Origin of the sequence: Streptomyces sp. NPDC058051, from assembly GCF_042885475.1 — a bacterium.
Lineage (GTDB): Bacteria > Actinomycetota > Actinomycetes > Streptomycetales > Streptomycetaceae > Streptomyces.
In genome coordinates, this window is the sequence record NZ_JBHVRW010000010.1 from 1 (window position 1) to 115,343 (window position 115,343).

Sequence of the window (115,343 nt, forward strand, 5' to 3'; positions counted from 1 at the left end):
GGGTCCGTACTCCATCGAGTACGGACCGGCCGCACCTGTCCCTCGGACGCCGACCGATACGCAGGTCCGCCGACCGCGACGCAGGTCGGCTGGACGGGTGCGTGCCTGTCAGACCGGGTGCATGCCTGTCAGACGCCGACCGCGATCGCCGCGGTGCGCCGTCCGCCCACGGTGACCCGCGCGATCATCCAGCCCGGCGGGTCCTCGGCCGGTGCGGCACCGGTGCCGACGTAGTCGGTGGCCAGTCCCCGGCTCAGGCCCGTGCCGAGTCCCTTGAGGTACGCCTCCTTGCGCACCCAGGTCCGGGCGAAGGCCAGCGGCCGCTCGCCCTCGGGCAGGGCCACGAGCTCGTCCCGCTCCCGGGGATGCAGGTGAGGGATGAGCCCGTCCACGACGTCGGGCGGCGGAATGCGCTCCATGTCGACGCCGACGGGCGTGTCGGCCACCGCGACCAGAGCGAGGTCGTCGCTGTACGCCAGCGAGAAGTGCGGGCTGCCGCCCACGACCGCGGGCCGGCCGTGCGGGGCGCCGCACACCGGGCACCGCTCCCGGGTGAGCGCCACCTGCGGGGGCGGGACACCGAGCCGCGCGGCGAGGTGACGGCGCAGCGCGGTGTGCGCGGCCACATACCGGTCACGCTCCGTCACCCCGGCAAGGGTGCGGGCCCTGCGCCGTTCACCGGCGTTCAGAGACGTCGGCGGAACCGGGGGATCGGCGCGTACCAGCCACAGCACGGCCTGCGCGGTCATTCCCCCATCACCGCCTCCACCAGGTCCAGGCCCAGGTCACGGGTGTCGTGGATCGGCAGGCCGTGGTCGGTGAACCAGTCGTCCACGGCCTCCGGGTGCGGCCCGGTGACCGCCACGCGGCCGCTGCCGAACCGGGTCACGAGTGCGGCGGGGGTGCCGTTGTCGTACGTGGCCAGGACGGTCGCGTCCGCGTTCTGGTCGAGGACGAAGAGGGGGCCGTCCTGGAAGAACACGGTGCGCGGCCGGCCCCGCCAGGTCACCTGCACCACGGTGTCGTCCTCGTTGTCGACGCTTGCTCCGAGGGAGGAGATGTACCGGGCGGTGTCGCCGGGGAGGAGGCCGAAGCCCGGGGTGGCCCCGGCGAGATAGCCGCCGAGGCAGAAGCCCAGATAGCGTCCGCCGTCGCGGACGTAGCGGCGGATCGCCCGGCGCTGCCACCGCAGCTTCCGGTAGGCGGAGGAGAGAGTGCCCCCGCCGGGCTGGGCGTACAGCACGGCGCGGGACAGGGAGTCGGCCGACAGCGGAATTACCTCGTCCGGGCCGGTGAAGCGGACCTCGAAAGGCCACGGGCCGGACCGCAGGAGACCGGCGACGGCCTCGGGACATCCGGGCAGCGAGGCCGGTCCGCGGTAGACGAGTGCGAGGGGGTGGCGCCCGGTGGACGTCGGGGAGTGTGCCATGGCTGCCTCACTGCGTGGACTTCATCGGTCCGGCGGGCGCACGTACCCCGGCCGTCGTGGCGAGTCCTTCGGCGGGTAGCCCCTGCCAGCTCGTTCCCGGTGTCAGCCGCTCGCCCTTCATGACCAGCGACAGTGCTCCGAGCCGGACGTCGGCGCCCACCACCGTGTCGTAGAGCACGACCGACCGGGAGCCGATGCTCGCGGCGGCGCCGACGGACAGCGTGGACATCTTCATCACACGGTCCTCGAAGAGATGGGACTGCAGCGAGACCTGCATGCCGATCGCGGCGTCGTCGCCCACCTCCACCAGGTCGAACTCGGTGAGGTACGTGGTTCCGATCCAGGTGCGCCGTCCGATACGGGCACCGAGCAGGCGCAGCACCGGCGGCAGGAACGGCGTCCCCACCATGGCACCCACGGCCGCGGGGACCGCAGCGGCCTCGAACAGGCCGGTGACGAACTCCGTACGCCTCACGAACAGGCTCCACAGGGGCTCGACGCGCGGCCTGTACTTCCCGACGACCACCCACTTGGCCAGCGCGCAGTACCCGATGACAGCCACCGACGCGCTCATGGCGAAGAACGGCGACACGAGCAGCGTCACCAGCGGCTGCGTCATGCGGGCGACGCCGGACAGAGCCAGCAGATACAGGTAGGCGCTGGTGGTGAGCACCGAGGCGGGCATGGCGGCGCGGAAGAACTCGATGGCGAAGCGGCCGAGCACGGCGCCGCGCGTCGGCCGGAAGGTCAGTTCCTCCGGGAACGACCCGCTGTCCTGACGGACGGGCAGCCGCAGCGCCGGCGATCCCAGCCAGGTGCTGTCCCCGGGCACACGGTCCGTGGGCGGCACCGTGCCCACACCGATCAGGCTGCCCGAGCCGATGCTCGATCCGGCCGGAACGAGCGCCGAGTTGCCCACGAACGCGCGCTTACCGACCTCGGTGGGGGAGAACGCCATGCGGTCGCCCGCATAGGCGGCGACACCGACGCCGGCCAAGTCGGCGACGAAGCTGCCGTCGCCCAGCGTGAGCAGGTCGGGGTCGATGTGCGCCGCGGTGGAGACCTCGGCGTTCCGCCCGATGCGAGCGCCGAGTGTCCGCAGCCACGGGGCGGTGTAGAGCGTGGCGTAGAGCGAATTGGTCAAGGTGAGGCTCTGCTCCAGCAGCTTGTCCGCGATCCACTTGCGTACGCCGAGCGCCGAGCGTGCCGGGTGGATTCCCGGGGGTGTTCTCGGCAGGACGGCCCGCTTGCCGACGGCGGTGATCAGACAGACCGTGACCACGAAGACCGGGCCGGACAGTGCGGTGGCGGCCAGCCCGGCGGCCATGCCGCCGTGCAGCCAGGCCCACCAGAACAGGACGACACTCGGCAGGGCCGAGGCGATCGCGACCGTTTCCAGGGCGAGCAGGCCCAGCACGGCGCCGACCAGGTGCCGCGGCTGCCAGCGGTCCGGTTCACCTCGGCGCCGCAGCATCGTCTCGACGGCCGGGGACAGTGCGTCGACCGGGCGTGCGGGCGAGCCGGCGCGCCGCCCGCCGGCCGGAACGGCCTCGTCCGGGCCCGCGACGGACTGCTCGCCGAGTGCCGAACCCGGGCCGAGGCAGGCGCCGGGTTCGAGGACCGCGTTGGCGCCGACGTACGCCCGCTCGCCGACGGTGATCGGGGCGACCGTGACCCAGCCGTCGGCGACCTGCCAGGGGCGCAGCGTGACGCCGTAGCCGATCGTGGCGTCGGCGCCGACCCGCAGCAGTGCGGGCAGGCCGACCAGGGCGCTCGACAAGGTGGTGCGGGGGCCGATTCGCGCGCCGAGCAGCCTCAGGTAGGGGCCCATCAGCGGGGAGCCGCTGAGCATCCGCAGCGGGCTGATCCAGGGCAGCAGCATGTCCAGCACCCAGATGCGTACGTAGACCGTTCCCCACAGCGGGTACCGGCCGGGCTCGATGCCTGCCGCCAGCGGTCGTGCGAGGGCGACGGGGAGGAGCCAGCGAACGGCGACGTAAGCGCCGAACACGGCGATCGTCGGCATGATCTGTCCGCCCGATGTGCGGCTGTGGAGCAGCGCGTAGGTGACGGCCACCGGTCCGGTGAGGAGGAAGAGCATTCCGTAGAGCGCCGCGGCCTGGGCCAGACCCGCGCGCGCGACGCGTGCGCTGCCGTGGCGGATGGGCGCGGGGCGGGGCCGCTCCCGCGTGCGGGGGGTGTCCGCCGAGGCGCGCAGCCGTGCCGCGAACGTGCGGACGGTCGGGTTCTCGTACAGGTTGCGCAAGGTCGGGCCGCTCCCGCCGCCGTTGTCGCGCAACAGCGACACGGCGCGGGCGGCGAGCAGGGAGTGACCGCCGAGGTCGGTGAAGAAGTCGGCCTCCGCCGACAACTCCTCCGGGGCCATCCCGAGAGCCTGCGCCCAGGCGTCCCGCACCCCGGTCTCCAGCGGTCCGCGCGCCGGCACCACGCGGTCGGTTCCGGTGAGCCGGCGGCCGCTCGGCGCGGGCAGTCGTGCGCGGTCGACCTTGCCGCTCGGCATGACCGGCAGCCGGTCCAGGAAGTCCAGGGCCGACGGCACCATGTAGGCGGGCAGCGAGCGGCGCAGACGCGCGCGCAGGTGGGTGACGAGGGCGTCGTCGGAGACCGTGCCGTCCCGGGTGGGCACGACGTAGGCCGCGAGGACGTGATCGTCGTCGTGCCCGTTGCGGCGGGTCACGAGGGTGGTGGCCGCCTGGGCCACGCCCGGCTCCTCCAGCAGCACGTTGTCGATCTCGTCCAGCGACACGCGGTAGCCGCGGATCTTCACCTCCGCGTCGGTCCGGCCGAGGTACTCGATCTCCCCGTCGTCGGTCAGCCTGCCGAGGTCCCCGGTGCGGTAGAGGCGGCCGTCGCCCGGCGCCATGGGGTGTCCGACGAAGCGGTCGGCGGTCAGGTCCGGTCGGCGCACATAGCCACGGGCGAGGCCGGGGCCGCCCAGGCAGATCTCACCCACGGCGCCGTGCGGCACGGGGCGGAGGAGTGCGTCGAGGAGGACGACCGAGTACGTCGGCAGCGGGCGGCCGATGGTCACCGGGCGGCCCGGCAGAAGCTCCTGCCAGGTCGCCGTGACCGTGGTCTCGGTCGGCCCGTACGTGTTCAGGATGCGCCGTCCCGGCCTGCTCCACCGCTCGACGAGCGAGGCGGGGCACGCTTCACCGCCCACCACGACGCTGCGTATCCGCGGGAGCTCGCGCGGGATCGTCGCCAGCAGCGTCGGCACGCAGTACAGGACGGTGATGTCGCGCTCCTGGAGGAAATCGGCGAGTTCGGCGCCGAGCCGTCCCGCGCCGGTCCGCCCGGCGACGAGCGTGGCACCCGCCGCCCAGGTGGGCCAGATCTCCTCGATGGAGAAGTCGAACGAAATGCTCATGCCCTGGTACACCCGGTCCTGCGGGCGGACGTCGTAGACCGGCGACACGACGCGCAGAAAGTTGCAGATGCTCGACTGGGCGATCTCCACACCCTTGGGCCGGCCGCTGGATCCCGAGGTGTAGATGACGTACGCGAGCGGATCGTCGTCGGGGCCGTCCCGGTCCGCGGCGTCCTGACGCGAGGACGGCAGCCGCGCGAGGTCTCCGGCGCACGTGTCCACATCGATCACCGGGCACACTCGGCCCGGCCCCGCCCAGGAGGCGCCGGCCGAGAGGGCGGACGTGGTCAGAAGCGCGGCGGCGCCCGCGTCACGGAGTATGAAGTCGACCCGCTCGGGCGGCGCTTCGGGGTCGATCGGCACGAAAGCCGCCCCCGTCTTGCAGACGCCCAGCAGGCACGCGTACATGTCCGGGGACCGGGGCATCAGGAGCGCCACGCGGCTTCCCGGGCCCATGTGGAGGCGGCGCAGACGGTGGGCGACCTGATTGGCCCGGGCGTCGAGTGCGGAGTAGGTCAGCCGGTGCGATCCGCATTCGACCGCCACGGCGGAAGGTGTGCGGTCGCAGGCGTTCTCGAAGAAGTGGTTCAGCCTGCCCACGGTGCCCGCGATGCCTCGGGCGGTATGACCGCCGGACTGAGGGGCGGGCAAGGTGACGGTATGGGAGGCCATGAAATCCCCCTTTTCCCAGCGTGAAGGCTCTCTTTTCCCGATGCGGAGGCGCTTGGTCGTCCCCGGTCACACCACCAGCCTGGGCGGGCACCGCTGAGAGGATGCTGAGAAGGGAGCCGTCGCTACGTGACGGGCCGTGTGGTCGGGCCGTACGGGCGGGTTGCGGCGACGGGCTGTGCCGCCGGGCCGTCCGGGCAGGTCGGGGCGACAGGCCGTATCGGCGGGTCGAGGCAAATCCGCGCGCGTGGCCGGGCGGCAAGCGCGTTTCCCGCTCGCGCGGGTCACACCAGGCGATGCGGATTCCCGGTGGAGCGCTCCCGCCCGCTTCTGGCTACAAGGGCTGTCCCGTCATCACTGGTGGATCAGCGTGCGGCGTCAGACGCGGTGCCGGGGCGCTGCGTGTTCAGCCGCGGCTTGCCGCCCGTTCCCTGGACCACGCGGTGGCGTCAGCTCCGTATCGAGCCAAGAGGCGTGCGAACTGGATCCGCTCCTCCGGCGACCAGGCGGCGGTGATCTCCTGGAACGCTTTGCGCTGTTCCGCGGCGAAGCGGTTGCGTTCGGCCTCGCCGTGTTCGGTGAGTTCGAGCACGGTGCGGCGTCCGTCGGACTGGGACGCCGTCCGGCGCAGCAGCCCCTCCTCTATGCAGGCAGCGACGGTCCGGCTGGCCACCGGCTGGGCGACGCCCATCTCGGCGGCGAGGCCACCGACGGTCGTCTCGCCCGGCGCGTCGGCGATCACATTGAGTACAAGGTTGCGAGAGAGGTCCTTGCTCGATGCCGGTGCGCGTCGTCGCAGACGTGACAGCGCCGGGCCGATCTGGTCCAGCGCCAGGTCGTCGGAGGGCTGCTCGGAAAAGGATGCGCTGCTCATGCGGCCGAGTCTAGGCCGGGTCTGCGCATTTGCATACCATCCGATAAGTGCATAGCATCAGGTATGTAAATCTTGAACGAGTGAGGAAAGAGGCGGCCCGCTATGGCGCTCACCGCGATCACCAACGCGCAGATCTTCGACGGAGAGAAGACGGTGGGCGTGCGCACCGTGGTCATCGACGGCGGGAGGATCGCCCGTATCGGTGGCGACGCCCCTCGTGACAGCGAGATCGTCGACGGCAGCGGCGCCACACTGCTGCCGGGACTCATCGACGCCCACGTTCACTCCGCCCCGGGTTCCCTGGCGCTCGCCCTGCGGTTCGGGGTGACGACCGAACTGGAGATGCAGGGGATGAACACCCGGGAAAATCGGGGGCTCATCACCGACGACGACACCCTGGCTGACGTCCGCTCCTCCGGCTTTGCCCTCACACCGCCCGGTGGTCACCCGAGCGAGCTGATGCCCGAAGGCTTCCGGCCGAAGTGGGATCTCCCCCCGGTGATGCCCCTGATGCCGTTCTCCTCCACCCCTGAGGAAGCGGCCGCTTTCGTGCCCCAGCTCCTTGCCCGGGGATCCGACTTCATCAAGTTCATGATCGACGACGGCAGCGTGGAAGGGCACCCCGGGCTGCCCGCGCTCGACCAGGCCACCGTGAACGCCGGTGTGGCCGAAGCCAAGAGGTACGGCGCCCTTACCGTGGCCCACGCGCTGACCGTGGAGGCCACCAGGATGGCCGTCGAAGCCGGCATCGACGGCGTCACCCACGTGTTCATGGACCAGCCGCACACCGCCGAGATCATCGGTCTCATCAAGGACGCGGGCATGTTCGTCATTCCCTGCATCACTCTCAATGCCTCGATGACGGGAATCACCGGCAGCGAACTCGCCGACGACCCCCGGGTCGCCGCACGCCTCGACAGCAAGTGGGACCAGACCCTGCGCTCCAGCTACAACCGCTACCCGCAGGGCAAGCTCGACGACGTGTACGCCACCGTGCGCGCACTGGACGACGCCGGCGTCGACGTGCTGGCCGGCACCGACGTCTCCATGCCCGAGACGTTCTTCGGGGGCCTGGCACACGGAGCGAGCCTGCACCACGAACTGCAATACCTGGTGGCAGCCGGCCTCACACCTGCTCGGGCCCTGCGCGCGGCCACAGCGACCACAGCCCGCCGCTTTCGCCTCAGCGACCGGGGCCGCATCGCCGAGGGACTCCGCGCCGACCTTCTCCTGGTCGACGGCGACCCGACCAGCAACATCAGCGACACCCTCAACACCCGCGCCATCTGGCGCCGCGGCACCCGCCTGGCGGCATGACCACAGCACCGGAAGGGGCGACCGGCGGAACCACTCCGGCATCCACCGCAGGCATGGCCTGCACTTCCTTGCTCTGACCGACGAGAAAGGTTGCCTGATCCGGATATCGGCCGCCCGGCCCGGGCGCACCCACGACAACACCGCTGCCGTCACGACCACATCCTGGCTCACCGCGGGCCGCCGGCCTCGGCGCCCTGGCCGACCTGGGCTTCCGCGGTCTGGACAACGACATCCACGCCCCCGTGTACCCCAAGGATCGAGCACACCAGCCGTTTGACCTGGGCCTTCAAGGTGGCGAGGGCTCAAGGCGGAGGAACGTTCGCATACTGGGAGTATGCGGGCGTCCCGGCGGCGCGGCGAGGTGCCGTAGCTGTCGTCGCACGCCCGCCAGGGATTACGTGACGGCCCTTGAGCTCGACGAGGGGCCGATGATCCGATCGACGGAGGCGCTCATGAGGACGATGCTCGAACCGCGCGACGTGGCCCCGCGCCTTGCCACCGGTGCGTTCATCCTGAACTCCGGCCTGGGCAAGCTGAAAGCGGACGAAGAGACGGCTCAGGGCGTGCACGGCATGGCCTGTGTCGCCTACCCGTTCCTCAAGAAGATCGAGGCGAGGCGGTTCACCCGGCTGCTCGCCCTGTCGGAGATCGCGGTCGGCACGACCCTGCTCGCCCCCTTCGTGCCCACCCGGGTGGCCGGGCTGGCGCTGACCGGGTTCTCCGGCGGCCTGCTGGGTCTGTACCTGCGGGTTCCGGGAATGCGGGAGTCCGGCAGCCTGCGGCCCACCCAGAACGGCATTGCCCTGGCCAAGGACTCCTGGATGCTCGGGATCGGGCTCGGCTTCCTGTGCGCGGACGCCCGCTGGGCGGGAGCGCCCTCGTCACGGTGTTCCCGGCGGTGTCCATGGCGGCGGTCCCGGAGCTGACGGCCGGCGGCCGGCGCAGGCAGGCGATACCCCGGGACCGGCAGGCATTTCCCCAGGACGGGAGCACGGCGAGCGCCCACGTCAGCCGCATCCTGCCTACTCTGGAGGGGAAGCCGCGTCCGAGCGGCGTCGGCCACACCGAACGCCGGTCCGGTGGAGGTTGCCCTGCGACGCAGGGCGCAACGGTGGGTGACCGCCCGGAGTACGCCGCTCGCGTGCGCCGGATGTGCGGTGGGCGCGCTCCGCCCGCAGACCCAAGGAGTGATCATGAGCGAGTCAGATGAATATCGCGGTCGCGTGAGGGAGATGCGTGCCAAGGCGAAGGACCTCAACGAAGCGGCCGAGCGCACCACCGACCCCAAGGAACGTCAACGCCTGAAGGACAAGGCCCGCAGGATCGAATCGGAGAGCGAGCAGGTCAGCTGCATGGCGAGCGGGGACATCTACCCCATGCAGTAGTGCCGCAGGGTCGGGGACGCACGCCCCGCCGACTGCACTTCGCGGCCGTGAGCGCGCAGCCGACACGCAGCCCCTGAGCGACACCGCCCGGGGGTTGCGCATGTCGACTCCGTGGCGGCCGGGGGAATCATGGCGCGGGCCGGACGTTGAACAGGGGTGTGAGTTCTGTGATCGCGTCCACCCGGTTCTCCGTGCTCGACCGCTCCCGTACCCGTGAGGGGTACGACGCTCCCGAGGCACTGCGGGACACCGTGCGCCTCGCCCAGGAGGTCGAGGCGCTCGGCTATCACCGGTTCTGGGTGTCCGAACACCACAGCGTGCCCGGCGTCGCCGGCTCGGCGCCGACCGTGCTGGCCGCGGCTGTCGCCGCGGCCACGTCCACCATCCGGGTCGGCACGGGCGGTGTGATGCTCCCCAATCATCAACCGCTCGTGGTGGCCGAGCAGTTCGGGGTGCTTGAGGCACTGTTCCCGGGCCGGATCGATATGGGTCTCGGCCGCTCGGTCGGATTCACCGACGGCATCCGCAGGGCACTCGGCCGCGACAGGTCCGACGCGGAGAACTTCGCCGCGCAACTCGCCGAGCTGCTCGGCTGGCTGGACGGCACGCAACGTGCCCACCCGCAGGTCCATGCCCGGCCCGCCGAGGGCCTGCGCATCCCTCCCTTCGTGCTGGCCACCGGAGAAGGGGCCGGGATCGCCGCGGCGGCCGGGCTCCCGCTGGTCGTCGGGGATCTCCGCAGCCGTGACAAGCTGCTGAGGGCGGTGGAACGCTACCGCCGGGAGTTTCGTCCCTCGCCCTGGGCCGCAGGACCCTACGTGGTCGTGTCGGGCACGATCGCGATCGCCGAGAGCCGGCACGAGGCCCGGCGTCTCCTGATACCGGAGGCGTGGTCCATGGCGTACTCCCGGACCCATGGCGTGTTCCCACCGCTCGTCCCCGCCGAGCGGGTTGAGGCATTGACCATGACGGAGAAGGAGCGCGGCCTCTACGAGAACGGATTGCGCGGCCACCTCCACGGCACGGAGGACCACGTGCTCACGGCGCTCGGAACGGCCATCGAGGAGACCGGAGCGGACGAGGTGCTGGTCACCACGAGCACCTACGACCGCGCGGCCCTGCTGGACTCGTTGCGCCGACTGGCCCGGATCGCGGAACTGACTGCGTGATCGCCCCTCTGTCTCTCTCGGCCCTGTCCGCGTGGCGACGGCCAGGACAGCGTGAGGTCCACGGAGCGTGACGGCCCCGGAGGAGCGTGCCGTCAGCCGACGTCCCACCCCGCGTTCGTCGGGCGTGACGCCGAATTGCCCAGCGCGGCAGGGGCGGTGACCGAATGCCCCGTCGGCTGCGGCGCGTGTCGATGGCGGGCGGGAGGCGCGAGAGCGGAGAAGGTTGAGTGCATGAACAGTGCTGACCTTTTGACGGACGCGTTCACTCGCGTCCAGGAGACGGTGCACTCGGCGGTCGAGGGCCTCTCGCCCGCCGACCTCCACGTCCGCCTCGACGGCGGAGCGAACACGATCGCGTGGCTCGTGTGGCACCTCACTCGGATCCAGGACGACCATGTCGCGGACGCGGCAGGAATCGAGCAGGTCTGGTTCACACGGGACTGGGCCTCCCGCTTCGACCTGCCTTTCGCGAAGGACGCCACCGGGTACGGACACAGCAGCGCGGATGTGGCAGCCGTGCGGGTGGGCTCGCCCGAACTGCTGCTCGGCTACTACGACGACGTCCATGAGCAGACGCTCGAATTCATCAGTGATCTCGACGGCAGAGCGCTGAACCGCATCGTCGACGAGGCATGGTCGCCGCCGGTCAGCCTCGGGGTCCGACTGATCAGCGTCATCGCGGACGATCTGCAGCACGCGGGGCAGGCGGCCTTCGTCAGGGGCGCGTTGGAGCGCCGGTAGACCAACCCGTCCTCGAAGCGGGCCCGTTGTCTCTCCGGGCGGAGCCGGACAGGCTCCCGTACCCGGTACCCGTACCCCGTGCCCGTGCCCCTTCCAGCCGGTCCTTCGGAACCGAGGTCGCGAACCGCACCCCGGCTCCGGAGGACCCCGGTCGTCTCAGACCTTGAGCGCGACGCCGCTCACCGCATGGCCCTGCAGGGAGTCGGTCGGGTTCTGGCCGGGGTCGGGGCGCCAGGCCGATGTCCTGACGACACCCGGCTCCACCAGCTCCAGACCGTGGAAGAAGTCGGCGATCCGTTCAGGACTGCGCAGGTGATACGAGCTGGCCGAGTTCACGTTGTACGAGGCGACCGCCTGGTTCAGCGAGTCGCTCGTGTTCGTGCCGTCGCTCAGGGCCAGGTAGCTTCCTGCCGGGAGCGCGGCCACCAGCCGGTCGACCAGCGCCCACGGATTGTCCTCGTCGGGGAGCTGCCCCATGATCCCCAGCATGGTCAGCCCGATCGGCCGGCTGAAGTCCAGCGTCTCGGCCGCCCGGGCGAGGATCGCGTCGGCGTCCCTGACATCGGCGTCGATGTACGCGCAGGCGCCCTCCGGGGTGCTGGTGAGCAGGGCACGGGCATGGGTCAGGACCAGTGGGTCGTTGTCGACGTACACGATCCGGGACTCCGGTGCCACGCGCTGGGCCACCTCGTGCGTGTTGTCGGCCGTCGGCAGACCCGTGCCTATGTCGAGGAATTGACGGATGCCCGCCTCCGCGGTCAGGAAGCGCACCGCACGGGAGAGGAAGGACCGTTGGAGCCGGGCGATGGCTGCGAAGTCCGGGAACGCCTTCAGGATCATGTCGCCCATCTGATGGTCGACGGCGTAGTTGTCCTTGCCGCCCAGGAGATAGTTCCACACGCGTGCCGAGTGCGGCTGGTCCGTCTGGAGTCTGTCGGCCGGCGACTGCGAAGAGGTACTCATGGCCAGATCTTCACCTATGCCATCCGCAATCGCTCAAGGTGTTGATCAACAACGAGGGTTCGCACGGGAAGGTGTTTCCTGGCGGAGGGGTGTGCGGGTCGGGAAGGTCACGGACGGTCGGTCAACAGCGAAACGGCGTAACGGATTTGGTGGTTCCGGTGTCTGTGCCTCCTGTACGAGGGCGACCGGCGCGTGCGACGCCGACCCGCGCCTCCTCGCACGCGCCGGACAAACCAGATGCAGCCCCGGCAGCTGCGGTGGTGGGATGGCACGATGCGACGAGACGCGCCGGACATCGTGGACCGCGGCCAGTACCCGGACGCGGTGACTCCCTGGGAACAGGAGGAGTGGCGGGAAGCAGCCCTCGGGTGGGTGCGGCACGGCCTCGCCGCGCAGGGGCTGCGGGGGACCGGGCAGCGCAGGGTGAGGCTCCGGCCGTGGTCCGTGCTGGTCCGGACCCCCGTCGAGGGGCGCGACGCCGTCTGGTTCAAGGCCAACTCGCCTGCCGGCGCCTTCGAGGCGGGACTGACCGAGGCCTTGGCCCACTGGGTACCCGAGTACGTGCTGAAGCCGCTCGCCGTCGACACCGGCCGCGGCTGGTCGCTGCTCCCGGAGGGCGGCGCGCTCTTCAGGGACGTGCTCAACTCGGTTCGTGCCCCGGTCGACCCGCGTGCCTGGGAAGAGCCGCTGCGCCAGTACGCCGGGATGCAACGCACACTTCTGCCGTACACCGGGAGCATCGAGCTGCTCGGTGTCCCGAGCGCGCGCACCGCCGTGCTCCCCGAGATCTTCGACCGGGTCGTCGACGGGAACACCGCCCTCGATCAGGCGGGGCGCCAGGCGCTGCACGGGTTGCGGCCACGCGTCGTGGAGTGGTGCGAGGAGCTGTCGGCCGTGGGCATCGCCGATGCGCTCGACCACTCCGACCTGCACGACGGCCAGCTCTTCGCGCCCGCGCCGGGCCGCTTCACGTTCTTCGACTGGGGCGACGCGCTCATCACCCATCCTTTCTGCAGTTTTCTGGTCCCCGCCCGTGCGGCCCGCGAGCGGTTCGGGCCCGAGGTGCTGCCCCGGCTGCGGGACGCCTACCTGGAACCGTGGGAGGAGAACGGCCGCACGAAGGCGGAACTGCGGCGTGCCGTGGGTCCGGCGTGGCGGCTCGGCGCTCTCGGTCGCGCCTGCTCCTGGGGGCGTCTCTTCCCCGGAGCGTCGGACAGTGTGGGCGGGGCAGGTGAGGCGGAGAGCGCCCGCTGGCTGCTGGAACTCCTCACCGAGCCACCGGCGCAGTTGTTCTGACGCAGAGCGTGCTGTGATCCAGCGGGCCCTCGGGGTGACGTCGACGAGGTCGACGACCCACCCCTCGGCGAAGGTACGGACACGCGGATCCGTCCGGCCCCGGGCGGGCACGATGATGAAAGAGTTCTCGCAGCAGCCGGACGCACCGACTCCCGCGTGTCCGCCTGTCCGCGTGTCCGAACACCCGTGTATCCGAAATTCGACGATGGGACAGATGCCATGCCTCTCCAGGGTGAGTACGAGCCGAGCCCCGCACAGTGGGTCCGCGATCAGGTCGAGCTGTTCGAGAGTTCCGGCGGTACGGAGGGGACGACGATGCGGGGGATGCCGGTCATCATCCTGACCACCCGAGGGGTCAAGAGCGGCAAGATCCGAAAGACCCCGCTCATGAGGGTCGAGCACAACGGCACGTACGCCGTGGTCGCCTCGCAGGGTGGTGCTCCCAAGCACCCCGTCTGGTACCACAACATCGTGGCCGACACCAGGGTGGAGCTGCAGGACGGCCCGCTTCGCCAGGACATGAACGCCCGCGAGGTCACCGGCGAGGAGAAGGCGGTGTGGTGGCAGCGCGCGGTCGAGGCGTTCCCCGACTACGCCGACTACCAGCGCAAGACCGACCGGAAGATTCCCGTCTTCGTCCTGGAACCGGCGGCCGAGCAGCACTGACGGCCGTCCGGGAGGCGCGGACCGGATGCACGGCCGCGCCTCCCCGGGCTGGTCCTCGCCGTTCCGATCGGGCCCGTGGCGCGCCGCCGGCGCTGGGGGAAGGCCCGGTGCTCGGCGGGACGACCGTTCGCCGCGCGGTGTGGTCGCTCGTCATGCGATCGCCGCTGCCGGAAGAACGGCGACGCCGCCTCAGCCCGGCGCGTCCCCGGAGGGAACACGACCGGAGGACGGGATCCCTCGCGAGGTCAGGCCGTCAGCTTCCCGGGCAGCCAGCCCAGTTGCGCGGCCTGCTGGAACGGCCCGCCGCCCTCGTGGTCGTTGAAGTCGTACACCTCGATGGCCTTGTCCTGGTGGGCGTAGGCGTTGAAGGCGGCGAAGACGGTCGAGGGCGGGCAGGTCATGTCCTCCAGGGCCGTCGAGAAGAGCGCCGGTGCCCGGCCGCGCGCCGCGAAGTGCACCCCGTCGAAGTACGACAGCGTGGCCCGGGCCTGCTCGGCCCGGCCCCGGTGCGTCTTGAGGTAGTTGCCCACCTCGCGGTACGGGTCACGGTTGGTGACGGTGAGTGCGCGGGGGAAGTCGCACAGGAACGGGACGTCCGGCGCGATGGCCGCGAGATCCGGTATCAGCCCGCCGACGGCGAGCGTGATCCCGCCACCCTGACTCACACCGACGGCCGCGGTGCGCCCGGCGTCGGTCAGCGGATGCGAGCGCGCCGCCTCCACCGCACGGACCGCGTCGGTGAACACCCGCCGGTAGTAGAACGCGTGGGGATCCTCGATCCCCCGGGTCATGAATCCGGGAAACGACGGTGCGCTGCCCACCGGGTCGGCGGTGTCACCGGCGAGCCAGCCACTGCCCTGTCCCCGCGTGTCCATCACGAAGTGGGCGAAACCGGCGGACGCCCAGAGCAGATGGGTGTGGGCCAGGCCCCGCCCGCCGCCGTAGCCGATGAACTCCACGACCACCGGCAACGGTTCGGTAGTGCCCGCCGGGATGACGAACCAGCCCTTGACCGGGTGCCCGCCGAAGCCCGCGAACGTCACGTCGTAGACGTCGACGGTCGTCAGCCCTGTGTCCGTGCGCAGCTCGAACCGGGCGTCGAGCTCGTGGCTGCGGGCTTCGTCGAGGGTCTTCGACCAGAACGCGTCGAAGTCCTCGGGCTCCACCGAACGGCTGCGGTAGTCGCGCAGCTCGTCGAGGGGCAGATCGAACAGGGACATGCGAAACCGCCTTCTTCGCAGGGGCGAGTGATCACCCACAGGGATGGTTGATCACACCGTACGGGTGCGGGCGGCGCGCGGACGAGGGCGTCTCACGCCCGGAGGGTTCCTGGACGGGGACTGGGCTGTCGGGCATCCGGCATCGGGCATCGGGAGGGTCCTGGAGGGCGGACCCAGCAGCGGGCAGCGGGCAGCGGGCATCCGGCCTGCGGACGCGGCGAAAACACGTTGCCCGCAGGCCGGGCGCATGCGACGCTGCCTGCCATGTCCGACAACGACGCACGCGGTTCGCACCAGGTCGCGGCGCTTTTCTCGCACGGCCGACTGACGGCGATCCCCCGTAAACAGGCCCGCCGTGAACAACTGCTGGTCCACCTCGCCGAGACGCTCTTCGAGCCGGACCGGGTCTACACCGAGCGTGAGGTCAACGAGGCTCTGCTCACGGTGCACGAGGACTGCTCGGCCCTGCGCCGCTACCTCGTCGTCGCCGGCCTGCTGGTCCGGCCCAAGGACGGCAGCAGCTACCGGCGAGGACAGTAGGGCAGCACCTGGCCGGAGGCCGCGGCGCGCCCCGCCCCTCCATGCGTCCATCGACCGCGCTCCTGCGTGAGACCGTCCCCGGGGCAGCGGGGCAGCGGGGCAGCGGGGCAGCGGGGCAGCGGGGCAGCGGGGCAGCGGGGCCGCATACGGGCCGCGGCCGGCCGTGTCGCAGCCGTGTGCTGAACTGTGCGGGGAACATCTGAACCAGGAGCACCTTGTGACCAGCTACCGGCACCCCGGCATCGTCTTCACCGACCGTTGTTTCACGGTCCCGCTCGATCACACCGATCCGAACGGTGAGCGGATCGAGGTCTTCGGCCGGGAGGCCGTGGCGAGCGGCAGGACCGGCGAGAAACTGCCCTGGCTGCTCTATCTGGAGGGTGGCCCCGGCTTCGGTGCCCGGCGCTTCATCGGCACGGAGGCATGGCTGGGGCGTGCCGTGCGGGAGTTCCGGGTGCTGCTTCTCGACCAGCGCGGCACCGGCCTGTCCACCCCGGCCAACCGCCAGACGCTGCCGCTGCGCGGCGGCCCGCGCGAGCAGGCCGACTATCTGGCCCACTTCCGCTCCGACAGCATCGTGCGCGACTGCGAGCTGATCCGCCGGCAGCTGACCGGCGGCGAACCGTGGACGGTACTGGGCCAGTCCTTCGGCGGTTTCTGTGCTGTCCGCTATCTGTCGGCCGCCCCCGAAGGGCTCAGCAAGGTCCTCATCACCGGTGGACTGCCCTCACTCGACGCACACGCCGACGACGTCTACCGGGCCGCCTACCCGCGGATCGAGCGCAAGGTCGCCGCCCATTACGCCCGGTACCCGCAGGACGTCGAGCGCGCCCGGGAGATCACCGCTCACCTCGCGGAGCACCGCCCGGAAAGCGCCGGACACCGTCTGACGCCCGAGGGGTTCCAGTCCCTCGGCATCATGCTGGGCAGCGGCAACGGCAGCCACCAGTTGCATTACCTGCTGGAGAACGCCTTCGTCCGCACGCCGACCGGCACCGAACTCTCCGACACCTTCCAGGAGGGCATGCGCACCGCCAACTCCTTCGCCGGGCATCCGCTGTACGCGCTGATGCACGAGGCGATCTACGGCCAGGGCGAGCAGCCCACCGGCTGGGCCGCCGAGCGGGTGCGTGCCGAATTCCCGCAGTTCGACGCGGCCGCGGCGCTCAAGGGGGACGGCCCCGTCCTCTTCACCGGAGAGAGCATCCACCCCTGGCACTTCGACGTGGATCCGGCGCTGCGTCCGCTGCGGGAGACCGCCGAACTTCTGGCCTCCCGTACCGGCTGGGAGCCGCTGTACGACGCCGAGCGCCTGGCCGCCAACGAGGTGCCGGTCGCCGCTGCCGTCTACCACGACGACATGTATGTCGACACCGGGCACGCGTTGCGTACGGCGGAGTCGATCCGCGGGCTGCGTACCTGGGTGACCAACGAGTTCGAGCACGACGGGCTGCGCGCGGGCGGACCTCGCGTACTGGACCGGCTGCTCGCGCTCGTCAGGGACGAACTCTGATCCGTTCCGGTCGAAACGAGGAGGCGGCCCAAACGAGAGGCCGTCCGAAACGAGAGGCCGTCCGAAACGAGGAGCCGGCCGAAACGAGGAGCCGGCCGCGCAGGTGCTCGGCCGGCTCCTCCCCTCAACGCGGCAGGTCAGCGCTGAAGGGTGTCGAGCGTCGCTGCCAGGTTCGTGGCCGTGTGCGGGGCCCGGTTGTACGGGAGCTTCGACAGGGCCGCCGCCATGCCGCACGAGTTGGTCACGGCGGAGAAGACGAGCCCGGCGCCGATACCTGCGGAGAGCCAGCGCGCGGCGGGGACGCGCACTCCGGTCAGCAGGCCGGCCACCACGAGCGAACCGGCGGCGAGCCGGACCTGACGCTCCATCGGCCAGGTCGCCCGGCCCTCGGCGGGACGGTCGAGATCGCGGCCCTCGCTCTCCCAGGCGGAGGTTCCGCCGGACAGTGTCACGGCCTCGATGTCCGCCGCTGCGAGAATGTCGCACGCACGGGTGGAACGGACACCGGAGGCGCACACCATGAGCAGCGACCCGCGGGCCGCAGCGGACTTCAGTGCGGGGACGGCCTCGCCGAGACGGTCGAGCGGAATGTTCAGAGCACCGGGAACGTGCCCGGAGGCGTACTCGCCGGGGGCCCGTACATCGATGACGGTGAATTCCGCGAGGCGGGCGGCAGCCTGGGCGGGGGAGAGGGAGGCGGGGCTGGTCACGAGGGGTGCTTCCTTTCGTTCACCGGGGGTGAGGAGGGGATGGGGTTCTCCTTCCCGATACGGGTAGAATACCCCTTGGGGTATCAGGAGGAGGATCTTGTGGAACTCGACATGGCGGCCGATGAACTGAAGTCGGTTCTCAACCGTCTTCGCCGCGCACAGGGCCAGCTCGCCGGGATCATCAGGATGATCGAGGAGGGCCGGGACTGTGAGGACGTCATTACACAGATGGCGGCCGTTTCCCGTGCGCTCGACCGGGCGGGTTTCGCGATCATCGCGACGGGTCTCCAGCACTGCATGGCCGACGGGGACAGCCGGCCCGCGGATCGCGACCAGATGCGGGCGCGACTGGAGAAGCTCTTTCTCTCACTGGCCTGAGCCGACGGCATCCGGTTCTCTCGTCGGCCTGAGCCGGGGTGGCGACGCCGTGGCTCAGGCCACGGCGTCGACGAGCATGAACGCCGCCACGACCAGCAGCACCGCACCGAAGATCCGCTGCAGTGCGGCCGTGGACACCTTCGCGGCCAGCCGCTGCCCGTCCCAGGCTCCGAGCACCGCCGTCGCCGTGAAGGGGGCGATCACCGCCCAGTCCAACGCGGTGGGCGTGGCGAGGCGGGTGACCAGGGCGGCCGTGGAGTTCACCGTGATGACCAGCAGGCTGGTACCGACCGCCGCGCTCATTGGGACGGCCACCACGGTGACCAGGGCGGGAACCGCGAGGAATCCGCCGCCGACGCCGAGGAACCCGGTCACGGCACCGAGTCCGGCACCCGCTCGCGCGACCCGCCCGCCGGGCACGCCGTCCGGTGGCGCGGACTCGGCCCGGGGCCGGATCATCCGCACCGCGGCGACCGCGGCGAGCAGGGCGAACGCGGCCGTCAGCACCCCGGACGGAATCCGTGCGGACAGGGCTCCGGCGACGGCGGCCGGCACGATTCCGGCCGCTGCGAAGAGCCCACCCGTACGCCACCGGACCCGGCCCTCCCTGGCGTGGGCGACCAGGCCGGTGAGGGACGTGACGACGACGATGAGCAGGCCGGAGGTGGTGGCGGCGGCCGGTGTGAAGCCGAGGAGATAGATCAGCGCCGGGACGGCGAGCACGCTTCCTCCGCCGCCCAGGCCGCCGAGCGCCAGACCCACCACCGCTCCGGCGGTCAGCGCCAGGACCAGCGTGGTCACGCGACGGTACCCGCCGCCCCGCGCCGGCCGCGCACCGGCAGCCCCGCGGCGGCCCATGCGGTCATGCCGCTCACGACATCGACGGCCAAAGACATCAGGGAAGACACGGAGAACGCTCCTCGGGTGCGGGTGCGGGTGCGGGTGCGGGTGCGGGTGCGGATGTGGATGTGGATGTGGGCGGCACGGGGTCAGGCCGCGGCAGCGGGGGAGGCGGACGGGTCGGGGGCCGTCGGGCTCAGGCCCGCTGCCACCGCCGCGCCGAAACCGTCGTCGACGGCCACCACCTCGCGTCCCGCCGCGTCCAGCAGAGACGCCGCGATCGCGGCCCGCATACCGCCCGCACAGTGCACCCACACGACGCCCGGCGGCACCTCGCCCAGCCGCCGGGGCAACTCGTGCACGGGGATGTGCACCGCTCCCGGGAGCACGCCGCCGCCGCGCTCGGCGTCCCTGCGCACATCGAGAACCACCAGGTCCTCGCCGCCCGCCCGGGCGGCGGCCAGACCCGCGAAGTCGGACCTGCGGAACGACCGTGGCCTGCCCGGCGCACGCACCCAGTCCTCGGGACCACCGGTGGCCGCGGCCACCGGCCGGTCGATGCCGACGCGCGACAACTCCCGCTGCGCGGACGCGAGCTCGGCGGTGGTGCTCGCCAGCAGCGTGACCGGCTTCCCCCACGGAATCAGCCAGGCCAGATACGTCGCGAGCCGACCGTCGCCCTCGAAGTTGAACGATCCGGCGACATGCCCCTCGGCGAACGCCACCCGGCTGCGCAGATCCACCACCCACTCGCCCGCGGCCAGCCGCCGGGAGATCTCCTCGGCGCCGGCCGTGCCGGGCGGGGTCAGATCGAGCGGAGCGGGTCCTGCCGCGTTGGCCGGTCCCATGTGCGTGTAGTAGGCGGGCACGTCGTCCAGACCGGCCAGCAGTTCGGCGACAAAGGTGTCCACGTCCTTGACCAGCGCGTCGTTGCGCGTGCGCTCGTCGCCGATGGTCGTCGTCGTGCCCTCCGCGGGTGAGGAGGAGCAGAAGCTCCCGAAGCCGTGTGTCGGCAGCACGGGAACGGCGTCTTCGAGCTCGTCGGCGAGCCGGTGCGCGGAAGCGTGCTGGGCGCGGGCCAGCCCGGCGGTGAGCCGGGGCTCCACCAGGTCGGGCCGGCCCACGGTACCGATCAGCAGTGAGCCGCCCGTGAAGGCGGCGACGGCGCGACCGCCCTCCTCCAGTACGTACGAGGTGTGGTGCGGGGTGTGCCCGGGGGTGGCCAGCGCGCGCAGGGTGAGACCGTCGTCCACCGCGGCGGTGTCGCCGTCGGCCACCGGAACCCGGGCGAAGGAGACCTCCGCGCCGGCAGGCACCAGATACCGGGCCCCGGTGACGCGTGCCAACTCCAGCCCGCCGGTCACGTAGTCGTTGTGCAGATGCGTCTCCACCACCAGGGCGATCCGCACGCCGCGCCGGGCCGCAGCTGCGACGACCCGGTCGATGTCGCGCGGCGGATCCACGACCGCGGCGGCCCGTCGCCCGCCCGCCAGGTAGCTGCGGTTTCCGAGACCCGCTGTCTCCATGGTGTCGACGAAGAACATGACACCGGCTCCTTCCGTTCAATTTACCCCGGGGGGTATCTGCTCCCTCAGGCTAACACCAATGCCCCCGGGGGTATTCAACCCTGCGATGCGGCGGCCGCCTGTACGCGTCGCCCGTGCAGGATTGCGGCTTCTGGATGCAAAGTCCCAGGTCAGCGTGTTGATGTTGTCCAGACCATTGACATGCAAGCGTCATGATGTTGAATTCGGGTTCGTTGTGTTGTGCGACTTCGGTGACATGAGTGATCAATGGAGGACCTGTGATGCCTCGCCCACCCCGTCTCACCGCGCTCGGCACGGCGGCGGCACTGCTCGCCGGCGGCCTGCTGGCCGCCGTGCCGTCCGCCCAGGCCGCCGACGGCACCCGGACCGCCCACCCGGCCGGGGCCGCGGAGGAGCGGACCCCCGTCGTCACGCCGACCCCGCAATCCCTGACGAGCCGGTCCGACCGGATCACCATCAGCCCCACCGTCACCCTGGTGGCGGGCGCGACCTCCGACGAGCCCTCCCTCGCGGTGGTGGAGAGCGCGCTGCGCCGGGCCGGTGCACAGCGCGTCGTGCGCAGTGACACGCCCGGCAGGAGCGGGCTCACCGTCCATGTCGGTGACTCCGCCGCGCTCGCCGCCCAGCACCTCGACGGCCCGTCCGCACTACCCGCCGACGGCTACGTCCTCGGCATCGGCGCCGGACGCATCGTCCTCGCGGGCAAGGACAGCACCGGCACGTACTACGCCGCACAGACCCTGCGCCAGATCCTGCCGCAGGCGAAGCATCCGGGCACCCAGGTGACCGGGCTGGCCGTGCGCGACTGGCCAGGCACCGCACTGCGCGGCGTCATCGAGGGCTTCTACGGCACCCCGTGGTCGCACGAGGCCCGGCTCGACCAGCTCGACTACTACGGCGAGCACAAGATGAACATCTACGTGTACTCACCGAAGGACGACCCGTATCTCCGCGCGAAGTGGCGCGACGCCTACCCCGCCGACCGCTTGGCCCAGATCAAGGAACTCGCCGACCGGGCCGTCCAGCGGCATGTCGAGTTCACCTACGCACTCTCGCCCGGTCTCTCGGTCTGCTACAGCTCGGACGCCGACGCCAAGGCACTCGCCGACAAATTCCAGACGATCTGGGACATCGGTGTGCGGACCTTCGCCGTGCCGCTCGACGACATCAGCTACACCGACTGGAACTGTGCCGAGGACAAGGCGAAGTGGGGGACCGGCGGCGGGGCGGCGGGCGCGGCTCAGGCCTATCTCCTCAACCGGGTCAACAAGGAGTTCATCGCCACCCACCCGGGAGCCCAGCCGCTCCAGATGGTCCCCACCGAGTACTACGACGTCTCCGCCTCGCCGTACAAGAAGGCGCTGTCCGAACAACTCGACCCTGATGTCCTCGTCGAGTGGACCGGCGTCGGCGTCGTCGCGCCGACCATGACCGTCGCGCAGGCCGAGGCCGCCCGCACGGTCTTCGGCCACCCGATCCTGACGTGGGACAACTACCCGGTCAATGACTACGCGACCAACCGGCTGCTCCTCGGTCCGTTCAACGGACGGGAGAAGGGGCTGCCCGGCAAGCTGGCGGGGATCACGGCCAACCCGATGATCCAGCCCTACGCCTCGAAGACCGCGCTCCATACGGTGGCCGACTACGCCTGGAACGATGCCGCGTACGACCCCCGCGCGTCATGGATCCAGGGGCTCAAGGAGTACGCGGGCGGCGACGCCCGCACCGAGAAGGCGCTGAGGGCCTTCGCCGACGTCAACTACAGCTCGGCACTCAACAGGGACCAGGCACCCGAACTGGCGGCGGAGTTCGCCGACTACTGGACATCCGGTGACGCGGCCCGGCTCGCCCCGGTGCTCGACGCGCTCGGCTCCGCGCCCTCCCGGCTGCGCAGCAGCCTCCCGGACCGGGGCTTCGTCGCCGACGCAGGCCCCTGGCTGGACGCCACCGAGTCCTGGGCGACCGCGACCCGCACCGCCCTGCGCATGGTCGAGGCGGCCCGCGCCGGACAGGGCGCGCGGGCCTGGGAGCTCCGGCAGCAACTGCCCGCACTGGTCGCCGCGGCGAAGTCCTTCACCTATACGGGCCTGGACGGCCGCGAGGTGCCGGTCGTCGTCGGCGACGGGGTACTGGACCGGTTCGTCGACGCGGCGAACGCCGACCACGACCGGATACTCGGGGTCAGCGGGCGCCCCTCCGCATCGACCAGTCTGGGCACCTATCAGAGCAACACGGTCGCGCGGATGCTGGACGGCGACGACTCCACCTACTTCTGGAGCGACGGGGCGCCCGCCGCCGGGGACCGGATCACCGTGGACCTGGGCCGGGTGCGGGACATCGGCGACGTCACCCTCGCCATGGGCAAGCCCGGCAGCGGTGACGACTATCTCCACGAAGGGGTTCTCGAATACTCGGCCGACGGGCAGAACTGGCAGCAGCTCACCGCGTTCTCCGGAAGGCCGGACGTCACCGCGAGCGTGCCCGCCGGGACCGAGGCGCGCTATGTGCGGGCCCGGGCGACCGCGAGCCAGGACTACTGGCTCGTCGTCAGGGAGTTCGGCGTCGCGACCGACGAAGGGGCGGTGGCCGGAGGACCGCCCGCCGAGGCCGGATCCTCGCTGCGGGCGGCCTTCGACAAAGACCCGGGCACCGTCTACCGGGCGGCCCGCGCTCCGGAGCCCGGGGAGGCGCTGGAGGCCGGGCTCCCCGATGCGCGCTCCGTGAAGTCCGTCACCGTTCTCCAGCCGACCGGTTCCACGGGCCGCGCCGATGTCCAGTTGCGGGCCGCGGACGGAACGTGGCAGACCATCGGCGCACTTGACGGCCCGTACACCGAGATCCCTGCGGCGGGGCGCACAGCCGACGCGGTACGCCTCGTCTGGAGCACGGGGCAGACGGCGCCCCGGATCGCCGAAGTGGTGGTGACCGGGCAGGACTGAGCCCGACGGGCGGATCGCGGAGGGAGGTCGCACCGGCCGCTTCCCGGATCGGCCTGTGGAACCGTCCCGCGCCCGGCCCGCTCCCAAGCACTCGGGGCGGACCGGGCGCACCCCTGTGCACGTCCCGGTGAAACCAGCACCCGCAGGTTGTTCCCAGTGAGGCAAGCGACCGCTTAGTATGCGCCGGAGCAGTGGTAATGCCGACAGTGTTGTGGAGGCCCCTCATGCAGGCATGGCGAGTGCACCGGAACGGCGAGCCGAGCGAGGTGATGCGTCTTGAGGAGTCCGACCGGCCCGCACCCGGCGACGGGCAGGTGCTCATCGAGGTGCTCGCGGCGAACGTCAACTTCCCCGACGCGCTGCTCTGCCGGGGCCAGTACCAGGTCCGGCCGCCGCTGCCGTTCACACCCGGCGTGGAGATCTGCGGCAGGACGCCTGACGGACGGCGGGTCCTCGCCACACCCGCCCTGCCGAACGGCGGATTCGCCGAGTACGTCGTCGCGGACGGGGCGGCGCTCCTGCCCGCCCCGGAAGCCCTGGACGACGCCGAGGCCGCCGCCTTGCACATCGGCTACCAGACCGGCTGGTTCGGCCTGCACCGCAGGGCGCACCTCAAGGCGGGGGAAACCCTCCTCGTCCACGCGGCGGCCGGCGGCGTCGGAAGTGCGGCCGTCCAGCTCGGCAAGGCCGCCGGAGCCACCGTCATCGGGGTCGTCGGCGGCCCGGAGAAGGCGAAGGCCGCCCGTGAGCTCGGCTGTGACCTGGTCATCGACCGCCGCAGCGAGGACATCGTCGCCGGTGTCAAGGAAGCCACCGGTGGACGCGGCGCCGATGTGGTGTACGACCCGGTCGGCGGCGACGCGTACGCCAAGTCCGTGAAGTGCGTCGCGTTCGAGGGCAGGATCGTCGTCGTGGGCTTCGCGAGCGGTGCCATCCCCGCCCCGGCGCTGAACCACGCCCTCGTGAAGAACTACTCGATCCTCGGCCTCCACTGGGGCCTCTACAACACCAAGGACCCGGCCGCGGTCCGGACCTGCCACGACGAACTCACCCGACTTGCCGCGCAGGGTGCCATCAAACCGCTGATCAGCGAGCGGGTCGGGATGGACGGGGCAGCCGCCGCAGTCCAGCGGGTCGCCGACGGCACCAGTACCGGCCGGATCGTCGTCCTCCCGACAGGAGCCGCCCGATGACGCCCCCTGACGCGGCGGAAATCCGCCGCCGTACCCAGGACCTGCTCGCCGCACACCCCCCGGCCACCACCGACCGCGTCGATTTCCTCAAGGCCCGCTTCGACGCCGGACTCGCCTGGGTGCACTACCCGGCCGGGCTCGGCGGCCTTGACGCGCCACGCTCCCTCCAGTCCGTCGTCGACACACGACTTGCCGCAGCGGGCGCCCCCGACAACGACCCGCGCCGCATCGGCATCGGCCTCGGCATGGCCGCCCCCACCATCCTCGGCTACGGCACCGAGGAACAGAAGCGACGCTTCCTCCGGCCGCTGTGGGTCGGCGAGGAGGTCTGGTGCCAGCTCTTCAGTGAACCGGGTGCCGGCTCCGACCTCGCCGCCCTCAGTACCCGCGCCGTCCGCGACGGCGAGGACTGGGTGGTCGACGGACAGAAGGTCTGGACGTCCAGCGCCCATCTGGCCCGCTGGGCCATCCTCATCGCCCGCACCGACCCGGACCAGCCCAAACACCGCGGTATCAGCTACTTCATCTGCGACATGACCGACCCCGGGGTCGAGGTCCGGCCGCTGCGCCAGATCACCGGCGAGGCGGAGTTCAACGAGGTCTTCCTGACCGGAGTGCGCATCCCGGACAGCAGGCGCCTCGGCCCGGTCGGCGAGGGCTGGAAGGTTGCCCGAACCACCCTGATGAACGAGCGGGTCTCCATCGGCGGAGCACGCATCCCACGCGAGGGCGGCATGATCGGCCCGATCGCCCGCACCTGGCGCGAACGCCCCGACCTGCGCACCCACGACCTCCACCAGCGCCTGCTGACCCTCTGGGTCGAGGCCGAGGTCGCCCGGCTCACCGGCACCCGGCTGCGCCAGCAGCTCGTCGCCGGCCAGCCCGGCCCCGAGGGCTCCGGCATGAAGCTGGCCTTCGCCCGGCTCAACCAGGAGATCAGCGGCCTGGAAGTCGAACTCCTCGGTCAGGACGGGCTGTTGTACAGCGACTGGACCATGCGCCGCCCGGAGCTCGTCGACTTCACCGGACGTGACGCCGGCTATCGCTACCTCCGCTCCAAAGGCAACTCCATCGAGGGCGGCACCAGCGAAGTGCTGCTCAACATCGTCGCCGAGCGCGTCCTCGGCCTGCCCGCCGAGCCGCGCAACGACAAGGACGTCGCCTGGAAGGACCTGGCCCGATGACCGCGACACCGACCGAAGAGCCCCAGACGCCCGATCTGCTGTACTCGGAGACCGAGGAGGATCTGCGGGCGGCGGTGCGCGCGCTGCTCGCCGACCGGTGCGACGCGCCGACGGTGCTCGGCCGCATCGAGTCCGACACGCCGTACGACCCGAGGCTGTGGAAGGCGCTCGCCGCGGACATCGGCACGACCGGGCTGCTGGTGCCGGAGAGGCTGGGCGGGCAGGGCGCCGGCCATCGCGAGGCCGCGGTGGTGCTGGAGGAACTGGGCCGCAGCGTCGCTCCGGCGCCGTATCTGACCAGCGCGGTCGTCGCCACCGAGACGCTCCTCGCGCTGGAGCCCGAGGACGGGCCGGCCGCCGCTCTCCTCGGCGATCTCGCCACCGGCCACAGGATCGCGGTTCTCGCCCTGCCGTTCTCCGCCTCGGAACCCGGCGCCGCGCAGCCCGCCGGTGTCGTGGCCGGCGCGCTGGAGGGCGCGGTGACCACAGTCGCCGACGCGCCCGCGGCCGATGTGCTGCTGGTGCCCACGACCGATGGCCTGTACGCGGTGGAGACCCGCTCCGAAGGCGTCGCCGTGGAGCCGCTCGTGCCGCTCGATCTGACCCGCCCGCTCGCCGACGTCACCTTCGCCTCAGCCACCGGAATCCGCCTGGCAGACGGCGCGTCCGCGGTCGCCGCGGTGCGCCGAGGACTGTTGGCGGGTGCCGGACTGCTCGCCTCCGAACAGCTCGGACTCGCCGAGTGGTGCCTGACCGAGACGGTTCGCTACACCCGCGAACGGCACCAGTTCAACCGGCCGGTCGGCTCGTTCCAGGCGCTCAAGCACCGCATGGCACAGCTCTGGCTGGAGGTCGTGTCGGCCCGCGCCGCCGCGCGAAACGCCGCGGACGCCCTCGCGACCGGCAGCCCCGACACGCCGCTGGCGGTCGCTGTCGCGCAGGCGTACTGCTCGAAGGTCGCGGTGCACGCGGCCGAGGAGTGCGTTCAGCTGCACGCCGGCATCGGCATGACCTGGGAGCACCCGGCGCACCTGTATCTCAAGCGCGCCAAGGCCGACTCGATCGCGTACGGCACGGCCGGACGTCATCGCGAGGTGATCGCCGACCTCGTGGAACTCCCCGCGCCGTAGAAGGCCCGGCCCTTCCCCGCGCCGTGGAAGGGCCGGGCGTACTTCCCCGCGCCGTGGGAGGGCCGGCGTACTTCCCGCTCCGTGGGTGGCCTGAGTGCTTCCGTGCCGTGGGCAGGTCCGGGGGCGGCGTGTCGCGCACCGGGATCCGGGAGCGGAGGTGTGGTGTGTGCACCTCCGCTCCCGTGCCGTCCTCCCGCGAGGTACCGCGCGCTCGCGACGGGCCTCGCCGGGGGAAGTTCGAGGACCGCCAGGGAGCCACGGGGCGGAGAAGCGGCGGCGCCCATGACGGCGCGCCCGTCGGCGGATCCGAGCCGCACGGGGACGTCCCGCCGCCGGCCGGCCCCGGCCCGGCACGGGGGAACGCCAGTCGACCAGCGGACGACGAATCCATCAACTCTTGTGCTGCGTATGCCCGTTGGGGGTGTGTCGACCGCATACTCGGTCGCGTCCGACCGTCCGATCCGCCCTCGCTCCCGGGAGAATCCATGGCGTTCCCCAGTCGCCGAAGCGTCGTCACCACCGCGCTCGCCACCGTGGCCGCAGGCTCGGTGCTGTCCCTGCAGACGGCCGTCGCGTCCGAAGCGTCCGCAGCCTCCTCGGCCGGATCCCGGCACCGTCCGCTGCGCCGGGCCCACGCGCACAACGACTACCTGCACCCGCACCCCCTCGACGACGCTCTCGCCCACGGTTTCACGAGCGTCGAGGCAGACGTCTTCCTGGTGGCCGGGGAGCTGCTGGTCGCTCATGAGATCGCCGGTCTCGACCCCACCCGCACCCTCGCCTCGCTCTACCTCGACCCGCTGCTGGCCAGGGTCCGGGCCCATCACGGCACGGTGCATCCCGGTGACCGGAACCCCGTGCAGCTGCTGATCGACATCAAGACCGACGGCGCGGCCGCCTACCAGGAGCTCGACCGGCAACTGCGACGCTACCGGCAGATGCTGACGGCCTATCACGACGGCCGGGTGCGGCCGGGCGCGATCACGCCCGTCGTCTCCGGCGACCGTGCGGCCCGCGTCCCGATGGAGACGCAGCGCACGCGGTACGCCTTTTACGACGGCCGGCCGGACGACCTCGGGACGGCGGCCACCGCGTCGTTCATCCCACTCATCAGCGCCAGTTGGAGCAGCATCTTCAGCTGGCAGGGGACCGGCCCCTTCCCCGCGGCCGAACGGGACAGGCTCCGCTCGTTCGTCGCCGCCGCCCACCGAGGCGGCCAACGCGTCCGCTTCTGGGCCACGCCCGACGTCGCGGGACCGGAGCGCGACGCCGTGTGGTCCGAACTGCTGGCCGCCGGGGTCGACCACCTCAACACCGATGATCTGGCGGGGCTCGAACACTTCCTGCGTACACATGACAGGGACGTCAGGACCGGGGACGTCCGCCTCGGCGGCTGACGGGGCACGGGCGCACCGTCCGGCACGTGACAGCCAGTCAACACCCGTATGGCGGACACGCCAGTCCGCCGGATGGCCTCTCCGCTACGCCACACTGGCGGCCGAATGCCGCATTCCGGCGCGGCGGAGGAGGTTGGCCATGGCCATTTCGATCTCACTGGTGCTGCTTCTGCTGATCCTTGCGGTGATCTTCCTCCGCAACGGGGGGCTGAAGATCTCGCATGCGCTGGTCTGCGCCATGCTCGGGTTCTTCCTCGCGGGTACGAGCATGGCGCCGACCATCCAGGACGGTCTGACGGCCACGGCCGACGTCGTCAGCAGCCTCAGGCCCTGACACCGGCGGCCCGTCCGGTGCACCGGGCCCAGCGCCGCCCGGGCCCCGGGCCACCCGCCCCGGTCGCGGCCACCGCGTACACGGCGATGCTGAAGCGCGGTCCGGCTCACGGCCCGACGAGCCGGGACCGGATCAGGAACCGCACCCCTTCCGGAGCCTCCAGGGAAAAGCCGCTGCCCCGCCCCTCCACCACATCGACGGTCAGCCGGGTGTGCGCCCACAGCTCGAACTGACTCCTCGACATCCAGAACGGGACGGGCTCCGCGACCCCGTCGACCTCCAGCGAGGCCAGCAACACGTCGGAGTCGCCGGTACGGAACTCCCCGTCCTGATAGCACATCGGCGCACTGCCGTCGCAGCAGCCGCCCGACTGGTGGAACATCAGGGGGCCGTGGGCCTCGCGCAGCCGGCGCACCAGATCGGCGGCTGCGGGAGTGAGCGACACGACCGCCGCTTCGGACGGGCTCATCGCAGCGTTCCGGAGCCGCCGGCACGCGGGGCACGGCGGATCGGCGGCAGGGTCTTCGTACCGCGTCGGTTCATGGACCAGTCCCTTCGACCTTGTGCGTGGAATGGTGCGCCGCCGGTGCGGCCGGACGACTACGGCACCGTACGCCTCTCAGTTCGCCTTCGCCCACGCGTAGCGGTGCTCGGGCCGGCCGGTGTCGCCGTACTTGAGACTGAGGCTGATGCGGCCCGCGCCCTCCAGATACTTGAGGTAGCGCTGGGCGGTGGAGCGGCTCAGCCCGGACCGGACGGCGACCTCATGGGCGGACAGCGGCTCGCCGGCGGCCGACAGGACATGACGGATGACGTCGGCCGTGGGCGCGGAGTGCCCCTTGGGCAGGGCCGCCGTGGAACCGGAACCCGCGGTGCGCAGGGCGCCGAAGATCTGGTCGACCTGTTCCTGCCCCGCCTCGCCGCGGCCACCTCCCACCCCTTCGAGGGTGCGGCGCAGAGCCGCGTAACTCTCCAGCTTGGACCGCAGACCGGCGAAGCTGAACGGCTTGATCAGGTACTGCAGGGCGCCATAGCGCATGGCGGTGCGGACGGTCGACACGTCACGGGCCGCCGTCACCATGATCACGTCGGTCGGATGACCGAGCTGGCGCAGCCGCCGGACGAGTGTCAGCCCCGTCTCGTCCGGAAGGTAGTGGTCGAGCAGGACGAGGTCGACATGCTCGCGCTCCAGGAAGGCGAGCGCCTGCGCCGCGGTGTGCGCACGCGAGACGACGCGGAAGCCGGGGACCTTGGCCACGTAGGCGGCGTTGATCTCGGCAACGCGGAAGTCGTCGTCCACCACCAGGACATCGATCATCGCAACTCTCCCACTTCGCACAACGGCCGGATACTCAGTGCCTCGGGCAGGACGACGGTGAAGACGGCCCCACCGCCTGCCCGGGCCGTGACGCGAGCCGCGCCACCGTAGCGCTCTGCCAGCCGGCGCACCAGCGCCAGGCCCAGACCCCGTTCGCGATGCGCGGGGGACTCCTTGGTGGTCCAGCCCTCGGTGAAGATCTGCTCGCGCATGCCGGGCGGCACCCCGGGACCGTTGTCGCTGACCCGCAGGACCGCGGTGGTGCCCTCGGCGAGAAGCTCCACCTCGATGAGCGAGGCGACGTCCAGCGCGTTGTCGATGAGGTTGCCGAGGACGGTCACCAGGTCGCGCGGATCCACCACCACGTCCGGGAGCCGGGTGGCGGGCGAGACGCTCAGCAGCGCGCCCCGCTCCGCCGCGATGGCCGACTTGCCCACCAACAGCGCCGACAGCAGAGGATCGTTGACGCGTTCCGCCACCTGTTCCGCCGATGCCCGGTGAGCATGGGTCACCTCCGCGACGAACTCCACCGCGGCCTCGTGCCGGCCCAGCTCCAACAGCCCGAGCAGGGTGTGCAGTCGGTTTGCGTGTTCATGGTCCTGGGCACGCAGCGCGTCCAGCAGGCCGTGGGTGGAGTCCAGTTCACGGCCGAGCAGTTCCAGTTCGGTACGGTCGCGCAGGGTGACGACGGCTCCGCCGTCACCGGTGGGCATGCGGTTGGCGATCAGCACGCGCCCGTTGCAGACGGTGATCAGGTTGTCGCCGTCGACCCGTCCCGCCAGCACCTCCGTCGTCCGGCCCGGCGGCAGCACCTCGCCCAACGACCGTCCGACGGCGTCCTCGTCCAGCTCCAGCAGCCGCTGCGCCTCGTCGTTGCACAACCTGATCCGGCCCCGGGCGTCGAGGGCGAGCACGGCCTCGCGGATGCTGTGCAGCATCGCCTCACGCTCGTCCAGCAACGCGGAGATGTCGGTGAAGGCGAGCCCATGGGTGCCGCGCTGGAGCCGCCGCGAGACGGCCAGTGCGGCCAGCACACCCGCGGCGAGCGCCGCCCCGGAGTAGAGCAGCAGACCGGGAATGGCACCGAGCAGCCGCTCATGGACGCTGTCGTACGCGATACCCACCGAGACGGCACCCACGATGGTGCCGCTCCTGTCCCGCAGCGGAACCTTGGCACGCGCCGAGCGGCCCAGCGTCCCGTAGTCGATCTGCATGATCTCCCGACCGCCGAGCGGCGTGCTGGGATCGGTCGAGACGTGTCGGCTGATCTGCGCGGTGTCGGTGTGCGACCAGCGCACACCTCGGGTGTCCATGACCACGATGTAGAGCGCTCCGGTGGCCTGCCGGATCCGCTCCGCCTCGGCCTGCACCGGTCCGTCGACACGGGGCTCGGTCGTGGTCAGGTCGCGCACCAGACCGGGTTCGGCCGCGGCGGTCTGGGCGATGGACAGGGCCTGGTGCATCGCCTGGCTGTCGAGCTGGTGACTGAGCGGGGCCAGGAAGAGCCCGGTGACGAGCATGATCACACCCGTGGTGATGGCCACCTGGGTGAGCAGGACCTGGGCGAAGACACGGCGGGGCCAGGGAATCCGCATCGCTTGTCCTCTGCCTTCCGCCAACCGTGAACCTGATGTTCCGTTTCGTCCTCGTGTGAACGCAACGTAAACGTCGACGTCGCCGATGACCAGTCCTCGTGGCGGATTCGTTGCCGCGGCGTGAGCAGAACGAGCAGAACCACGGGTTATGGGCAGAAGCGGGAGTTGTGAGCGCAAGGGTGCCCACGTCCGCGGGCCGCACCTAGCGTCCCGCTCCATGAAAAGCGAAACAAGCCCCGCCATCGAGCTGCGGGGGGCGAGCAAAGCGTTCCGGACCCCGTCGGGGGCGCTCCACACCGCCGTACGGGAACTGGACCTCACGATCGGACGCGGTGAGTTCGTCGCCGTGGTGGGCCCCACCGGATGCGGCAAGTCGACCACTCTGACACTCGTCAGCGGCCTGGAGGAGCCCACGGAAGGGGAGGTCCTGGTGGGCGGGGAGCCGGTGCGCGGCATCGGCGACAAGGTCGGATTCGTCTTCCAGCAGGACGCGGTCTTCCCCTGGCGGACCGTGCTGTCCAACGTCATGGCCGGCCCCCGCTTCCGCGGTGTGCCGAAGACCGAGGCGAAGGAGCGGGCCAGGGAGTGGCTCGCCCGGGTCGGACTGTCCTCCTTCGAGGACCGCTATCCCCACCAGCTTTCCGGCGGTCAGCGCAAGCGGGTCGCCCTCGCGGCCACGTTCGTCAACGACCCCGAGATCCTGCTCATGGACGAACCCTTCTCCGCCCTGGACGTGCAGACCAGGGCCCTGATGTCGGACGAACTGCTGGAGCTCTGGGCCGGCACCGGGGCCTCCGTCGTCTTCGTCACGCACGACCTGGAGGAGTCCATCGCGCTGGCCGACAAGGTCGTCGTCATGACCGCGGGGCCGGCCACGGTCAAGGAGGTCTTCGAGATCGACCTGCCCCGCCCCCGCAAGGTCGAGCAGGTGCGTCTGGAGCCCCGGTTCATCGAGATCTACCGGGAGATCTGGTCCTCACTCGGTGAAGAGGTCCGCATCACCCGCGAGAGGGGTGCCGTCAATGTCGCCTGAAACCGTCACCGCGGGTTCCGCCGTCACCGGGTCCGAACGGACCCGGGCCCGGGCGCGCGCCGCCCGGAACCGCACGTACCTGGTGCTCGGGAGCCGCGTCGCGGTGCTCCTGGCGGTCATCGGGCTCTGGGAGTGGCTGGCCAGGACCGCGGTCATCGACCCCTTCAACTTCTCGATGCCGTCGAAGATCTGGGACCAGATCCGTACCTGGGTCGTGGACGGCACCGCCCAGGGCTCGCTGTGGGAGCAGGTCTGGTACACGCTCTACGAAGCGCTGCTCGGCTGGGTCATCGGTGTGATCGCGGGTGTGCTGCTCGGAATCGCGCTGGGCCGGGTGCGGTTCGCCGCCGATGTCCTCGGGCCGTACATCAAGGTGCTCAACGCTCTGCCGCGCATCGTGCTCGCACCGATCTTCCTCATCTGGTTCGGCCTCGGCCCGGCCTCGAAGGTCGCCTCCGCGGTGGTGCTCGTGTTCTTCCCCGTCTTCTTCAACGCCTTCCAGGGGGCCAGGGAGGTCGACCGCAATCTGGTCGCCAACTCCCGCATCCTCGGCGCCAGCAACCGTCAGGTCACGCTTCAGGTGGTCATCCCCTCGGCCACGTCATGGATCTTCACCAGCCTCCATGTGAGCTTCGGCTTCGCGCTCATCGGCGCCATCGTCGGTGAGTACATCGGTGCCACCAAGGGACTCGGGCTGCTGGTCGCCGCCTCCCAGGGCACGTTCAACGCAGCCGGTGTCTACGCCGCGATGGTCATCCTCGCCGTCGTCGCCCTGCTGGCCGAAGGGCTGCTGACCTTCCTCGAAAAGCGGCTCTTCCGCTGGAAGCCGGCCGAGGCCGGAACCGACCGCTGACGTCTGCCCCCGCACACCCGACTTTTCTTCACAAGGACGTGAATCAGATGCGTACATCCACCCGGATCTCGGCCGTCGCGGTCGCCGGCGCACTCGCCCTGACCAGCCTGACCGCCTGCGGCGGCGACTCCACCTCCGGTGGCAAGAACGACAAGGTCAAGATCATGGTCGGCGGCCTGGACAAGGTCATCTACCTGCCCGCGATGCTGACCGAGCGGCTCGGCTACTTCAAGGAGGAGGGAGTGTCGGTCCAGCTCCTCACCGAGCCCGCGGGCGTCCAGGCCGAGACCGCACTCGTCTCCGGTGACGTGCAGGGCACGGTGGGCTTCTACGACCACACCCTCGACCTCCAGGTGAAGGGCAAGCAGGTCGAGTCGGTCGTCCAGTTCTCCCAGGCGCCGGGCGAGGTCGAGATCGTCTCCAACAAGGCCGAGGGCGAGGTCAGGTCGGCCAAGGACTTCAAGGGCAAGAAGCTCGGTGTGACGGGCCTCGGCTCCTCGACCGACTTCCTGACGAAGTACCTCGCCGTGAGCAACGGTGTGCAGACGAGCGAATTCACGCCCGTGGCCGTCGGAGCCGGGCAGACGTTCATCTCCGCCCTCCAGCAGGGCTCCATCCAGGGCGGCATGACCACGGACCCGACGGTTGCCACCATCCTGGACAAGAAGCTCGGCAAGATCCTCATCGACATGCGGACCCCCGAGGGCTCCCGGCAGGCGCTCGGCGGGCTCTACCCGTCCTCCAGCCTCTACATGCAGACCGAGTGGGTCAACAGCCACAAGGACACCGTGCAGAAGCTGGCCAACGCCTTCGTCAAGACCCTGAAGTGGATGTCCACCCACAGCGCCGACGAGATCGCCGCGAAGATGCCCGCCGACTACGCCCAGGGCGGCGGCAAGGAACTCTACGCGGAGGCGATCAAGAGCACGCTGCCCATGTTCACCACGGACGGCGTCATGCCGGCGGACGGCCCCGCCACCGTCGAGCGGGTCCTGAAGGCATTCAACCCGAACCTGAAGAACGCGAAGGTGGACCTCGCCAAGACGTACACCACGGAGTTCGTCGAGAAGGCGCACTGACGCGGGCACCGGCCACGTCCGCGCACACCGCGGAGTGGAGCCCCCGGCCGTGAACGGCACGCCATGCCGGGCGAGTCGTTCCGGGCGGGGGCCCGGCATCGTGTGCCGTCCGCCTACTGCTTCCAGCTCGGCGGCTGCGCGGGGTCGAGTGTCCGCCACTGGGCGAGAAGGTCGGGGTCCTGCGCGTCGAGCCAGTCGGTCAGTTCGCGGAAGGACACACAGCGCACCTCCTTGCGCGGGCAGACCTCGCGCATGGTGTCCTCGGCGGCATCCATGTAGATCCCTCCGTTCCAGTCCTCGAAGTGATTCCCGATGAACAGGGGCGCCCGGCTGCCGTTGAACACCCGCTCGAATCCGGCGATGTACGAATCCCGCGCCTCTTCGCGCCACGTCCGGTAAAGCGCGGGGTCGCCCTCGGTGCTGCCGCCGGACTGGTTGTAGAGGAAGTTGAAGTCCATGGAAAGGACCTGGAAGTCCTTGCCGGGGAACGGGAGCATCTGCAGCGGGAGATTCCAGACGCCGTCCTTCTTGGACGGCCAGACCTGGAAGTCCCCCGGAGAACTCGCGTCGTAGCGCCAGCCGAAGGGCCTGGTCGCCGGCAGAAGTGTCTTCTGGCCTTCGAGGCAGGGCGCGCGCCCGCCGACGATCTCGCGGGTGGGGTCGAAGGGCAGGGGGTCGAGGTCCTTGAAGCCCGTGTTCGTCTTCCAGTTCTGCACGAAGGAGTAGAACTGGTCGATCTCGCTCGTCCATTCGTCCTCGCTCCAGTCCCCACCGCCCTTCTTCTCGCAGAAGTGGCCGTTGAAGTGGGAGCCGATCTCATTGCCCTCCCGCCAGGCGCCGCCGAGCTGTTCCAGCGTCATGCGGATGTGTTCGCGCGTCGGGTACGAGATCGCGGCCGCTCCGGGCTCGTGCTGCGGCGGCTCGTAGAGGTTCCTCTTCTCCTTCGGGAGAAGGTAGATGCCGGTGAGGAAGAACGTCATGTGCGCCTTGCTCTCCTTCGCCGCACGGCGGAACCGCGAGAACAGGTGGTCGTCGCCCTCCAGCGCGCCGTCCCACGAGAACACCACGAACTGGGGCGGCTTCTCACCCGGTTTCAGCCGCTCGGCCTTCAACTGTTCCGGTTGCGGCCCGGTGTAGGAGGTGGAACCGTCCCCCAGAATCCTGACCTTCCCGTCCCACTTCTCCTCGTCCGCCTTCTCTCCGCCACTCCCGCGGTGTTCCCGGGCCGTGGGGGTCGGTGCGGCGACGGTGCCGGCGCCCGGCCGCGGAGTCCGGCCGTCCGGGGAATCGTCCGACGTCGGCAGGAGGAGCGCCGCGGCGGAACCCGAGGCGACCAGGCATGCCGCCGCACCCAGGGCGACGCGGGGTGTCAGGCGGGCCCGTAAGCGGCGAACGGCGTTTCCCGCTCGGGTTTCTGTCACTGCGTCACCGCTTCCGTGTACGCGTTCCATATGCGGGACGCGAGGTCCTTGCCGGCCGCCGAGTCGCCGCCGAGCCCTTTCAGGGGAAGGGGCGCCAGGCCCTTCGTCAGGTCCATGCGGTACACGACCACGGCCGTGGACACGGTCCGGTCGTAACCCGCGTACCAGCGCGCGGTGTCGTCCTCCGTGGTGCCGGTCCTGGCGGCGACCGGTGTGGAGGTGGGACTGCTTCTTCTGCTGGGCCGTACGAGCGCTTCGGTGACCGCGTCGGCGACGGCGGAGCGCACGGCGCGCTTCGCCCGCGGCAGGTCCAGCCGGACCGGTTCGCCGTTGTGCGTGACCTTGCGTACCGAGTACGGATCGGTGTGCAGGCCGTGGGCCGCGAACATGCCGTACGCATCCGCCATGCGGATCGCGCTCGGTGTGGAGTTGCCCATCGAGAACGCGGGAACGGGCGGACCGAAACTCGACGGCAGCAGTCCGGCCGCCTCGGCCGTACGGCGTACCTGCTTCAGTCCCACGTCCATGCCGAGCTGGAGGAAGGGGGAGTCCACGGACCTCGCCATGGCCTCGTGCAGACTGATGCGGCCGTAGGACCGGTCGCCCTCGTTCTGTCCCTTCACCATCTTGCCGCTGCGGTCCCAGTAGGGCCCTTCGGGCGTCATGACCGGGATGTCGTCATCACCGTCGTACAGGGTCGAGGGCGTGACCGTGCTCCGGGGGCCGTCGCGCTTGCGTGAGACGCCGTGCTGCAGGGCTGCGGCGTAGACGAACGGCGCGAACGCCGTACCGGCCGGGACGGTGCCCGCGTTGGATTCGTTGAAGGCCTGCCGCTCGAAGTCCGGCCCGCCGTACACGGCGAGGATCCGGCCGTCCGCGGCGACGGACGCGGCCCCGAAACGGGCATGGCGGTCCGCCGCGCGCCGCTCGGGATCCAGGGTGCCGCGCGCCTCCTTCACGGCCTTGGTGAGGGCGGTCATCCGCGGCTTCTCGAACGTCGTGTAGATCTGGTAGCCGCCGAGGTCGAAGCGTGCGTCGGAGATGTGCCCCGCACGCTTGGCGTACGACTCGGCGAGCTGAACGAGATAACCGTCCTGTCCGGCCGTGCTGTTCGGGCTGCGAGGCGGCTTCGGCTCGGGGAAAGTGGTGTAGCGGGCCCGCTCGGCCGGGCTCAGCCGGCCGATCGACACCATGCGGTCCAGCGTCCACCGCCATCGCTCCACGGCACGCTCATGGTTGCGGGAGCTGACGGCGGGATCGTAGAGCGAGGCACCCTTCAACAGTGAGGCGAGGAACGCCCCCTCGCTGGCGTCGAGTTGGGTCACCTCCTTGCCGTAGTAGGCCTGGGCGGCGCGCTGGAGACCGTAGGTGCCGCGGCCGAACCAGCTGGTGTTGAGGTAGTTCTCCAGGATCTTGTCCTTGCTCATGTGGCGGTCGAGCTTGACCGCGAGCAGCATCTCGGTGAACTTGCGGGTGAAGGAGCGGTCCTGCGAGAGGTAGACGTTCTTGACGTACTGCTGGGTGATGGTCGACCCGCCCTGGGTGTCGCCGTCGCTCACCGTGCGCCACAGCGCGCGGGTGATTCCCTGCGTCGATATCCCGTGGTCCGTGTAGAAGTCGGCGTTCTCGGCCGCCAGTACGGCCCATCGGACGTCGTCGGGAATCTTCGACAGCGGCATCTCCTGGCGGCGCACCCAGCCCGTACGTGCCAGGGGAGTGCCGTCGGCCCAGTAGTAGACGGTGTCCTGCTGGGTGGCGAACGCGTTGAGGTCGTCGGGGATGTCGGTGCGCGCGTAGGCGATGCCCACCACGGCCGTCAGTGTGGCGACGCATATCAGGAACGATCCCGCGACCAGTCGCCACGAGGGCACCCATCTTCGCCAGCCGCGCCGGCCCGCGCGGGGATAGTCCGGCTTGCGTGGCAGACGTGGGCGTGGTCGCTCCGCCCGGTTCCGGTGTTCCGTCGCGAGGCTCAGCACCGCCCGAGCGGCCCGCCTCGTTCTGCCCAATAAAGTGCGCTGTGTCATTCCGTCCAGCCATGACAGGCCGGGCCGGCCGCAGACTATGACCGTGCCCGTACACGTGTAGTGGTCTTTGATCGTCCGCCGCCGAGCGCTGTCAGGGCCGGCCCTCCCCGGGCCCCGCGGACACCCTTCTCCGCCGGGAGTGCGGCGGTGTCATGCGTCTCGGCCGTTGTGTGCCATGTGCGTCCCCAGGTTCAGTTCAGGCCGTGCGGCTGCTGATCGGACCGAAACGCCCTCAGGCGGCCCACGCGCTCCCCCTTGCCGACTCCGGCACAGCAAAGGCCAAAGGGTGACCGAGAGTTGCGGTCCGAAGTCACGTAAAGATAACAGGCCGCACGGGCGGGTCGTGCGGTCCGGCCCCGGACGGCTGCGATGGGGATGTGGCCGGGCTGCTTCGGGCGGGGGCGACGGGGATGTGACCGGTCTGCGTCGGAGGGGGCGACGGGGGGCGTGACCGGGCCGTCGCCGGACGGAGGTGTGGCCGGGCTCTCGTCGGACGCCCGGCTCCGTGCCGGGCGCCGTCCGGTTCGTCGCGGCATGCCGGAGGCGGTGCTCGGCGCCCGGGTTCCACTGAGTGGTCGCGGACGCGTTCGCTTTCGGGTGACTCCGCGGCCGGTTGCCGAGGGAGTCACCCGGCCGCGGCCCACCATCGCTGGCAGCCGGACCGGCCCGTCGTTGGGAGACTGCCGTGCACATTCTGCTCGTTGCGAGCGCGTTCAACAGCCTCACTCAGCGTGTTCATGCCGAGCTGAGGGACCGCGGCCACGCCGTGTCGGTGGAGCTCACAGCTCCGGACGCGTCCGCTCGCGACGCCTCACTGCGGCGGGCGGTGCGCGCGTGCGCACCCGACCTCATTCTCGCCCCCCTGCTGAAGACCGCCATTCCCCGGGACGTGTGGGTGGCTCACACCTGTCTCGTCGTCCACCCCGGTCCTCCGGGCGACCGCGGGCCCTCCTCCCTCGACCGGGCCATCCAGGAGGGCGCGGAAACCTGGGGAGTGACGGTCCTTCAGGCCGGCCAGGAGATGGACGCCGGGGACATCTGGGCCTCGGCGGCCTTCCCGGTGGCCCCAGTGGGCAAGAGCGACCTCTACCGCAACGAGGTCTCCGACGCCGCGTCGCGGGCCGTGCACCTCGCCGTCGAGCGTTACGCCTCGGGTACGTACGTCCCCCGTCCGCAGACCGGCGGGGACGAGGAACTCCCGATCCGTACCCGGCCGTACCTCCGGCAGGAACAACGCCGCGTCGACTGGCAGTCGGACTCCACGGAAACCGTCCTGCGCAAGCTGCGCGCCGCCGACTCCCAGCCCGGTGTGCGCGACGAACTGCTCGGGGCCGAGTGGTTTCTGCACGGTGGACACCCGGAGTACGAACTGCGGGGAATCCCTGGCGAGTTGATCGCCATCCGGGCAGGTGCCGTCTGCCGGGCGACGACCGACGGCGCCGTGTGGATCCCCGAACTCCGCCCCCGGCGCGCACCTCATGGGCCCGCGACGTTCAAACTGCCCGCCGCGACGGCCCTCGCCGGGCGACTGCCCTCACTGCCGGAGAGTCCCGCGCCGTACGAGGAGCCGACCCGGCGTGGCTGGAGCGACATCGACTACCGGGAGGAGGGACGGGCCGGTTTTCTCTCGTTCTCCTTCCCCGGCGGTGCGATGAGCACGGAGCAGTGCCGACGCCTGCACGACGCCTACCGGTTCGCCTGCCGACGGCCCACGTCGGTGCTGGTGCTGGGAGGCGGCAGGGACTTCTTCTCCAACGGCATCCACCTCAATGTCATCGAGGCCGCCGCCGACCCCGCCGAGGAGTCCTGGGCCAACATCAACGCCATGGACGACCTCGTGGAGGCCGTGCTGACCACGACCGACCGGCTGGTCATCTCCGCCGTGAGCGGCAACGCGGCCGCGGGCGGGGTGATGCTCGCCCTCGCCGCGGACGAGGTCTGGTGCCGTTCGGGGGCCGTGCTCAACCCGCACTACCGCCTGATGGGGCTGTACGGCTCCGAGTACTGGACCTACACACTGCCGCGCCGGCTCGGGACCGCGGTCGCGGAGCGCCTCACCGGCAAGGCGCTCCCGGTCAGCGCCGCGACCGCGGTGCGGCTCGGTCTGGCCGACCGGACGGTCGACTGCGACGCGCAGGCGTTCGCGGGCGAGGTGACCCGGCTGGCATCCCGGCTCGCCGCGTCGCCCGCGGCGGACACCCGGATCGCGGCGAAGAAGAGCGAACGGGACCGGGACGAGGCACGCAGGCCCCTGGCCTCGTACCGGGAACAGGAGCTGGCCGAGATGCGGCGCACCTTCTTCGATCCGGGGTCGTCCTATCACGCGCTGCGGCGCGCGTTCGTGCTCAAGGAACCGCCGTCGGGCAGCCCGGCGCACCTGGTCCGGGGCGCGACCGGCGCACCCGCGGGGGAGCCGCCCGCCCGGAGGACCGGTGTCACCGCACTGGCGGCGCACGATGACGCACGCGTCCCGAGCGCTTGCTACGAAGAACAGTGAGGGTCGATATATCGGCCTTCGTATGTCTCTTTCCAGGGAGGCATCCTCATGGATGCAGCAACGTCGAACACCGTGGACACATCTGCCGCGGACACCGGAGAAGAGTCCCCGATCCACATCCTCTGGATCAACGCGGGGCTGAGCTGTGACGGGGACTCGGTGGCCCTGACCGCCGCGATGCAGCCGAGCATCGAGGAGATCGTGACCGGCGCGCTGCCCGGGCTGCCCAAGATCGAGGTCCACTGGCCCCTGATTGACTTCGAATGCGGCCCCGTGGGCGGCGCGGACACGTTCATCGAGTGGTTCTTCAAGGGCGAGCGAGGCGAGATCGACCCCTTCGTCCTGGTCGTCGAAGGATCCGTCCCGAACGAGACGATCAAGCCGGAGGGCTACTGGTGCGGCTTCGGCGACAATCCGGAGACCGGCCAGCCGATCACCACCAGCGAGTGGATCGACCGGCTGGCACCCAAGGCCCTGGCCGTCGTCGCCATCGGAACATGCGCCACCTACGGCGGTATCCACGCGATGGCCGGCAACCCGACCGGCGCCATGGGCGTGCCCGACTACCTCGGCTGGGACTGGAAGTCGAAGGCCGGGATCCCGATCGTCTGCGTACCGGGCTGCCCGATCCAGCCGGACAACTTCTCGGAGACCCTGACCTACCTGCTGTACCAGGCGGCGGGATCCGCACCGATGATTCCCCTCGACGACAAACTCCGTCCGACCTGGCTGTTCGGAGCCACGGTGCACGAGGGATGCGACCGCGCCGGCTACTACGAGCAGGGCCAGTTCGCCACGACGTACGACTCGCCCCAATGCCTGGTCAAGCTCGGCTGCTGGGGCCCCGTCGTCAAGTGCAACGTACCCAAGCGCGGCTGGATGAACGGCATCGGAGGCTGCCCGAACGTCGGCGGCATCTGTATCGCCTGCACCATGCCCGGCTTCCCCGACAAGTTCATGCCGTTCATGGACGAACCGCCGGGCGCCAAGGTGTCCGCCACCGCGAGCGGCGTGTACGGCGCGGCCATCCGCAGGCTCCGGGAGATCACGGGCAGGACCGTGGACAAGGAGCCGAAGTGGCGGCACAAGAAGGACCGGCTGACCACCGGCTACCGGTCCCCGTGGTGAACCGTCCCAGGACATCCGCCGCACCCCGCACCTCCCGGTGACGACCCCACCTCACGCTTCTCAGAAGGGCAACGGAACACACGATGGCACCGACGACCAAAGCGGCCGGAAACGGCAGCGGCCTGGTGGAGATGGCCTGGGATCCGATCACCCGGATCGTGGGCAGTCTCGGCATCCACACGAAGATCGACTTCAAGCAGAAACGGGTCGCGGAGTGCTACAGCACCTCCTCGGTCTTCCGCGGCTACAGCGTCTTCATGCGGGGCAAGGACCCCCGGGACGCCCACTTCATCACCAGCCGCATCTGCGGGATCTGCGGCGACAACCACGCCACGTGTTCCGTGTACGCGCAGAACATGGCGTACGGAGTGAAGCCCCCGCACCTCGGGGAGTGGATCATCAACCTCGGCGAGTCCGCGGAGTACATGTTCGACCACAACATCTTCCAGGAGAACCTGGTCGGGGTGGACTACTGCGAGAAGATGGTCCGCGAGACGAATCCCGGGGTCCTGGAACTCGCCGAGCGCACCGAGGCACCGCACGCCGGAGAGCACGGTTACCGCACGATCGCCGACATCATGCGATCGCTCAACCCCATCGAGGGCGAGTTCTACCGCGAGGCCCTCCAGGTGAGCCGCTACACGCGGGAGATGTTCTGCCTGATGGAGGGGCGTCATGTGCACCCCTCCACGCTCTACCCGGGCGGTGTGGGCACGGTCGCCTCCGTCCAGCTCTTCACGGACTACCTCAGCCGCCTCACGCGGTACGTGGAGTTCATGAAGCGGGTCGTGCCCCTGCACGACGACCTCTTCGACTTCTTCTACGAGGCCCTGCCCGGATACGAGGAGGTCGGCCGCCGGCGGGTGCTGCTCGGCTGCTGGGGAGCGCTCAACGACCCCGAGCACTGCGACTTCACGTACGCCAACATGAGCGAGTGGGGGCGGAAGATGTTCGTCACCCCCGGCGTGATCGTGGACGGCAAACTCGTCACCAACGACCTGACCGAGATCAACCTCGGCATCCGGATCCTGCTGGGCAGTTCGTACTACGACGACTGGCAGGGCAAGGAGCAGTTCGTCACCCACGACCCGCTCGGCAACCCGGTCGACCCCCGCCATCCGTGGAACCAGCACACCATCCCCGCACCGCAGAAGCGGAACTTCGACGACAAGTACAGCTGGGTGATGTCGCCGCGCTGGTTCGACGGCAAGGACCATCTGGCCCTGGACACCGGTGGTGGCCCCCTCGCCCGCCTGTGGTCCACCGCACTGTCCGGACTCGTCGACATCGGCTACGTCAAGGCCACCGGCCACAGCGTCGTCATCAACCTGCCGCGCACGATGACCAAGCCCGAGACCACCTTCGAGTGGAAGATCCCGAAGTGGAGCAACGCACTGGAGCGCAACCGCGCCCGCACGTACTTCCAGGCGTACGCGGCCGCGGTCGCGCTGCACTGCGCCGAGAAGGGACTTGAAGAGGTCCGCGCCGGACGTACCCAGACCTGGGAGAAGTTCGACGTCCCGGACGAGAGCATCGGTGTCGGATTCACCGAGGCCGTGCGCGGTGTGCTGTCGCACCACATGGTGATCAGGGACGGCAAGATCGCCAACTACCACCCGTACCCGCCCACTCCGTGGAACGCCAGCACCAGGGACAGCTTCGGGACACCCGGACCCTACGAGGACGCCGTGCAGAACACGCCGATCTTCGAGGAGAACCCGCCGGAGAACTTCAAGGGCATCGACATCATGCGCGCCGTGCGCAGCTTCGATCCCTGTCTCCCGTGCGGCGTCCACATGTACGTCGGCGGAGGCCGGACCGTCGAGACGATGCATGTGCCCACCGGGCTGAGCGGACTGGGCGGATGAGCGCGACGACGCATGCGGCGGCGAAGAGCATCGACGCGGAGCAGGCCGGACGCCGTGTCGAGGAGGTGCTCGCGCAACTGACGGCGTCCGGTGACCACAAGGCCGTCGCGGCGGCCGAGGAACTGGTACGCGTCCTGATGGACTTCTACGGTGCCGGACTGGACCGGATCCTCGCCGGGCTCCGGGCAGCGCCCGGCCGGGCAACCGGCGACACCCTGGACGCGCTCCTGGGCGACGACCTCGTGGCGAGCCTGCTGGTCCTGCACGGCCTGCACCCCGAGGACACCGGCACCCGCATCGGCCGGGCCCTCGCGGCCGTTCCCGACCCCGTCGAGGTGGTCGCCTTCGACGAGGACACGGGCACCCTGCGCCTGCGGACCGCCGAGACGGGCGGCTGCGGCTGCGCCGGCGCGTCGGCGCAGCCGCAGTCCGTCGAGAACTCCCTGGCCTGCTTCGCCCCGGAGGTGACCGCGGTCGAACTGGAGCCGGTCCCCGCCGCCGGTGAACCGGCACTCCTCCAGATCGGAACCCGCCCGTCCGCAGGCCCGGCAGCCGCCCGCCCGGCCCCGGCCAGGACGCCATGAGCGCGCCCACGACGCGGGCCGGACGGCCCGCGCCCTCCTCGGGCGTGCACGCGCTGCGGCGCTTCGTGGATCCGCCCGAGCCCCGCCAGGAGCGGTGCGAACTCTGCGGAGTGCCGGTGGCCGAGGGCGGCCACCGGCACCTGGTGGACACCGAGCAACGTTCGCTGGCGTGCGCCTGCATCCCGTGCGCCCTGCTGTTCGAACGGCCCGGCGCCGCCCACGGCAGGTTCCTGTGCGTCCCGGACCGCTACCTCGCCGACCATGAACACCGTCTCGACGACAACGCCTGGGAACTCCTGCAGATCCCGGTCAGCGTCGCCTTCTTCTTCCGCAACGCCTCACTCGACCGGCTGGTCGCGCTGTACCCGAGCCCCGCCGGGGCCACCGAGAGTGAACTCGACCCCTCGACCTGGCAGACGGTCCTCGGCGGCAGCCGCCTCTCCGAACTGCTCGAACCCGACGTGGAAGCACTGCTGCTGCGCCGCTTCGAAGGCCGGACCGAGTGCTATCTGGTACCGATCGACATCTGCTACGAGCTGGTGGGACGCATGCGCCTGCTCTGGCAGGGCTTCGACGGCGGAGCGGAGGCCCGCGCCGATCTCCAGGCCTTCTTCGAACACGTCCGACGCCGGGCCGGGGCGACGGAGGGGAAGCGACGACCATGACGGACTTCACCTTCACCTGCACCGGCGTACGCGCCGACCCGTACGCCGCCGGACCCACTCTCGTCTTCCGGCTGCGCATCACCGCATCCGGGCACGAGCGTGTACACGCGCTCGCCCTGCGGTGCCAGATCCGCATCGAGCCGGCCCGGCGCGGCTACGGAACCGCGGAGGCCGAGGGCCTGACGGACCTGTTCGGCGAGCGGTCCCGCTGGGGCAGCACACTCCAACCCGTGCAGTTCGCCCAGGTGTCGACCATGGTTCCCGCGTTCACCGGGGAGACCGAGACGGATGTCGTCGTGCCGTGCACATACGACCTGGACATCGCCGCGACACGGTACGTGAACGCACTGACCGAGGGCGAGGTGCCCCTGCTCATGCTCTTCTCCGGCACCGCCTTCACCGGTTCCGGCGGCTTTCGGGTCCAGCCGGTGCCCTGGGACCTGGAGGCGCCCTTCCGCATGCCCGTGGCGGTGTGGCGGGAGATGATCGACCAGCACTTTCCCGGGTGCGGCTGGATCCGCCTGCCCCGCGACACGATGGACGCACTGCTCGCGTTCCGCTCCCGGCACGCCCTGCCCTCCTGGGAAGCGACCGCCCGGGCGCTCCTCGACGCAGCCGGGACAACCGCTCCGGGCCCGGCCGACCACGGATCCACCGGCGCCGGGCTCGCCGCACTCGCCGAGAGGACGGCGCGATGACCACCTCCGCACGCACACCCGCGCTGGAAGCCCGTTTCGCAGCCGCCCGGGGCGTCGCCGACGCCGTCCTCTTCGAGGGCTACGTCCTGTACCCGTACCGCGCGTCGGCGGCCAAGAACAGGCTTCGCTGGCAGTTCGGCGTACTCGTACCACCCGCCTGGGCGGCGGCTGCCGAAGAGCACGACTTCCAGCACACCGAGTGCCTGATGGAACCCAGGGCGGACGCCACTCTGGCGGCCGAGGTCCGGTTCCTGCACGCGCAGCGGCGCATCGTGCAGCGGCTCTGTGACGACGGCACCTTCGAGACCGTCCCCGAACTCCACCTCGCCGACCGGGTCCTGGTCCCCTGGGACGAGGGCGCGGAGGAGCGCGTCGACGTGCTCGCCGACGTGGCCGAACTGACCGGCGACGGCGTCGTCTTCCCCTTCACCCGCCCGGCACGCGAGGAGAACGAGACCGTCCGCGACGAGAACGGCCGGACCGTGGGCCGCCTGGTGCGCCGCTGCGAGGAGATCAGTGGCGCGGTACGGCTGACCGCCGCCGAGATCGACGGCCCCTACCGGGCGATGCGGCTCACCGCAGTCGTGGAGAACACCGGCACCTGGACGCCGGACGACGACACCGACCGGGACGCCGCACTGCCCAGGTCACTTGTGGCCGCCCACCTTCTCCTGGCCCTGAGCGCGGGTTCGTTCCTGTCGATGACGGACCCTCCCGAGTGGGCCAAGGGCGCGGTCGCCGGCTGCCGGAACCTGCACACCTGGCCCGTACTGGCCGGCGAGCCCGGCCGCGCGGACCTCGTCCTCTCGTCCCCGATCATCCTTGAGGACCACCCCGCCATCGCCCCGGAGAGCCCCGGAGCGCTGTACGACGCCACGGAGATCGACGAGATCCTCGCGCTGCGCACGGCCGCCCTGACGGACCAGGAGAAACGTGAGGCGAGAGGGACGGACGAGCGGGCAGCCGCCGTGATCGACCTGGCCGACTCGATGCCTCCTGAAGTCCTGGAACGGCTCCACGGTGCGGTGCGGGCCCTGCGGGACGTCACCGAACCGGGTGCGCCCGCGGCCGTGTTGCCGGACGGATCCCCGCACACGCGGGAAGGGGCCGACGAGTGGGACCTGGTCCCGCCCGACCGGCCGTGGTGGGATCCGGCGGGCGACGACAGCGCCGACCCCGCGCGCGACCGGGTCCTGGTCGACGGCCGACCGGTGGGCGCCGGCAGCCGAGTACTCCTGCGCCCGGGCCTGCGCCGAACCGACGCCCAGGACCTCTTTCTGCACGGCCGCAGCGCCCTGGTCGAAGCCGTGCTCCACGACGTGGACGGAGGAGTGCACCTCGCGGTCACCGTGGAGGGCGACCCCGGTGCGGACATCCGGCGCGAACAAGGGCGGTTCCTGTACTTCCAGCCCGACGAGCTCGCCCCTCTGGAGGACGCATGACACCCGCCTCGGCGGAGAGAGCGAAGATTCTCGTCGCGGGCGTCGGGAACGTCTTCCTGGGCGACGACGGCTTCGGCGTCGAGACCGTACGACGACTGGCGTCACCATCCCTGCCCCGCCACGTCGAAGCCGTGGACATCGGCGTACGCGGAGTCCACCTCGCCTATCAACTCCTCGACGGATACGACACCTTGGTCCTCGTCGACGCCACCCGGCGCGGCGGCGATCCGGGAACGCTGTATCTGATCGAGGCCGACCGGCCGGGACGGGTCGAGCCGCAGGAAGCGCTGCTCGACGGCCACCGCATGTCCCCGGACGCGGTCCTGGCCCTCCTGGAGACGCTGTGCGCCGGGACGGGATGCGTCCCCCCGAGACGCACTCTGGTCGTCGGGTGCGAACCCGGCTGCGTCGAGGAAGGCATCGGTCTGAGCGATTCCGTGGCCGCCGCTGTCCCGGAGGCCGTGAACATGGTCCTGCGCCTGGTGCGGGACGACGAACGGGCCGCGTCCGCCGCGCAGTCGGCGGCCCGCCCGGCCCTGAACTGAGGAGACGAACACCGTCATGAAGAAGATCATCATCGGCGGCGCCCTCGCCGCCGCCCTCGCCGCACTCGTGGCCCAGGTACTGCCCGACATCAAACGCTACGTGCGCATGCGGTGCATGTGACGGCATTCAGGCGGAATGGCCCGGGCTGCACCGAATGACGTACGTGCCGTACGGCGTCGGCGAGCCGGGCCGACGGCGGCCGTGACCCCCGGTCTAATGAGCCGGGCAGGACGGAGACCCATGCACGAGATGTCCATCGCCATGGCCGTCGTCGGCCAGGTGGAAGAAGCAGCCCGGGACGGTGGCGCCGTCGCCGTCACCTCCGTCCGGCTCCAGGTCGGCGAACTCGCCGGAGTGGTGCCCGACGCACTTTCCTTCTGTTTCGAACTGGCCTGTGCCGGGACCGTGCTGGAGGGTGCCGGGCTCGTCATCGACTCCGTACGGGCGCGCGCACGCTGCGTGCCCTGCGCGGACGAATGGGCGGTCGGAATGCCACCGCTGCTGTGCTGCCCCGGGTGCGGCGAGGCCACCGCGGAGCTGCTGTCGGGGCGCGAGCTGCAGATCGCCGACGTCCACTGGGACGAGGCGCCCGCGCACGAACGAACCCGTGAACCGATCTCCGAGGAGCGTTGAACCATGTGCCGTGTGGTCGATCTGCAGCAGGCGGTACTCGCGAAGAACGACACGACAGCGCACCGCCTGCGCACCGAACTCGCCGCCCGGGGCACCACGGTCGTCAATCTGCTCTCCAGCCCGGGCAGTGGAAAGACGGCGCTCCTCGAACGCGAACTGGTGCTGGCCCGCGAGACGGGCGTCCCCGTCGCGGCCCTGACCGCCGACCTCGCGACCGAGAACGACGCCACACGCCTGGCTCGCTCCGGCGCCCCGGTCAAACAGGTGCTCACCGACGGACTCTGCCACCTGGAGGCCCACATGCTCGGCGGCCACCTCGACGGGTGGCTGCCCGAGGACACCCGGCTGCTGTTCGTGGAGAACGTCGGCAACCTGGTCTGCCCGGCCTCGTACGACCTCGGTGAATCGCTGAGGGTCGTCCTCGCCTCGGTCACCGAGGGCGAGGACAAACCGCTGAAGTACCCCACCGCGTTCGGGCTGGCGCACCTGGTTCTCGTGACCAAGACGGACATCGCCGAGGCCGTGGAGTTCGACGAGGACGCGTTCCGCGCCCACGTCGAGCAGGTCAACCCCGGTGTGGAGGTGCTCCTCACCTCCGCCCGGCTCGGTACCGGCGTCGGGGCGCTCCTCGACCGGGCGCTGGCCGTCGCGAACGGCGCGCCGGTCCACCGGCCCGTCATGGACCGGCAGAGCCACCCCGCGCACACCCATGCACATCCGGAGCCCGGCGAAGCCTCCCACGGCCGGTCCCACGCGCACGCCGGCCACGGCGGGCCGGGCCCGGCGACGGAGACGTCCGGCGCCGCCGCGCAGACGCGCGCGTGACGACGCGACGGTCCGGTCCGGCCATGGGTGAGTCGACGCGGCAGCGGTCCGGTCCGGCGACGGGTGAGTCGACGCAGCGCCGCCGGGTCACCGTCCGGGGCATCGTCCAAGGCGTCGGGTTCCGGCCCTTCCTGTACACGCGCGCCCTCGCGATGGGCCTGGCGGGACACGTCACCAACACGCCCGAGGGCGTCGTCGCGGAAGTCGAGGGCCCATCCGCTGCCGTGGCCCTGTTCTGCGAGGGAATCGCCGCGGAAGCACCTCCCATGGCCGTCCTCGATTCCGTCGAGCACCGGGAGGTCCCCGCCGCGGGCGGCACGGGTTTCACCATCGTCGCCTCCCGGAACGACGGCCCCTCCCGCACGCTGGTCCCCCCGGACACGGCCACCTGCGCCGACTGCCTCACCGAACTGGCCGACCCCGAGAACCGGCGCCACCGGCACCCCTTCATCACCTGCACCAACTGCGGGCCGCGGTTCACCATCGTCACGGATCTGCCGTACGACCGCGCGCACACCACCATGGCCCGCTTCCCGCTGTGCCCCGACTGCGCCCGCGAGTACGCGGACCCCGCGGACCGCCGCTTCCATGCCCAGCCGGTCTCCTGCCACCGGTGCGGACCGCGTCCCGACCTGCTGGCGGCCCACCCGGACCCGGGCCGGCCTCCCCGGCGGATGACCGCGCCGGACCCGGTGGCCGCAGCCCGCAGGCTCCTGGCCGACGGGGCGATCCTCGCCGTCAAGGGGCTCGGCGGCTACCACCTCGCGTGCGACGCGGCCGACGCCCGCGCCGTGGACCTGCTCCGCCGCCGCAAGGCCCGAGGGGACAAGCCGTTCGCCGTGATGGCCCGCGACATCGGCGACATCGAACACCTCGTCCACGTCGGCGTCGAGGAGCGGGCCCTGCTCACCGGCGCCGTCCGGCCGATCGTCCTGCTGAGGCGTCGCCGTGACGCCGTCCCCGGACCGGGCGCCCCGGTACCGGCGGACAGCGTCGCCCCCGGGAGCCCCGACCTCGGCGTCATGCTCGCCTACACCCCTCTGCACCACCTGCTTCTCGGCCTGCCCGGCGACCCGACGGGACCGCGCCTTCTCGTCATGACCAGCGGCAACACGGCCGGAGAGCCGATCGTCACCGATGACGACGAAGCGCTGGAGCGGCTCGCCGGTCTGGCCGATGCCTGGCTGACGCACGACCGCCCGATCCACGTCCCGTGCGACGACTCCGTCGTCCGCGTCTGCGACGGCGAGCGGCTGACCGTACGCCGCTCCCGCGGATACGCCCCGCGACCCGTCGAACTGCCCTTCCCCGTACCGGCGGTCCTCGCCGCGGGCGGTGACCTCAAGAACACCCTGTGTCTGGCGAAGGGGCGCAGGGCGTGGCTGTCCGCCCACATCGGTGACATGGACGACCTCGCCACACAACACGCCTTCGAGCGGGCCGGACAGCAGATGGAGACCATCACCGGGGTGCGCGCCGAGATCCTGGCGGCCGACGGACATCCCGGATACCGCTCGGGGCAGCTGATCCGCCGTCTGGCGGGTGGACGGCATGTCGTAGGGGTGCAGCACCATCACGCGCACATCGCCTCTGCGATGGCCGAACACGGCCTGGACGGCGACCGGCGGGTGATCGGCGTCGCGTTCGACGGCACCGGCTACGGCGACGACAAAGCGGTGTGGGGCGGAGAGTTCCTGCTGGCCGACTACGACGGATACCAACGGTTCGGGCATCTCGCGTATGTCCCACTGCCGGGCGGTGACGCGGCCGTACGGCGCCCGTACCGCATGGCCCTGGCCCATCTGCACGCGGCAGGGATCGAATGGGCCCGGGACCTGCCGTGCACGGTGGCCTGCCCGCCCGACGAACTGCGCGTTCTGGAAAGGCAGTTGGTGCGAGACCTCAACTGCGTCCCCACCTCCAGTATGGGCCGGTTGTTCGACGCGGTCGCCTCCCTTGCGGGCGTCTGCCACCGGGCCGGGTACGAGGCCCAGGCCGCCGTCGAGCTGGAGAGTGCGGCCCTCATGGCCGCTGAGGACGACTGCGGTGCGTACGGCTTCGCCCTGCGGTCTCCCGCGCCGGACGGCGGTCTCCCGCTGATCGCCGACCCCGCGCCCGCGCTGGGTGCGGCGGTCGCGGATGTGCGCGCGGGCACGGCGCCGGGAGTCGTCGCGGCCCGCTTCCACGCGGCGGTCGCCGCCCTTGTCGTCAGAATGTGCGTCCTGGCGCGTGAGCGCTACGGCCTCGACACCGTGGCCCTGACCGGTGGCGTGTTCGCCAACACCCTGCTCTCCACGGCCTGCGCCCGGATGCTCCGCGGCCACGACTTCACCGTCCTGCGCCACCACCGCGTCCCTCCGAACGACGGGGGACTGGCGCTGGGGCAGGTGATGGTGGCCGCGCGGACCCGCGCCGCCCGGACACCCGGCGGCCGTGTCGGAGCGGTGCGGGGGAGTGCGGCCATCGACTGACAGCGTGTCCCGGCGGGACCGGACCGGCGGATCAACCACGACAAGGAGAAAGCCATGTGCCTGGCGGTGCCCGGCAGAGTACTGGAAATCGAGGAGCGGGACGGTACCCGCATGGCCACCGTCGATTTCGGCGGAGTGGTCAAGGAGGCGTGTCTGGAGTACCTGCCGGACCTTCAGGTCGGTGAGTACGCCATCGTCCACGTGGGGTTCGCCCTGCAGAAGCTGGACGAGGAGTCCGCCCGGCAGACGCTGGAACTGTTCGCCGAAATCGGCTTGCTCCAGGAGGAGTTCGGCGACCCGTGGGAAATGGCGGCCGAGGCCGGCGGCATGCCGCTGCCCGGCACCGGTGACGCACCGCAGGAGGCGCGGCAGTGAAGTACATCGACGAGTTCCAGGATCCTGAACTGGCCCGGCGGCTTCTCGACGAGATCCGTTCCACCGTCACCAGGCCCTGGGCGCTCATGGAGGTCTGCGGCGGGCAGACCCACACCATCATCCGGCACGGGATCGACCAACTGCTGCCGGAACAAGTCGAATTGATCCACGGGCCGGGCTGCCCGGTGTGTGTCACCCCGCTGGAGGTCATCGACAAGGCACTGGAGATCGCCTCCCGCCCGGACGTGATCTTCTGTTCCTTCGGAGACATGCTCCGCGTCCCCGGCACCGGCCGGGACCTGTTCCGCGTCCGCAGCGAGGGCGGCGACGTACGCGTCGTCTACTCCCCGCTCGACGCGCTGAAGATCGCTCGGCAGAACCCGGACAAGGAGGTCGTGTTCTTCGGGATCGGCTTCGAAACCACCGCCCCTCCCAACGCGATGACGGTCTATCAGGCCCGTCGGCTCGGCATCCGCAACTTCAGTCTGCTCGTCTCCCACGTCCGGGTTCCACCGGCGATCGAAGCGATCATGCAGTCGCCGGACTGCCGTGTGCAGGCGTTCCTGGCAGCGGGTCATGTGTGCAGCGTGATGGGCGTGGGCGAGTATCCCGCCCTGGCCGAACGGTTCGGCGTCCCGATCGTGGTCACGGGGTTCGAACCGCTGGACATCCTGGAGGGCGTGCGCCGGACCGTGGCCCAGCTGGAACGCGGTGAACACACCGTGGACAACGCCTACCCGCGCGCCGTACGTCCCGAAGGCAACCCTGCCGCCCTGGCCATGCTGGAGGACGTCTTCGAGGTGACCGACCGGGCCTGGCGCGGTATCGGCGTCATTCCCGCCAGCGGCTGGCGGCTCTCCCCGCGCTATCGGGACTACGACGCCGAATACCGCTTCTCGGTGACCGGCATCGATACCCGTGAACCCGCACAATGCCGCAGCGGAGAGGTCCTGCAGGGCCTGCTGAAGCCCGACCGGTGCGAGGCCTTCGGTACCGCCTGCACCCCGCGCACCCCACTGGGAGCCACCATGGTCTCCAGCGAGGGCGCCTGCGCCGCCTACTACCTCTACCGGCGGCTGGACACGAAGAAGACCGCATCGCTGGAGGCGACCCCCGTTGGCTGAGACCGTCGGCATTCCCGTACGCGGCGACAGAGCCGCTTCGGCAGCGCGCATCTCCGGTGCACCGCCACTCGATCCCACGGCCTGGACGTGCCCGGCTCCGCTGCGGGATCATCCGCGCATCGTGATGGGGCACGGCGGTGGCGGGGCCCTCTCCGCCGAGCTCGTCCAGCACATCTTCGCCCCCGCCTTCGGCGGTGCGGTGCTCGCGCAGATGGGCGATGCGGCTTCCGTGTCGCTCGGCGGCGCCCGACTTGCCTTTTCCACCGACTCCTTCGTGGTCCGGCCGCTGTTCTTCCCCGGCGGCAGCATCGGTGATCTCGCCGTCAACGGCACCGTCAACGACCTGGCCATGAGCGGTGCGCGTGCCGCCTACCTGTCCTGCGGATTCATCCTGGAGGAGGGCGTCGAGCTCTCCGCCGTCGCGCGCGTGGCCGATGCCCTGGGCGCCGCCGCACGCACCGCGGGCGTCGAGGTGGCGACGGGGGACACCAAGGTGGTCGAAGCGGGACACGGCGACGGCATCTTCATCAACACGGCCGGCATCGGGCTCATCCCGTCCGGCGTCGACCTGCGTCCGCAGCGTGTCGTCCCCGGCGACATCGTGATCGTGAGCGGTGCCATCGGGGTCCACGGTGTGGCGATCATGAGCGTGCGCGAGGGCCTGGAGTTCGGCGTCGAGATCGAGAGCGACTGCGCGGCCCTGGGCGGACTCGTGGAGTCCATGCTCGCCGTCACCCCGGACCTGCACGTACTGCGCGACCCCACCCGTGGCGGGCTTGCCGCGTCCCTCAACGAGATCGCGGCGGCGTCGGGTACCGGCGTCGTCGTTCAGGAGCGGCACGTCCCCGTTCCTCCGCCGGTGGCCAACGCCTGCGCCATCCTCGGCCTCGACCCGATGTACGTCGCCAACGAGGGGAAGCTGGTGGCGTTCGTACCGCGTGAGCACGCCGACGCGGTCCTGGACGCGATGCGCGCGCATCCGCTGGGCCGGGACTCGGCGGTGATCGGTGAGGTCGTGGACGCCCACCCGGGCACGGTGGTGGCCCGCACCGGGCTCGGCGGGACACGGGTGGTCGACCTGCCGGTCGGGGAGCAGTTGCCGCGGATCTGCTGACGTCCGCTCCGTCGTGCGGGTCCGGCCGCGGCGAACCGGTCGTTGCATGGAGGAAACCGGAACCGGCCCCGGCGGGCCCTCGGCCGGGGACCGCTCCGGCGTCGGGAGCGGCTGCGGGCGGGGGCCGGAGGCGCGAAGAGGTATCCCGTGCCGTTCCGGTCGGGAGCGAGGCGGGCGCGTACGGTCGCCCGCTCCCACACGTCACCCCACGTTCACCCAGTCGAGGGTGCGCTCGACCGCCCGCTTCCAGTCGGCGTAACCCTCGGTGCGCTGTTTGTCGCTCCACTGCGGATCCCAGTGCCGGGACTCCTGCCACTGCCGGCGCAACTCGTCCTGGTCGCGCCAGAATCCGGTGGCCAGGCCCGCCGCGTAGGCGGCGCCGAGCGCGGTGGTCTCGGCGACGACCGGGCGACTGACCTGTACTCCGAGGACATCCGCCTGGATCTGCATGCACAGGTCGTTGGCCGTGACCCCGCCGTCGACCTTGAGCACGTCGAGATGGACTCCGGAGTCCTGTTCCATCGCCTCCACCACATCCCGGCTCTGGTAGCAGATGGCCTCCAACGTGGCTCGCGCCAGATGGGCGTTGGTGTTGTAGCGGGCGAGACCGACGATGGCGCCGCGGGCGTCCGAGCGCCAGTAGGGGGCGAAGAGCCCGGAGAACGCCGGAACAAAGTACATCCCGCCGTTGTCCTCGACGGTCCTGGCGAGCCATTCACTCTCGGCTGCCTCAGAAATGATCTTCATCTGGTCCCGCAGCCACTGCACGGCCGACCCCGTGACCGCGATGGAGCCCTCCAGGGCGTAGACCGCCGGGCTCTTGCCGAACTGGTAGGCGACGGTGGTGAGCAGGCCGTGCTGGGACCGGATGAGCTCCGTACCGGTGTTGAGTACGAGGAAGTTCCCGGTGCCGTAGGTGTTCTTCGCCTCGCCGGGCTGGAAGCACACCTGCCCCACGGTGGCCGCCTGCTGGTCGCCGAGCACCCCGGTGATCGGGATCGCGGCCCGCAGCGGCCGGGAGGTGCGGGTGCGGCCGTACGCCTCCGCGTCGGAGGACGCGTGGATGGCCGGCAGCATCGTCCTGGGAATGCCGAAGATGTCCAGCAGTTCGTCGTCCCAGTCGAGCGTCTCCAGGTTCATCAGCATCGTCCGGCTCGCATTGGTCACGTCGGTGGCGTGGATACCCCCGTCGGGGCCACCGGTGAGATTCCACAACACCCAGCAGTCCGTGTTACCGAACACCGCGTGACCCCGTTCCGCGGCCTCGCGGACCCCGTCGACGTGGTCGAGGATCCACTTGATCTTCCCGCCGGAGAAGTAGGTGGCCGGAGGCAGGCCGGCCTTGCGGCGGATGACCTCGCCGTGCCCCTCGTTCTCCAGGGCCGTGGCGATCGAGTCGGTCCGGGTGTCCTGCCACACGATGGCATTGCAGTACGGACGACCGGTGCGGGGATCCCAGACAACGGTGGTCTCGCGCTGGTTCGTGATCCCGATGGCGTCCAGATCGGTGGCGCTCAGACCTCCGGTGCGCAGGGCGTTCTGCATCACCGAGTTGGTGCGCTCCCAGATCTCCACCGGGTCGTGCTCCACCCAGCCGGGGCGGGGCAGGATCTGCTCGTGCTCCAACTGGTGCTTCGCCACTTCGTTTCCGTCGTGATCGAAAATCATGAAGCGGCTGCTGGTGGTGCCTTGATCCACCGCGCCGATGAAGTCCGCCATGGCCTGCTGCCTCTCCTGAGTCCGCGCTGGATGAAGGAACCGGCCGTCACTTCTCCTGCGGCGTGGGGATGCTGCCCTCCGGCTCCGGTTCCGCCCCGGGCAGGAAACGGGCAATGAGGGCCTGGTAGAGGAAAGCGCCGATCAGCCCGCCCACGAGCGGGCCCACGATCGGCACCCAGTAGTAGAAATTCCCGTACTGGTCCCGCCAGGCTCCTCCGTAACCCGTGAGGAAACTCGCCAGGCGTGGCCCGAGGTCGCGGGCGGGGTTGATCGCATACCCGGCATTGGTGCCCCATGCCATACCGATCGCCACGATGATGAGCCCCACGATGAAAGGGCCCATGTTGGCGGCCGGTGGCGTGTTGAGAAGGTCCGTGACGGCGAAGATCAGCAGCACGAGAATGGCGGTGCCGATGACCTGGTCGCGCAGCGCCCCCCATTCACTGATGGGAAGTCCGGGGTTACCGTTCGCGGGCAGCGTCGAGAAGACGAATTGTGTCTTGATCGTGTGCCCAGGGTCCGCCTTCGCCAGGGCCTCGGTGTAATTCCATCGCACGACGAGCGCGCCGATGAAGGCCCCCGCGAGCTGCGCGAGCGAGTAGGGCACCACTTTCTTCCAGGAGAAATCCTTGAAAGCGGCAAGCGAAAGTGTCACGGCGGGATTGAGATGGGCTCCACTCAACCTGCCCGCCACATAGATGCCCAGAGTGACTCCGAGCCCCCATGCCCAGGCGATGCTGTCGTGATTCCCGAGGCCACCGGCCGGCTCGGTGAGTGCTCCGCCCGCGACGACCTGGGCCACGACACCGCAGCCGAAGAGGATGAGCACCATCGTGCCGAGGAACTCCGCAGAGAGTTCCCCGATGAGTCCCGACGTCCTGAGACGCTTCATGGGATCTCACTTCCTGTCAAGGCACGACTGTTGGGCATAGATCCAGATATGAGCGTAGACGGAGGGATACGGTTCCGCACGCGGTGACGGATGCCCTGCGCGCCGCGTCGGACTCGTCGGTCCGAAAGGGTGAACCGGAGCCCCGCTCAGTCCTCTTCGGTTCGTCGAAGAGTTCCGGCATCCTGCTGAGCACTCCGGCCCAGGCCGTTCCGCCGCACCGACGCCCGGCCGTGCCGGCGCGTCACCTCGGCGGCGGTCCCGGCCGGCGGAGGAGTGCCGATGGGGGCGGCCTCCGCGGTCGGCGCCGCGCGCGAACACCCCGAGCAGGTCCGGGTATTGGTGGTCCGCGGCGCCGGTCCGAGCCGGCCGCGCACTGTCCTGACACGGAACGCCAGAGGTCTTCGGCGCGATTCTCGGGGAGTTCCCGGAGCCCGTCCTCGGTGAGCGGGGGAGCGGCACGGGGTCACGTACGGGCGCTCCGGGCGCGGGCTTCGCCCGTCCGGAGCGCCCGTGGCCTCAGCGAACGGTGGAGGCAGCCACGGCACCTCCGGTCCCCGCACCTTTGGCCCCCGCGGTGCTGGTCCCGGGGGCCTCGGTCTCGGGGGTGTCGTGCAGGCCGAGGCGCAGGTGCTCGACGTGGAAGAGGGCCTGGTCGAGGAGTTCGGCGACGTGGTTGTCGTAGAGCGCGTAGATCACCGAGCGGCCCTTGCGTTCACCGGTCACCAGGCCGAGGTTGCGCAGCAGCCGCAGCTGATGGGAGCAGGCGGACTGCTCCATGCCGACCGCGTCCGCGAGTTCCGTCGCCGGGCACGGCCCCTCCTGGAGGTGGGCCAGGATGCGGAGCCGGGACGGGGTGGCGAGTGCCTGGAGCGTGGTCGCCACATCGGCGGCGCCCACGGTGTCGAGGCGCTCGCGCGCGGTAGCGGCGGTATTCGCGTCAACTCCGTGGCCCATGCCCTCATCCTACGGAGACAGACACATGAATGGCTGTTCATGTGATCCTGTATGGTGCGGGAGCCCGACAGCTCCGCCTCCTCGCGTGAAGGATCACCACGCATGTCGTTCACCCTCACCCACCCTGCCTCGACCGCCGGCCCCGCCCGGGACACCGTCGCAGCCGGGAGGCGCACCCGGATCCTGGCTCTCCCGGAGGTCCGCTGGGCCCTGGCCGCCCTCGTGCTGTTCCTGGCGGCGCTGCCCCTGCACCTGTTCGGCGCCCCGTGGTGGACATGGGGTCCGCTCTACGCGCTCACGTACGTCACGGGCGGCTGGGAGCCGGGCTGGGAGGGCCTGAAGGCCCTCAAGGGCAGGACGCTGGACGTGGACCTGCTGATGGTGGTCGCCGCTCTCGGGGCGGCCGCGATCGGGCAGGTGCTGGACGGGGCCCTGCTGATCGTCATCTTCGCCACCTCGGGAGCCCTGGAGGCGTTCGCCACCGCACGGACCGCCGACTCGGTGCGCGGTCTGCTCGACCTGGCACCCGGCACGGCGACCCGCTGCGGGGAGAACGGCGCCGAAGAAGTGGTGCCCACCGAGCGGTTGAGGATCGGGGACGTGATCCTGGTGCGCCCCGGCGAGCGCGTCGGCGCCGACGGCCGGGTCCTCGACGGGGCCAGTGAGGTGGACCAGGCGACCATCACCGGCGAGCCGCTCCCGGTGGCCAAGGAGCCCGGCGACGAGGTCTTCGCCGGGACGCTGAACGGCACCGGGGCGCTGCGGGTCGCGGTGGAGCGCGACCCGGCCGACTCGGTCATCGCCCGGATCGTCGCCATGGTCGAGGAGGCATCCGGGACGAAGGCTCCCACCCAGCTGTTCATCGAGAAGGTCGAGCAGCGGTACGCGATCGGCATGGTGGCGGCCACCGTCGCCCTGTTCGCCCTGCCCCTGGCGTTCGGCGCGGCGCTCCAGCCGACGCTGCTGCGCGCGATGACCTTCATGATCGTGGCGTCGCCCTGCGCGGTGGTCCTGGCCACGATGCCCCCGCTGCTGTCGGCGATGGCCAACGCCGGACGGCACGGCGTGCTGATCAAGTCCGCCGTCGTGATGGAACGCCTCGGGCAGATCGACGCCGTGGCCCTCGACAAGACGGGCACCCTGACCGAAGGCACCCCGCGCGTCACCGAGCTCCGCCCGCTCATGGGCTCCGGCCTGAGCGAGGACGCCCTGCTCACCTTTGCCGCCGCGGCCGAGCACCCCAGCGAGCACCCCCTCGCCCGTGCCGTCACCGACGCCGCCCGGGCGCGAGGTCTCGCCCTGCCCGCCGCGGCGGACTTCGCCTCCGCGCCCGGCATCGGCGTCACCGCCACCGTGAACGGCCGCGCCGTCGCCGTCGGCAGCCCTGTCCGGCTGCTGGACGGCTGCACGGACCGGGCGGCCGTCGCACTCGCCGCGGAGTTGGAGGAGGACGGCCGTACCGCCGTGCTGGTCGTCCTCGACGGGACTCCGGTGGGTGTCCTGGGCATCGCCGACCGGCTGCGCACCGACGCCCGTGCGACCGTCGCCCGCCTCACCGCACTCACCGGGAGGACGCCGGTGCTGGTCACCGGCGACCATCCGCGTGCCGCCGCCCACCTGGCGGCCGACGCGGGGATCGGCGACGTGCGGGCGGGGCTGCTGCCGCAGGACAAGGTCGGCGCGGTCCGGGAGATGGCGGACGCGGGACGGAAGGTCCTCATGGTCGGGGACGGTGTCAACGACGCCCCGGCGCTGGCCGCCGCCCACACCGGGATCGCCATGGGCAGAGCCGGATCGGACCTCGCCCTGGAGACCGCCGACGCGATCGTCGTCCGCGACGAACTGTCCACCGTCCCCACCGTCGTGTCCCTCTCGCGCCGGTGCCGTCGCCTCGTGGTGCAGAACCTGGCGATCGCAGCCGTCTTCATCGCCGGCCTCGTCGTCTGGGACCTGGTGGGCACACTTCCGCTTCCCCTCGGGGTCGCAGGTCACGAGGGCTCCACCGTCATCGTCGGCCTCAACGGCCTGCGCCTGCTGCGCGAGGCCGCCTGGACACGGGCCCGCAGCGCTCGGTGAGCCGCCGCTGCCCCGGGCCGGTGCCGTCGCCGTCGCCGCGAGGGACTTGGGGGATCCGGTCCGCTGCGGACGAGGACCTACGGCCGCGTGGGCGGCCGAGCTCCGAGGCCGCGGAAACCCCATGGGGGTATCGTCGAGCTCGTACCGCAGGACTCGTACGACCGAGAATCCGAGGCAGCCGTGGATCGCAGGCGGATGCGCACACCGGGAGTGTCCCGGCTGCTCGTGCTGTGTGCCCTCCTGGGCGGGCTGTTCCTCATGCACGGGGCCCCGGCGAGTGCGGCCGAGGGCTGCCACGGCGCCATGGCCATGACCTCGCACGCTCCTGTCTCCATGACGACCGGGGGCGGCCACAGGGCCGTTCCGGACGAGCAGGGCGCCGCTCGTGCGGCTGCCGTCATGCCGGGGATGAAGGGCGACTCGTGCGTGTCCACCCCCGCGCGCGACCGGCTGCTGCCGCTGCTCATGGCGCTGGGCCTCGTCGTCCTGGCCGCGCGGGTGTCGGCGATGCGACGTACGACGGTCCACGGACCGGCACGACGGGGTCCGCCGTTCGCCGGCCGGGAACTCCTCGTCCAGGTGTGCGTCGCGCGGACGTGACAGGTGTCCGCCGCTTCCCGGCCGTCAGGCCGGAAGCGGGCCGACGACCTGCCCCTTTCGCGCGCCACCGAGGTGGCGCAACCACCTGGAAAGAACGTGTGATGTTCGCACCCCTGTCCTCCCCTGCCCGCCGCCGCGCACTCGCGGCTGCCGGCGCCGTTACCGCACTCGCTCTCGCGCCGGTGGCCTGCGGTTCCTCAGAAGCGCCCACGGCCCACGGCTCGTCCGTTTCCGGCATGGACCACGGCTCCGGCAGTGCCTCCGCGTCGGCCTCCCCCGGCGGTTCGTTCAACGACGCGGACGTGCGGTTCGCGCAGCAGATGATCCCGCACCACCAGCAGGCCGTAGAGATGGCGGAGCTTGCCGACGGCCGCGCCACCGATCCCGAGATCAAGGGGCTGGCCGCCGCGATCGAGAAGGCCCAGGACCCGGAGATCACCACCATGAAGGGTTGGCTGACGTCCTGGGGCAAGCCGTTGTCCTCGGCCTCGTCCTCGATGGGTGACATGCCCGGCATGGACCACGGGTCGGCACCACATCCGGGCATGCCCGGAATGATGTCCGACAAGGACATGAGTGACCTGGAAGCCTCCAGGGGCAGGGACTTCGACAAGAAGTTCGCCCAGCTCATGATCGGCCACCACGAGGGCGCGGTCACCATGGCCGAGGACGAGCAGAAGAACGGCGGCAACGCCGATGCGAAGAAGCTTGCCGGGGCCGTCATCGCGGCCCAGACCGCCGAGATCGAGAAAATGAACAAGATCATCGCCAGGCTCTGAGTTCCGGCCGGGTGCGGGCCGTCGTCGCGGCGGCGGCCCGCACCCTTCGGGCGTGAGACCGGTGGCGGCCGATCCGTTCGGGCCGGGGCGCGACCGAGCCGCAACACGGCTGCTTGCGGCGGTGACGACTCGAAGGGCCGAAGGCGAAGTCCCGGGTGCCGCGTGGAGGCAGTGACGAGCCGGTTCGCGACGCGCGGTGTGCGACGTGCGCTTCGCGGTCGTGGAGGCGGGAGGCCCGACGCCGATGCCGGACGGTCGGTGAGTACCCGAGGGTGTGGGGCCCTGTGGGTGCGCTCGACAGCAGAGCACCCAGAAGGATATGCGAATGTCCCTATATGGGCGATTTCTATAGAAGTGATCCCTTGGTTAATAAAGGGATGCTTACGGAAGGTTGCCCCTTTCGTTTGGTGCCCGAATTGCCGCTTCTGTTCTCCTCGTGGTGTGAGTCACGTTTGGAGTCCGGGGCGTCCCGGCGCGCGCTCCGGTTCCCTTCTGTGCCGGGGAATTTGGCATTGTCGTGTGAAGTGGATTACTTCCGATTCCATCATTCGATCTTGCAAATGAATTGTGATCCACAAATAGGGGCTTGTTCCTTTCCGTGTTTCTCGCCTACGGTCACCGTCAATCCCGGACGGAACGCCGAATCCTGCCGCCGTCCGGCCATCCGATCACTCACGTACGGCAGGAGCGGGGAACCCAGGTAAGCGCCGATCCGGTATCCGGAACGGCTTGGGGTGAAGTCGCATTCGCGTGCGACCAGACATCTCCAGTCTGAACCCGACAGCTCACCTCGTAGGCGACGGAGAGGAATTCAGCATGTCCGCAACGGGTATCCACCGTCGTCGTCGGCCCATTTCCGTGACGCGCGGTCTCATCGCGGTGACCACGGGTGGAGCTGCTCTCGCGCTTCCGCTGGTCGGCGCCGGCTTCGCTTCGGCCGCACCCGCGCAGAGCGTCACCGCCGAAAAGGCCGGGATTTCGACGGTTGCCACCGTCAAGGAGAAGTCCGCAGAGAAGGACGCGCCGACCACCTATACGGTGATCGCAGGCGACACCCTTTCCAAGATCGCGCGAGGGAATTCCCTCAGCGGCGGCTGGCAGAAGCTGTACGAGGACAACCGGGCGGTTGTCGGCGGCGATCCCGCGCTGATCTTCCCGGGCATGAAGCTGACCATCGGAGCCAAGGCCGAGCCCGCCGCCTCCGCGGCAACGTCGGCCTCGACCGTCGCCGCCCCGGCCCCCGCCCCGTCGGCCGTGACGTACACGAACGACCTGGACGGCTGGATCAAGGAATCGCTGGCCGTCATGGCCAAGAACGGCATCCCCGGCAGCTACGACGGCATCCACCGCAACATCATGCGCGAGTCCTCCGGCAACCCCCGGGCCATCAACAACTGGGACTCGAACGCCGCCAAGGGCACCCCGTCCAAGGGTCTCCTGCAGATCATCGACCCGACGTTCCGTGCCTACCACGTGCCCGGTACGTCGATGGACAGCTACGACCCGGTCGCCAACATCACCGCCGCGTGCAACTACGCGGCTGACAAGTACGGCTCGATCGACAACGTCTACGGAGCGTACTGACATACAGCGGCGCGGAAGGCGGTTCACGACCGACGGGCGCCGAGGGGCCGGACAGGCTCCTCGGCACCCCGCCCGCCGGTCAGGACCGCCTTCCGGCTGTTCAACCGTGTGGACTGCCCACGGACGCGACGCCGTGCGGCGGATCGGCGGAAGCGGCGGCAGCAGGGCCGGTCACATGCTCGGCGAGCCATGACAGCAAGGGATCCAACTCCTTTGCCGCCCGGAGCACGGCATCGACCAACGCCGGCGTGTGCTCCGCGCAGTCCCCGCCCAGCGGGCGGACGGCGAGGACCGAGCGGTGCCGGAGCAGATCGGCCCGCGGATGACCGGCGTCGTACCCGCGCGGCATGCGCTTCATGATGTCCCCGGTGATCCCGTACCCCCGCGCCCCCAGTGCCTCGACGGCGTGCGCCAGCCCGGGTCCGGTGTCCCGCGCGGAAACCGCCTCACGGAACGACGGGATCTGCCCCGGGTCCGGGTAGGACCAGCCGCCCCTGATCAGCAGCCCGTCGAGGTCGAAGCGCAGACCGATCTCGACGTTGCGCGCGATCCGGATCACCGCCGCCTGGTGCTGCCACCACCACGGATCCTTGCGGAAACCCCAGACCGAGAAGTCCTCGTACGCCGCGTCCGCGTCGGCCACGTCGTTGAGCAACGCGATCATGGGCTGCCGTACGAGACGCTCGCGGTCCTTCCGACGTGTCTCACGTGCTTCTTGCGAAGGGCTGCCCTCCAACTGCAGAAGCAGCTCGAACGCTTGCTCTGTCCAGCCGCTGAACGCTCTGCTCATCCGAGAGATCCTAGAGGCTCGGACAGCGCGTCCTCACCGTGCCCCGGCCCCTCCTCGTTCCCGGGTGCGGCGGGGGAGTCGTGCCTTCGCAGCCCTCATCCCCGGGTGCCCTCCGCAGGCCGATGCGGCTTCCGGGGCGGTGGCCGGGGAACCGTGGCCCCCGCCCCCTCCCGGACGGACCGCACCACCGCGTCGTGAAGGTGCCGGCTGTCGTCCTCCGACGGGCACGGCACGGGGCTGCCCGACATGGTGAACCAGTCGCTCGCTCCGGTGTACTGCACAGTGACCTGGGCCGTGTCGTCGGCCCAGGTCGTGTGAACCGTCAGGTCTCCGGACAGGACACCGACCTCGTCCGTGAGCACGCCACCGTGCCCGGAGAACACACCGCGAGTCGTCCATGACGCCCAAGCCATGCTTCCAGGCTGGCATCAAGACCGCGGATGCGCGACCTGCGGCGATGCCCGCCTTCCCGCGCTCCGGACGCCCGCGGCGTGCCGGAGCACGGCGGTGTCAGTTCCAGATGCCGGAGATGTCGGACGCCGAGGCCGCGTTTCCGGCGTGCGTCGTCAGCCCTGCCAGGTCCTCCAGGGTGCGGAGCACGTCGTAGTGGTTGCAGGCGGCGCTGCTGGAACTGTCGGGGGCGACGTGCTGTCCGTAGAAGACGGTGGGGATGCGGTTGTCCGACCGCGTGTTGCCCTCGTCGAACGTGACGACCAGGAGGCTGTTGTGGGTCCTGGCCCAGTCGGCATAGGCGCCCAGTTCGTTCTTGAGCCAGGTGTCACCCGTGGAGACCGAGCAGTCGTGCATGTCGTCGCACAGGTTCGGCACGACGAACGACACCTTGGGCAGCGTGGTGAAGTCGGTCGGGAACTGGGCCATGGTCTTCGCGGTGCTGGTCGGCACATTGGAGAAGCCGAACCAGGGGTTGTGTTTCTGGGCGTAGTCGCCGCTGCTGCAGACGGTCGACCCCTGGCGGGGCAGAGTCTCGTTGTAGCTGGCCCAGGTCTTGCCCGCGGCGATCAGTTCGGAGGCGAGGTCGGGCGCGGACAGGGAGCCGACCTTGACGCAACTGTCGTCGGTACGGCCCTGATCGGAGCCCGAGAACAGCATGTAGTAGTTCGGTTCGCTGGGGTGGGTGAGCGCGAAGGACCGGGTGAGCTCGGCGCCACCCCTCTTGAGCGTGTCGTTGATGTACGGGGCGCCGGAACTGCCGATCACCTGGGCGCGGGAGTGGTTCTCCATCACCACGACCACCACGTGATCGGGGGTGGGGAGGCGGGCGGCCCGTGCGGGGGCCCCGGTGGCGCCCCAGAGGCCGATCGAGGCGATGGCGAGAGCCGCGGCCCCGGCCAGCGCGGTCCGGGAGCGTCGGTTGCGCCTGGATGCCTGGAGCGCGGTCATGACTGTCCTTTGGACCGAGGCGACGAGAGCACACGGGTGTGGGGCGTCGCAGCCCGAGGAGCCGCCGGGTGGACCCGGCCGCGTCCCGTGCGTGAAGAGCAGGCGGACCTCTCCCCCCAGTCTGCCGTGCGGAGCGGCGGGCACGCTGCCCGCCCAGGGGTCCGATCGCCTGACCGGGGGCCGCCGGTCGGCCCGGCGGCGGAGTCGGGGCGTCTCGGACCGTCAAGGTGGGGTCGAAGCGTCCGGGCGGGATCAGGACATCGCCGCATCGTCGGAACAGGGGAGTCGGAGCGAGATGGGTGTCGAGCGGGTGGGAGTCGTGATCCATCAGGGCCGTCCCGAGGCCGTCGCCGCGGCACGCGTCGTGCGCGACTGGTGCGCGGGCGAAGGCGTTCCGTGCACGGACATCGACGTATGGCGCGTCGACGCGCGCAGGCGCGGCGGACGGGAGGAGGCCGATGTCGCGGGCAACCCCGATCTCATCGTGACGCTCGGAGGCGACGGGACCTTCCTGCGCGGCGCCAGGATCGCGGCCAAGAACCGCGCCGCCGTCCTCGGGATCGACCTGGGCCGGGTCGGGTTCCTGACCGAGGTGCCGGCCGCCGACGTCGTGCGGGCCCTCGACGCGGTCCACCAGGGGCGGGCCGACGTCGAGCAGCGCATGACACTGACGATGAGGGCCTCCCGCGTCCTCGAAGTGCCCAAGGACATCGACGCCCTGATGGCCTACGGACGGCGCCCGATGCTGCCGCCGCCCGACATCGACATGGAGGCGGAGGCAGGGGCGGAGGGCTGGGGCGTGGCGCTGGACGTCACCGCTCTCAACGACGTGGTCGTGGAGAAGCTCGCGCGGGACCGGCAGGTGAGTCTCGGTGTCTACATCGGCGGCCGCCTCCTCGCCTCGTACTCGGCCGACGCCGTCATCATGGCCACCCCCACCGGGTCGACCGCGTACAGCTTCGCCGCAGGCGGTCCGGTGGTCTCCCCGCGTATGGACGCCGTTCTGTTCACACCCGTCGCGGCGCACATGACCTTCGACCGGACCGTGGTCGCCGCGCCGGACGAGCCGATCGCGGTGCGGGTCCTGCCGCACTCCGGGCAGGGCGCGGTCACGATCGACGGCCAACTGCGCGGCGTACTGGACGCCGGAGACTGGCTCGGGGTGTACAAGGCGCCGCGGCGACTGCGCGTCGTCAGACTCGGTCCGCACGACTTCTACGGACGGCTGCGTACCCGCCTGCGTCTCACGGACGCTCCGGCGACGGCGGCCGACGGCGAGAGCGCACCCCTCTTCCCGCGGCCCGACGGCCCGGTACCGCACGACCTCGCCCGTCTCCGTCTCTCCCCGGGGAACAGGGACACGGCCGGCACGGGCTGACCGGGCGGGGGAGAGGAACCACAGGCCGAAGAACCGGAAACGCAGAGCCCACGTGGCGTACGACGAAGGAGTCCGGATGACCAGCACCGCCGATCTGCCCGCCGTCGAGAGGGTGACGGTGCCCGACACCGAGCTGGCCGCCCAAGCGACCGAGCTGGTGCGCGACGCGACCGACGACCTGATCTACCACCACTCCCGCCGGGTCTATTTCTTCGGCGCACTCCAAGGACACAACAGGGGGCTGAGCTTCGACCCGGAACTTCTCTACATCGGAGCCATGTTCCACGACCTGGGCCTCAACGAAGAGGCCCGGCACAGCGGGCGCCGGTTCGAGGTGGACGGCGCCGACGAGGCACGCCGATTCCTGCAGAGCCACGGCGTGCCCGAGGACAGCGTCCGCCGTGTCTGGACGGCCATCGCCCTCCACACGACGCCGGGGATCCCGCAGTTCATGGAGCCGGAGGTCGCCCTCGTGACAGCGGGGGTGGAGTACGACGTGCTCGGCATCGGGTACGCCGACATCAGCGACGCGGACCGTGAGTCGATCATGGCCCTCCACCCCCGTCCCGACTTCAAGCAGCGCATTCTCCGGGCCTTCACCGAAGGCATCGAAGGCAAGCCGGAGACCACCTTCGGCAATGTGAAGGCGGATGTCCTGGAGCGGTACGTACCCGGATTCGAGCGCGGCAACTTCGTGGACACCATCCTGCGGTCCTCCTGGCCGGAGTGACGCTCCCGCAAGGCGCGCGACCGACCGCACGGCCTCGACGCCGTACGGCAACACGTCCTGAACGGGGGGCACTTCCTTCACATGACGCAACCGGTGTGCCACCAGAAGCGTCATGTGAAGGAAGTGACTGGACGAGGGAAAGGGAGAAGACATGAAGCCGAGCAGGAGTGCGTCACGCCGCGCGGTACTCGTCGGCGGCCTGGGGGCGGCGCTGAGTGCCGTCCCTCTGACATCGTCCGCGTACGCCTCCGGCCCGGCGAACGAGGCAGTGCGGAGGTTACGGGACCTGGAACGGGAACATGCCGCTCGGCTGGGGGTGTTCGGGTGGAACACGGCGACGGGCCGGAGCGTCCTCCACCGGGGCGACGAGCGCTTCCCGATGTGCTCGGCGTTCAAGACACTGGCTGTCGCGGCCGTGCTGAGGGACCTCGACCACGACGGGTCGTTCCTTTCGAAGGTCATTCACTACACGCAGAGGGACATCGAGCGATCGGGAGGCGCGCCGAGGACCGGCCTCCCCGAGAACCTCGCTAACGGGATGACGGTCGAGGCACTGTGCGGCGCGGCCATCTCGTACAGCGACAACACCGCGGCGAACCTTCTCCTGAAGGAACTCGGCGGACCGACGGCCGTCACCCGTTTCTGCCGGTCCGCCGGGGATCCGGTGACCCGGCTCGACCGCTGGGAGCCGGAGCTGAACTCGGCCGAACCGGGACGGGTGACCGACACCACGAGCCCCCGCGCCATCGGCCGCACCTACGCGCGACTCGTCCTCGGGGACGCGCTGGAGGCGAGTGACCGCGAGCGCGTGAGCCAGTGGCTGCTGGCCAACACGACGGGCGGCAAACGCCTGCGCGCCGGCCTTCCCGACGGCTGGACCGTCGGCGACAAGACCGGCACCGGCAGCTACGGCACCGCGAACGACGTGGGCATCGCCTGGCCGCCCGGCCGGGGGCCGATCGTGATGGCCGTCCTGTCCACCCGGTACGAGGCCGATGCCGCGGCGGACGACCGTGTGGTCGCCGATGCGGCCGCCGTCCTGGCGGAGGCCCTCACCTGACGCACGGCACGGTCGGGGACGTCGGGAGGGTGGCCCCGTTCCGGAAGCCGGTGCGGTGCGGTCAGGTCCGGAACCCACCCCTCCGGATGAGGGGAGTACGCTCAACCGGCCCTTCACCGTGCGGGTAGCCTCGCCTGATGCGCATCGGGATCGTTGGCACCGAGAACTCTCATGTCGACCACATCGTCGGCCACCTCAATGTTCACGACGCGGGCGGCGACGCCCGCGTCGTGGCGCTCAGCGGCGGACACAGCCGACGCAACGACGCGCTGGCGTCGACGGGCGGGATCGAACGGATCGTCGACGAGCCCACGGACCTGCTCGGACTGGTCGACGCCGTGATCGTCGCGGACCGGGACGGCGCGCACCATCGCGAGCAGGCGACGCGCTTCCTGGCCGAAGGGCTTCCCGTGTTCGTCGACAAGCCACTGGCCTGCACCGTCGAGGACGCCCGAGCCATGGTCGACACCGCACTCGCCCACGACGCGCCCCTCACGTCCTTCTCGGCGCTCCGCTGGATTCCCGACGCCGATACGTTGGCGGCCCGCTCCGCGCAGGCCGGACCACCTCACGTGGTCGTCGCGTCCGGACCGGCCGATCCCGACGGCGAGCACGGTGGGATCTTCTTCTACGGCATCCATCCGGTGGACCTCGCTCTGCGGCTCGCCCCGGGCCGGCTCGGCGACGTACACACGGACACCACCGGTACCACGGTCACCGCGTCGTTCACGGCGGGCGGTACCCGTGTCCTCGTGAACTTCGTCAAGCCGAACAGCACGACCCAGATTCCGTTCCACGCGATGGCGCTCACCCGGGACACCATGGTCGAACAGACACTCACCCTCGACGCCCAGTACTGCGTTCCGGGCCTGGAGGCGTTCCTGGAGATGGCCCGTACCGGCAGACCGCCGATCAGCTATGAGGACCTGCTGCGCCCCGTCGAGGTTCTGGAGTCCGTCGCCACTGCCCTGCGCACGCGATCGACCGTTCCTCGGTGAGCTGACGCACGTTCCGGAAACCGGAAACCGCTCCGGACCCGGCACCGCTCCGGACCCGGCACCGCTCCCGACCCGGCGTTAATGAGCCATGGCGGGGCCGATCACGCCGCGAGCCCTCGACGCTCAGCCGCCGCAGCCCGCACATGCCAGAGGAACGTACCGCGTGCCGACAACGCGAGGGGCGCCGTGCCGCCTACCCGGTCGAGCCGACGGAATTCCGGCGGGCGGAAGATCGTCGGCCGACGGGATTCCGGCGAAGCAGAGGAGTGCCGTCCGGCCTTTCCCGGCCCGCTCCGGGTGTCGGACGCACACCTGAAAACAGAGAATTATAAAAGCTCAATAGATTATCTATCATATGAATGACGCGCGGAATGGAAGGTCGAATTATTCGCATTCCGCCCGGCTGGTCCCCCTGATCCTTTGAAGATTGGACAGCGCGGCGAAGGGGTGCCGCGCCTTTCCGGAGTACCGGGACAAGGCTTGATTCCGACGGTTGAGGGCGCGGGAAAGGGAAAGGGAAACAGAGCGGGCCCGCCCGGTGATCCCGTCAGGATTCTCCTGTCTCATAACGCAGTTCACACACGTCCCCCATACGCGTCTCCTTCACGCGCGACAACAGATGTCCCATGCGTCGGGCGCGCGTGCCCCGCAGGAAATCATCAGTTCCTCCTTCGCGGTCTGTGCATTTTTCTGTACTGGCTTCTCGGTAAAGGTGCTGCGGATGGCAAATTGCGAACCACTGTGCGACGGTGATCCGGAGAAGGACCCCGTTCCGGTGAGACGGGAGCGCACTCCCGAACGTGCGGCGCACGCCGTTCTCCGTCTGCTGGCGTATCCGTTCCTGCTGGTGGCAACGGTTTCGGTGGCTGTGGCGGCGCTGTTTCTCGATTGGGATCCCGAACATGTGAGCCCGCTGTTCCTGCTGGGCGTCCTGGCCTACCTCACCGCTCTCGAACGTCTGATTCCGTATCAGCGTGCATGGCATCCGACCCTCAGTGAATGGCGCTGGTACGGCGTCTACTTCCTGCTGACGGCGGTGGCCAGTGCCTTGGTCCAATATGCGGTCACGGCGACCGTCTCCACGGTGACGCCCGACCATCCGGCGCTCCCTCTCCGAGCCGAAATTCCCGCAGCCCTGCTGACCGGCTCCCTGGCCAGTTATCTTGTGCACCGGATGGGGCACACCCAGCCCTTATTGTGGCGACTGCACGGCGTGCATCATGTGCCACAGAAGGTCAATGTCGCCAATAACGGCGTCAATCACGTCCTCGATATCGTCCTCGCACAGGGGGCGGTGCAGATGGCTCTGGCGTCGGCCGGATTCTCCGGCGACTCCGTGCTGATCGTCGGTCTTTTCGTGGCCGCGCAGGGCTATTTCGTCCACGCCAACATCGATGTGCGCATCGGCCGGCTCAACCATGTGCTCGCCAGTCCCGAACAACACCGTCTGCACCACAGCACCGATCTGGCCGAGGCAGGCCACTACGGCTCGGATCTGTCGATCTGGGACCACCTCTTCGGCAGCTACACCTGGCGGCCCGGCCGTGAGCCGATCGCGGTCGGACTCGGTGACCCCGAGTCGTTCCCCCCTACGGGCGAGATCACCGCCACCCTTCTCCACCCATGGCGCCGTGCGAAAAGGACCGGCTCCGCCTGACCGGCCTGTCTCCCTCGGGACACCGCACCGCCCTCCCGCAACCATGCCGTGCCGCGACGTCACGACTTGAGGAGTACGACTTGCCCGACGTGAACAGTGCCTCTGCGAGCGAAAAAGTAGCGATCATCGGCATGGGCTGCCGACTGCCCGGCGGTGCATCGGACCACCGCACGTACTGGCAGAACCTCATGGACGGCAAGGACTGCATCACACCCACGCCCCCGGACCGCTACGACGTCTCGACGCTCGGCAGCGGCTACCCGGACAAGCCCGGACGCCTGGTCGGCGGCCGGGGCGGGTACATCGACGGTTTCGACGAGTTCGACCCCGGCTTCTTCGGAATCAGCCCGCGCGAGGCCGACCACATGGACCCGCAGCAGCGCAAGCTCCTGGAGGTCGCCTGGGAGGCGCTGGAGGACGGCGGCCAGCGGCCCTCGGAGCTCGCCGGCAGCAATACCGCGGTGTTCGTGGGCGCGTTCACCCTGGACTACAAGATCCTTCAGTTCTCCGACCTGAGCTTCGCCTCCCTGGCCGCGCACACCGCGACCGGCACCATGATGACGATGGTCTCGAACCGGCTCTCGTACTGCTTCGACTTCCGGGGGCCCAGCCTGTCGATCGACACCGCGTGCAGTTCCTCCCTGGTCGCGGTGCATCTGGCCTGCCAGAGCCTGAACAACCGGGAGACGGATCTCGCGCTGGCCGGTGGCGTGCTGCTGCACGCGGCACCGCAGTACACCATCGCCGAGTCCAAGGGCGGCTTCCTGTCTCCCGACGGACGCTCGCGTACGTTCGACGCCGCGGCCAACGGCTACGTACGGGCCGAGGGCGTCGGAATGGTCGCGCTCAAGCGGCTGGACGACGCCGTACGCGACGGCGATCCCATCCACGCGGTGATCCTCGGCACAGGGGTCAACCAGGACGGCCGCACGAACGGCATCACCGTACCCAGCGCGGATGCCCAGGTCGCCCTCATCGAACGGGTCTGCGCGGCAGCGGGCATCACCCCCGGCGCCCTCCAGTACGTGGAAGCGCACGGCACCTCCACGCCGGTCGGCGATCCGATCGAGGCGAACGCGCTCAGCCGGGCGCTGGCCGTGGGCCGCAGGCCCGGCGCCCCGTGCTACGTCGGCTCCGTCAAGGCGAACATCGGGCACACCGAAGCCGCAGCGGGCATCGCCGGGCTGATCAAGACCGTGCTCTGCCTCCAGCACCGCCGTATCCCGCCCCACATCAACCTGGACCGGATCAACACCGCCATCGACCGGGATTCCTCCCCGTACCTGATCCCGACCGAGCCGACCGACTGGCCCGAACACGAGGGCCCCGCACGCGCCGGAGTGAACGCCTTCGGCTTCGGCGGCACGAACGCGCATGTCGTGCTGGAGGAGGCACCCGAGCGGGAAGTCCGCCGGAACGCTTCCGCCGGAAGGTCCTGGAACCTCCTTCCGCTGACCGCACGCACCCCGGACGCCCTGCCGGAAGTGGCGGCGGCCATCCGCAGCCGGCTGGCGGAGGACCACGGGCCCGGGACGGCGCTGCCCGACCTCGGATTCACGCTCGCACGCCGCCGCCAGCACCTGGATGCGCGGCTCACCGTCGTGTACACGGCACAGGACGACCTGGACGAGGCGCTCGCCGCCTTCCTGCGGAAGGAATCCCACCCCCGGGTCGTCCATGGCGGACGACTCGACAGCGAACAGCGCGGCCTGGTCTGGGTCTTCACCGGAATGGGGCCGCAGTGGTGGGGCATGGGCCGCCGGCTGTTCGAGGACGACGAGGTGTTCAGGGAGGCCGTCACCCGCTGCGACCGGGCCGTCCGCGCGCTCGCGGGCTGGTCGCTGATCGAGGAGATGACGGCCGACGAAGCCGGCTCGCGCATGGGCGAGACATGGCTCGCGCAGCCGGCGAACTTCGCCCTCCAAGTGGGACTCGCGGCCATGTGGCGTCGCTACGGTGTGCGGCCCGACGCCGTGGTCGGCCACAGCACCGGCGAGGTCGCCGCCTTCTACGAGGCGGGGGTCTACACCCTGGAGGACGCGGTCAGGATCGTGCTGCACCGCAGCCGGCTCCAGCAGACCCTCACCGGGACCGGCACCATGCTCGCCGTCAGCCTGCCCGAGGAGGAGGCACAGCTCCGGGCTGCCGCGTACGGGGACCGGGTGTCCGTGGCCGCGGTCAACAGCCCCGGCGCGGTCACGCTCGCCGGGGACCGGGACGCGCTGGCCGAGCTGGCGGACGGGCTCCGCTCCGAGCAGGTCTTCGCCAAGTTCCTGACCGTGCAGGTCCCTTACCACAGCGCCGGCATGGAGGCGATCAAGGACGAGCTGCTGGCCTCCCTGGACGGGCTGGAGCCTCGGGAGGCGACCGTTCCGCTGTATCTGACGGGCCAGGAGGGCATGGCGCACGGCAGCGAGCTGGACGCGCGTTACTGGTGGAAGAACGTCCGGGACCGGGTCCGCTTCCGCTCGGCCGTCGACCGGCTCGCCGACGACGGATACGGGCTGTTCCTGGAGATCGGACCGCATCCGGTGCTCAGCCACTCCATCCGGGAATGCCTCGACGGCCGGGGGAGGACCGTACACACCCTGCCCTCGATCCGCCGTCAGGAGAACGAGCCGGAACGCTTCGCCGCCTCGCTGGCCGAACTGCACCATCTCGGCCTTCCCGTCGCATGGGACGTCCTGCACCCCGTGGGCACTCCGGTGGCCCTACCCCGCTACCCGTGGAAGCGTGACCGCCACTGGACGGAGCCCGGTCCGGTCGCACAGGTCCGTCTCGGCCACGCCGTCCATCCGCTGCTCGGCCGCCGCACGACCCACACCGAACCGACCTGGCACACCACGCTCGACACCGAGCGGCTTCCCTACCTCGACGACCACCGCATCCAGTCCACCGTGGTCTTCCCGGCAGCCGGCTACCTGGAGATGGCCACACAGGCGGTCCGCTCCCTGACCGGCGGCACCCACGTCGTCCTGACGGACATCGAGTTCCGCAAGGCGCTCTTCCTCCCCGAGGGCGAGGACCGTGCCGTGCGTCTGACGCTCTCCTCGCAGAACGCGGCGTTCACCGTCGCCTCGGCGGGGGAGGACGAGAGCGACCGGGCGGTGCACGCGAGTGGTGTCGTGCGTTCGGGGCAGCCGCGCCCGGCCGGACCTCCCGTCGACATCGCCGCCCTGCGGGCACGCATCCGACGCCGACTGGACGGCGAGGAATGCTACGCGGCGCTGGGCACCCTGGGGTACGACTACGGCCCCGCGTTCCGTGCCGTCGAGGAGGTGTGGATCGGTTCCGGCGAGGCAGTGGCCCGGCTCCGGCCACCCGCGGTGATCGGTGACGACGCGACCCGCCACCACATCCATCCCGTGCTTCTCGACGCCTGCTTCCAGACACTGCTGACGACGCAGCTCCACGACGACGCCGCGGACCGGCGGTCCTCCGCTGTCCGGCTGCCCCTGTCGATCGACGAGGTGTGCCTGGCCCCGGTGGGTGACCGGCCGGTCTGGGTCCATGCCAGGGTGACCCACAGCGACGGGGACGGACTCATCGGCGACATCGCCGTCCACACGGAGGACGGTGAACCCCTCGGCGGCATCGTCGGCTTCCGGGCAGCCGACGTGGAGAAGGCCGCGACGGCCGTCGGACTCGGCACGATCGACTCCTGGCTCACCGAGATCGTCTGGACCGACAGGCCCGTCGACGCCGCCGAGGCCGACGCCACCGAGGAAGAGACCGACGCCACCGAGGAAGAGGACACCCGCGCGGCCGGCGCCCACGGCGGCGGCCCCGCCTCCACGGGCGGCGACTGGCTGGTGTTCGCCGACCGGCAAGGCGTCGGCGACGCCCTGAGCGACCTGCTCACCGCGCGCGGCGAGCGCTGCCGCCTCGTGCGTCCGGGAGACCGGTACCAGAGGGATGACGACGGGACTGCGTTCACCGTCGTCCCGGGGTCCGTCGCGGACATGGAGCAGCTCTTCGCCGACCTGGCCCCGGACGGCAGGGACAACAGGGACGGCAGGGACGGCAGGGACGGCAGGGACGGCAGGGATGCCGGGGACAGCGGGGGCGGCGACGGCAACCGGGGTGATCGGGCGCCCTTTGTCACCGTCGTCCATCTGTGGAACCTCGACCGGCCGCACCTCGCCGAGGTTTCGCGGCAGGACCTCGTACGGCACAGCGACACCGGGGCGTACTCACTGATCGCCCTCGCCCGGACGCTGCTCGGCCACGGCCACGACGGCCGGCTGCACATCGTCACCCGCGGCGCACAGCACGTCGAGCCCGGTGAGACCGTCGAACCGCTCGGGGCGCCCGCATGGGGGATCGGCCGGGTGCTCAGGCACCAGGAACTCGTCTCCCACCGGGGCAAGCTCATCGACCTGGATCCCCTGCGGCAGGGAGCCGAGGGACGCCGGGCCGACGCACAGGCGCTCCTGCACGAGATCCTGACCGACGACGAGGAGGAGATCGCGCTGCGCGGCGCCGGCCGCTACACCAGCCGGATGCGGCGCGCCGAAGGGCTGACGCGCCCCCTTCCGCTGCGGCTGCGCGCCGACGCGAACTACCTCGTCACCGGCGCCTTCGGAGCGCTCGGCCGCCTGCTGTGCCGCACCCTCGTACGGCGTGGGGCGCGCAGCCTGATCCTGATGGGACGCACCGAACTGCCGGAACGGTCCGCCTGGCGTGGTCTCGGCCCCACCACCGCCGAGGGCCGTGCCGCGGCCTTCGTCAAGGAGCTGGAGGCGCTCGGCGCACGGGTTCTCCTGGCGCCGCTCGACATCACCGACGAGGCGGCGTTCACCGCTTGGCTCGCCGCCCACAGGCTCACCGACCCGCTGCCGGTGCGCGGCGTGTTCCATCTGGCCGGGCAGGTCCGCGACACACTCGTCACGGACATGGACCGCCCGGCGTTCGCCGCGGCACACGATCCCAAGGCCGTCGGCGCGTACCTGCTGCACCGGCACCTGCGCGACGAACCCCTGGACCACTTCGTCCTGTTCGCCTCGATCGCGTCACTGCTGACCACCGCCGGCCAGACGAACTACGCCGCCGGGAACGCGTTCCTGGACGCGCTGGCCCAGCACCGCCGGGCGCTCGGCCTGCCGGGGCTGAGCATCGACTGGGGACCGTGGGCCACCGGCATGATCGAGGAGCTGGGACTCGTCGACCACTATCTCCACAGCCGCGGGATGAGCTCGCTGGCACCGGACGTCGGCATGGCGGTCCTGGAACGCGTCATCGGTCAGGACCGGTCCCACCTGCTCGTCGCGACGATCGTCGACTGGCCGGTCTTCCTGGCCTGGTACGCCTCGCCGCCCGCCCTGGTGGCCGAACTGGCGACGACGGCGCAGGCCCCGGCGGCCGTCGGGACGAGCGAGGACGTTCTCACCGCCTTCCGCGACGCGGACGCGACGGAACGCCTCGCCCTGGTGACCCGGCGGTTCACCGCGGCGGCCGCCGCGGTGCTGCGCACGGGCCCGGATCAGATCGATGCCCGGACCGGGCTCAACGTGCTGGGGCTCGACTCGCTGCTCGCGATGGAACTGCGCGCCCGGCTCGGCTCCGAACTCGGCGTCGCGCTGCCCGTGGTGGCCCTGCTGAGCGGTACACCGGCCGGCGAACTGATCACACAGCTCCACGACACCCTGGCCGAAGCGGCGGCGCGCGCGACCGGCGGTGCCGGCGCGGCGGTGGTGGAGGTCTTCGACGACGAACTGCGCCATCCGCTGACGCAGAACCAGAAGGCCCTGTGGTTCCTCAGGCAGCTCAACCCCGACGGCTACGCGTACAACATCGGCGGGGCGGTCGAGGTCCGCGTCGCCCTCGACCCCGACCTGATGTTCGAGGCCGTCCGACGCCTGGTCGCACGCCATCCCGCACTGCGCACCAACTTCCTCACGGTGGACGGCCTGCCGCTGCAGCAGGTGTCGCCCGACCGGAGCCCCGACGTCGCGCTCTTCGACGTGCAGGACCAGGAGTGGGAGGACATCCACCGCACGATCGTGACCGAATACCGCAAGCCCTACGACCTGGAGTGCGACCCGCTCTTCCGCTTCCGCCTCTTCAAGCGCGGCCACGACCGCTGGCTGATCATGAAGGCGGTCCACCACATCATCTCCGACGCGATCTCGACGTTCACCTTCATCGAGGAACTCCTCGCGGTGTACGAGGGGCTGCGCCAGGGCCGCGCGCCCTCGCTGCCCCCGGTCACCGCGCGCTATCTGGACTTCCTCAACGCGCAGAACCGCTTCCTGGCCGGACCCGCGGCACAGCGCATGCTCGACTACTGGCGCTCGCACCTGCCGGCCGAGGTGCCCGTCCTGGAGCTCCCCGTCGACCGGCCCCGGCCCGCCGTGCAGACACACAACGGCGCCTCGGAGTTCTTCGTACTGGACACCGCCCTCACCGCCCGCGTGCACGCCCTGGCCCGCGAGCACGACGTGACCCCGTTCATGGTGCTGCTCAGCGCCTACTACGTGCTTCTGCAGCGCTACTCCGGCCAGGACCACGTCATCGTCGGCAGCCCGGTCACCGGCAGGACCGAGCAGGAGTTCGCCTCCGTCTACGGCTACTTCGTCAACCCGCTCCCGCTGCACGCGGATCTGTCCGGCGATCCGTCGGTCGCCCAACTGCTGCAACAGGTCCGCACGACCGTGCTCGGTGGCCTCGACAACCAGGAGTACCCGTTCGTCCTGCTGGTCGACGAACTGGGACTCCAGCACGATCCCAGCCGCTCCGCGGTGTTCCAGGCCATGTTCATCCTGCTGACCCACAAGGTCTCCACCGAGAAGTACGGCTACCGGCTCGACTACATCGAACTCCCTGAGGAAGAGGGGCAGTTCGATGTCACCCTGTCCGTCTACGAGGACGAGGCGGAGCACCGGTTCCACTGCGTCCTCAAGTACAACACCGACCTGTTCACGGCCCGGACCATGCGGCGGACGGCCTCCCACTACACCACCCTCCTCGACAGCATGACCCGGGCCCCGGCCGATCACCCCACCACGCGTCTGGAGATGCTGGACGCCCAGGAACGGGAGCGGCTGATCGGCGAGTGGAGTGGAGCCGGGCGCGCCGTCCTGCCCCGCAGGGCGGGGGAGGACGGGACGGAACGCGTCCGCCCGGTGCATCAGCTGATCAGCGAGGTCGCCGCGCGGCGCCCGGACGCCGTCGCCGTCACCGTCCCGGCGCGGACCGGACCGTCGCTGAGACTGACGTACGCGGAACTGGACCGTCGCGCGGGCGAGCTGGCCCGGCGGATGCGGGGACTGGGAGTCGGCGCCGGCTCGGTCGTCGCGCTGTGCCTGGACAAGTCGCCCGACCTCGTCGTCGCCCTGCTCGCGGTGCTCAAGGCGGGTGGCGCCTATCTGCCCATCCTGCCGGGCCACCCGGCCGACCGCGTCGCCCACACCGTCTCGACGACGTCCGCGGTCCTCGTCGTCGTCGGGGACGACGAGGACCGGGACCGGGTGACGGGGCTGTCGGCCAGGACCCTGACCCTGCGGGAGCTGCACGCCGCGGCGCCCGCGGCCGACGGCGTCCGGGAACCCGCGCCCGGAACCCAGGCGGACCTCGACTCGCCCGCGTACGTCATCCACACCTCCGGTTCGACCGGACACCCCAAGGCCGTCCGGGTCAGCCACCGGAACCTCGCCTCGGCGTACGCGGCCTGGCTCCACGCATACCGGCTGGACCAGGACGTACGGGTGCACCTCCAGATGGCGGCCCCCTCCTTCGACGTCTTCACCGGCGACCTGGTACGCGCCCTGTGCTCGGGCGGCAGCCTGGTGCTGGCCGACCGCGATCTGCTCTTCGACACCGAACGCCTGTACCGGATCATGCGCGAAGAACGCGTCGACTGCGCGGAGTTCGTCCCCGCGGTCGTACGCGGTCTCATGGACCACTGCGAACGCGAGGACCTCAGGCTGGACTTCATGCGTCTGCTGGTCGTCGGGTCCGACGCGTGGAAGGCCGGGGAATACCGGAGGCTGCGCGACCTGTGCGGACCCCGTACCCGTCTGATCAACTCCTACGGGGTCACCGAGGCCACCATCGACAGTGCCTTCTTCGAAGGACCGGTCGACGACCTGGAACCGGGCCGGACCGTGCCGATCGGGCGCCCCTTGGGCAACAGCACCCTCCATGTACTCGATCAGCACGGTGAACCCGTGCCGCCCGGTGTGCCCGGCGAGCTGTGGATCGGCGGCGACGGCGTCGCACTCGGCTACGCGGGGGATCCCGCACAGACGGCCCAGCGGTTCGTCACCCGGACACTGAGCCGGGCGCCGGGCGCCGGCCCCGTACGCCTCTACCGCACCGGCGACGCGGCGCGCTGGGACGCGGACGGCCGGGTCCATCTGCTCGGGCGGGTCGACGACCAGGTCAAACTCCGCGGCCATCGCATCGAACTCGGCGACATCGAGGCACACCTGGCCCAGTGGCCCCAGCTGGCCCGCACGGTCGTCACGGTGCGCCCCGACGCCCGGGGGGAGGACGCGCTCTGCGCCTACTGCGTCCCGGCGGACGGAGCGGTGTTGGATGTGCGCGCGCTGCGCCGCCACCTCGCGGAACTGCTGCCCGCGTACATGATTCCCGCGCACTTCGTCGCCCTGCCGGAAATGCCGCTGACCGCCAACGGCAAGGTCGACGCCGCAGCCCTGCCCGCGCCCCGCTCCGCCATCGAGGACGAGCCGGAGGAAGCGCTCCGCACACCGTTCGAGGAGAGCATGGCCCAGCACTGGAAGGAGCTTCTCGGACTGGAACGGGTCGGCCCCGCGCACGAGTTCTTCGAAGCCGGAGGCAGCTCGATCAAACTGATCGAACTGATCCACCGGCTGAAGCGGGAGTTCGGCGTCGCCCTTCCCGTCAGCCTCCTCTACCGGGTCACCACCCTGCACGGGATGGCCGCGACGGTGGAGCGCCTGGCCACCGGCGGCAGCGCGGACGACCTGCCCTTCCTGACCTTCAACAGCGAGCGCGAGCCGACACTGTTCTGCTTCCCGCCGGCGGGCGGCCACGGACTCGTCTACCGCACGTTCGCCACCCACCTGCCCGAGCACCGGCTGATCGCCTTCAGCTACATCCCAGGCGAGAACAAGGTGGCCCGCTACGCCGACCTCGTCGAATCCCTCCGGCCGGAAGGCAGATGCCTCCTCCTCGGCTACTCACTCGGCGGGAATCTCGCATTCGAGGTGGCCAAGGAACTCGAAGGCCGCGGACGCGACGTCGCCCATGTGATCGTCCTGGACTCGCACCGCATCCTGGAGCCCTACACACCCGGACGCGAACACTTCGAGATCTTCGAGGCGGAACTGGCCGAACACCTTCTCAAGCACACAGGGTCGGAGATCGTCGCCCGCGAGACCCTCGACCACGCCGCCGAATATCTGGAGTTCTGCGGCCGCACCCCCAATCTGGGCGAGGTGTCCGCGACCGTCAGCGTCGTCACGGACGAGGACAAGGCGGCGCTCTACGCCGCGGGCGAGCGCGGCACCTGGTACGGCAGCTCCACCACGGACACGGCCGTGCTGCGCGGCTCCGGACCCCACGCGGACATGCTCGACCCCAAGTACGCGGCCCGCAACGCCGAGCTGGTGCGTGGCATCCTCCGGAGCGGTGGCGGCCATGACCGGTGACGAGGACGACGCGTGGAGCGCGGGTCCGCGACGGGCGGACGGCGCACCCCGGGTCATCGTGATCGGCGCCGGGGTCGCCGGAATGTCCACCGGCTGCTACGCGCAGATGAACGGCATGCGGTCCCGCATCTTCGAGAAGCACGTGCTCCCCGGCGGCTGCTGCACGGCCTGGTCGCGCGACGGCTACCTCTTCGACTACTGCATCGAGTGGCTGATCGGCACGGCCGCCGGCAACGACGCCCACCAGGTATGGCGCGAACTGGGCGCGCTCGACGGCAAGACCATCACCAACTTCGAGATGTTCAACCGGGTCGTCGACGAGAGCGGACGGTCCGTGGTCTTCTACAACGATCCGGACCGGCTGGAGCGGCACCTGCTCGCGCTGTCGCCCGCCGACGCCCGCCTGATCCGTTCGTTCTGCCGGGACCTCAGACGGTTCACCGCCATCGAGCTGTACCCGTTCCTGACCGCACCGGCCCTGCGGACCGTACGCGAAAGAGCGGCGACGCTGCGCACCGTCCTGCCCGCCTTCCGGCTCTTCTGGCGCACGGCGGCGACACCCATGCACGAGTTCGCCGACCGGTTCCAGGACCCGCTGCTCCGACGGGCGTTCCGCAACATCTTCTTCCAGGACCCCGAGGGCTTCCCGCTGCTCCCGTACCTGTTCAACATGGCCAGCGCCCATCACCACAACGCAGGCTTCCCGCAGGGCGGTTCGCTGGGGCTCGCCCGGTCGATCGAGGAGCGCTACCACGCGCTGGGCGGCCGGACCACCTACCGGGCACGGGTCGAACGCGTCCTGGTCGAGGACGGACGTGCCGTCGGCATCGAACTGCGCGGCGGCAGGCGGTACTACGCCGACCACGTCGTCTCGGCCTGCGACGGCCACACCACCATCCACGGCCTGCTGGAAGGACGGTTCACCGGGCCGCGGATCGACAAGCTGTACAACGAACTGCTGCACCGCCCGGGCACCCTGTTCCCCGCAGTGGTCTCGGCCTTCGTCGGGCTACGGGGCGACCTGGGCCCCGACCGGGCCCACAGCACCACCTACCTGCTCTCCGCCGAGGACGCCGCCCGGCTTCCCGGCGCACTCCAGAGCAGCCTGGTCGTCCAGTTGCGCTCCCACTACTCCGACGGATTCGCCCCGCCCGGCCGCTCGGTGGTCCACTGCACCTACTTCAGCGACTTCGGCTACTGGAGGGCCCTGCGCGCCGCCGACCGCAAGGAGTACCGGGCGCGGAAACGCCAAGTGGCCGCGTTCGTCGAGGACTTCCTGGAACGGCGCCTGCCGGGCACGGCCGAGCGCATCGAGCTCACCGACATCGCCACCCCGGCGACGACCCGTCGCTACACCGGCAACCACGAGGGCTCCATCCTGGCCTGGAAGGCCTTCTCCGAAGCCGACGACATCGCGGCCCAGCTGGTGGGCAAGGACCGCATGCGCCTCCCGGGCCTGCGCGGATTCTCCATGGCCGGGCAGTGGGTCGGCATGGGCGGGCTGATCCGCGCCGCGTCCACCGGCCGCTTCGTCATCCAGTACCTCTGCGACGAGCTGGGACGCGGCTTCACGGCATCCGAGAGCCAGGGCGGCGAGCCGTGGCATCCCGGAAAGCTGGGCCGCCTGCCCCAGCTCGACAGATGGTCCGCGCGCGGGGACACCCGCACGTGAACACCGAGGAGAGCAGGACCATGTCGCATTCCCCACGGCAGTCGATGATCATCATCGGTGCGGGGCTCGGCGGTCTGTCCACCGGCTGCTACGCCCGGATGAACGGCTACCGCACCCACGTCCTGGAGATGCATGAATTGCCGGGAGGCTGCTGCACCGCCTGGGACCGCGGTGACTTCACCCTGGACCCCTGTGTCAGCTGGCTCCTCGGCAGCGGGCCCGGCAACGAGATGCACCAGATCTGGCTGGAGCTGGGCGCGCTGCAGGGCAAGGAAGTACGGCATTTCGACGTGTTCAACGTCGTGCGGGGCGCATGCGGCCGGGCGGTGTACTTCTACTCGGACCCCGACCGGCTCCAGGCCCATCTGACCGACATCTCACCCGCCGACTCCGCCCTGATCCGGGACTTCTGCAAACAACTGCGCGCGTTCCGCGCCTGCCTCGCCGTCTACCCGTTCCTCAAACCGGTCGGGCTGATGCCACCACTGGAACGCTGGCGGATGCTGGCGTCCTTCCTTCCGTACTTCAACGTCGTGCGCAGAACCATCGGCGTCCTGATGAGCGACTACTCGGCGAGGTTCAAGGACCCCCTGCTGCGCGAGGCGTTCAACTTCATCCTGTACGAGAAGCATCCGGCGTTCCCGGTGCTGCCGTTCCACTTCCAGCTGGCCTCGCACGCCAACCTCTCCGCAGGTGTCCCCGAGGGCGGTTCGCTCGGACTGGCCGAGTCCATCGAGCGGCGCTACCGCAGGCTCGGCGGCCGAGTCACCTACAACGCCAAGGTCGAGAAAGTGCTGGTCGAGGACGACCGTGCGGTCGGAGTGCGGCTGAGCGACGGGCGCGAACTGCACGCCGACATCGTCGTCTCCGCCTGCGACGGCCGCACCACCATGATGGACCTGCTCGACGGCCGCTACCTCAACAAGGCGTACCGCCGCCTCTACACCCGCACGCTCCGCGAACCCGGCATGGTGTTTCCGGGCTACTTCACCCTCTTCCTCGGCCTGCGCCGTGACTTTCCCGACGCCGACCCCTGCACGACCTATCTGCTCGACGAGGCGGAGTCGGCCGGCCTGACCGGCATCCGGCACCCGAGCATCAACGTCCAGTTCCGCAACAGGCACTACCCGGAACTCTCGCCCCCGGGGACGAGCATCGCCTATGTCACCTATTTCTGCGACATCGCCCCCTGGCGGGCCCTGGACGAAGGGCCGGAACAGGCGACCCGGACCCGGGGCGGCCAGGAACTGCACACCCTGCCGGTACGCCACGGCCGCGGGTACTACGCGGCGAAGCGGCGGGCCCGCGACGTGCTCCTCGCCTTCCTGGAACGGCACCACCCCGGCATCTCGGACGCGATCGCGGTGCGCGACGTGTCGAGCCCGCTCACCCAGGTCCGCTACACCGGCAACTACGACGGCACCGTACTCGGCTGGCAGCCCTTCGTGGAGAGCGGCGAGACGCTGGAGAAGCTCATCAAGAAGCACGGCCCCGGACTGCCCGGACTGCGGAACTTCTACCAGTCCGGCGTCTGGGCGACGACGGGCGGCCTGATCCGCGCGGCGGCGGCGGGCCGGCACGTCATGCAGTTCATCTGCCGTGACGACGGCCGGAGCTTCACCGCCTCCCTCGACGAGAGCGGGCCGCCCCCGACCCACCGCGTCATTCCGGTGGGCCCCCGACCGGACACACGGCCCGCGACAGCGGAACGCATGATTCCCGCCGAAAGGAAGGAAAAGGGATGAGGGTCAGGAAATGGGTGGTGCGCGAGCACATCGAGGGCGTCCCCGACGTCGAGAAGGTCTACGAGGAGGTGGCGGAGGAGCTCGACATCGATCTCGCCCCGGACGAGATGCTGCTGAGAACACGCTATGTATCCGTGGACCCCTACCTCCACGGCATCGCGCTGGACACCCCTCTGGGCGCGCACATGGGCGCCGACTCGATCATGGAGGTGCTGGAGGCGGGTCCACTGGCCGCCCACCGGCCCGGTGACCTGGTGCAGGGATTCGGCGGCTGGCGCTCCCACCTCGTCAGCACCGGCGCGGCCACTCCCTGGCAGACCGGGACGTTCCCCATGGTCTTCCCCGCCTTCCGCCGGCTGGATCCCGGCTGGTACGACGAAACGCTGCCGCTCCCGACCGCGTTGAGCTCCATGGGCGGCCCCGGCATGACAGCGTGGGGCACCCTGACCAAGTTCATGTCGGTCCGCGCGGGGGACACCGTCGTCGTCAGTGGAGCCTCCGGTTCCGTCGGCTCACTGGTCGGACAACTGGCCAGGCTCGCGGGCGCCCGGGTGGTGGGCACCACGTCGACGACGGCGAAGGCGGACTACCTCGACGAGCTGGGATTCGACGAGGTCGTCATCTACCGCCACGGGGACAGCCCCGAAGCCGTACGGGACGCACTCCTGCGTGCCGCACCGGACGGAGTCGACAAATACTTCGACAACCTCGGCGGGACCGTCACCGACTGCGTATTCCCCCTGCTCAACGTCGACAGTCAGGTGGCCGTCTGCTGGCAGTGGGCCACCCAGGTCGGCGGGGAGACGACCGGACCACGGCTGCTTCCGTACGTCATGTTCCCGCGCACATCGGTGCGGGGCATCTTTTCGCTGGAGTGGTTCACCGAGCAGAACTGGCGCGCACTCCACGACGAGTTGGGCGGCAGGATCCGACGCGGCGAGGTCCGCTGCGGTCACACCCTCCACCACGGCTTCGGTAGCATCCCGGACGCCTACCGGAGCCTCTACCGCGACACGGGAGCGAGCCGGGGCAAGGTGCTGGTCGAGCTCTGACCGCCGTCTCCTTCCGCCTGTTCCCGCACTGTTCCGGTGCATCCGCCTCTCGTCCGTGCGTTCGTCCGTATGCCGGGCCGCAGCCCTGGTTCCGGCCGTGCGTTCGTCCGTATGCCGGGCCGCAGCCCCGCTCCCGACCGCGCGTCTGCCCGCAGGCCCGGCGCTCCCCTGCGCCCGCATGCCCGGCTCCAGCCCCGTCACTCCGCAGGCCAGGAGGCCCCGTGACCCGCTCCCACGACACCGGCACGGCCGGCGGCCCACCGTCGCACCCGCTGCACCGCCTCCGGTTCGACCCGCCCGGACCGCCCACGCCCGTCACGCTGCCGGACGGAACCAGTGCCTGGCTGGTGAGCCGGTACGCGGACGTACGCATGGTCCTGACCGACACCCGGTTCGGACGCTCCCGGCTCCACACCCCGGACGCGCCGCCCCTGCCGGGGCAGTCCGGCCTGGTCGGCAGCCTCGACCTGATGTTCAACCAGGACGGAGAGGACCATCTGCGCCTGCGCCGCACCCTGCGACGCGCGTTCACGCCGAGGGCCGTCGCCCGGTGGAGGCCCTGGATCGCATCGATCGTGGAGCAGCGCCTGGACGAACTCGCCGACAGCGCACCGCCGGTGGACCTGGTGGCCCGCTTCACCCTTCCGCTCCCGGTCGACGTGATCAGCCGGCTGATGGGACTCGACGTCCCGGCTCGGGAACGGCTGCGCCACTGGACCCAGTACGCCTTCTCCGACGGCACCCACCCCGAGGAGGACACACAGGCGGCGCTGGCGGAGTTCGCCGCGTTCGGAAGGGCGCTGCTGGCCGAGCGCCGGAGAGCGCCGGGCGGCGATCTGACCAGCGTGCTCGTCCGGGCGGCCGACGAGGAGGGCGGCATTCCGGAATCGCAACTGGTTCACCTCGTCTGCGGACTGGTCGTGGGCGGACACGACAGCACGATGACGATGCTCGGCAACTCCCTGCTCTATCTGCTCGGTGAGCGGCCGGACACCTGGCCCCGCCTCGGCGCGGACGAACAGGCCGCGGGGGTGCTGGCGGAGCGGCTGCTGCATCTGATTCAGCTGGGAGACGACCGGGGAACCGCGCGCCACGTCGCTGCCGACACGGAGGTCGGAGGCGTGAGGATTCCGGCGGGTTCGGTGGTTCTCGCCGACTGCGGCATGGCGAACCGCGACCCCGACGTGTTCCCGCCCCGGCAGTCCGACGACCTGTTCGCCCCTCTGGAGGCGCCCACTCTGTCGTTCGGCGCGGGCCCGCACTACTGCCTGGGCGCCTGGCTGGCCCGGCTCGAACTCCAGCTGTCCCTGCACCGTCTCGCCGCCCGCTTCCCCGGCCTCCGGCTGGCGCGACCCGCCGAAGAGGTGGAGTGGCGGCGCGGCACCACGTCCCGCAGCCCCCAGCGGCTCACCGCCCTCTGGTAGGAGGGCGGGCGCCGACGCCGGGGGATCGCACCGGGGCGGGTGCGGTGCCCCGAGGGGGTGTGCCCGCTCAGCGCAGGTGCACCGGCAGCGAGGCGATGCCGTAGACGATCGACAGCTTGCGGAAGTCCAGGTCCTGGGGCGGGACGGCGAGGCGTATCCGGGGAAACCGCCGTGCCAGGGCCGGGTAGGCGGCGCGCAATTCCATGCGGGCCAGTTCGGCACCGATGCAGCGGTGGATTCCGTGGCCGAAGGCGAGATGTGCCGAGGGATTGCGGTGCGGGTCGAAGCGTCCGTCGTCCCTGACGTACGACGCGTCGCGGTTGGCGCCGCTCAGCGAGCAGAGCACCATGTCGCCCCGGGGTATGACCACGCCCGCTATCTCCATGTCATGGCGGGCGAACCGGGGGAAGGCGATCTGTACCGCCGAGAGGTAGCGCAGCGCCTCCTCGACGAACGGCGCGGTCATCGCGTCGTCCGTCCGCACGCCCTCGAAGACGTCCTCGTTCTGCAGGAGCACGAGGGAGCCGAGGGCGATCGTGCTGGCGGTCGTCTCGAACCCGCCGGTGAGAACGCCGTCGGCGAGGCCCGCGAGCTCCTCGTCGTCGACGCTGTCCCCGTGTTCCTTCACGATCATGCCGAGCAGGCCGTCGCCCGGTTTCGCACGCTGCGCCCTGACCACATCCCTGAAGTACGTCAGCGACTCGGACATGGCGCCGAAGGGGGCGGTCGTCCCCCCGAAGAGGTCGAAGCGGTCCATGGCCAGCTGCTGGAAGTCCTGGCGGTCCTCGTAGGGAACGCCGAGCAGCTCACAGATGGTGAGGGAGGGGATCGGCAGCGCGAACTCCTGGACCAGGTCGACAGGCCCCTGCCGGGCTTCCATCGCGTCGAGGCGTTCCGTGACGATGGCATCGATCCTGGGGGTGAGGCGCCGCAGCCGGCGCATCGTGAATTCCGGGGTCAGGATGCGGCGCAGGCGCGTATGCACGGGCGGATCACTGAACCCCAGCCCGCCGGGGCTCTGCTCCGCCGCCACTCCGGCGTTCATGGCGAGGTGGGCGAAGTCGGTGCTGAACCCGTCGGCCGATCCGAGGACGGTCTTCGACTCCTCATAGCCGGTGACCACCCAGGCGTCCATCCCGAACGGCATGGCGACCTTGGACACCGGCGCCTCGGCCCGGAGCCCGGCCAGTCTGTCCACCGGGTCCAGGCCGTCCCTGCGCAGCAGCGCCAGCAGGTCCTCGGGAAGCAGCCTGATCGTGGAGGAACCGATCCCGTACTTCTGGAGCCTGGACAGATAGGTCCGCCCGATCCGGGCGGTGATACGAGAACGGAACGTCGTCCTCAACGTGCTCTCCATGGGGTCGCGCGGTCCGCACACGCGGTGCGGGGATGAGAAGAGTGTGCGGTATGCGGGGGCGTGGACAGAGGCCGGCGCCAGAACGGCGTGAGCGGAGAGACGTCGTGTCGCAGAGCCGCTGCCGCAAAAGTGCTGGTAGGACACGGTAGCTGAGCACGCGGAGCGGCCGGACGGCGACGTAAAAGCCCTCGCGCATGCGGGGGTTCGTTCTGCGGGCCCGTCCGCCGTGCGTCCCGGGCGTCGTGCGTCCCGTCGGCCCTGTGTCCCGGGCGTCGTGCGTCCCGTCCGCCCTGCGTCCCGGGCGTCGTACATCCCGTCCGTCGTGCGTCCCGGGCGCCGAGTCCCGGCGCGGGGAACGACGCCCATGGGCCCGACGAGCCGGGGCCGGCCCGCCGGTGGCCTCCGTCCGGGTTCCGCAGACCGTCCGTGACCGCCCGACGTCCCGGGCGGTCACGGCGCTTCCCGATCGCGGCCCGCCGGACAGGACCGTGTGCCGGGGGCCGCCGTTCTCTGCGGCGGGCGCGATCGGGGTGGTGCTGGTGCGGGGGATCAGCCCCGCACTCTCCAGCGGCCGGCCCTCGCCGCCGCGACCAGCTCCGGCACCGTGCCGAATTTGACCCGGGGCCGGCCGTCGTCACGACCGCGTGCCAGCTCCGCCCTGTCGATGGCGGCCAGTCCACGGGCGTCGACGACGTGACGGGTTCGGCTCCGGGCCAGGCGCAGGAACGCCCTGGGCGCATGCGCCGGTGACGGCAGCACGCCGGCGACGGCGTCGGCCAGGAGCGTGCCGACCGTCTCGGCGGCGCAGGCACGGTTGGCACCGATGCCGCCCGAGGGGCCGCGCTTGATCCAGCCGACGACGTACGTCCCCGGCCGTCCCTTCACGCGACCGCCATCGTGCGGCACGGTGCCGGTCGCCTCGTCGAAGGGGAGCCCCGGCACCGGCACACCGCGGTAGCCGATCGCCCGCAGCAGCAAGCCGGCCGGTACGTCCAGCTCGCCCTGATCACCCGTCACACGCACGGCTCGGACCTCCTCGCCACCGAGCGCTTCCACGGGTGCGGAGTGGAAGCGGAAGACGATGCGTCGCTCCGATGCCGGCGGGTGCGACCAGTCCACCGTCTCGCGGACCAAGCCCCGCAGCAGCGCGGCCTTCTCGCCGGGTGCCGCGCCGTCGATCACCGCGCCGATCCGCGGATCGTGGTCGTCGACGACCGTCGCCACACCCGGCAGGTGCTGGAGAGCGAGCAGTTCGGACCCGCTGTACGCCGCGTGCTCGGGACCGCGCCGTCCGAGCAGCACCACCTCGCGCACCCGCGACGTGCGCAGGGCCGCGAGCGCGTGGTCGGCGATGTCCGAACCGGCCAGTGCCGAAGGGTCCGTCACGAGGATGCGGGCGACATCCAGGGCGACATTGCCGTTGCCGGCCACGACGACCCGCTCGGCGGACAGGTCGATGGCGTCCGGCGCGACCTCGGGGTGGGAGTTGTACCAGGACACGAAGGCCGTCGCCGAGATGCTGCCGGGCAGGTCCTCACCGGGGATGCCGAGCCGGCGGTCGGTGGAGGCTCCCACGGCGTAGACGACCGCGTCGTGGTGGTCGGCGAGTTCGTCCGCGGTGATGTCCTTGCCGACCTCGACTCCCAGGTGCATCCGTACCCGGGGGTGGGAATGGAAGCGGGCGAAGGCGTCGCCCACCCTCTTCGTCGCGGGGTGGTCGGGCGCCACTCCGTACCGGACGAGCCCGCCGGCCACCGGGAGCCGGTCCACCAGCGTCACTTCGGCATTGGTGTGCAGCAGCAGGTCTTCGGCCGCGTACATGCCGGCCGGGCCGGTGCCGACGACCGCGACCCGGATCGGTGCGAAATCGGACGGCAGGCTGCGCTCGAACGTGGGCGCGCCCCAGTGGTGGAAGTTCGGTCCCGTACCGCTCGGGTCGGGCTCCGCGCCGGCGAAGTAGGCCGCGTTGACCTCGGCGTACTCCTGCTGCGAGGCGGGCAGGCCGTCCACCGGGAAGACCGCGTCGACCGGACAGGCGTCGGCGCAGGCACCGCAGTCGATGCAGGTCGCAGGGTCGATGTACAGCATCTCCGTACGGCCGAACGCCCGCTCCTGCGGTGTCGGGTGGATGCAGTTGACGGGGCACACGGCGACACAGGTGGCGTCGTTGCAGCAGGTCTGGGTGATGGCGTAGGTCATGTCGTCAGCTCGGCTCGGCTCGGTGCGGCGGTCGGCTCGGATCAGATCAGGCTGGCACGCTTGTAGAGCGCCAGAGCGGGCCCGGTGAGCAGGCGCGCCGAGGCGAGGAACTCCATGAGGCCCGAACAGCTGGACCGCATCAGGGACTTGTGGTGCTCGTTCGCCCTCGCCTCAGCCAGGGCGCGCTTCGGGTCGAGACCGGCGTTCGCGTAGACGTTCCGGTTCACCATGCTGGTGACGATGAGGTAGGAAGCCACCGCGATCACGAACGCGCTGAGTTGCCGCCGCAGGCGGCCGGCGTGCCGGAGTTGCTTGCGGGTCTCGTCACGGGCGAACTTCATGTGCCGTGACTCCTCCACGACATGAATGTTGTTGATGGTGCGCACGAACGGAGCCACCCGCTCGTCGCGCATCCAGTCGCGCTGCATGACGTCGAGCACCTCCTCGGCGACCAGGATCGCGGCGTACGCCGTCTCGCCGAACGCGAGTGTCTTGAAGGCGCGTCCGAGTTCGACGACGAGCCGGTGCGGCCGGTAGGCGGGAGCGCCCAGCTTCGCCGCCCCGCGGGCGAACATGATCGAGTGCCGGCACTCGTCGGCTATCTCCGTGAGGGCCCACTGGAACCGGGGGTCGGCCGGGTTCTTCGTGTAGATGTCGCGCAGCACCATCTGCTGAAGGATCATCTCGAACCAGATGCCGGTGCTCGCCACCGACGCGGCCTCCTGCCGCGTCAGCTCCTTGCGCTGCGCATCGGTCAGCTCACCCCAGTACGCCGTGCCGTAGAGCGTGCTCCACTCGGGGCTCGCACCATGGAAGTCCTTGTCCAGTGGAGTGTCCCAGTCCACCTCCGTCACCGGGTCGTACGACAATGTGGCCGCCGAGTCGAGCAGTCGGCGGGAGACGTCGTGCTCGTCGAGCCGGTTCTGCTGGTCCTCCGGCCGAACAGTGCTGTGTGCCATGGTGCGGCTCCTTGAATCGACAGATCGACTCGACGCGGGCCGGCCCTCGTCCCATCCCGTGCACCGTTCGATGAGACCGACGGCAGCCGAGCGCCCCTACGCTTATTAGACGCTGCGTCTAGCAAGCTGTTGGACGGAACGTACAACAAGAGGGCCGCGCGGGCCTACCCCTCGTGGAAAATCCGCACCGACTCACCACGGCAGAGCCGCCGGGCCGCCCCACGAAAGGCACGAACATGTGACGGTGCGAGCCCGCCGGAGCGACCGGGCGGGCAGGGCGCCCGAGGAGTGCGGACGGGTGGCTGCGTCACACTGGTGGCCCCGGCACCGTACGAACGAGGCGAACCATGGCATTGCAGTTCAGCGCCACCAATCCCGAACATCCCGCGTCCCTTCTCGCACTGCCCTGGCACCTGCCGCTCGAAGAGTGGCCGGAGAAGCACCTGGTGGCGCTGCCGCGCGGCATCTCCCGCCACGTCGTGCGCTACGCCCGGGCGGGGACCGATGTGGTGGCGATCAAGGAACTCGCCGAACGGCCGGCGGTGCGCGAGTACGAGCTGCTGCGCACCCTCGCCCGGCTCGGGATACCCGCGGTGGATCCGCTCGCGGTGGTCACCGGGCGCACCGACAGCGACGGCGGACCGCTGGAGCCGGTGCTGGTCACGCGGCACCTGGGGGGATCCCTGCCGTACCGGTCGATGTTCGAGACGACGATGCGCCCGACCACGGTGCACCGGCTCATGGACGCACTGGCCGTGCTGCTCGTCCGGCTGCACCTGGCAGGGTTCGCGTGGGGCGACTGCTCCCTGTCCAACACGCTCTTCCGCCGCGACGCCGGCGCCTATGCCGCCTACCTGGTGGACGCGGAGACGGGCGAGGTCCACAGCCGGCTCAGCGCGGGGCAGCGCGACTACGACATCGACCTGGCCCGCGTGAACATCAGCGGGGAGATGCTCGACCTGGAGGCCGCGGGCGCGCTCCACCCCTCGGTGGACCCGATCGCCTTCGGCACGGAGATCTGCCAGCGGTACGACGAGCTGTGGAAGGAGCTGACCCGCACTTCGGTCTACCCGGCCGGCAAATTCCACTACATCGAACGTCGCGTGCGCAGGCTCAACGATCTCGGCTTCGACGTCGCCGAGATGCAGATCGCCAACTCCCCGAACGGCGACACCATCACCTTCGTCCCCAAGGTCGTCGACGCGGGCCACCACCAGCGTCAGCTGCTGCGACTCACCGGGCTCGACGCGGAGGAGAACCAGGCCCGGCGGCTCCTCAACGACCTGGAGGGCTGGATGGCGACACAGGAGGACTACGCGCCCGGCGACCCGCTCGGCGCCCGTGCGGAGGTGCTGGCCCACCGCTGGGTCCGTGACGTGTTCAGGCCCACCGTGCGTGCCGTTCCGCGGCAGCTCCGGAGCTCCGTGGACCCCGCGGAGCTCTATCACCAGCTGCTGGAACACCGGTGGTACATGTCCGAGCGGGCACAGTCGGACGTCGGCCGGGAGGCCGCCGTGGCGGACTTCATCTCGACGGTCCTGCTGGGCCAGGACTCCGAGGCGGGCCGGGAGGCCGAGGCAGGCCGGGACACCGAGGCAGGCCGAGTCTCCGATGCGGGCCGGGACACCGACCAGCCACCGGTGGGCTGATCCCCGTACCCCGCGTGGCTCCGCCCGCGGGACGCCTCAGTTCCGTCCTGCGGGCGGAGGCCCGGAAGCCGCCCAGGACGGCGGCGACCGCCCGGTCCACGTCCGGTCCCGTCCCCCCGGCAGGACCGGACACGGTCGCGGCGGGGACACGGCGTGGCTGCCGAACCGTGCGTATGCTGGTCGGGGGAGTGAGGCACCTGGTGGGGGACACCGGTCGTGATTCCTTCCGTCCTCACCGCGAGGCCCGCCATGGCAGACACTGACACCGACGCCGTCTCCTTCCCGCAGGACCGCACCTGTCCCTACCAGCCGCCGGTGGAATACCGGCCCCAGGGGGACGGGCAGCGGCCGCTGTCTCCCGCCCGGCTCTTCGACGGCCGTCGGGTGTGGCTGGTGACCGGGCATGCCGAGGCGCGTGCGCTCCTGGTCGACGGGCGGCTGTCGGCCGATCGGGAGAATCCGGCGTTCCCGGTGTTCACCGAACGGGTGGCCCGGATCCGGAGACGGCGTGTCGAACTGCTCGGTGTCGACGACCCGGAACACCACACACAGCGCCGGATGCTCATCCCGAGCTTCTCCGTGAAACGGATCGCCGGACTGCGGCCGAGGATCCAGGAGACCGTGGACCGGCTGCTGGACGCCATGGTCGAGCAGGGGCCGCCCGCCGATCTGGTGAGCGCCTTCGCGCTGCCCGTTCCCTCGATGGTGATCTGTGCGCTTCTCGGCGTTCCCTACGCCGACCACGAATTCTTCGAGGACCGGTCGCGCGTGTTGCTGCGCGGTCCCGGGGCTGCCGATATCGAGGCGGCGCGCTCGGCACTCGACGACTACTTCCGTGCGCTGATCGCGCGCAAGCGGACCGACCGGGGCGACGGGCTGCTCGACGAGCTCATCACGCAGCAGCTCGAAGCCGGGGCCATCGACCGCGACGAGCTGGTGCAATTGGCCGAGATCCTGCTGGTGGCGGGCCATGAGACGACCGCGAACATGATCTCTCTCGGAACGTTCACCCTCCTCCAGCACCCGGATCAGCTGGACCGGTTGCGCACGTCCGAGGACCTGATGCCGGCCGCGGTGGAGGAGCTGCTGCGCTTCCTGTCGATCGCCGACGGGCTCTCACGGGTGGCGACGGACGACATCGAGGTGGGCGGGGTGACCATCCGGGCCGGCGACGGCGTCATCCTGTCGACCTCGGCGATCAATCGGGACGAGGCCGCGTACCCGTCGCCGGACGAACTGGACCTCGGCCGGCAGCAGCGGCACCATGTCGCCTTCGGCTTCGGGATCCACCAGTGCCTCGGCCAGAACCTCGCGCGGGCCGAGCTGGAGATCGCGTTGCGCACGCTCTTCGACCGGCTGCCGGAACTGCGGCTGGCGGCACCCGCCGACGAGATCCCCTTCAAACCCGGCGACACCATCCAGGGCATGCTCGAACTGCCCGTGGCGTGGTGACGGAAGCCCCTCCTGGAAAGGACGCTGCGGTGATGCGGATCAGTATCGACAGGGATGTGTGCATCGGGGCCGGGCAGTGCGCGCTCACCGCGCCTGACGTCTTCACGCAGGACGACGACGGTTTCAGCGAGCTGCTGCCTGGTCACGAGGGGGACGTGGCTGACCCGATGGTCAAGGAGGCCGCCCGCGTCTGCCCGGTACGGGCGATCACGGTGGAGCAGTAGCGCGGTCGCGCAGGGCCTGGGCGCCGGGCTTGTGCGCCGGGCTTGTGCGTCGTACGCCGTGCGCCGTACGTATGCGTCGAGCCGACGCCGACCGTACCGGCCATGTCGGGAACGCCGACCAGGCCGGTGGTGACAAGGCGTCAGCCTGCCTCGTGCGAGGGCGGTTTCGCCGTACTCCGATTGCTTGCTGATCCTCAGCCCGTCGCTTGAACCGCGGCTGTCCGGGCGCCCCCACGGCCGCATGGCCGAGATGTGGTCGGTGTCCCGGCCGGGGTCGTGCCTGTGGACCGGGATCCTTCGGCTTCCCGTTCACAAGGGATTCCGTTCCGTTCATCTGTGCTGTCCAAGATTCGTCATGGGCATGTCGCACATCGTCGCGACGTGCCCTTCACCTTGTGGCGATCAGGAAGGACGGCTGCTGATGCGGCCAACACAGCGGCGCATAAGGCCCGGTGGCAGATCCGGCGGACTACGGCTTGCGGGGGCGGCTCTCACCGCACTGCTCCTCGTCAGCGGCAACGTGACGACGGCGCACGCCGAGACCGGTGCCGATCAGCGCGCACCAGGGCGGAGCGGGTCGGCGGCAACCACGGCTCTGCCGACCCTCACCCCTGGCGACGGCGCGTATCTGGAGGGAACGGAGAAGATCTCGGCCGCACCGCGGCTGGCCGGTGACTCCGTGACGGGGCTCGCGGTCGACGGGCGGGCGATCGACGCCGAACGCACGGTCGGGGTGTCCCGGCTCGGCTTCGACGTCGGGTCGAACTCGACGGAGGCCCGCTATCACAACCACGTACTCGTCAACGGCGAGTACCGGGCCGACATCGGAGACCTCGTCAACGAGCGGGGAACGATCGAGATCCCCAACCAGCACCTGGTCAAGGGCGAGAACACGATCGAGTTCTTCGCCGGAACGGTCGACAGCTCGTGCGGCACCAACTACGACGACTTCGTGCTGTCCGACATCAGCCTGGACCTGCTCGGGGAGGTCGCGGACGGTGAGGAGAACGAGTACACGTACTCCTTCGGCGACGGCAGCTGCGGTTCCAACACCTCGCTGCTGACGAAGGCCACGCTCAGTTTCTTCGTCCTGGGCGACCCGCAGGGCACCACCGGCCTCGAAGCCGACCTGGACACCACGAAGTTCACCAACGGCGCACACGTCCTCACCACGACGACCGCCTCGGGCAAGACCGTCAAGAACACCGTGACGGTGAACAACGCCCCGGCGGGCGCCCCTCGCCTCCTGCCCGAGGACGGCACGCTGGTGAAGGGCCGGCAGCCGGTCTTCGCCAACCTCCCGGCGGGCACCGAGGGCGGGGTCGATTCGCTGACCGTGGACGGTGACGCGCCCACCGCCGATCCGCATCTCGGCAACGGCGCGGCGACCTTCTCCTTCGACGTCGGGTCGGATCCGATCGACGACCGGAACGACAACTACCTGCTCGTCAACGGCAAACGCATCGATCTGGGCGGCACCTGGGTGAGCCAGCGGGTCGACCTGGCGATCCCGGCACGCCACCTGGTGCCCGGCGACAACACCCTCACGATCGTCACCGGCCCGTACAAGGAGAGCTGCGGCAACGACCGCGACGACTTCGACATCGCGCGGCCCACCCTCACCCTCGACGGCGCAACCGTCACAGGCCGCGACATCGCGGACTCGTACGCCCTGGGCGACGGCACCTGCGGCAGCAGCGACACCCGCCTGCGCGAAGTGGAACTGCACTACACGATCGACGCCCCGGCCGTGCGGGTCTCCGACACCCTCGGCTCGGGCAATGCGACGCTCGGCTTCACCGTGGGCAGCAACTCGATCGAGGCCCGCTACCAGAACCACATCCTGGTGAACGGTCAGAAGCACCTGATCGAAAGCGACTTCGTCAGCCGGCACGTCGACCTCACCTTCCCGAACGAGTGGCTCGTCCCCGGCTGGAACACGATCGACTTCGTCACGGGCACCTATCCGACGTCGTGCGGCGACAACCGCGACGACTTCGCCGTCTCCGGCATCACGCTCACGCCGGCCCACGGCACCGCCACCGGCCGGATGGTCAAGGGCTCGTACAGTTTCGGCGACGGCAACTGCGGCGACAACGTCAACCCGCTGACCGAGGTCGACCTGGAGTTCTTCGTCGACGGCCCGGCCCAGGGCCTTCGCACCGATCTCGACACCACCAAGACCGGCGACGGCAGGCACACCCTCGCCGCGACGTCGAAGACCGGCCGGACCGCGACCCGCACCCTGGTCACCGACAACGCCGCGCCCCGGGTCGCCACCAGCGTCCCCGCCGCCGGGCAACGGATCACCGCCTCGGTCGTCCTCGACGTCCGCCTCACGGACCTCTCCGGCATCGTGACCGGCCCGGACGTGAAGCTCGACGGCAAGCCGATCCAGCTCGGCACCGCGGTGGGCCCCGGCCTGGTCGCAGGCGCGCACACGCTGTCGGTGTCCGGCACCGACAGTCTCGGCAACACCGGCACCCGCGAAGTGAAGTTCACCTCCGCCGGCATCCCGGACACCCCCGCCGACCTCACCCCGAAGTCCGGTACGACCGACGCGGGCCGCAACGTCGAACTGTCGGCGAAGGTGGCCGAGCCCGGCGGTGGCAAGGTGAGCGCCACCTTCTCCGAGGCCGAGATCCTCACCCCCGACCAGGTGTACGAGGGCACGGCGCGGTCCGTTCCGACGACGCTGAAGGTCGCGGGCGAGAAGAAGGTGAAGGCCGACGGCCTCGCACCCGCCGACGGCAGGACCATGGACGCGCCGGCCGCCGAGGACGTCACGTACCAGAGGTTCGACGTCCGGGTGAAGGGCCACGTCGACGCTCCGGTGCTGCGCTGGGAGGGCGTCATCGACCCCGAACGGCTCGCGGCCCTGCGCGTGTGGAACACCGCGACCTTGCAGTGGGACGTCCTGACCAGTGCCCGCGGCGCCACCGAGGGCAACACCGTCCTGACCGCCGTCGTCGACGGGAAGTACGTCGACCGGCAGAAGGTACACGTCATGGTGACCGGCGAGGACCCGTTCACCGACGACATCGACGCCGGTGACCCGAACGGATTCGCCGACCCCGACTCGTACGACTTCTCGATCGTCCACTACACCGACACGCAGTACCTCTCCGAGGGCGCGGTCGAACAGGAGACGGCCGAGGAGCGCGCGGTCTGGGAGAAGGCGTACGGCGACGTCTCGCGCTGGATCGCCGACAACAAGGACAAACGCAAGATCGCGTATGTCGCCCACACCGGCGACATCATCGAGAACAACATCCGCAAGCCCGCCGACGACGCCACGCGGCGTCAGGTCGTCGGCGAGCTGGAGATGTCCTCGAAGCAGCAGAAGATCCTGGACGACGCGGGAGTCCCCAACGGCGTGATCGCGGGCAACCACGACAACCAGTCAGGCACCGAGAACGGTCCCGACGCGATCTACAACCGGTACTACGGGCCCGACCGCTACCAGACGCTCTCGAAGGGCTGGGAGCACGCCGAGTACGGAGGGCCGTGGCGCGAGGGCGACAACCAGAACCACTACGACCTGTTCTCCGCCGGCGGCCTCGACTTCGTCGTCGTCGGTCTGTCGTACGGGGTCACGCGCGAGGAAGCCGAATGGGCCGACTCGATCTTCAAGCGCTACCCCGACCGCAACGGCATCCTGCTCTCGCACGACTACCTCGCTCCGAGCAGCAACCCCGACGGACGCGGCGCCCCGTTCTCCGCGCCGGACGGCTCGATGCTGTACAAGAAGGTGGTTCAGGACAACCCGAACGTGTTCCTGATCCTCGCCGGTCACGAGCACGGTGTCGGAACCAATGTGAAGCCCCGGGTCGGCGAGGTCGCCCACGACGTCGTCGAGCTGCTCGCGGACTACCAGTTCTACACGGTGTCCGCGGACCGGCTCGGGCTCACCGAGATCGGCGGCTACCAGCCGAAGGACCAGCTCCAGTTCGGCGCGAGCTTCTTCCGGATGCTCCAGTTCGACGTCGACCGGTCCGAACTGACCGTGGACACCTACTCCCCGCTGCTCGACGAGTTCGGTGCCACCGAGTACGACACGAACCACCGTTACGACGGCACCGAGGACAACATGGTCCTCCCGGTCGATCTGAGTTCCCGCACGACGACCTTCAAGACCGACTCGCTGGCGCTGTACAACCCCGTGCGCGTGATCGGGAAGGCCAAGGCCGACTCCGGTGAGGTCGCCTCGGTGACCTGGAAGGGGCTCAAGCCCGGTACGACCCACGCGTGGTTCGTCACCGCGCGCTCCTCCGGCGGCGGAGTGACCGCCTCCGAGCCGAGCGCCTTCGTGACCAAGGACGTCCACGGCCGGCCCGGCACCTGGGGGCCGCACGTGTCCGCCTACCCGTGGTTCACGTCGTCCGCCGACCGGAGGTGACCGGCTGACCCGCCGGGAGCGCCCCTCCGGCACCCATGCCCGCCGTCCCGGACCCGACCGGTCCGGGACGGCGGGCCCTCACCGGCCAGTCCTTCACCGCCCGGTTCCGCACGGCCGGTCCGCTGAGGCCCGGTTCCGCACGGCCGGTCCTCCGAGGCCCGGTTCCGCACGGCCGGTCCGCTGAGGCCCGGTTCCGCACCGCCGGTCCTCCGAGGCCCGGCAACTCACCGCCCGGCCCCCTGTCCCCGGCAACTCACCGCCCGGCCCCGAGAACGAGAACCGAGACCGTCATGCGTCCCGTCCCGTCGCCCCTGCCCACCCCTCTGCCCCCCGCCCGGCTGTCCCGCCTCCGGCCGTGCCGGTTGACCGCAGCGCTCCTCACCACCGTCGCGGCCCTGGTGGCCGTGCTCGCCGCCGCGCTCGCCCACCCGGCACCCGCCGCCGCGCACGACGCGACCTCCACCGCGTACGTCGAGGTGGAAGGCTCGGGGACGCGTGTCGAGGCGACACTCGACCTCGAATACGACCTGCTGATGAAGTCGGCCTGGCTCTACGCCGAGGCGTACGCGGCGAAGGGACGCACGGAGCAACTGCACCAGCTCGGCCTCCACGCCGATGAGGTGACCGAGTACGTCACCGGCCGCTTCGCCGTCACGCACGACGGCACCACCTGCACCCCTCGTACCGTCGGAGCCCCGGACGTCCGCACCCGTGGCACCCGGCCGTTCGCCGTTCTGACCCTCGCCTACGACTGCGAGGCGGGCGCGGAGGGCGCCTACACGATCTCCAGTGCCCTGTTCCCCGACGCCGAGAGCTTCGTGCACAGCACGGAGACGATCGTCCACTACGCGATCGACGGGCACCGGGGCTCCCAGGTCCTGACGGCCGCCGAACCGACCCTGAAGACCGCGGGGCATCAGGAGCCGCGGCAGATCGTGGAGTTCTTCCTGCTGGGCACCGAGCACCTGCTGTTCGGCCTCGACCACATCCTGTTCCTTCTGTCCCTGCTCATCGGCGCCCGTGGCCTGCGCGACATCGTCCTCACGGCGACCGCCTTCACGGTCGCGCACAGCGTCACGTTCCTGATGGCGGCCACCGGCGTCGTGAGCGTGCCGGGATCGGTCGTGGAGCCGGTCATCGCAGCCTCCATCGTCGTCGTGGCGCTGGCCAATGTCGTCCTGCGCGACCGTGTGGGCACCGGACGCCTGCGTCTGCCGGTCGTCTTCCTGTTCGGTCTCGTCCACGGTCTGGGCTTCGCCGGGGCGCTCGGCATCGACGACAGCTGGTCCTGGGAGCTGCTGCTTTCGCTGCTGAGCTTCAACGTCGGTATCGAGGCGGTGCAGTTGGGCATCATCGCCGTGGTGTTCCCGCTGCTGGTGCTCCTGCGCCGGACTCCCGCACACCGCTGGGCCCTGCCCGTGATGACCGCGCCCGTCGTGATCATCGGCCTGTACTGGTTCTGGGACCGTGTGACAGTCGCGGCGTGACCCGCCGAAGCCCGGCGGTGCCACGGCTACCGGGTCGGCGGTGCCACGGCTACCCGGCCGCCGGTGTCACGACTACCTGGCCGGCGGCGCCGCTGTGCTCCGCCGCACCACGAGTCGTGTGGGGACGAGCGTGGTGCCGCGGTCCGTTTCGCTGTGACGCACCTGCCGCAGAACGCCCTCCACGCAACGGCGTCCCACTTCCGCGAAGTCCTGATGGACAGTGGTCAGCGGCGGCAGGAAGGAGCCGGACTCCGGAATGTCGTCGAAACCGATGACGGAGACGTCGTCCGGCACCCGGCGGCCGCGCTCCTGCAGGGCCCTCAGCAGCCCGAGCGCCATCTGGTCGTTGGCGGCGAACACCGCCGTGCAGTCGTCCTGCTCGGCAAGGTGGAGGCCCGCGCGGTAACCGGAGTCCGCCGACCAGTCGCCACGCACGAGCGGCGGCGGAACGCGTCCCGCCGCGGCGAGGGCCGCGCGCCAGGCGTCGGCTCTGCGCTGCGCGGCGAACGACTCCTCCGGTCCCGCCAGGTGCCACACCGTCCGGTGGCCCAGGTCGAGCAGGTGCCGTACGGCGTCGCGGGTTCCGCCCGCCTGGTCGGTGTCGACCACGCTGTAGCGGTCCCCGGCGTCCGAGTCCGCCACGACGACCTTGACCTGGGGCGGCAGGGACAGGCGGGCCGCGTCGAGAAGGTGGACTTCCATGATGACGATGGCGGCGTCGATGGCGAGTTCTCCCAGCCGGGAGAAGGCGCCGCGAACCTCGTCATGCGTGGGAACGGCGACAGGGAGCAGCGTGACGGCGTAGCCCTCCTGCGCGGCCGACGCGGCGATCGCCTCCAGCGTACGGACGTTGCCGGTCGTGCCGAGCGTGAACGTGATGACGCCGATCGTCCGGAAGTCGCCGCGTTTCAGGGCGCGCGCCGCGCTGTTGGGGCGGTAGCCGAGCTCCTCCATGGCCGCCAGAACCCGCTCCCGCGTCTCCTCGTTGACGCCGGGGAACCCGTTCGACACACGGGACACCGTCTGCGAGGAGACACCCGCGGCCCGGGCGACGTCCGCCATCGACGCGTTCTGTGTACGGCGCCGCGCCCCGCTCCTGCCCCGCGCCGGAGCCCTGTCCGTTGTACCCACCGTCTCCCTCACCAGCTGCGTTTCGTCCGCCGAGCAACCCTTGACCGTCGTCATCAGGGCAGTGTAAACATTCCCTCACCGAAATGTTTACGTAAACATAACAGCCATCGGCTACGCGCTTGCAGAAATGTTTACGCAAACATCAGGCGGCTTCACCCGCGAGGAATGTACGAGCGAGGGACGCAAGATGACGACGCTTCAACCGCCGGCCGTCACGGGCCGACGTCCGGCCAGGCCACCGGTGCGACGGACGCGCCGCTCGTGGACGGGATGGGGGTTCATCGGCCCCTTCGTGCTTGTCTTCGCCCTGGTCTTCCTGGCGCCACTCGCGTACTCGGTCTACCTGAGCCTGTTCCGTACGCAGCTCATCGGCGGCACCAGCTTCGTGGGCCTCGACAACTACCAACAGGCCCTGCAGGACGGACAGTTCTGGGACAGCGTCGCCCGCGTCGGTCTCTTCCTCGTCGTGCAGGTCCCGATCATGCTGGGCATCGCTCTGCTCGTCGCACTCGCCATCGACAGCGGACGCCTGTACGGCAAGGAGTTCTTCCGGATATCCGTCTTCCTGCCGTACGCGGTGCCCGCCGTCGTCGCCACCCTCATGTGGGGCTTCATGTACGGCACCCGCTTCGGCCTGGTCGGCGACATCAATGACGCCCTCGGTGCGAATCTGCCCGACCCCCTCTCGCCCGACCTCGTCCTGGCGTCGATCGGCAACATCGTCACCTGGGAGTTCGTCGGCTACAACATGCTGATCTTCTACTCCGCGCTGCGCGTCGTCCCGCACTCGCTCTACGAGGCCGCGGAGATCGACGGTGCCGGCCAGTGGCGTGTCATCGCGGCGATCAAGCTCCCCGCGATCCGCGGAGCCCTCGTCATCGCCACGATCTTCTCGATCATCGGCAGTTTCCAGCTCTTCAACGAACCGACCATCCTCCAGAAGCTGGCACCCAACGCGATCACCACGGACTACACCCCGAACTCCTACACGTACTCGCTGTCCTTCTCGGGCCAGCAGCACAACTACTCCGCGACGGTCGCCATCGTCATGGGCGTGATCACCATGATCGTCGCCTATGTCGTCCAGCTGCGCGGCATGCGCAAGGGAGCGTGACCCGATGAGCAGCACCACCACCGCCCCCGCACCCACGACACCGCCGAAGTCCGCCGCCCCGCGGCTGCGCACCCCGCGCCGCCGCACGCCGGGACGCCCCCGGCGCAGCGTCCTGCTGACCGTGCTCACCGGCATCGTCGTGCTCTACAGCCTCGCACCGCTGCTGTGGCTGGTGATCAGCGCCACCAAGACGCAGAAGGGACTCGCCCGGTCCGTCGGCCTCTGGTTCGACGGGGACTTCGCCCTCTGGGACAACATCAGCGAAACGTTCACGTACCACGACGGAGTCTTCGTCCGCTGGCTCCTCAACACCCTGCTCTACGTGGTGGTGGGCGCGGGCGGTGCCACCTTCCTCGCGGTGCTCGGCGGATACGCGCTCGCCAAGTTCGACTTCCCCGGCAAGCGCGCCGTGTTCGCGGTCGTCATCGGCGCGGTCGCCGTGCCCGCCACCGCCCTCGCGGTCCCGACGTTCCTGATGTTCAGCAAGATCGGCCTGACCGACACCCCGTGGGCGGTCATCATTCCGTCCCTGATCTCGCCGTTCGGCCTCTACCTGATGTGGGTGTTCGCGACCGAGGCCATCCCGACCCAGCTGATGGAGGCCGCGCGCATCGACGGCGCGGGCGAGGTGCGCACCTTCTTCCAGGTGGCCCTGCCGCTGCTGGCCCCCGGCACGGTCACCGTGCTGCTCTTCACCACGGTCGCTACCTGGAACAACTACTTCCTGCCGCTGATCATGCTGAAGGACCCCGACTGGTACCCGCTGACGCTCGGTCTCGACAGCTGGAACAAACAGGCGTCCACCGCCGGCGGTGAAGCCGTCTTCAACCTGGTCATCACCGGCTCGCTGCTCACGATCGTGCCACTGATCGCGGCGTTCCTGCTGCTCCAGAAGTACTGGCAGTCCGGGCTCGCGGCCGGAAGCGTCAAGGAATAGCCCCGCGGGGCGATTCACCGCTCACGACCCGCTGCCTCACCGTCCGCGGAACCACCGGTCACGCCGGGCGGAACCGACGAACACCGTCCGCCGAACCACCGGTCGCGTTGCGTGGAACCAACGCATCACCGTCCGCAGAATCACCGATCACCGTCCGTAGAACCACGACGAAGTGGAAGCCTCACCATGCCCAAGCACACCCGCCGACTGCTGCGCGGCGTAGGTCTCGTCTGCGCACTCGCCCTCGGGGCCACCGCCTGCGGCGGCTCCGACGATGACAGCTCCGGTCGGACGAAGGTCGGCGCGGCCGACATCCAGGCCGCTTTGAAGGAGGGCGGAACCGTCACGGTGTGGGCGTGGGAGCCCACCCTCAAGCAGGTGGCCGACGACTTCGAGGAGAAGTACCCGAAGGTCGACATCCAGCTGGTCAACGCGGGCACCAACAACGACCAGTACAAGGCCCTGCAGAACGCCATCTCCGCGAAGAAGGGCGTCCCCGACGTCGCGCAGATCGAGTACTACGCGCTCGGCCAGTACGCCCTGACGAAGTCCGTCACCGACCTGAAGCCCTACGGCGCCGACAAGCTCGCCGACTCCTACTCGCCCGGTCCCTGGAACTCCGTGAAGTCCGGCGACGGCGTCTACGGCCTGCCCATGGACTCCGGGCCGATGGCACTCTTCTACAACAAGAAGGTCTTCGACAAGTACAAGATCGCCGTACCGACGACGTGGGACGAGTACCTCGAAGCGGCCCGCACGCTGCACAAGGCGGACCCGAAGGCGTACATCACCAGTGACCTCGGTGACGCGGGCCTGACCACCAGCCTTCTGTGGCAGGCCGGTTCGCGCCCGTACAAGGTCGACGGCACCACGGTCGGCATCGACTTCGACGACGCCGGCGCGAAGAAGTACACCGAGACCTGGCAGAAGCTCATCGACGAGAAGCTCGTCGCGCCCATCGCCGGATGGAGCGACGACTGGTACAAGGGCCTCGGCGACGGCACCATCGCCACCCTGCCCACCGGCGCCTGGATGCCCGCCAACTTCGCCTCCGGTGTGAAGGACGCGGCCGGTGACTGGCGCGCCGCCCCGCTGCCGCAGTGGACGGAGGGCGCCGACGCCAGTGCGGAGAACGGCGGCAGCTCGCTCGCGCTGCCCGAGCTCGGCAAGAACAAGGCACTCGCCTACGCCTTCGTCGAGTACGCCAACTCCGGTGCCGGTGTGCAGACCCGAGTCAAGGGCGGCGCCTTCCCGGCCACGACCCAGGACCTGAACTCCGAGGCGTTCCAGAACACGGAGTTCCCGTACTTCGGAGGCCAGAAGGCCAACAAGATCTTCGCCGATTCGGCGAAGAGCGTGCCCACCGACTGGAAGTACCTGCCGTACCAGGTGTACGCCAACTCGATCTTCAACGACACCGTCGGCAAGGCCTACGTCTCCGGCACGAAGCTGTCGCAGGCCCTGAAGACGTGGCAGGACGCATCCGTCAAGTACGGCACGGAGCAGGGCTTCACCCTCCAGAAGTAACCCCTGAAGCTCCCATCCGCACAACCCCTGGAAGGACCCATGACCTCCCCCCTCACCACCCGTTTCCCCTACGCGGCGGGCAGCGACGGCACCCGACGGCTGGCCTACGGCGCCGACTACAACCCCGAGCAGTGGCCGCGAGAGGTGTGGCGGGAGGACGTGCGGCTCATGCGCGAAGCCGGCGTGAACATCGTCTCCCTGGCGATCTTCTCCTGGGCCCGCCTCCAACCGGCCGAGGACACCTGGGACTTCGCATGGCTCGACGAGATCATGGACCTGCTGCACGAGGGCGGCATCGGCGTCGACCTGGCGACCGCCACCGCCTCCCCGCCCCCCTGGCTCACCACGGCGCACCCGGAGATCCTCCCGGTGACCGCCTCCGGTGAGACAGTGTGGCCGGGCGCACGGCAGCACTGGCGCCCGACCTCGCCCGTCTTCCGGAACCACGCGCTGCGCCTGCTGAGAGAGCTGGCGACGCGCTACGCGGACCACCCCGCACTGGTCGCCTGGCACGTCTCCAACGAACTGGGCTGCCACAACATCTACGACTACTCCGACGATGCCGCCCGCGCCTTCCGCACCTGGCTGCGCCGTCGCTACACCACTCTCGACGCCCTCAACCACGCCTGGGGAACGGCCTTCTGGTCCCAGCACTACAGCGACTGGGAGCAGATCCTGCCGCCGCGCCTCGCGGCATCGCACCCCAACCCGACGCAGCAGCTGGACTTCAAACGCTTCTCGTCCGACGCACTCAAGGACCACCTCCGCGCGGAGCGGGACGTCCTGCGCGAGATCAGCCCCGGCGTGCCCGTCACCACCAACTTCATGGTCATGGGCGGCACGAAGGGCATGAACTACGCGGACTGGGCCGGTGAGATCGACTTCGTCTCCAACGACCACTACGTACAGCCCGGACCGCAGGACCGCGACGAGCTGTCCTTCTCCGCCAACCTCACCAGCGGGATCGCGGGCCACCGGCCGTGGTTCCTCATGGAGCACTCCACCAGCGCCGTCAACTGGCAGCCCGTCAACCTGGCCAAACGACCCGGCGACCTCGCGCGCGACTCGCTCCTGCACGTCGCGCACGGCGCCGACGCGGTCTGCTTCTTCCAGTGGCGCCAGTCGGCGGCCGGCGCCGAGAAGTACCACTCCGCGATGGTTCCCCACAGCGGTGCGGACAGCGAGGTCTTCCGCGCGGTCGTCGACCTCGGCCGGACGCTGGAGGCACTGGCTCCCGTCGCAGGCACGGTGCGCGAGCCCGCCCGGGTCGGCGTCCTCTTCGACTGGGACTCCTGGTGGACGAGCGAGCAGGACTCGCATCCCACCTCCCGCCTCGACTACCGCCAGGAAGCCCTCGACTGGTACTCCGCCCTCCACACCCTCGGTGTCCGGGCCGACATCGTCACCCCGCAGGCCGAACTCGACACGTACGACCTTCTGATCGCGCCCGTCCTGCACGTGGTCCCGGCGGCGCTCGCCAAGGTGCTCACGCGCTACGCCGAGAACGGCGGCCACCTCGTCACCACCTACTTCTCCGGTGTCGTCGACGAGAACGACCACGTCTGGCTCGGCGGCTACCCGGGCGCACTGCGGGACCTGCTCGGCATCCGGATCGAGGAGTTCGGCCCCCTGCTCGCCGGCGACACCGTCGAGCTGGACAACTCCACCACGGGCAGCCTGTGGACCGACCGGATCTCCGTCACCGACCCGGAGGTGGAGGTGCTGGCCCGCTATCGCTCCGGCACGTACACGACCCGGCCGGCCGTCACCCGCCGTACGACGGGGGAGGGCTCGGCGACGTACGTCTCCACCCGCCTCGGTGCCGGAGGTCTCACCGCGCTCCTGCCCGAACTCCTCGCCACGGCCGGGGTCGGGAGTGAACTGCCCGGCCCCGCACGAGGCCGCGTCGAGCTGGCCGTCCGCCGCGACGGTGACAGCCGCTACCTGTTCCTGATCAACCGGACCGACGAGCCGGTTTCGTTGCCGGACTTCACCGGGGACGTCCTCCTGGGCAGCACCGAAGGAGGATTCGTGCTGCCCCCGCGGGAAGTCGCCGTGCTCCGCCGGCCCGTCGCCCCCTGACCCCTTCCGCTCACATCCTGTCCTTCCCCTTCCACCTGTACAGCGCCACCTGTAGGGGGCCGTGCCGTCCTGCCCGCACGCCGAACGGCACGGCCCTCACCGCGATCGCATACGCCTGGGAGCACACGTTGGCACGCCGTACCCGCACCGCACGACTCCTCGCTGTCGCCACCACCACCGCACTGGCCACCGCCACCGCCCTTCTCACCGCGCCGCCGGCTCCGGCCGCCGCGGCGCCCGCCACCGTCACCGTCCGTCCGGACCCCTCCTACCAACAGAAGCCGTTCGAAGGCTGGGGCACGAGCCTCGTCTGGTTCGCCAACGTCACCGGCGGCTATCCCGAGGAGATCCGCCAGAAGCTGGCCTCCCTCCTCTTCGGCGACGAGGGCCTCGCCCTGAACATCGCCCGGTACAACATCGGCGGCGGCAACGCACCAGGCACCAAGGACTACCTCCGGGCCGGGGGAGCGGTGGAGGGCTGGTGGAAGGCCCCGGAGGGCACCACCCGCGAGGACACCGACTGGTGGGACGCCGACGACCCGGCGGACTGGAACCCGGACGCCGACGCCACTCAGCGCTGGTGGGTCGACCGGATCAAGAACGACGTCGACCACTGGGAGACGTTCAGCAACTCGCCGCCCTGGTTCATGACGAAGAGCGGCTACGTCTCCGGCGGGTTCGACGCCACGCAGGACCAGCTCAAGTCCGATTCCGTCGACGACTTCGCCGCCTATCTCGCGGGCGCCACCAAACGCTTGGAGAAGGCCCACGGCATCAAGGTCGACACCGTCGACCCGTTCAACGAACCCAACACCGGTTACTGGGGCACCCGATTGGGCGCCGACGGCGAGCCGACAGGAGGCCGCCAGGAAGGCGCCCATATCGGCCCCGAACTCCAGCAGCAGGTCGTACGGTCCCTCGCCCCCGCGCTGAAGAAGGCGAAGACCGGCGCGGAGATATCCGCGATGGACGAGACGAACCCGGGCATCTTCGCAACGAACTGGAACACCTATCCCGCCGATGTGCGTGACCTCGTCGGCCAGATGAACGTCCACACCTACGGCACGGGCAACCGCACAGCGGTCCGCGACCTCGCCAAGGCGGCGGACAAGCCGCTGTGGATGAGCGAGGTCGAGGGCGACTGGGGCAACGGGCAGTCGTTCACCGATATGCGACCCGGACTCGGTCTCGCCCAGCACATGGTCGACGACCTGCGCGAACTGGAGCCCCGCGCCTGGGTGTTCTGGCAGCCCGTCGAGGACTTCGACAACATGCGACCCGGCGGGGAGTCCGCAGCGGGCGGCAACTGGGGCAGCATCCAGATACCGTTCAGCTGCACTTCTCAGGACACACTCGCCACGTGCCCGATCCGCACGAACACGAAGTTCGACACGGCCCGCAACTTCACGCACTACATCAAGCCCGGCGACCGGCTGGTCACGGTGGACGACACGTCCAGCGCCGCCGCCGTCTCACGGTCCGGTGACTCCGCCACCGTCATCCACGTCAACGGGACCACGGACGCCCGTACGGTGACGGTGGACCTGTCGAAGTTCCGACACATCAAGGCCGACGCCACCGTCACCCCCGTCGTGACCAGCGCCGACGGCAAGCTCCAGCGGCACGGCGCCGTCCCGGTCAGGGACAGGAAGGCCACCTTCACGGTGCCGGCCCAGTCGGTGACGTCGTTCGTCGTCGACGGTGTGTCCGGCGCCGCGAAGGATGCCGCGCTGCTGCAGAAGGGCCACACGTACGCACTGTCCGGTGTGCAGAGCGGAAAGGCGCTCACCGCCTCCGGCGACGGCCTCGTCATCCGGACGGCGGGCACCGGCTCCTCGGACTCCGCGCAGCGGTGGCGACTGCGGCAGACCAGCGGGGAATCCGACGGCAACGGGCAGCGCTACGTGTTCACCGACCCGGCGGGGCGCAACCGCCTGGCCGTACGTGACGACATTCCGGTCCTCGAACCCGACAAGGGCAAGCGCGACGCGGCCACACAGTGGATCATGTCGACGACCGGGGACGGCACCTGCACCCTCGTGAACGCCGCCACCGGCAAGCTCCTCGAAGTCGGCGGCCAGGCCACGAACGACGGCGCCGCGGTGACGACCTGGTCACCCAACTCGGGCTCCAACCAGCGGTGGCGGGTGACCGACGTGACCGGCTGAGCCGGCACCCTCCACGGCAGGAGGAACCGTCACGGAGGGTGTGGGGAGCGGGCCGAGTGTCCCGCTCCCCACACCCGCCCCGAGGACCGGGCACATGGGCCCGCGCGGCGCAGAGTGCCGGCTCCTCCCGGTCTCGGCGCTGTGCACATCGGCGACGTGCGCGCGTGACTGCCAGGCGGTGAGCGCCGCGGTCCGACCGATGCGATGCAACGAGCTGCGGCGCGTCCTCGACGGCATCACGCAGAGGATGCTGCTCCAGACACCGCGAGCTCCGGAACGGGACGGCCTCGTCAGCCGCACTGCCCATCCGACCGTGCCCCCTGGCCGTCCGGCCCACCGCGATGCCTCAGAGGGGTTCTCCCGGGCGTACGTCACGCACGCCTGCTGAGCCGGTCGATCCCACGCGTGGGACGGGGCCGACGCGCAACGGGCTCCGTTCTCGCCGTGGGCGCGGATCTCCGTGTCGCGCCCGGCGACTCACGCGCGGGGCCCGGCCTCCGCGATCCGGGCATGGGCCCAGTCCGTCAGCTCCGGGTCGTTGAGGGCGTCGACCCAGAGATCGGCGCGGTCCGCGCCCTCTCCGGCTGGGCGTGGGCCCACGCCCAGCACCCGCAGGCCCGCGCTGTGTGCCGCCTCGATGCCCGTGACGGAGTCCTCCACGGCCAGCGCGTCCTGCGGGTGTACGCCGCAGGCGAGCACCGCGGCGGCGTATACGTCCGGATGCGGCTTGGGCTTCAAGGCGTCGCCCGCGACGACGATGTGCTCGAAGTGACGCAGCAGCGCGGCCCGCTCCAGGCAGAACTCGACCACGTCCAAAGGGCAGTTGCTGGCCACCGCGAGCGGCAGGTGCCGCGCGGTGAGTCGGACGAGAGCGGCGGCGCCCGGCATGGCGACGGGGTCATCGGCGACCAGTGCCGTGAAGTGCCGCTTCAGCGAGTGGGTCATGGCGTCGGTGAGCTCGGGCTTCCCGGTCTCCTGGGCCATGAGGCTCCCGCACTCGATGTAGTGCACTCCCTTCGCTCGCTCGGCGAAACCGTACGGGGGCCGCAGGCCGAACTCGCGGAAGACATGATTGCGGGCGTTCTGCCAGTGGCGTTCGGTGTCCATCAGAGTGCCGTCGCAATCGAAGACGATGGCAGCCGGGGACCAGTTGAAGATGCGATGAGCTGTCATTTTCCCTGCCGTTCTCAAAGAGTGCGCCGACCCCGATCCGTCATGGGTTCCGCGAGGTGACGGACCGCGGGGAGGCGCGCTCTACTGCTGGGACGTGGATGCCGAGGAATTTTCGATGAGCGTCTGCCAAGACGGCCGATTCACCTCTGTGGAGCCCGCCGCCCAGGACTTTTGTCCGCTCCCGCGGAGCGAGCCCGAAAACATCGTGGTCACTACGTTAATTTCGCGGCGAAGAAAGACGCAATCACTACATCGAGTGTTTTATGAAGAGCTGATCATGAAGAGGGTGCCCGGCATCCCGGCGCGCGGAGTTCGGTGCGTGCGCCGCACGCGGCGCCACTAATATGTGCAACTACTTTGATATGATGCCGAGTTGAATAAATCGCCCGTAACGGTCCACCTGGGGGTGGAGCGGCATGCGGATGTGTCCACGCGAGAGCGTGAACTTTCCCGATGTCACCCACATGTACGCACGGTCGAAGAATAATAAGAATTCCGCGAGAACTGCTTCCGCGCCGTCTGTGTGCGGGCGCACACAACTTCCTTGCGTCACATGCATGACATGAATTATCGAAGGTGGAACACACGTGCAAGACAGGGCGCTAGTGACCCGGAAATCCCTGTTGGAAGCTGCGGCGCACCTCTTTGTCGAACGGGGGTACGCCGGCACCAGCATCAACGACATAAGCAGCCGTTCGGGGAAGACCAGCGGGGCGATCTACTTCCACTACTCCAGCAAGGAGAAGCTCGCGCTCGCCGTCGTCCGCGAACAGTTCGCCACATGGCCGCAGCTGGCCCGGCACTGCGCGAATCCGGACGTGCCACCGCTTGAGATGCTCGTCGCACTGAGCTTCGAGATCGCCAGGGCCCTGAGCGAGGACGTCATAGCCCGTGCCGGTGCCCGCCTGTGGATCGAGCGCCGCAGCATCGACGCGGCCGTGCCCGCGCCGTTCGCCGCCTGGATCGCGGCCGCGACGAGGCTTCTCGCCGATGCCCGGGCCGGAGGCGAACTCGCCGAGGACGTCGAGCCGTCCGACACTGCCACCACACTCGTATGCGCGTTCTTCGGCCTCTGTACGCTCACCGGCGAGGTCACGGGGGAGGGGGACCTCGCGGCCCGGCTGCACCAGTGGTGGCTTCTCGCCCTGAAGGCGTTGCAGGCGCAGGAGGAACCTGCCGCTCTGATCGCGCGGGCGCGGGCGCGGTTCTCCGCGGACGACCCGCCTGCCGGGGCCGGGTGACGGACCGAGGGGCACTGGCCGGGGCTCCCCGGACGGTCGGCCGCCTTGACCTGGCCGTACAGGTCACCTGGTCGGCGCGGGAGCAAACGGCCGTTTCTGACAGTTGCGCCGCGTGCGGGTGTGGCCTTCCTGTCGCCCTACCGAGTCGAACGGCCGCGCGTTGCGCGCTTCCGCTGTTGCGCGCCGGAGGTTGTTGGTGGTCTGCGTCTCGAACGTGCAGCCCAAGCGGCGCCGACGTTCGCGGAGGGTGTTACGGTGGTGGCCCGAGCGACGACCAGTTCGCTCACGGAGACTGAAGGAGGTGAGTTGATGACTGTCGTGGAGAACACCGCTGTGTGCGGTGCCCGGATCATCCTCACTTCCCGGGCCTCGTCCTGACCTTCGCCTGCCTTCCTCCTTCGTGGGAGTAGTCCCGGCACGCCTGCCGTCCGGCGGGGCCCCCTTTCAAGGGTCTCCACGTTGTTTCATCAACCCACTTCACACCAACCTGCTCACTCTCCTCCTGGGCGCGTCCTGACTCTGGCCGACTACGGCTGGGACACGGAACGTGAGCGTTCCTTCACCCGGTCGCGGGCCGACGGACTGGTTCCGGGCCGCGTCGTGCGGGCCGAGCGCGGCCTGTGCGATGTCGTCGCCGAGACCGGACCCGTCCGCGCGACGGTCGTCCCCTCGGCAGTCGCCGGTGACCGGCCGACGCCGTGCACCGGTGACTGGGTGGCCGTCCGGCCGGCCACTGCGGCCACCTCCGCCACCGTCGTCGCGGTACTGGAGCGCCGGACCGCCGTGGTCCGCTCCACGGTGTCGCGCACCTCCCAAGCCCAGGTACTGGCCACGAACGTCGACACCGTGGCGGTGACCGTCTCGCTCGCCGACCCCCTCAGGCACGGGCGGATCGAGCGGATGCTCGCCCTGGCCTGGGACAGTGACGCCACGCCTGTGGTGGTGCTCACCAAGGCCGACCGGTGCGTCGATGCTGTGTCGGCGGCGTCCGAGGTGGCTGCGGTCGCCCCGGGTGTGGAGGTGCTGGTCACCAGCGCTGCCACCGGTGAGGGCATGGACGTCCTCGCCGCCGTCCTGTCGGGCACGGTCGTCCTGCTCGGGCCCTCGGGTGCGGGCAAGTCCACGCTCGGCAACCGCCTGTTGGGCGAGGACCTCCTGACCACCGGCGCGGTGCGCGACAGCGATGGCAAGGGCCGGCACACCACCGCGTGGCGGGAGCTGTTGCCGTTGCCCCACGGCGGGGTCCTGCTGGACACCCCGGGCCTGCGGGGCGTCGCCCTGCACGATGCCGACGAGGGCCTGGAGCAGACCTTCGCCGAGATCACCGAACTGGCGCGGGACTGCCGCTTCGTGGACTGCGCCCACACCACCGAGCCGGGCTGCGCCGTGCTGTCCGCCGTCGAGGACGGCCGTCTCACCCGGCGGCGCCTCGACAACTACCACCGGCTGCAGCGCGAGAACACCTACGCCGCCTCCCGCACCGACGCGCGGCTGCGCGCCGAGCTGGAGCGGCCGAAGAAACAAGGCGCGCGCCTTCGACGCGCACTCAAGCAATCCCCGCACTTCAAGGCATGACGGAAAGGAATCTGGTCATGGACCTTCCTCGTATCTTCACCATCCGTGAGAGCAGTCACCGGATCCACAACCCGCTGACCGCGGACAAGTTCGCCGCCCTGGGTGCATCGCTCCACCTCGCCCCCGGGACACGGGTGCTCGACCTGGCCAGCGGCTCGGGCGAGATGCTGTGCACCTGGGCGCGTGACCTGGGCTTCACGGGCACCGGGGTCGACATCAGCACGGTCTTCACCGAGCAGGCCCGGGCCCGCGCCGCCGAACTCGGCGTCACCGACCGGGTCGAGTTCGTCCACGGTGACGCCGCCGGCCATGTCGCGGACCAGCCGGTCGACCTCGCCGCCTGCGTCGGCGCCACGTGGATCGGAAACGGCGTCGCCGGAACGGCCGAGCTGCTCAACCGCAGCCTCCGCCCCGGAGGACTGATGCTGATCGGCGAGCCGTTCTGGCGGCAGACCCCTCCGGACGAGGAGACCGCCCAGGCCTGCCACGCCACCGGCATCGCCGATTTCCTGCTCCTCCCGGACCTGATCGGGCAGTTCCAGGATCTCGGGTACGACGTCGTGGAAATGATGCTGGCCGACCAGGACAGCTGGGACCGCTACGCCGCGGCCCAGTGGCTCAACATGCGCCGCTGGCTCGACCGGAACCCGGACGACGAACTGGCCCCCGAGGTACGGGAAGAACTCACCACCGAACCCGCCCGCTACGCGCGCTCCACGCGTGAATATCTCAGCTGGGGAACCTTCGCTCTCATGAAGCGCTGACGCTTCCGTCCCGTGCGGGGTCCAGGCGTCACACCGTCCGGACCCCGCACGGGACATGTCGTCACCGCGCCTACCTGCGCAGGCGCGGCATCAAGGCCGTCATTCCGGAGAGACGGGACCAGGCCCCCACCGGAAGAGGAAGGGCCGCAAAGGGGTACGCCCCGTCGACCACGACGCCGAGCTCTGCAAGAAGAGGAACACCGTCGAGCGCCTGACCAACAAGCTCAAGGCGCGGCGGGCATCGCGGCCCGCTGCGACAAGCCCCCGAAAAGCTACCTCGCCGGGCCTCACCTGCGTGCCTCGGTGATCTGGATCAGAGACCCCACCCGAACCAGAGCCGAGAGCCACGCAAGTGAGCGACGGGCGTAGCTTGTCGCGATCGTAGTTGGGAGCTCTCAGCGGCAGCCGCATTCCCGGATGCCGGGATTTCGGTGGTCCGCTGCCGCCCGGGGAGTGGGGATGGTGCGCCACCGGCGTGGTGTCGGCCCGCGGGCTCAGCCGCGGGCGGCCACCAGCAGAGCGAAGGCGGCGATGATGACGGCCACGCGGACGTAGTGGAAGCGGTTCCAGCGGTTCATCTGCTCCTTCCAGTCGTCGGGCCGGTTCTCGACGGTCCATGTCTTGCCCCGGTTGTTGATCGGGACGAGCAGCAGGAGCGACATCACCACGCTGAGGATCAGCAGCGCGCCGGCGGTGACGACGAGTCCGGCTCCGTCGTGGTGCCGTCCGGCGACGGCCCAGACCGCGGCGAGGACGAGCGAGCCGATGTACCAGACCGGCATGACGGCGCCGAGCATCCGGGCGCCGTGGCTTCGGGCGCGTTGGCCGCTCTCGTCGGGGAGGGCGTTGAAGATCGGGTTCATGACGAAGGCGACGGAGAACTCCACTCCCACCATCAGGCCGACGATCACGGTGGTGACGATCTCAAGCGCGTTGAGCATGGCTACCCCTCCTGGAATCTAGTGTTGCTAGATGATGAGGCAACGCTAGTACTGCTGCCGCTTGATTGTCTAGCGGTGCTAGGATCGAATCATGTCGGTACAGGAACGCAAGGAGCGCGAACGGGCTGTCCGTGAGCGCCTGATCGTGGCGACGGCCCGTGAACTCGCCGAGCAGCAGGGTTGGGACGCGGTCACCACCCGCCGGCTCGCCGAGCGCATCGAGTACAGCCAGCCCGTCCTCTACAGCCACTTCCGCGGCAAGCGCGAGATCATCGGCGCCGTCGCCCTGGAGGGCGCCGCCGAGATGGCTGTGGCGCTGCGGGCCGCGGCCTCCGCCGCGAGCGGCCCGCGGGCCCGGGTCACCGCCCTCGCCCGCGCCTACCTCGACTTCGCCGAGCGCAATCCGGCGGTCTACGACGCCATGTTCCAGCTCGACGGCGGCCTGGCGTTCGCGGACGAGGAGACCCCGGAGCCGTTGAAGGACGCCTTCGCCGCCCTGCTGGAGACTCTCGGTGAGGTCGCCGGGGAAGGAGTCCACCCTGCACTGTTCACCGAGGTGTTCTGGGCGGCCCTGCACGGTCTGGCGACCCTGACCCGGGCGGGACGGCTGCCCACGGGGGACGCCGAGCGGAGAGCGGAGCTGCTGGTGGACCGGCTCGCCGTGGTCTGACATGTCGTACGGCCGGGCAGTAGGGGT

General features: G+C 70.3%; 89 protein-coding genes, 1 pseudogene and 1 riboswitch. Of the genes and pseudogenes, 64 read left to right on the plus strand and 26 right to left on the minus strand.

The genetic code is table 11. The annotated features are described in order from the left end of the window. Positions 1–128: 128 nt before the first annotated feature. The 4 genes from ACFVUT_RS17510 to ACFVUT_RS17525 all read right to left on the minus strand — a co-directional run bounded on the left by ACFVUT_RS17510 (position 129) and on the right by ACFVUT_RS17525 (position 6,363). Positions 129–749 carry a 4'-phosphopantetheinyl transferase family protein gene (locus ACFVUT_RS17510; RefSeq protein ID WP_389649871.1) on the minus strand — a complete coding sequence of 207 codons (621 nt, stop codon included), beginning with the start codon at positions 747–749 and terminating at the stop codon, positions 129–131. Then, positions 746–1,429 carry a BPL-N domain-containing protein gene (locus ACFVUT_RS17515; RefSeq protein ID WP_389649868.1) on the minus strand — a complete coding sequence of 228 codons (684 nt, stop codon included), beginning with the start codon at positions 1,427–1,429 and terminating at the stop codon, positions 746–748. Before ACFVUT_RS17515 ends, ACFVUT_RS17510 begins: the two co-directional genes overlap by 4 nt. A 7-nt stretch (positions 1,430–1,436) precedes the next feature. Further along, positions 1,437–5,492: a Pls/PosA family non-ribosomal peptide synthetase gene (locus ACFVUT_RS17520; RefSeq protein WP_389649865.1), complete on the minus strand. Its 4,056-nt coding sequence runs from the start codon at positions 5,490–5,492 to the stop codon at positions 1,437–1,439. Positions 5,493–5,895: 403 nt separating this feature from the next. Continuing rightward, on the minus strand, positions 5,896–6,363 hold the full coding sequence (locus ACFVUT_RS17525; RefSeq protein WP_389649862.1) for a MarR family winged helix-turn-helix transcriptional regulator: 468 nt from the start codon (positions 6,361–6,363) through the stop codon (positions 5,896–5,898). A 102-nt stretch (positions 6,364–6,465) separates the two neighbouring features. Here ACFVUT_RS17525 and ACFVUT_RS17530 point away from each other — a divergent pair, with 102 nt between their 5' ends. The 5 genes from ACFVUT_RS17530 to ACFVUT_RS17550 all read left to right on the plus strand — a co-directional run bounded on the left by ACFVUT_RS17530 (position 6,466) and on the right by ACFVUT_RS17550 (position 10,975). Next, on the plus strand, positions 6,466–7,680 hold the full coding sequence (locus ACFVUT_RS17530; protein WP_389649859.1) for an amidohydrolase family protein: 1,215 nt from the start codon (positions 6,466–6,468) through the stop codon (positions 7,678–7,680). 452 nt (positions 7,681–8,132) lie between these two features. Further along, entirely contained in the window at positions 8,133–8,606 is a 474-nt protein-coding gene (locus ACFVUT_RS17535) for a hypothetical protein (protein ID WP_389649903.1), read from the plus strand. A 267-nt stretch (positions 8,607–8,873) separates the two neighbouring features. After that, complete coding sequence (locus ACFVUT_RS17540; protein ID WP_389649856.1) at positions 8,874–9,065, plus strand: DUF6381 family protein; 192 nt, start codon at positions 8,874–8,876, stop codon at positions 9,063–9,065. 158 nt (positions 9,066–9,223) lie between these two features. After that, complete coding sequence (locus ACFVUT_RS17545) at positions 9,224–10,234, plus strand: MsnO8 family LLM class oxidoreductase (RefSeq protein ID WP_389649853.1); 1,011 nt, start codon at positions 9,224–9,226, stop codon at positions 10,232–10,234. 231 nt (positions 10,235–10,465) lie between these two features. Continuing rightward, entirely contained in the window at positions 10,466–10,975 is a 510-nt protein-coding gene (locus tag ACFVUT_RS17550) for a DUF664 domain-containing protein (RefSeq protein ID WP_389649850.1), read from the plus strand. A 156-nt stretch (positions 10,976–11,131) separates the two neighbouring features. On the opposite strand, the gene ACFVUT_RS17555 is transcribed toward ACFVUT_RS17550, so the two are convergent. After that, positions 11,132–11,938: an SAM-dependent methyltransferase gene (locus ACFVUT_RS17555; protein ID WP_389649847.1), complete on the minus strand. Its 807-nt coding sequence runs from the start codon at positions 11,936–11,938 to the stop codon at positions 11,132–11,134. Between the two features lie 273 nt (positions 11,939–12,211). Here ACFVUT_RS17555 and ACFVUT_RS17560 point away from each other — a divergent pair, with 273 nt between their 5' ends. Beyond that, a complete protein-coding gene (locus ACFVUT_RS17560) occupies positions 12,212–13,234 on the plus strand; it encodes an aminoglycoside phosphotransferase family protein (protein ID WP_389649844.1) in 1,023 nt (340 codons plus the stop codon). A gap of 219 nt (positions 13,235–13,453) precedes the next feature. Next, positions 13,454–13,900 carry a nitroreductase family deazaflavin-dependent oxidoreductase gene (locus ACFVUT_RS17565; RefSeq protein ID WP_389649841.1) on the plus strand — a complete coding sequence of 149 codons (447 nt, stop codon included), beginning with the start codon at positions 13,454–13,456 and terminating at the stop codon, positions 13,898–13,900. 245 nt (positions 13,901–14,145) lie between these two features. Here ACFVUT_RS17565 and ACFVUT_RS17570 read toward each other — a convergent pair whose 3' ends face one another. After that, positions 14,146–15,120 carry an acetylxylan esterase gene (locus tag ACFVUT_RS17570; protein ID WP_389649838.1) on the minus strand — a complete coding sequence of 325 codons (975 nt, stop codon included), beginning with the start codon at positions 15,118–15,120 and terminating at the stop codon, positions 14,146–14,148. A gap of 264 nt (positions 15,121–15,384) precedes the next feature. Here ACFVUT_RS17570 and ACFVUT_RS17575 point away from each other — a divergent pair, with 264 nt between their 5' ends. Then, positions 15,385–15,660 (plus strand): DUF2087 domain-containing protein, encoded by a 276-nt coding sequence (locus ACFVUT_RS17575; RefSeq protein WP_389649835.1) that lies wholly within the window; start codon positions 15,385–15,387, stop codon positions 15,658–15,660. Between the two features lie 217 nt (positions 15,661–15,877). After that, the gene (locus ACFVUT_RS17580) at positions 15,878–17,173 is read left to right on the plus strand and encodes an alpha/beta fold hydrolase (RefSeq protein ID WP_389649832.1); all 1,296 of its coding nucleotides are present in this window, start codon (positions 15,878–15,880) and stop codon (positions 17,171–17,173) included. A gap of 137 nt (positions 17,174–17,310) precedes the next feature. Here the strand turns inward: ACFVUT_RS17580 and ACFVUT_RS17585 are convergent, their stop codons facing one another. Next, positions 17,311–17,883: a rhodanese-like domain-containing protein gene (locus tag ACFVUT_RS17585; protein WP_389649829.1), complete on the minus strand. Its 573-nt coding sequence runs from the start codon at positions 17,881–17,883 to the stop codon at positions 17,311–17,313. A gap of 99 nt (positions 17,884–17,982) precedes the next feature. Between ACFVUT_RS17585 and ACFVUT_RS17590 the strand changes: the two genes are divergently transcribed. After that, a complete protein-coding gene (locus tag ACFVUT_RS17590; RefSeq protein WP_389649900.1) occupies positions 17,983–18,261 on the plus strand; it encodes a metal-sensitive transcriptional regulator in 279 nt (92 codons plus the stop codon). A gap of 54 nt (positions 18,262–18,315) precedes the next feature. Here the strand turns inward: ACFVUT_RS17590 and ACFVUT_RS17595 are convergent, their stop codons facing one another. Together ACFVUT_RS17595 and ACFVUT_RS17600 are read right to left on the minus strand one after the other, a co-directional pair. Then, positions 18,316–19,062, minus strand: coding sequence for a sulfite exporter TauE/SafE family protein (locus ACFVUT_RS17595; RefSeq protein WP_389649826.1), 747 nt, complete (start codon positions 19,060–19,062; stop codon positions 18,316–18,318). A gap of 188 nt (positions 19,063–19,250) precedes the next feature. Then, a complete protein-coding gene (locus ACFVUT_RS17600; protein ID WP_389649823.1) occupies positions 19,251–20,645 on the minus strand; it encodes a rhodanese-like domain-containing protein in 1,395 nt (464 codons plus the stop codon). A 263-nt stretch (positions 20,646–20,908) separates the two neighbouring features. Between ACFVUT_RS17600 and ACFVUT_RS17605 the strand changes: the two genes are divergently transcribed. The 6 genes from ACFVUT_RS17605 to ACFVUT_RS17630 all read left to right on the plus strand — a co-directional run bounded on the left by ACFVUT_RS17605 (position 20,909) and on the right by ACFVUT_RS17630 (position 28,825). Continuing rightward, positions 20,909–23,587, plus strand: coding sequence for a beta-N-acetylglucosaminidase domain-containing protein (locus ACFVUT_RS17605; protein ID WP_389649820.1), 2,679 nt, complete (start codon positions 20,909–20,911; stop codon positions 23,585–23,587). 224 nt (positions 23,588–23,811) lie between these two features. Further along, on the plus strand, positions 23,812–24,780 hold the full coding sequence (locus ACFVUT_RS17610) for an NADPH:quinone oxidoreductase family protein (RefSeq protein ID WP_389649817.1): 969 nt from the start codon (positions 23,812–23,814) through the stop codon (positions 24,778–24,780). Next, positions 24,777–25,964, plus strand: a complete 1,188-nt coding sequence (locus tag ACFVUT_RS17615) for an acyl-CoA dehydrogenase family protein (RefSeq protein WP_389649815.1) — start codon at positions 24,777–24,779, stop codon at positions 25,962–25,964. Before ACFVUT_RS17610 ends, ACFVUT_RS17615 begins: the two co-directional genes overlap by 4 nt. After that, positions 25,961–27,094 (plus strand): acyl-CoA dehydrogenase family protein, encoded by a 1,134-nt coding sequence (locus tag ACFVUT_RS17620; protein ID WP_389649812.1) that lies wholly within the window; start codon positions 25,961–25,963, stop codon positions 27,092–27,094. The genes ACFVUT_RS17615 and ACFVUT_RS17620 overlap by 4 nt, the downstream gene beginning before the upstream one ends. Positions 27,095–27,579: 485 nt before the next feature. Further along, positions 27,580–28,491, plus strand: coding sequence for a phosphatidylinositol-specific phospholipase C/glycerophosphodiester phosphodiesterase family protein (locus tag ACFVUT_RS17625; RefSeq protein WP_389649809.1), 912 nt, complete (start codon positions 27,580–27,582; stop codon positions 28,489–28,491). Positions 28,492–28,630: 139 nt separating this feature from the next. Next, positions 28,631–28,825, plus strand: coding sequence for a hypothetical protein (locus ACFVUT_RS17630; protein WP_389649806.1), 195 nt, complete (start codon positions 28,631–28,633; stop codon positions 28,823–28,825). 106 nt (positions 28,826–28,931) lie between these two features. Here the strand turns inward: ACFVUT_RS17630 and ACFVUT_RS17635 are convergent, their stop codons facing one another. The 3 genes from ACFVUT_RS17635 to ACFVUT_RS17645 all read right to left on the minus strand — a co-directional run bounded on the left by ACFVUT_RS17635 (position 28,932) and on the right by ACFVUT_RS17645 (position 31,738). After that, on the minus strand, positions 28,932–29,294 hold the full coding sequence (locus ACFVUT_RS17635) for a DUF779 domain-containing protein (protein WP_389649803.1): 363 nt from the start codon (positions 29,292–29,294) through the stop codon (positions 28,932–28,934). Positions 29,295–29,444: 150 nt separating this feature from the next. After that, on the minus strand, positions 29,445–30,143 hold the full coding sequence (locus tag ACFVUT_RS17640; protein ID WP_389649800.1) for a response regulator: 699 nt from the start codon (positions 30,141–30,143) through the stop codon (positions 29,445–29,447). Then, entirely contained in the window at positions 30,140–31,738 is a 1,599-nt protein-coding gene (locus tag ACFVUT_RS17645) for an ATP-binding protein (RefSeq protein WP_389649797.1), read from the minus strand. Before ACFVUT_RS17645 ends, ACFVUT_RS17640 begins: the two co-directional genes overlap by 4 nt. A 217-nt stretch (positions 31,739–31,955) precedes the next feature. Here ACFVUT_RS17645 and ACFVUT_RS17650 point away from each other — a divergent pair, with 217 nt between their 5' ends. From ACFVUT_RS17650 to ACFVUT_RS17660, 3 genes are read left to right on the plus strand one after another with little or no spacing between them, the layout of a single operon-like run. After that, positions 31,956–32,771 carry an ABC transporter ATP-binding protein gene (locus ACFVUT_RS17650; RefSeq protein ID WP_389649794.1) on the plus strand — a complete coding sequence of 272 codons (816 nt, stop codon included), beginning with the start codon at positions 31,956–31,958 and terminating at the stop codon, positions 32,769–32,771. After that, positions 32,761–33,624, plus strand: coding sequence for an ABC transporter permease (locus ACFVUT_RS17655; protein ID WP_389649791.1), 864 nt, complete (start codon positions 32,761–32,763; stop codon positions 33,622–33,624). Before ACFVUT_RS17650 ends, ACFVUT_RS17655 begins: the two co-directional genes overlap by 11 nt. Before the next feature lie 47 nt (positions 33,625–33,671). Further along, positions 33,672–34,703, plus strand: coding sequence for an ABC transporter substrate-binding protein (locus tag ACFVUT_RS17660; RefSeq protein WP_389649788.1), 1,032 nt, complete (start codon positions 33,672–33,674; stop codon positions 34,701–34,703). 113 nt (positions 34,704–34,816) lie between these two features. Here ACFVUT_RS17660 and ACFVUT_RS17665 read toward each other — a convergent pair whose 3' ends face one another. Continuing rightward, positions 34,817–36,124 carry a hypothetical protein gene (locus ACFVUT_RS17665; RefSeq protein ID WP_389649785.1) on the minus strand — a complete coding sequence of 436 codons (1,308 nt, stop codon included), beginning with the start codon at positions 36,122–36,124 and terminating at the stop codon, positions 34,817–34,819. Further along, positions 36,121–38,151, minus strand: coding sequence for a transglycosylase domain-containing protein (locus tag ACFVUT_RS17670; protein WP_389649781.1), 2,031 nt, complete (start codon positions 38,149–38,151; stop codon positions 36,121–36,123). The genes ACFVUT_RS17665 and ACFVUT_RS17670 overlap by 4 nt, the downstream gene beginning before the upstream one ends. Positions 38,152–38,836: 685 nt before the next feature. Between ACFVUT_RS17670 and ACFVUT_RS17675 the strand changes: the two genes are divergently transcribed. The 15 genes from ACFVUT_RS17675 (at position 38,837) to hypE (ending at position 54,121) form a co-directional block, all read left to right on the plus strand. Then, positions 38,837–40,648: a hydrogenase maturation protein gene (locus ACFVUT_RS17675; protein ID WP_389649778.1), complete on the plus strand. Its 1,812-nt coding sequence runs from the start codon at positions 38,837–38,839 to the stop codon at positions 40,646–40,648. A gap of 48 nt (positions 40,649–40,696) precedes the next feature. Further along, positions 40,697–41,776 carry a hydrogenase expression protein HypE gene (locus tag ACFVUT_RS17680; RefSeq protein ID WP_389649775.1) on the plus strand — a complete coding sequence of 360 codons (1,080 nt, stop codon included), beginning with the start codon at positions 40,697–40,699 and terminating at the stop codon, positions 41,774–41,776. An 83-nt stretch (positions 41,777–41,859) separates the two neighbouring features. After that, positions 41,860–43,644, plus strand: a complete 1,785-nt coding sequence (locus ACFVUT_RS17685) for a nickel-dependent hydrogenase large subunit (RefSeq protein WP_389649771.1) — start codon at positions 41,860–41,862, stop codon at positions 43,642–43,644. Next, positions 43,641–44,228, plus strand: coding sequence for a hypothetical protein (locus tag ACFVUT_RS17690; RefSeq protein WP_389649768.1), 588 nt, complete (start codon positions 43,641–43,643; stop codon positions 44,226–44,228). Before ACFVUT_RS17685 ends, ACFVUT_RS17690 begins: the two co-directional genes overlap by 4 nt. Further along, positions 44,225–44,893 (plus strand): DUF5947 family protein, encoded by a 669-nt coding sequence (locus ACFVUT_RS17695; protein ID WP_389649765.1) that lies wholly within the window; start codon positions 44,225–44,227, stop codon positions 44,891–44,893. Before ACFVUT_RS17690 ends, ACFVUT_RS17695 begins: the two co-directional genes overlap by 4 nt. After that, the gene (locus ACFVUT_RS17700) at positions 44,890–45,591 is read left to right on the plus strand and encodes a DUF6084 family protein (protein WP_389649762.1); all 702 of its coding nucleotides are present in this window, start codon (positions 44,890–44,892) and stop codon (positions 45,589–45,591) included. The genes ACFVUT_RS17695 and ACFVUT_RS17700 overlap by 4 nt, the downstream gene beginning before the upstream one ends. After that, complete coding sequence (locus ACFVUT_RS17705) at positions 45,588–47,033, plus strand: hypothetical protein (RefSeq protein WP_389649759.1); 1,446 nt, start codon at positions 45,588–45,590, stop codon at positions 47,031–47,033. The genes ACFVUT_RS17700 and ACFVUT_RS17705 overlap by 4 nt, the downstream gene beginning before the upstream one ends. Then, positions 47,030–47,578 carry a hydrogenase maturation protease gene (locus ACFVUT_RS17710; RefSeq protein ID WP_389649756.1) on the plus strand — a complete coding sequence of 183 codons (549 nt, stop codon included), beginning with the start codon at positions 47,030–47,032 and terminating at the stop codon, positions 47,576–47,578. The genes ACFVUT_RS17705 and ACFVUT_RS17710 overlap by 4 nt, the downstream gene beginning before the upstream one ends. A gap of 16 nt (positions 47,579–47,594) precedes the next feature. Beyond that, on the plus strand, positions 47,595–47,699 hold the full coding sequence (locus ACFVUT_RS17715; protein ID WP_389649753.1) for a DUF6893 family small protein: 105 nt from the start codon (positions 47,595–47,597) through the stop codon (positions 47,697–47,699). Between the two features lie 120 nt (positions 47,700–47,819). After that, on the plus strand, positions 47,820–48,212 hold the full coding sequence (gene hypA / locus ACFVUT_RS17720) for a hydrogenase maturation nickel metallochaperone HypA (protein WP_389649751.1): 393 nt from the start codon (positions 47,820–47,822) through the stop codon (positions 48,210–48,212). A 3-nt stretch (positions 48,213–48,215) separates the two neighbouring features. Continuing rightward, on the plus strand, positions 48,216–49,037 hold the full coding sequence (hypB, locus tag ACFVUT_RS17725) for a hydrogenase nickel incorporation protein HypB (protein ID WP_389649748.1): 822 nt from the start codon (positions 48,216–48,218) through the stop codon (positions 49,035–49,037). Between the two features lie 23 nt (positions 49,038–49,060). After that, on the plus strand, positions 49,061–51,508 hold the full coding sequence (gene hypF / locus ACFVUT_RS17730; protein WP_389649745.1) for a carbamoyltransferase HypF: 2,448 nt from the start codon (positions 49,061–49,063) through the stop codon (positions 51,506–51,508). A 54-nt stretch (positions 51,509–51,562) separates the two neighbouring features. Further along, complete coding sequence (locus ACFVUT_RS17735) at positions 51,563–51,883, plus strand: HypC/HybG/HupF family hydrogenase formation chaperone (RefSeq protein WP_389649743.1); 321 nt, start codon at positions 51,563–51,565, stop codon at positions 51,881–51,883. Then, positions 51,880–53,007 carry a hydrogenase formation protein HypD gene (gene hypD, locus ACFVUT_RS17740; protein WP_389649740.1) on the plus strand — a complete coding sequence of 376 codons (1,128 nt, stop codon included), beginning with the start codon at positions 51,880–51,882 and terminating at the stop codon, positions 53,005–53,007. The genes ACFVUT_RS17735 and hypD overlap by 4 nt, the downstream gene beginning before the upstream one ends. Before the next feature lie 49 nt (positions 53,008–53,056). Then, positions 53,057–54,121 (plus strand): hydrogenase expression/formation protein HypE, encoded by a 1,065-nt coding sequence (gene hypE, locus ACFVUT_RS17745; protein ID WP_389649898.1) that lies wholly within the window; start codon positions 53,057–53,059, stop codon positions 54,119–54,121. Between the two features lie 201 nt (positions 54,122–54,322). On the opposite strand, the gene glpK is transcribed toward hypE, so the two are convergent. The 3 genes from glpK to ACFVUT_RS17760 form a co-directional block, all read right to left on the minus strand. Beyond that, entirely contained in the window at positions 54,323–55,840 is a 1,518-nt protein-coding gene (gene glpK, locus ACFVUT_RS17750; protein WP_389649737.1) for a glycerol kinase GlpK, read from the minus strand. Between the two features lie 46 nt (positions 55,841–55,886). Next, positions 55,887–56,732 carry an MIP/aquaporin family protein gene (locus ACFVUT_RS17755; RefSeq protein ID WP_389649735.1) on the minus strand — a complete coding sequence of 282 codons (846 nt, stop codon included), beginning with the start codon at positions 56,730–56,732 and terminating at the stop codon, positions 55,887–55,889. Positions 56,733–57,248: 516 nt separating this feature from the next. Further along, entirely contained in the window at positions 57,249–57,686 is a 438-nt protein-coding gene (locus ACFVUT_RS17760) for an ArsR/SmtB family transcription factor (protein ID WP_389649731.1), read from the minus strand. 102 nt (positions 57,687–57,788) lie between these two features. Here ACFVUT_RS17760 and ACFVUT_RS17765 point away from each other — a divergent pair, with 102 nt between their 5' ends. From ACFVUT_RS17765 to ACFVUT_RS17780, 4 genes are all read left to right on the plus strand, one after another. Continuing rightward, positions 57,789–59,762 carry a heavy metal translocating P-type ATPase gene (locus tag ACFVUT_RS17765; protein ID WP_389649728.1) on the plus strand — a complete coding sequence of 658 codons (1,974 nt, stop codon included), beginning with the start codon at positions 57,789–57,791 and terminating at the stop codon, positions 59,760–59,762. 195 nt (positions 59,763–59,957) lie between these two features. Beyond that, on the plus strand, positions 59,958–60,362 hold the full coding sequence (locus tag ACFVUT_RS17770) for a hypothetical protein (protein ID WP_389649726.1): 405 nt from the start codon (positions 59,958–59,960) through the stop codon (positions 60,360–60,362). A 101-nt stretch (positions 60,363–60,463) separates the two neighbouring features. Then, entirely contained in the window at positions 60,464–61,141 is a 678-nt protein-coding gene (locus ACFVUT_RS17775) for a DUF305 domain-containing protein (RefSeq protein ID WP_389649723.1), read from the plus strand. 627 nt (positions 61,142–61,768) lie between these two features. After that, a riboswitch (cyclic di-AMP (ydaO/yuaA leader) is annotated at positions 61,769–61,953 on the plus strand. 4 nt (positions 61,954–61,957) lie between these two features. Beyond that, positions 61,958–62,725, plus strand: coding sequence for a transglycosylase SLT domain-containing protein (locus ACFVUT_RS17780; protein WP_389649720.1), 768 nt, complete (start codon positions 61,958–61,960; stop codon positions 62,723–62,725). A 100-nt stretch (positions 62,726–62,825) separates the two neighbouring features. Here ACFVUT_RS17780 and ACFVUT_RS17785 read toward each other — a convergent pair whose 3' ends face one another. The 3 genes from ACFVUT_RS17785 to ACFVUT_RS17795 all read right to left on the minus strand — a co-directional run bounded on the left by ACFVUT_RS17785 (position 62,826) and on the right by ACFVUT_RS17795 (position 64,916). Further along, positions 62,826–63,515 (minus strand): DUF2461 family protein, encoded by a 690-nt coding sequence (locus tag ACFVUT_RS17785; RefSeq protein WP_389649717.1) that lies wholly within the window; start codon positions 63,513–63,515, stop codon positions 62,826–62,828. A gap of 95 nt (positions 63,516–63,610) precedes the next feature. After that, positions 63,611–63,928 carry a hypothetical protein gene (locus ACFVUT_RS17790; protein WP_389649714.1) on the minus strand — a complete coding sequence of 106 codons (318 nt, stop codon included), beginning with the start codon at positions 63,926–63,928 and terminating at the stop codon, positions 63,611–63,613. 97 nt (positions 63,929–64,025) lie between these two features. Continuing rightward, positions 64,026–64,916, minus strand: coding sequence for an alkaline phosphatase family protein (locus tag ACFVUT_RS17795; protein ID WP_389649711.1), 891 nt, complete (start codon positions 64,914–64,916; stop codon positions 64,026–64,028). A gap of 295 nt (positions 64,917–65,211) precedes the next feature. On the opposite strand from ACFVUT_RS17795, the gene ACFVUT_RS17800 reads away from it, so the two are divergent. The 10 genes from ACFVUT_RS17800 (at position 65,212) to ACFVUT_RS17845 (ending at position 86,267) form a co-directional block, all read left to right on the plus strand. Continuing rightward, positions 65,212–66,294 carry an NAD(+)/NADH kinase gene (locus ACFVUT_RS17800; protein ID WP_389649708.1) on the plus strand — a complete coding sequence of 361 codons (1,083 nt, stop codon included), beginning with the start codon at positions 65,212–65,214 and terminating at the stop codon, positions 66,292–66,294. A 76-nt stretch (positions 66,295–66,370) separates the two neighbouring features. Then, on the plus strand, positions 66,371–67,024 hold the full coding sequence (locus ACFVUT_RS17805; RefSeq protein ID WP_389649705.1) for an HD domain-containing protein: 654 nt from the start codon (positions 66,371–66,373) through the stop codon (positions 67,022–67,024). Positions 67,025–67,175: 151 nt separating this feature from the next. Continuing rightward, positions 67,176–68,084, plus strand: a complete 909-nt coding sequence (gene bla / locus ACFVUT_RS17810; protein ID WP_389649702.1) for a class A beta-lactamase — start codon at positions 67,176–67,178, stop codon at positions 68,082–68,084. 137 nt (positions 68,085–68,221) lie between these two features. Continuing rightward, entirely contained in the window at positions 68,222–69,082 is an 861-nt protein-coding gene (locus ACFVUT_RS17815) for a Gfo/Idh/MocA family protein (RefSeq protein ID WP_389649699.1), read from the plus strand. Positions 69,083–69,803: 721 nt separating this feature from the next. Further along, the gene (locus ACFVUT_RS17820) at positions 69,804–70,739 is read left to right on the plus strand and encodes a sterol desaturase family protein (protein ID WP_389649895.1); all 936 of its coding nucleotides are present in this window, start codon (positions 69,804–69,806) and stop codon (positions 70,737–70,739) included. Positions 70,740–70,819: 80 nt separating this feature from the next. Continuing rightward, positions 70,820–80,374 (plus strand): amino acid adenylation domain-containing protein, encoded by a 9,555-nt coding sequence (locus ACFVUT_RS17825; protein ID WP_389649697.1) that lies wholly within the window; start codon positions 70,820–70,822, stop codon positions 80,372–80,374. After that, complete coding sequence (locus ACFVUT_RS17830; RefSeq protein ID WP_389649694.1) at positions 80,364–82,046, plus strand: phytoene desaturase family protein; 1,683 nt, start codon at positions 80,364–80,366, stop codon at positions 82,044–82,046. Before ACFVUT_RS17825 ends, ACFVUT_RS17830 begins: the two co-directional genes overlap by 11 nt. Before the next feature lie 20 nt (positions 82,047–82,066). Further along, complete coding sequence (locus ACFVUT_RS17835; protein ID WP_389649691.1) at positions 82,067–83,791, plus strand: phytoene desaturase family protein; 1,725 nt, start codon at positions 82,067–82,069, stop codon at positions 83,789–83,791. After that, positions 83,788–84,843, plus strand: coding sequence for an MDR family NADP-dependent oxidoreductase (locus ACFVUT_RS17840; protein ID WP_389649688.1), 1,056 nt, complete (start codon positions 83,788–83,790; stop codon positions 84,841–84,843). Before ACFVUT_RS17835 ends, ACFVUT_RS17840 begins: the two co-directional genes overlap by 4 nt. A gap of 221 nt (positions 84,844–85,064) precedes the next feature. Further along, complete coding sequence (locus ACFVUT_RS17845) at positions 85,065–86,267, plus strand: cytochrome P450 (RefSeq protein WP_389649685.1); 1,203 nt, start codon at positions 85,065–85,067, stop codon at positions 86,265–86,267. Between the two features lie 67 nt (positions 86,268–86,334). Here the strand turns inward: ACFVUT_RS17845 and ACFVUT_RS17850 are convergent, their stop codons facing one another. The 3 genes from ACFVUT_RS17850 to ACFVUT_RS17860 all read right to left on the minus strand — a co-directional run bounded on the left by ACFVUT_RS17850 (position 86,335) and on the right by ACFVUT_RS17860 (position 90,782). After that, positions 86,335–87,624 (minus strand): cytochrome P450, encoded by a 1,290-nt coding sequence (locus tag ACFVUT_RS17850; RefSeq protein WP_389649682.1) that lies wholly within the window; start codon positions 87,622–87,624, stop codon positions 86,335–86,337. Between the two features lie 549 nt (positions 87,625–88,173). Next, entirely contained in the window at positions 88,174–89,823 is a 1,650-nt protein-coding gene (locus tag ACFVUT_RS17855) for an FAD-dependent oxidoreductase (RefSeq protein ID WP_389649679.1), read from the minus strand. 41 nt (positions 89,824–89,864) lie between these two features. Next, on the minus strand, positions 89,865–90,782 hold the full coding sequence (locus ACFVUT_RS17860) for a diiron oxygenase (protein WP_389649676.1): 918 nt from the start codon (positions 90,780–90,782) through the stop codon (positions 89,865–89,867). Between the two features lie 347 nt (positions 90,783–91,129). Between ACFVUT_RS17860 and ACFVUT_RS17865 the strand changes: the two genes are divergently transcribed. The 5 genes from ACFVUT_RS17865 (at position 91,130) to ACFVUT_RS17885 (ending at position 99,993) form a co-directional block, all read left to right on the plus strand. Beyond that, positions 91,130–92,431 carry a DUF4032 domain-containing protein gene (locus ACFVUT_RS17865; protein WP_389649673.1) on the plus strand — a complete coding sequence of 434 codons (1,302 nt, stop codon included), beginning with the start codon at positions 91,130–91,132 and terminating at the stop codon, positions 92,429–92,431. Positions 92,432–92,680: 249 nt separating this feature from the next. Then, positions 92,681–93,883, plus strand: a complete 1,203-nt coding sequence (locus ACFVUT_RS17870; RefSeq protein ID WP_389649671.1) for a cytochrome P450 — start codon at positions 92,681–92,683, stop codon at positions 93,881–93,883. Between the two features lie 32 nt (positions 93,884–93,915). Continuing rightward, complete coding sequence (locus tag ACFVUT_RS17875; protein WP_389649668.1) at positions 93,916–94,107, plus strand: ferredoxin; 192 nt, start codon at positions 93,916–93,918, stop codon at positions 94,105–94,107. Between the two features lie 421 nt (positions 94,108–94,528). Continuing rightward, on the plus strand, positions 94,529–98,506 hold the full coding sequence (locus tag ACFVUT_RS17880; RefSeq protein ID WP_389649666.1) for a metallophosphoesterase: 3,978 nt from the start codon (positions 94,529–94,531) through the stop codon (positions 98,504–98,506). A 362-nt stretch (positions 98,507–98,868) separates the two neighbouring features. Next, a complete protein-coding gene (locus ACFVUT_RS17885) occupies positions 98,869–99,993 on the plus strand; it encodes a HupE/UreJ family protein (RefSeq protein ID WP_389649663.1) in 1,125 nt (374 codons plus the stop codon). A gap of 72 nt (positions 99,994–100,065) precedes the next feature. Here the strand turns inward: ACFVUT_RS17885 and ACFVUT_RS17890 are convergent, their stop codons facing one another. Then, a complete protein-coding gene (locus tag ACFVUT_RS17890) occupies positions 100,066–101,178 on the minus strand; it encodes a LacI family DNA-binding transcriptional regulator (RefSeq protein ID WP_389649660.1) in 1,113 nt (370 codons plus the stop codon). Positions 101,179–101,311: 133 nt separating this feature from the next. Between ACFVUT_RS17890 and ACFVUT_RS17895 the strand changes: the two genes are divergently transcribed. The 6 genes from ACFVUT_RS17895 (at position 101,312) to ACFVUT_RS17920 (ending at position 109,340) form a co-directional block, all read left to right on the plus strand. Beyond that, positions 101,312–102,238 (plus strand): carbohydrate ABC transporter permease, encoded by a 927-nt coding sequence (locus tag ACFVUT_RS17895; RefSeq protein ID WP_389649657.1) that lies wholly within the window; start codon positions 101,312–101,314, stop codon positions 102,236–102,238. A gap of 4 nt (positions 102,239–102,242) precedes the next feature. Further along, positions 102,243–103,175 (plus strand): carbohydrate ABC transporter permease, encoded by a 933-nt coding sequence (locus tag ACFVUT_RS17900; RefSeq protein ID WP_389649654.1) that lies wholly within the window; start codon positions 102,243–102,245, stop codon positions 103,173–103,175. Between the two features lie 186 nt (positions 103,176–103,361). Further along, complete coding sequence (locus ACFVUT_RS17905; RefSeq protein ID WP_389649651.1) at positions 103,362–104,702, plus strand: ABC transporter substrate-binding protein; 1,341 nt, start codon at positions 103,362–103,364, stop codon at positions 104,700–104,702. A 39-nt stretch (positions 104,703–104,741) separates the two neighbouring features. Continuing rightward, entirely contained in the window at positions 104,742–106,784 is a 2,043-nt protein-coding gene (locus ACFVUT_RS17910; RefSeq protein ID WP_389649648.1) for a beta-galactosidase, read from the plus strand. A gap of 128 nt (positions 106,785–106,912) precedes the next feature. Beyond that, positions 106,913–108,952, plus strand: a complete 2,040-nt coding sequence (locus ACFVUT_RS17915) for a glycoside hydrolase (protein WP_389649645.1) — start codon at positions 106,913–106,915, stop codon at positions 108,950–108,952. Between the two features lie 199 nt (positions 108,953–109,151). Next, complete coding sequence (locus ACFVUT_RS17920) at positions 109,152–109,340, plus strand: winged helix-turn-helix transcriptional regulator (protein ID WP_389670986.1); 189 nt, start codon at positions 109,152–109,154, stop codon at positions 109,338–109,340. 89 nt (positions 109,341–109,429) lie between these two features. Here the strand turns inward: ACFVUT_RS17920 and ACFVUT_RS17925 are convergent, their stop codons facing one another. Continuing rightward, positions 109,430–110,125, minus strand: a complete 696-nt coding sequence (locus ACFVUT_RS17925) for an HAD family hydrolase (RefSeq protein WP_389649639.1) — start codon at positions 110,123–110,125, stop codon at positions 109,430–109,432. Positions 110,126–110,712: 587 nt separating this feature from the next. Here ACFVUT_RS17925 and ACFVUT_RS17930 point away from each other — a divergent pair. The 4 genes and pseudogenes from ACFVUT_RS17930 to ACFVUT_RS17945 all read left to right on the plus strand — a co-directional run. Further along, a complete protein-coding gene (locus ACFVUT_RS17930) occupies positions 110,713–111,366 on the plus strand; it encodes a ScbR family autoregulator-binding transcription factor (RefSeq protein ID WP_389649636.1) in 654 nt (217 codons plus the stop codon). Positions 111,367–111,885: 519 nt separating this feature from the next. Continuing rightward, positions 111,886–112,941 carry a ribosome small subunit-dependent GTPase A gene (gene rsgA / locus ACFVUT_RS17935; RefSeq protein ID WP_389649893.1) on the plus strand — a complete coding sequence of 352 codons (1,056 nt, stop codon included), beginning with the start codon at positions 111,886–111,888 and terminating at the stop codon, positions 112,939–112,941. 17 nt (positions 112,942–112,958) lie between these two features. Next, positions 112,959–113,705, plus strand: coding sequence for an SAM-dependent methyltransferase (locus ACFVUT_RS17940; RefSeq protein ID WP_389649633.1), 747 nt, complete (start codon positions 112,959–112,961; stop codon positions 113,703–113,705). A 62-nt stretch (positions 113,706–113,767) separates the two neighbouring features. Then, positions 113,768–114,074: pseudogene (locus tag ACFVUT_RS17945) on the plus strand (hypothetical protein); the annotation flags it as partial. Positions 114,075–114,199: 125 nt separating this feature from the next. Here ACFVUT_RS17945 and ACFVUT_RS17950 read toward each other — a convergent pair. Then, on the minus strand, positions 114,200–114,646 hold the full coding sequence (locus ACFVUT_RS17950) for an anthrone oxygenase family protein (RefSeq protein ID WP_389649630.1): 447 nt from the start codon (positions 114,644–114,646) through the stop codon (positions 114,200–114,202). A gap of 91 nt (positions 114,647–114,737) precedes the next feature. Between ACFVUT_RS17950 and ACFVUT_RS17955 the strand changes: the two genes are divergently transcribed. Next, positions 114,738–115,316 carry a TetR/AcrR family transcriptional regulator gene (locus tag ACFVUT_RS17955; protein WP_389649627.1) on the plus strand — a complete coding sequence of 193 codons (579 nt, stop codon included), beginning with the start codon at positions 114,738–114,740 and terminating at the stop codon, positions 115,314–115,316. The last annotated feature ends 27 nt before the right edge of the window (positions 115,317–115,343 follow it).

Bases quoted from the DNA above. Each gene is read 5' to 3' on its own strand.
- ACFVUT_RS17630 (WP_389649806.1), top strand. From the start codon at position 28,631: ATGGCCATTTCGATCTCACTGGTGCTGCTTCTGCTGATCCTTGCGGTG.
- ACFVUT_RS17660 (WP_389649788.1), top strand. From the start codon at position 33,672: ATGCGTACATCCACCCGGATCTCGGCCGTCGCGGTCGCCGGCGCACTC.
- ACFVUT_RS17955 (WP_389649627.1), top strand. From the start codon at position 114,738: ATGTCGGTACAGGAACGCAAGGAGCGCGAACGGGCTGTCCGTGAGCGC.
- ACFVUT_RS17655 (WP_389649791.1), top strand. From the start codon at position 32,761: ATGTCGCCTGAAACCGTCACCGCGGGTTCCGCCGTCACCGGGTCCGAA.
- ACFVUT_RS17690 (WP_389649768.1), top strand. From the start codon at position 43,641: ATGAGCGCGACGACGCATGCGGCGGCGAAGAGCATCGACGCGGAGCAG.
- ACFVUT_RS17805 (WP_389649705.1), top strand. From the start codon at position 66,371: ATGACCAGCACCGCCGATCTGCCCGCCGTCGAGAGGGTGACGGTGCCC.
- ACFVUT_RS17615 (WP_389649815.1), top strand. From the start codon at position 24,777: ATGACGCCCCCTGACGCGGCGGAAATCCGCCGCCGTACCCAGGACCTG.
- ACFVUT_RS17670 (WP_389649781.1), bottom strand. From the start codon at position 38,151: ATGACACAGCGCACTTTATTGGGCAGAACGAGGCGGGCCGCTCGGGCG.
- ACFVUT_RS17560 (WP_389649844.1), top strand. From the start codon at position 12,212: ATGCGACGAGACGCGCCGGACATCGTGGACCGCGGCCAGTACCCGGAC.
- ACFVUT_RS17515 (WP_389649868.1), bottom strand. From the start codon at position 1,429: ATGGCACACTCCCCGACGTCCACCGGGCGCCACCCCCTCGCACTCGTC.
- ACFVUT_RS17510 (WP_389649871.1), bottom strand. From the start codon at position 749: ATGACCGCGCAGGCCGTGCTGTGGCTGGTACGCGCCGATCCCCCGGTT.
- ACFVUT_RS17645 (WP_389649797.1), bottom strand. From the start codon at position 31,738: ATGCGGATTCCCTGGCCCCGCCGTGTCTTCGCCCAGGTCCTGCTCACC.
- ACFVUT_RS17920 (WP_389670986.1), top strand. From the start codon at position 109,152: ATGCGATGCAACGAGCTGCGGCGCGTCCTCGACGGCATCACGCAGAGG.
- ACFVUT_RS17735 (WP_389649743.1), top strand. From the start codon at position 51,563: ATGTGCCTGGCGGTGCCCGGCAGAGTACTGGAAATCGAGGAGCGGGAC.
- ACFVUT_RS17565 (WP_389649841.1), top strand. From the start codon at position 13,454: ATGCCTCTCCAGGGTGAGTACGAGCCGAGCCCCGCACAGTGGGTCCGC.
- ACFVUT_RS17530 (WP_389649859.1), top strand. From the start codon at position 6,466: ATGGCGCTCACCGCGATCACCAACGCGCAGATCTTCGACGGAGAGAAG.
- ACFVUT_RS17775 (WP_389649723.1), top strand. From the start codon at position 60,464: ATGTTCGCACCCCTGTCCTCCCCTGCCCGCCGCCGCGCACTCGCGGCT.
- ACFVUT_RS17685 (WP_389649771.1), top strand. From the start codon at position 41,860: ATGGCACCGACGACCAAAGCGGCCGGAAACGGCAGCGGCCTGGTGGAG.
- ACFVUT_RS17835 (WP_389649691.1), top strand. From the start codon at position 82,067: ATGTCGCATTCCCCACGGCAGTCGATGATCATCATCGGTGCGGGGCTC.
- ACFVUT_RS17540 (WP_389649856.1), top strand. From the start codon at position 8,874: ATGAGCGAGTCAGATGAATATCGCGGTCGCGTGAGGGAGATGCGTGCC.
- ACFVUT_RS17700 (WP_389649762.1), top strand. From the start codon at position 44,890: ATGACGGACTTCACCTTCACCTGCACCGGCGTACGCGCCGACCCGTAC.
- ACFVUT_RS17905 (WP_389649651.1), top strand. From the start codon at position 103,362: ATGCCCAAGCACACCCGCCGACTGCTGCGCGGCGTAGGTCTCGTCTGC.
- ACFVUT_RS17925 (WP_389649639.1), bottom strand. From the start codon at position 110,125: ATGACAGCTCATCGCATCTTCAACTGGTCCCCGGCTGCCATCGTCTTC.
- ACFVUT_RS17555 (WP_389649847.1), bottom strand. From the start codon at position 11,938: ATGAGTACCTCTTCGCAGTCGCCGGCCGACAGACTCCAGACGGACCAG.
- ACFVUT_RS17605 (WP_389649820.1), top strand. From the start codon at position 20,909: ATGCCTCGCCCACCCCGTCTCACCGCGCTCGGCACGGCGGCGGCACTG.
- ACFVUT_RS17865 (WP_389649673.1), top strand. From the start codon at position 91,130: ATGGCATTGCAGTTCAGCGCCACCAATCCCGAACATCCCGCGTCCCTT.
- ACFVUT_RS17635 (WP_389649803.1), bottom strand. From the start codon at position 29,294: ATGAGCCCGTCCGAAGCGGCGGTCGTGTCGCTCACTCCCGCAGCCGCC.
- ACFVUT_RS17940 (WP_389649633.1), top strand. From the start codon at position 112,959: ATGGACCTTCCTCGTATCTTCACCATCCGTGAGAGCAGTCACCGGATC.
- ACFVUT_RS17830 (WP_389649694.1), top strand. From the start codon at position 80,364: ATGACCGGTGACGAGGACGACGCGTGGAGCGCGGGTCCGCGACGGGCG.
- hypA (WP_389649751.1), top strand. From the start codon at position 47,820: ATGCACGAGATGTCCATCGCCATGGCCGTCGTCGGCCAGGTGGAAGAA.
- bla (WP_389649702.1), top strand. From the start codon at position 67,176: ATGAAGCCGAGCAGGAGTGCGTCACGCCGCGCGGTACTCGTCGGCGGC.
- ACFVUT_RS17795 (WP_389649711.1), bottom strand. From the start codon at position 64,916: ATGACCGCGCTCCAGGCATCCAGGCGCAACCGACGCTCCCGGACCGCG.
- ACFVUT_RS17900 (WP_389649654.1), top strand. From the start codon at position 102,243: ATGAGCAGCACCACCACCGCCCCCGCACCCACGACACCGCCGAAGTCC.
- ACFVUT_RS17710 (WP_389649756.1), top strand. From the start codon at position 47,030: ATGACACCCGCCTCGGCGGAGAGAGCGAAGATTCTCGTCGCGGGCGTC.
- ACFVUT_RS17715 (WP_389649753.1), top strand. From the start codon at position 47,595: ATGAAGAAGATCATCATCGGCGGCGCCCTCGCCGCCGCCCTCGCCGCA.
- ACFVUT_RS17785 (WP_389649717.1), bottom strand. From the start codon at position 63,515: ATGAGCAGAGCGTTCAGCGGCTGGACAGAGCAAGCGTTCGAGCTGCTT.
- ACFVUT_RS17800 (WP_389649708.1), top strand. From the start codon at position 65,212: ATGGGTGTCGAGCGGGTGGGAGTCGTGATCCATCAGGGCCGTCCCGAG.
- ACFVUT_RS17610 (WP_389649817.1), top strand. From the start codon at position 23,812: ATGCAGGCATGGCGAGTGCACCGGAACGGCGAGCCGAGCGAGGTGATG.
- hypF (WP_389649745.1), top strand. From the start codon at position 49,061: ATGGGTGAGTCGACGCGGCAGCGGTCCGGTCCGGCGACGGGTGAGTCG.
- ACFVUT_RS17910 (WP_389649648.1), top strand. From the start codon at position 104,742: ATGACCTCCCCCCTCACCACCCGTTTCCCCTACGCGGCGGGCAGCGAC.
- ACFVUT_RS17860 (WP_389649676.1), bottom strand. From the start codon at position 90,782: ATGGCACACAGCACTGTTCGGCCGGAGGACCAGCAGAACCGGCTCGAC.
- ACFVUT_RS17790 (WP_389649714.1), bottom strand. From the start codon at position 63,928: ATGGCTTGGGCGTCATGGACGACTCGCGGTGTGTTCTCCGGGCACGGT.
- ACFVUT_RS17570 (WP_389649838.1), bottom strand. From the start codon at position 15,120: ATGTCCCTGTTCGATCTGCCCCTCGACGAGCTGCGCGACTACCGCAGC.
- ACFVUT_RS17525 (WP_389649862.1), bottom strand. From the start codon at position 6,363: ATGAGCAGCGCATCCTTTTCCGAGCAGCCCTCCGACGACCTGGCGCTG.
- ACFVUT_RS17840 (WP_389649688.1), top strand. From the start codon at position 83,788: ATGAGGGTCAGGAAATGGGTGGTGCGCGAGCACATCGAGGGCGTCCCC.
- ACFVUT_RS17640 (WP_389649800.1), bottom strand. From the start codon at position 30,143: ATGATCGATGTCCTGGTGGTGGACGACGACTTCCGCGTTGCCGAGATC.
- ACFVUT_RS17600 (WP_389649823.1), bottom strand. From the start codon at position 20,645: ATGTTCTTCGTCGACACCATGGAGACAGCGGGTCTCGGAAACCGCAGC.
- ACFVUT_RS17880 (WP_389649666.1), top strand. From the start codon at position 94,529: ATGCGGCCAACACAGCGGCGCATAAGGCCCGGTGGCAGATCCGGCGGA.
- ACFVUT_RS17575 (WP_389649835.1), top strand. From the start codon at position 15,385: ATGTCCGACAACGACGCACGCGGTTCGCACCAGGTCGCGGCGCTTTTC.
- ACFVUT_RS17770 (WP_389649726.1), top strand. From the start codon at position 59,958: ATGCGCACACCGGGAGTGTCCCGGCTGCTCGTGCTGTGTGCCCTCCTG.
- ACFVUT_RS17820 (WP_389649895.1), top strand. From the start codon at position 69,804: ATGGCAAATTGCGAACCACTGTGCGACGGTGATCCGGAGAAGGACCCC.
- ACFVUT_RS17760 (WP_389649731.1), bottom strand. From the start codon at position 57,686: ATGGGCCACGGAGTTGACGCGAATACCGCCGCTACCGCGCGCGAGCGC.
- ACFVUT_RS17625 (WP_389649809.1), top strand. From the start codon at position 27,580: ATGGCGTTCCCCAGTCGCCGAAGCGTCGTCACCACCGCGCTCGCCACC.
- ACFVUT_RS17550 (WP_389649850.1), top strand. From the start codon at position 10,466: ATGAACAGTGCTGACCTTTTGACGGACGCGTTCACTCGCGTCCAGGAG.
- ACFVUT_RS17875 (WP_389649668.1), top strand. From the start codon at position 93,916: ATGCGGATCAGTATCGACAGGGATGTGTGCATCGGGGCCGGGCAGTGC.
- ACFVUT_RS17650 (WP_389649794.1), top strand. From the start codon at position 31,956: ATGAAAAGCGAAACAAGCCCCGCCATCGAGCTGCGGGGGGCGAGCAAA.
- ACFVUT_RS17680 (WP_389649775.1), top strand. From the start codon at position 40,697: ATGGATGCAGCAACGTCGAACACCGTGGACACATCTGCCGCGGACACC.
- ACFVUT_RS17765 (WP_389649728.1), top strand. From the start codon at position 57,789: ATGTCGTTCACCCTCACCCACCCTGCCTCGACCGCCGGCCCCGCCCGG.
- ACFVUT_RS17620 (WP_389649812.1), top strand. From the start codon at position 25,961: ATGACCGCGACACCGACCGAAGAGCCCCAGACGCCCGATCTGCTGTAC.
- ACFVUT_RS17815 (WP_389649699.1), top strand. From the start codon at position 68,222: ATGCGCATCGGGATCGTTGGCACCGAGAACTCTCATGTCGACCACATC.
- ACFVUT_RS17890 (WP_389649660.1), bottom strand. From the start codon at position 101,178: ATGACGACGGTCAAGGGTTGCTCGGCGGACGAAACGCAGCTGGTGAGG.
- ACFVUT_RS17755 (WP_389649735.1), bottom strand. From the start codon at position 56,732: ATGAAGCGTCTCAGGACGTCGGGACTCATCGGGGAACTCTCTGCGGAG.
- ACFVUT_RS17520 (WP_389649865.1), bottom strand. From the start codon at position 5,492: ATGGCCTCCCATACCGTCACCTTGCCCGCCCCTCAGTCCGGCGGTCAT.
- ACFVUT_RS17780 (WP_389649720.1), top strand. From the start codon at position 61,958: ATGTCCGCAACGGGTATCCACCGTCGTCGTCGGCCCATTTCCGTGACG.
- ACFVUT_RS17870 (WP_389649671.1), top strand. From the start codon at position 92,681: ATGGCAGACACTGACACCGACGCCGTCTCCTTCCCGCAGGACCGCACC.
- ACFVUT_RS17535 (WP_389649903.1), top strand. From the start codon at position 8,133: ATGAGGACGATGCTCGAACCGCGCGACGTGGCCCCGCGCCTTGCCACC.
- ACFVUT_RS17695 (WP_389649765.1), top strand. From the start codon at position 44,225: ATGAGCGCGCCCACGACGCGGGCCGGACGGCCCGCGCCCTCCTCGGGC.
- ACFVUT_RS17850 (WP_389649682.1), bottom strand. From the start codon at position 87,624: ATGGAGAGCACGTTGAGGACGACGTTCCGTTCTCGTATCACCGCCCGG.
- ACFVUT_RS17705 (WP_389649759.1), top strand. From the start codon at position 45,588: ATGACCACCTCCGCACGCACACCCGCGCTGGAAGCCCGTTTCGCAGCC.
- hypB (WP_389649748.1), top strand. From the start codon at position 48,216: ATGTGCCGTGTGGTCGATCTGCAGCAGGCGGTACTCGCGAAGAACGAC.
- ACFVUT_RS17855 (WP_389649679.1), bottom strand. From the start codon at position 89,823: ATGACCTACGCCATCACCCAGACCTGCTGCAACGACGCCACCTGTGTC.
- glpK (WP_389649737.1), bottom strand. From the start codon at position 55,840: ATGGCGGACTTCATCGGCGCGGTGGATCAAGGCACCACCAGCAGCCGC.
- ACFVUT_RS17895 (WP_389649657.1), top strand. From the start codon at position 101,312: ATGACGACGCTTCAACCGCCGGCCGTCACGGGCCGACGTCCGGCCAGG.
- ACFVUT_RS17950 (WP_389649630.1), bottom strand. From the start codon at position 114,646: ATGCTCAACGCGCTTGAGATCGTCACCACCGTGATCGTCGGCCTGATG.